The organism is Marinomonas sp. BSi20584 (genome assembly GCF_002792415.1).
GTDB lineage: Bacteria > Pseudomonadota > Gammaproteobacteria > Pseudomonadales > Marinomonadaceae > Marinomonas > Marinomonas polaris.
The window spans coordinates 57,672-173,014 of sequence record NZ_KZ454869.1 but is presented as its reverse complement, the minus strand read 5'-3'; the positions used below and the strand labels follow the sequence as shown (position 1 = coordinate 173,014).

The window sequence follows — 115,343 nt, the reverse complement described above, 5'->3', positions numbered from 1 at the left end:
AACCTTGCCAAGGTTGGGGTCGCGAGTTCGAGCCTCGTTTCCCGCTCCACTTTCTTTAAGTAGAAAGTTTGAAAAGAAGATAGTTATAGCACTATAAAAGCTAAATTGTGTCCCATTCGTCTAGAGGCCTAGGACACCGCCCTTTCACGGCGGTAACAGGGGTTCGAACCCCCTATGGGACGCCACTTTTAAATCAGTCTTGCAATTAGGCAAGTTTGATAAAACAGTCCACTCGTTTATGCGAATAAAGAGTAGGGGTGTTAGAAATGCGGGAATAGCTCAGTGGTAGAGCACAACCTTGCCAAGGTTGGGGTCGCGAGTTCGAGCCTCGTTTCCCGCTCCACTTTCTTTAAGTAGAAAGTTTGAAAAGAAGATAGTTATAGCACTATAAAAGCTAAATTGTGTCCCATTCGTCTAGAGGCCTAGGACACCGCCCTTTCACGGCGGTAACAGGGGTTCGAACCCCCTATGGGACGCCACTTTTAAATTGATCTTGCAAGTTGCAAGATTAATAGACAGCCCACTGGTTTATGCGAATAAAGAGTAGGGGTGTTAGAAATGCGGGAATAGCTCAGTGGTAGAGCACAACCTTGCCAAGGTTGGGGTCGCGAGTTCGAGCCTCGTTTCCCGCTCCACTTTCTTTAAGTAGAAAGTTTGAAAAGAAGATAGTTATAGCACTATAAAAGCTAAATTGTGTCCCATTCGTCTAGAGGCCTAGGACACCGCCCTTTCACGGCGGTAACAGGGGTTCGAACCCCCTATGGGACGCCATTTTTATACTTTTAAAGTAAAAAGTGTCGTTGAAAAAGTAAAATTGTTAGTGTGATAAAAGTTTATGTCCCATTCGTCTAGAGGCCTAGGACACCGCCCTTTCACGGCGGTAACAGGGGTTCGAACCCCCTATGGGACGCCACTTTTACCTTTTTTAAAGGTAAAGTATTGCTAAGTAGTATATAGCAATGTAATGCGGGAATAGCTCAGTGGTAGAGCACAACCTTGCCAAGGTTGGGGTCGCGAGTTCGAGCCTCGTTTCCCGCTCCAATTATAGTTTTTTTGTATGTCCCATTCGTCTAGAGGCCTAGGACACCGCCCTTTCACGGCGGTAACAGGGGTTCGAACCCCCTATGGGACGCCATCCTTTTTTTGCGCTATCATAGCTAACCTTCATTTTGAGTTTTTAGCCATGACTTGGTTCGTCAATTACAGATTAGACAAATCGGTTTCCGTTGTTGATCGTGGCTTGGCTTACGGTGATGGTGTGTTTGAAACTATTCGTGTTTTTCCTCAGTGTTTCTTAAAAATCAACGATCATCTTTCTCGCCTTTATCGTGGGCTTTCTAAGCTTGCTATGCCTTTTTCTTTAGAGCAAAAAACTTCTCTGTATAATTTTTTGTATTCCGATGTCTTGCCATTGATCCATGAAGAATCTGTTGTAAAAATTATGATCAGTCGAGGAGAGGGCGGAAGAGGCTATTTAGCACCTGAGAACTGTATTCATTCCATCATTATCGGTATCCTACCTGCACCTGATTACCAAGTTCATCGAGAAAAAGGTGTTTCACTTTCCATTTCGCCAGTTCCTGTCAGTTCCAATCGCTTTCTTGCTGGAATGAAGCATTTAAACAGGCTTGAAAATGTGATTGCTAAGCAATATTTATCGTCACCTGATTTTGAAGCAATTATGATGAATGGCAATCGAGAGCTGGTTGAGTGTATTCAGAGTAATCTTTTTTGGTGTAAGCAAGGTGTGCTTTATACCCCTTCACTTGAGCAATCAGGTGTGCAAGGTACCTATAGAAAAGCCATTATTGAACGTCAATATGATTATACAGTCCAAATTGGTCGATTTATGCTTTGCGATTTGATGGCTGCGGATGAAGTGTTTATTACCAATAGTCTCATGGGTATAGTGCCTGTCATTGGTGTTACAGGAGTATCTTTTCCAATTGGAGTTCATACTCGGAAATTACAAATTCTAATGCAAGCTAAGGATATGCATGGCGTTCATTAAGTGGTTTTACCGCGTTGTTTTTTTATCTGTTACTTTGTCGGCTATATTGGCAGGCTATCTTTATCATTCTATTACTGCTCCTGTGGAAATAACGTCGAAAGAAGAATTTGAAGTTAAAGCGGGAGATACGGCTTATAGTTTAGGTAATGAGCTAAGTGAAAAAGGGTTGATTGCTAATCCATACTTAACTCGTGTGGTTGCTAAATTGCATTCAGAGTGGGTGCCTAAGGTTGGCAAGTATGCAATCAAACCTGAGATGAATTTATTGGATATAATGGCACTGTTTGATTCAGGGCAATCTATTTTTTACTCTATTACTTTGCTGGAAGGCAAGACAACTCGGGATTTTCTACTGGCAATGCAAGCTCGTGGAAATATCACTATGACCTTGCTAGATGCATCGAATGAAGAAATAGTGAAGAAAGTGGGGCTCGACGTTTCACATCCTGAAGGCCAATTTTTTGCCAATACTTATCGCTATCATGAAGGCGATACTGACGTTAGTATATTAAAGCATGCTCATGAATTGATGACTCAAACGTTGAACGATTTGTGGGAGAAAAAAACAGAGAACTTACCCTATAAATCACCTTATGAAGCGTTAATTATGGCGTCTATTATCGAGAAAGAAACCGGCGTACCTTATGAACGACCATTAATTTCTCAAGTGTTTATTAGTCGTTTAGAAAAAGGCATGCGACTACAAACTGATCCTACCGTTATTTATGGTCTTGGTGATCTATTCAAGGGCAATTTGACGCGCAAAGGTCTCCAAGACTCATCTCCATATAATACTTACAGAATTTATGGGTTACCGCCAACACCAATAGCTAATGTTGGTCGCGAGGCTATTGAAGCTGCATTAAACCCAGAACAAACAAAGGCCTTGTATTTTGTTGCCAAGGGAGATGGTACGCATGCTTTTTCAAATACTCTGCAAGAGCATAACCAAGCGGTAAGAAAGTATCAGTTTAAACGACGAGAAGACTATCGTTCGACTCCAGTGATTGCGAAATAGAGGAAGGTTGTATGAGAGGTAAATTTATTTCGCTTGAGGGTGGAGAAGGTAGTGGCAAAACAACGGCGATTCATTTTATTCGCCAGTGGTTAGATGACCATAAAATTCCTTACATAATGACTCGTGAGCCGGGCGGTACACCACTTGCTGAAGAGATCCGCCAGCTTGTTTTGACTCCACGAGACGAATCGGTGAACGATGTCACTGAGTTATTGCTAGTTTTTGCCGCGAGAGCGCAACATTTAGCGGAAAAAATCCAACCCGCTTTAGATAAAGGTACTTGGGTGATCAGTGATCGTTTTTTAGACTCAAGCTACGTTTACCAGGGTAAAGCTCGCGGTGGCGATATCGCTATGCTTGATCAATTGGCAAATTGGGTGGTTGGCGATAATAAGCCCGATGCAACTCTAGTATTAGATGTTCCTGTTGAATTAGGGCAAGAGCGTGTGGTTCAGCGTCAGCATCAAGACCGCTTAGATAAAGAATCATTTGCGTTCCACCAAAAAGTTCGTGATGGCTTTCTTGAGCGTGCTGAAGCGGATCCTAAAAGAGTAAAAATCGTCGATGCAAGCCAGTCTTTAGAATCAGTTAAAAGTCAGATTGAAGAGCAACTGGCAAAGCTAAATGAAGCTTGGGCTGGTGACTGTTAGATGACGAATATTGCTGATTGGTTGATTCCATGTTTGCGTCAAGTTCAGGTGCTGAAACAAACTAATAGTCTTTCTCATGCTTTATTGATTACTGGTGCTGATGGCGTTGGGCAAGAAGAACTTGCCCATGAAATGGTAAAAGATTTAATGTGCGAAAAAAATCAGGCTGCAGCTTGTGGTACTTGTCACTCATGTCAGCTGATGAGCGCTGATACGCATCCTGATTTTCGCGTTTTAGATGGCGAAGCCTCTACGATTAAAGTTGACCAAGTCCGTCTATTAGTGCGTCAAATTAGCCAAAAGCCCCAAGTGGGACAAAATAAAGTCGTATTAATTACCCACGCCCAAGCGATGAATATTAATGCGGCCAACGCAGTGTTAAAAGCACTTGAAGAACCTGCCGATAGAACCTTTTTTGTTCTCACTAGTTCACAATCAAGCAGCCTTATGCCAACGATTAGAAGTCGTTGTTTATTGGTTAATGTGCCTACTCCAAGTATGAATGAAGTGAAATCCTGGCTGATGCAACAACCAGATGGCAAAGCTTTGGGGGCGTTATTTTGGTTAACTACTCAGCCATTTCGGTTACTGGCGATTCAGCAGCAAGGTAAAACTCAGTTATATGCGGGTTTGCCAGATCAATTGACGAGCATGCTGCGAGGAACAGTGTCAGTTAGTGCTGTATTAAAAGGTCTGGACAGTAATAATATTGAAGATTACTGCAACGGCTTAGCGGCAATTCTCCATCAATGCATTTGTCACTCGACTGGTGCGCCTATTGATGAAGCACTGCAAACGATTTACGACACGCTTATTGCTCGTTTAGGCATTCAAACTCTAATGTTGCGTTATCAATCTCTACAAAAATTGAAGTCAGACCTTCAAAAGACAAATTTAAACCCCATTATGCAACTCACACACGAATTGAATCATTGGTAAACCAACTATGTTAATTGATACCCATTGCCATCTTGATATGCTCGATCTGGCTCCACATAACAATGATATAAATTCAGTCATTGATGCCGCGTATCGAAAGGGCGTTAGGCAGTTGCTCACTATCTCCGTCGACCTTAATAAAATGGATACCGTGTTAGGATTTACTAAGCGCAACGGCGTCTATGCTAGTTGTGGTGTTCATCCTTTGCAAAGTGAAGGTCTTGTTACTGATGAAAGCCTACTACGTCAGTATGCCGCTGACCCAAAAGTTATCGCAATAGGCGAAACTGGTTTAGATTATTTTTATGAAGCATCAGCAGAGGCTCATGAAGCTCAGAAGGAGAGTTTTATCCATCACCTTCAAGCGGCTGGTAGTCTGGGCTTACCCGTGATTGTTCATACTCGAAATGCCAAAGAAGATACTTTGTCTTTGATTAAGCAATATGGCAATCGGGATAGCGCTGGTGTGCTGCACTGTTTTACTGAAGATTATGATATGGCAAAAGCGGCATTAGATGAAAACTACTTAATTTCTATTTCTGGGATTGTGACCTTTAAAACGGCACAAGACCTGAAAGAAACCGTGCGCAAGTTGCCTTTAGAATCTTTAATTGTTGAAACGGATTCACCTTATTTAGCTCCAGTACCATATCGAGGCAAAAAAAATGAGCCTCAATATGTTTCTGAAGTTGCTCAATATGTGGCAGATTTGAAAGGTATTCGTTACGAGGCCTTACTAGAAGCGACCGCGGCTAATTTTCATCGAGTTTTTGCGAAAGCAAATCCGCAGCATCAACTTCAGCTCTAGATTGTTTCCCAAGGTTCAGTGCAATTGAGTAACAAAAAGTTGGACAACTGGTGTTTTTTGCTAATAAAACAATGATATTTCCGCTTCCATATAGTCGAAGTGAAATCACAGTGTTAGTCTCAACATATTGTATTTATTTAAAATATTTGAAAGAAGAGCCTTCTTCTTTCGCAAGCCTATTTTCTGAATGGCTTGTTAGACATAAGGAAATCCATTGATGTCCAACATGGTTACTTCTCTACCGTATCAAGCTCTTTCAGCTAAAGTTCCTGCGGATCACCTGACTTTCAAAACATTAAACGATATTGAGCCACTTAGCGGTATTTTAGGTCAAGAGCGTGCTGTTGAAGCCATTCAATTCGGTGTGGCGATGCAACGTCCTGGCTACAATATTTTTGCTATGGGCGATTCTGGCACTGGTCGTTCTTCTTATGTATTAAGCTACTTAAAAAGTGAAGCAAAACGCCGTCCAGCACCTAATGAATGGGCTTATATTAATAACTTTACCGAAAGTCATCGTCCAAAAGCACTGGAGTTTTCTCCGGGTCAAGCTTCAGAATTTGAAAAAGAAATTCGAGCATTAATTGATGGCCTAATGGTTACCTTTCCAGCGGCTTTTGAAAACCCTACGTATCAGCAACAGAAAAGTGTAATTGATCGTGCTTTTAACGATCAATATGAAGCCGCGATCAATAAAGTAGAGCGTGTCTCCGGCAAAATTGGCGTCGCCATGTTTCGTGACGCATCTTCTGTGAGCTTTGCGCCTATGAAGGATGGCAAAGCATTAGAAGAGAATGAGTTTGCCGCATTAACCGATGACGAGCGTGATGCATTTCAAGAAGGTGTTTCGACACTTGAAGGATTGCTTAATGAAGAGTTATTGGGTTTGCCGCAATGGAAGCGCGCAACTTATGAGCAAATTCGCCAGTTAAATTTAGACACTGTCAAAGAAGCGCTAGATCCATTAATGTCAGGTTTGTTTGAGAAATACAAAGACGATGCTGATATTACAGCGCATCTTAATGCGTTGAGAGACGATTTAGATAAAACCATAATAGATCAAATGGCTGACGATAAAGCTTCTGAGAACCGCGATGAAATAGGTCGTCGTCAATTTTATGAAGAACTGTATTTGCCGAATATCGCTATTACACACGAAACTAATGGTGGGCAGCCTGTAGTGTACGAGCCGCATCCAACCTACCGAAATTTATTTGGTCAGGTGGAGCACAGTAGCGATCAGGGTATGTTGGTGACAAGTTATCGTTTGATTCGTTCTGGTAGTTTGCATGCAGCAAATGGTGGTTACTTGATCTTAGATGCTGAAAAACTGCTAACAGACCATTATTTGTGGGAAGCACTTAAGCGCGCACTAAAAAGCAAAACTATCAAAATTGAGCATCCTTATGCTGATATGGGCTTGATGAATACCACGACGCTTTCACCACAGGATTTGCCTTTACAGGTGAAAGTTGTATTGATCGGTGCGCGTGATATTTATTACTTGTTGCAAGATGCGGATCCAGATTTTCAAGAAATGTTCCGAGTTTTAGTCGATTTTGACGATACTCTTAAACGCTCTAAAGATTCAGAGTTGTCTTTTGCTCGCCTGATGAAGGATCGAGTAGATAAAGAAGAGTATGCCAACGTGACGCGTGATGGCGTTGCTGCTTTGATCGAATACAGCAGCCGTCTAGCAGAACATCAACGTGAAATGGCTGCAAAAATCGGTGATGTATTTGAATTATTAGGTGAGGCCGATTTTGTTCGTCAGATGGCGAAAGACAGCGAAATCACAGCGGACCATATTGCTCGTGCTTTAAAAGCGAAAAAACATCGCACAGGTCGAGTCAGTGAGAAAATCATTGAAGAGATCATTGAAGGTACAGTGTTACTAGAAAGTGATGGTTATGCGGTTGGTAAAATCAACGGTTTAACAGTCATGCAGATTGGTGATAGTAGCTTTGGTGCGCCTGCTCGTATTTCCACAACGGTTTATCCGGGTGGTAAAGGCATTATTGATATCGAACGAGAGTCAAATCTAGGTCAAAACATTCACTCTAAAGGTGTCTTGATCTTATCTGGTTATCTCGGTAATAAATATGCTCAGCGTTTTCCATTAGATATTTCCGCTTCTATCGCGATGGAGCAGAGCTACGGTTATATTGATGGTGACAGTGCTTCTACGGCAGAATTGTGTTGTTTGCTATCAGCGTTGATTCAAGTGCCTCTACGTCAGGATCTTGCCATTACTGGTTCGTTAAACCAGTACGGTGAGATTCAGGCCATTGGTGGCGTGAATGAAAAAATTGAAGGCTTCTTTAACGTCTGTAATGCCCGTGGTTTAACTGGTACACAAGGCGTTATTATTCCTAAGTCTAATGCTGTGAATTTGATGTTAAGCGATGAGATTGTTGAGGCTGTGCAAGCGGGAATGTTCCATGTTTATGCGATTTCTACAGCTGATGAAGCGTTGCATTTATTGACTGGTATTGAGCCCGGTGTTGCGGATGAAGAGGGTGAATACCCAGAAGGCACGGTATCTGCTCGAGTAATCGAACGACTAGAAGAAATATCTAAGCTTGGTGAAGAAGAGGAAGACGAAGAAGACGATTCTGAAGAAGAATCTGATGACTCGTCAAAAGCAGATAAAGATAAAAAGTCTGATAAAGCGAAAAAACCAGAAAAAACTAAAAAATAAATGACAAGCTAGTGCTTGCCATTGGTTCTTTTGATGATTTCAGTTTTGCATTGAGAGTTCACTAAAGAAAAAACCGTGTAATAGAGGTCGTCTGCTTTGACATAAATATAGCTGGCGACCTCTTTTCTTTTACTTGGAAGATGTCTTTTTAAAACCAAAGCATTTTTAAACGTTTTTCCACTCATGTACTTTTGAGCGTCTTTATCTGCAGCAAGCTTTGCGTCAAAGTCGCTGCACTCCGCGAAAGTAAAACTGCTTATTGCCAAACTGAGCAGAACAAGCAATTTGTATCTAAACTTAAAAATATTGAACTCCATTACCATTCAAATGACTAATATATCTGACAAGCTAGTAAAGTTTGTAAGATACACGTCAAACACACCTAGTGTCATTAGTGAATATATATTAACAAGGTTAAAGTAGTTATAACGATTACAATATAGTAGGTGTTTTTTTCAGCGAGCATGTTATTTTAAACACATTGTTTTACGCGATTAACAAAGCCTCGAGCTTAAGTATTTTGGGATTAAAAGGTGTATTTATGAAAAAAGGTCTTCTTACTGCCGCGATTATTTCTATTTCCTGTTCATCTACTGTATTTGCTGCTTCATGTGATGACACTAAGTTGCATGGTTACATGGAAAATATCAAAGATGAAATGCGCTCTATGTCGTCTGATGTTAAGTCAGGGGACAATGAATCTGCAGCAAAACGAGCAAATACACTGATTACTTATTTTGAAAAAGCACGTAGTGAAACACCTTATAAATTCACTGCAGAAAACTTGCAAGGCAATGAATTAAAAGATCAAAAAGCAGAATTCACTAAAGTAGTTGATGACACTATCGTGGTTCTAAAAGATCTAGAAACTGCACTAAAGTCAGGAAACTCTTCAGAAGTGAAAAAATTACTTGGAGCAATGGGCAACCAAAGAAAAACTGGCCACAGTTCTTTTAAAGCAAATTGCTAGTTCTGCTGGATGACCTAGCATGAATTCACTGCTACAATGCGCGCGATAAAGAGAGGATATTATGGCTCGTGTTAAAAAATCGCGCAGTATGCGTGGCAAACTTGGAAAAACTGGTTCAAAAGAGATGATGAAAGAGCAAAACAAAGCTCGTAAATCTTCACCAACTCGCCGTTTTGTGACAAAGAAATCCAAGGAACGCAAAGAACAAGCGCACAAGAAACTTGAACGATTAGGATTGCTTCCAGAAAAAGAAGCTGGGGCTGCACCTGTGCGTCCTCGTCGTTTTGTTTTCGTGAAACCTGTTGATGAAAAAGCAGAGCAAGCGGAAGCTATGGAAAACGTTAACAACATCGATACGGATAGTGAAGATCTGTCATTAGACGAATTGTTGTCTGCCTTTACTGAGCAAAAATAAACGAGCAAAAGTAAAAGCAGAAAGACAAGCAAATAAATGTAAAATAAAAAAGGCTGCAGATGCAGCCTTTTTTTATGTTAAAAAAGCGCCATACAATAAAAATTTTGACTTAAATCATTTGTTAAATAAGGTGATAACTGTGAAAGCTTCTGTTCCGATGTCGAGTGTTCGCTATCTTTTAAAAGCGGTTGAGGGTCAAGGTTTGGACCGTCAGTCGGTGTTAGACAGTTTAGAACTAACACAAGATGAAATAGAGCAGAGCGACTCATTCCCCGCTTATCGTTACGGAATGCTTTACCAAAAAATCATGTGGCTCATGCAAGATGAGTCGTTTGGTATGCTAAGTGGTGGTAAGGTTCCAAACGGTACTTTCAGAATGATGTGCCTTTGTATCATACATGCACGAAGTCTTGCTCATGCCTTGTATCGTTGTAGTGATTTTTATGAGATTTGCCGAGGTCCAACGGTTAAACCGGTGTTGATTAAAAAAGGTCGATTCGCCATGGTGACCTTTGCACCTTTGGATTCTTCAGTAGAAAATATCAGCGAGCTAGTCGAACCAGAATCAAAAGAGCAGTTAAGAACAACCCTTTCCATGTGGCATCATTTCATTTGTTGGTTAATTGGGCGTCGATTAAACTTGAAGGCGGCTTACTTCACCAGTGAGCGCCCGGACGATGTTGAATATTACAAGACACTTTTCCAATCAGAAGTTAGATTTAACCAACACGCTAACGCTTTAGTATTTCCTGCCAGTTACCTTGATATGCCCATTGTTCAAACCGAAGACAGTTTGAGAGGCTTTTTAAAAACCGCACCTTATCAATTATTGGTAATGGTAGAAAACGACAACAGCTTAAAATCACAAGTCATGGCCATGCTAGGGAAGGATTTTTCACGAGAAATGCCGAGTGCCGATGAAGTAGCGAGTGCTCTTAATATGAGTGTATCGACACTACGCAGGCGTCTAAATGACGAAAAAACCTCCTACCAAAACATCAAGGATGACTGCCGTAAAGAAGCGGCAATTACCTATATGAACGCTCCTCAGTTAAGCATCAATGATATCGCCGCGTTAATGGGATTTGATGAACCGAGTGCTTTTTTCCGTTCTTTTAAAAAATGGACGGGGATGACGCCAGGCGAATATCGAAAAAGTGAGGAATACTTAAAGTTTGGTAAAGCAATAAAACGCCCATAAATTATGCCTTTAATGCTTTTTATTTTATGCCGTGAATGTATTTGTCAGAAATATAGGCCTGAATTGTTATTGAGAGATTTGCTATATTTTTCCATTCTATAAGTATAAATCCGCTCGGATAACTAACCGGAGAATAAAAAATGAGCGAATACCTATATCCAATCAATGACATTCTATTTAGCTTACGTTCTGTTGCTAAAACAGATCGCCTTACACCTTATTTAGAAGATGCTGTCGATTATGATCTATTAGAAGCGATTCTTGGAGAGGCAGGTAAATTAGCCGAGCAAGTTATCGCGCCTATCAACGCCAGTGGTGACAAAGAAGGCTCGCGGGTAGAAAATGGTGAGGTGATCGAAGCAAAAGGCTTTAAAGAAGCCTTCAAGGCGTATTCAGAAGGAGGTTGGATCGGTTTATCCGGCGACCCAGAATACGGTGGCCAAGGCCTTCCTTCTTATGTAGCAACTGCCGTTAACGAAGGTGTTCAAGCAGCCAACCTAGCTTTTTCTTTGTGCCCTTTGTTGAGTCTAGGAGCAATTGAGGCGATTAGCTTACATGCTAGCGCTGAATTAAAGAATTTATACCTTCCTAAAATGTTGGCTGGCGAATGGGCCGGCACAATGAATCTGACTGAGCCTGCTGCCGGCTCAGATCTTGCAGCTATAGCCTGTAAAGCCACACCTGATGGCGACGTATTTCGTATCAAAGGGCAAAAAATATTCATCACTTGGGGTGATCATCAGATGAGTGACAACATCATTCATTTGGTATTAGCGCGTCTACCAAATGCTCCTGATGGTGTGAAAGGCATTTCTTTGTTCATCGTCCCAAAATTCCTTCTAGACGGTGAAGGTGAGCTTGCTCAACGTAATGATGTTCAAGTGGTTTCCGTTGAACATAAAATGGGCATTCATGCTTCACCAACGTGTGTGATGAGCTTTGGCGATAAAGAAGGCGCTGTTGGCTACCTTGTTGGTCAAGAAAACGAAGGCATAAAAGCCATGTTCACCATGATGAACAATGCAAGACAAGGTGTTGGCTTGCAAGGTTTGGCTATATCGGAGCGAGCATATCAACAGGCATTAGCCTATGCGCAAGAACGTAAGCAGGGTATGAACGCTGAGAGAACTGGCCGAGCTGCCATTATCGAGCATCCTGATGTGCTTCGTATGTTAATGACGATGAAGTCACAAATCGATGCGATGCGTTCTCTTATCTATGTTGCTGCTGTTGAAAATGACATGTCTCATCTTGCTTTAGGGGACGATAAAAAACACGCTATTGCTCGAACTGCGCTATATACTCCTATAGTTAAAGGTTGGATTACTGAGCAAGCTCAAGAAATTACTTCCTTAGCGGTTCAAGTACATGGAGGCATGGGCTTCATTGAAGAAACAGGCGTTGCTCAACATGCGCGTGATGCACGAATCCTACCAATTTATGAAGGCACTAATGGTATACAAGCAATTGATTTGATTGGCCGTAAATTGCATTCAGACAAAGGTGCCGCCATGATGTCGTTGCTAGCAGACATTGAAGCTGAAGTAGCCGAATGGCAAACATCCTCTGTTAGTACTTATGCAAATAAAGTGAAGGCTGTACTAGATCAAGCTAAAACGGCAACCGAGACTTGTTTAACTGCTATGCAAAAGAATCCTGTTTTAGGTACAGGCTTAGCGTATTCTTATATGATGTTAATGGGATATTTGGTTGGTGCTTGGTTACAAGTAAGAGCCTTACACGCTGCGCAGAATGATGAAAAGCTCGATGAATCACAAAAAAGCTCTTGGGAGCATTCGGTCGCATTTTATTGTGATCATGTTTTGCCGAGAGCTTTAGGGCATACTTATTCAATAATGTTTGGATCTGCAACTGTTGACAATCTAAACAAAAATGTTTTCAATCGATGAAAAGCATTTCATGACTATAGAGAATGCCCTAAAAAAATAAAATGGGAGGCAACATGTCAGATAGAGAAGTAATGGAATTTGATGTTTTAATCGTCGGTGGTGGACCTGCTGGGTTATCTGCTGCTTGCCGTATTATGCAAAAAGCGCAGGCTGAAGAAAAAGAAATTAGCGTTTGCTTGGTTGAAAAAGGTTCTGAAATAGGCGCGCACATACTATCTGGTGCCGTTGTCGATCCAGCGGCATTAACAGAGCTTTTTCCTGAATGGCAAGAAATGGGCGCGCCTCTTAACACCAAGGTAAATGTCGACGAACTGCATTGGTTAGGTTCGGAAACAACGTCTAAAAAGTTTAGCAATTGGATGGTACCGAAAACCCTCCACAACGATGGCAATTATATCATTAGCCTTGGCAACCTATGTCGCTGGCTTGCAGAGCAAGCTGAATCTTTAGGTGTAGAAGTCTTTCCAGGTTTTTCTGCAGCGCATATTGCTTACGATGATAAAGGCAATGTGGAAGGTGTTATTACGGGAGATATGGGTTTAGCTGCTGATGGCTCTGAAAAAGATGGCTTCATGCCAGGAATGTTGTTGAAAGCGAAATACACCATCTTTTCTGAGGGTTGTCGCGGGCATCTGGGCAAAGAGCTTCTTACTCGTTTTGAATTGGATAAAGACAAGGCTCCTCAACATTATGGTCTTGGTATAAAAGAGCTGTGGGATGTTCCTGAATCTCAAAGTAAACCGGGCACCGTTATTCATACTGCTGGTTGGCCGTTAGGTAATGAAGCCGGTGGCGGGGGGTTTTTATATCATTTAGAAAATAATCAAGTGGTGGTTGGGCTGATTGTCGACTTAAACTATAAAAACCCATATTTGAGCCCTTATGAAGAATTCCAAAAATATAAGCACCATCCAATCATAGCTGAGCATTTAAAGGGCGCAAAACGTGTTTCTTATGGCGCTAGGGCTATTGCCAAAGGTGGTTGGGCGTCGTTGCCTAAAATGAGTTTCCCTGGCGGGTTGGTAATTGGCTGTGATGCCGGTACGTTAAATCCTGCTAAGATCAAAGGAACTCATACAGCAATGAAGAGCGGCATGTTAGCTGCAGAAAGTATTTATGATGCGCTGCAATCAGAAGCTCCAACAGTTGACTTGGTTCAATTTAATGATGCTATGCGTAATTCGTGGTTAGGGAAAGAATTACAACAAGCACGTAACTTTGTTCCAGTGATGCATAAACTTGGTACTTTCTGGGGCGGTGCTTATAACTGGTTAGATCAGAATGTTTTCTCTGGCGGTTTGCCATTCACTTTCAATGATATGACACCAGACTATGCGTGCATGGAGTTAGCGGAGAAACACGTTGCACCGGAATATAAAAAGCCAGATGGTTTATTGAGCTTTGACAAACTATCTTCCGTATTTTTGTCGAATACTAACCATGAAGAGAATCAACCGTGCCATCTAAAATTAAAAGATGCGGCGATTCCGATTCAAAGTAATCTACCGAAATACAATGAGCCCGCTCAACGGTATTGTCCGGCTGGAGTTTATGAAGTCGTTGAGTCCAATAGTGAGTCCATTTTTCAGATAAACTCGCAAAATTGTATTCACTGCAAAACCTGCGACATCAAAGACCCTGCACAAAATATCACATGGGTAACGCCAGAAGGTTCTGGTGGGCCAAACTACCCAAATATGTAGCACCACAAAGTGTTAGAACAAACGGATCACTTATATGTGCTCCGTTTGTTCTTATTCACTACTGGATTTCACTTTTCGACTGATCAATAATGGTGCCCTACAAAAAAGGGGAATCTTATGCGCTTGTGGGTCGATGCTGACGCCTGTCCAAATGTTATTAAAACCATTCTTTTTCGTGCTGCTGAACGTCTTGAAATTTCCTGTATTTTAGTGGCCAATCAAGCCATATCTATTCCACCATCAAAATGGATCGAACGCCGCGTGGTGAGTTCGGGCTTTGATGTTGCTGATAATTACATTGTCGATAATATCGACACTCAAGACTTGGTGATTACTGCGGATATCCCTTTGGCATCTGATGTGATCGAAAAAGGCGCCTTAGCAATTAACCCACGTGGAGAACTTTATACAAAAGAAAATATTAAACAGCGTCTGGGTATGCGAGACTTCATGGAACAGATGCGCTCTTCGGGTATTCAAACGGGAGGTCCTGCTGTATTCAACCAGCAAGATAGAATGGCTTTTGCAAACACATTAGATAAGTTATTAGCCCAAAGGATCAAATAAATGCTTTTGTTGAGGAATCTGGAAAATGTTTGATGAATATTTTCCAGATTATTCAATGTTTATAGGGGATTTTGTATGAAAAAAATCGTGGTTGTTGGCGGTGGTGCCGGTGGTTTGGAGCTGGTTACCAAGTTAGGACATCGATTTGGTAAAAAGCACCAAGCAGAGATTGTACTTATTGATAAAAGTCAGACTCACATTTGGAAACCTCTGTTGCACGAAGTAGCAACAGGGTCACTGGACATTAATAACGACGGTGTCAATTACCGAGCCCATGCTGCAAAACACTATTACCAGTTTCAATTAGGAACGCTAATGGGAGTCGACCCAGAAGCGCGTACATTGATACTAGACTCTCTTTCTGACGATATGGGTCACATTGTATTACCTGAACGCACTATTTCTTATGACATTCTTGTTATGGCTGTGGGCAGTGTGAGTAACGATTTCGGAACTCCTGGTGTACGAGAGCATTGTTATTTTCTAGATTCCCATAAACAAGCTGAGCGTTTCCAACAAGCGCTTTTGAACCAGTTCTTACGTGTTCATCAAGAGGGTGCTGATGCAAAATTGAAGCTAGCCATTGTAGGGGGGGGCGCAACTGGGGTTGAATTATCTGCTGAACTGTTTCATGTTGCAGATATGCTAAAAGCTTATGGCATGCCTGAAATGTCTGGCAAACGAGTTAATATTCAACTTATTGAAGCAGGCCCCAGAATACTTGCAGCCTTACCAGATCGAATTGCCTCTTTAGCAACAAAAGAGCTTATTCACTTAGGCGTCACGATAAGTCAAAGCACTCGAGTTGTCAGAGCTTATGATGGCGGATTTCAAACAGCGGACGAGAAAAATATTGAAGCAGATCTCATGATTTGGGCTGCTGGTGTGAAAGCACCAGACTTCGTAGCCAAGATTGAAGGCTTTGAAACTACGAGAAACAACCAAATATTGGTTAAAGGGACATTGCAGACAACAGGGTTTGAGAACATTTATGTGATCGGTGACTGCTGTGCATGCAAACAAGCTGATGGTTCTTTTGTTCCGCCTAGAGCGCAATCTGCTCACCAAATGGCTTCGTTAGTGTTTGATAACATCAAAGCGTCTTTTTTGAGCGAACCATTAAAAGAATACACTTACAAAGATTATGGGTCCTTAGTTAACCTGAGCCGTTATAGCACAGTGGGTAATCTAATGGGGAACCTGATGGGCGGCTCCATGTTTATAGAAGGACGTATTGCTCGTTTCGTTTATGTTTCCCTATACAGACTTCACCTCATTGCGATACATGGCTGGTTCAAAGCCACAGTGATCATGGCAGCACAAAAGATTGGTAAGGTCGTCAAGCCAAAGCTTAAGCTACATTAATTCCTGGCCTACACAAGTTACTTAGAAAGCCGAGTCATTACGAACTCGGTTTTTTTTTGCTTCAAATTTCTTATTCAGTCGTTATTGTAGTAAAGCTTGACCTATGTGCTACATACAGGTTTTACACTATGGTTATAGTTCAGATATTTCAAAGGAGTTTCTATGCGAGTAAGTGAGCTAGCCAAAAAAACCAATGTAACTGCTGAAACTGTCCGCCATTACACAAGGCTTGGGCTGATCCGTGCTGAGCGAGATCCAAACAATGGTTATCAGTTATACGACAAGGTGGCATTGCAGCGATTAAATTTCATTCGCCAAGCCAGTGATTTAGGATTCAGCTTAAAGCAAATCGAAGAGATTTTTCATCAATCCGATAGTGGTGATTCACCTTGTCCTATGGTTCGTGATTTATTGGAAAAAAAAGTCCCAGAAACCAAACTAAAAATAGCTCAACTGCAAGCGCATTTAGTCAAAATGGAAGACGCGTTAGCAGCTTGGAAAAGTATGCCAAATGGTGCTCCTGATGGTCATTCAATTTGTTGTTTGATTGAAGACTGGGAAGAGGTCAAGTAGGGCTATCAATAGCGATATAAGAGGAGGGTAGAAATGACGCATCCAGAATCAAAATCAGCCGATCAAAATACAGTATTAACATTAAATGTTACCGGTATGTCTTGCCAAGGCTGTGTGTCGAAAGTTCGCAAACTCATTCAGGAAAAAAGCTCAGAAGCGGTTATCGAAGGTATGCCGAAAGAGCATAAACTAGTGGTCACGTCTGATTTAGAATTAGCCGCAATTGAAGCTAGTGTCCAGGAAGCTGGATATCAATCATTAGGCTTATTTAATAACAATGAGCATGATCAATCAAAAAATAAGCAAGAATCCGCTGAGGAAAAAAATCCAGTAGATAAAGAACAGAACAATCTAGATAAAGTAGACAGTTCATTCAGCTATCAATTTTCTATTGGTGGAATGACCTGTGCCGGCTGCGTTAATACGGTAAAAAAGGCTTTGGCGAATTCTGCCGATGTTATTTCTGCAGACGTTAACTTCGCCAATCATACCGCACAAGTTGTCACCAAAGGTTCTTCTGAAGCATTAATCGAAGCGGTTGAGAATTCAGGTTATCAAGCAAGCCTTATCCTAGATGCAGAAAAAAGTGAAGAAGAGCGCGGCAAAAGAGAGTTGGCGGAATATCGTCATAAATGTAAATCGTCAGCGCTGGGTTTAGGTTTAGGGATTCCTTTGATGCTGTATGGCCTGTTTGGCGGAAACATGATGGTGAGCTCGCTCACTGATAGAGTCATTTGGTTTGTAGTCGGTGTTGCCACGCTGTTAATTATGGTGACTGCGGGTAAGCATTATTTCCGTGGTGCCTGGAAAGCCTTTACGAGCCATCAGGCTAATATGGATTTATTAATCGCCTTGGGTACTGGTAGTGCTTGGTTGTATTCAATGCTAGTTGTGCTTGCACCTATGACTTGGTTGCCTGATAACGCCCGCCACTTATACTTTGAAGCAGCAGTGATGATCATTGGTTTAATCAACCTTGGCCAAGCATTAGAGCTGAGAGCTCGTCGTAAAACAAGCCAAGCCTTGCATCGACTTTTGGATTTGCGACCTAAAATGGCAACGCGAGTGGATGGCGACACGGAATCTCGCGTTAGTGTGGCAGATATCAAGGTGAATGACATTTTGCGAGTTCGCTCTGGTGACAAAATTGCTGTTGATGGAGAGGTCTTAGAAGGTCTTTCCACGGTAAATGAATCTATGCTCACAGGCGAACCTGCACCAATAGAAAAAAGCGTAGGAAGCTTGTTATCTGCTGGCACGATAAACGGCCAAGGTAGTTTGTTGTTCAAAGCAACTCGTATTGGTTCCGATACCTTACTCGCGCAGATTATAACCATGGTCGGTAAGGCACAGAACTCAAAGCCACCGATTAGTGTGCTAGCCGACAAAGTGTCTTCTATTTTTGTACCAAGCGTAGTCATTATCGCTATTTTGACGGCACTTGTGTGGTTTAACCTTTCTATATTTGGTGTGGACAATGAATCCGTCTTCTCATATATGTTGGTAACGACCATCTCGGTACTGATAATTGCTTGTCCGTGTGCTTTGGGGCTAGCAACACCTATTTCTACCATGATAGGGATTGGTAAAGCGGCAGAATATGGTGGCCTTATTCGAAACGGTGAAGCCTTACAAAGAGCGAGTGAATTGACTGTGGTCGTGCTGGATAAGACTGGCACGATTACAGAAGGTAAACCGAAAGTCGTTAATGAAATATTAAGTGAGCAAGCTCATAAAGGTTTGGTGGCACAAGTCGTTTCAGCTCTAGAGGCGCGAGCCAATCATCCTTTGGCGGATGCTTTATTGGAGCATTGTCAGAAGGATGCAGCAGAAAAAGAAAGTGTTGCTCTCGATGAGTTTGAGTCACTGGTTGGTTTAGGTGTGAGAGGAAGTATTGAAGGGAAGGCTTATTATCTTGGTAACGAGCGCCTGATGAAAGAAAAGGGCATCTCTATAGATTTGCTCGCTTCTGATGATCTGCATAATGCAGCAACCCGCGTCTATCTCTCGGATGAAGTTGCGTTAATGGCTGTTTTTTATATTGAAGATCCCATTAAGAAAGGCGTCAAATCGGCTATTTCGAACTTCAAGGAACAAGGCCTAAAAGTTGTCATGCTGACTGGCGATAATCCAGAAACGGCCGCTTCAGTTGCAAATATGGTTGGCATTGACGATTATCATGCGCAATTGATGCCAGACGATAAACTGAACTGGGTTAAGAAGCTTCAGGCACAAGGTGAAGTGGTTGGAATGATTGGTGATGGCATTAACGATGCGCCAGCTCTAGCTCAGTCCGATGTAGGCTTTGCGATGGGAGCCGGAACTGACGTTGCCATGGAGAGCGCTGATATTACTTTGATACATAATGACTTAAACGGCGTTGCAGATGTTATTCAAATAAGCAGTGCTACGTTAAGGAATATTAAGCAGAACTTATGGGGCGCATTTGCCTATAACAGTTTAGGTATTCCTATCGCTGCGGGGATTCTATTTCCGTTTACAGGGTGGTTATTGAGCCCAGTTATTGCTGGTGCCGCAATGGCCCTATCGTCTGTAACAGTTGTGACTAATGCTAATCGACTTAGATTTTTCCGTATTTCCCGTTCAAATCTTAATAGTATAGATACTGAGGAGGGTAAATGAGCGTACTCATTAATATGTTAGGTGTGTTGCTAATCATGTTTGTTGTCTATTGGTTTTGGTGGCCAACCCACCAGAAACAGACTAAAAAGCACAGTAAGAATAAGTAAAGACATCTTTCAATAAGCAATAACTCGGCAAGTGTTGTAAAATATTTGCGTTGATCAATAAGCCAAGGGCGCAAGCTCTTGGCTTATTTTATTTTCAGTCTTAAATAGTCACTATTGTTCATTAATCTAGAATCAAATATCGGAGCTTTTATGCTTGCTTATCAATGGGGTATTTTTGCTATTGCCCTAGGTACTTTCGGAATAGGAACAACTGAGTTCATGCCTATGGGCCTGTTACCAGTTATTGCAGATGGCGTGAATGCATCCATTCCGGCTGCGGGTTTATTGATTAGCGCCTATGCCGTCGGTGTAATGATAGGTGCTCCATTAATTACTTTGTTTTTAACACGTTATAGTCACAAAACCTCTTTGCTTGCGTTAATGGTGGTTTTCGTCGTTGGTAATTTACTCTCAGCGGTATCTGTTAATTACGAGACTTTCTTAGTTTCGAGAATCATCACCAGTCTTTCTCATGGCGCTTTTTTTGGTATTGGTGCCGTTGTTGCCATGAATTTGGCACCTTTCCATAAAAAAGGTTCTGCGGTAGCGTCGATCTTTTTAGGCTTAACCATTGCGAATATTGTTGGTGTTCCTATTACTACTTGGTTGGGGCAAAATTTTGATTGGCGTATTTCATTTGCAGTAACTGCGATATTAGGTATTGTCGCTTTTATCGGTATCAGCCGCAGTTTGCCCGTTATGCCACGGGCTGAAAAGCCGGATGTGAAAACAGAGCTTAAAGCTATCATGCAGCCTGCTGCGCTGCGAGCGTTTGCGACTACGGTGATGTGTGCAGGATCAATGTTTACGCTTTATACTTACATTGCGCCTATCATGCAGACTTTGGCTCAAGCCTCGGATAACGCTATTGCAACCATGCTAATGCTTGTCGGCATTGGTTTTACGCTAGGAAATTACATCAGTGGCAAAGTAACTGATAAGTCACCAGATCTGGCTTTGTTTGCCTTTCTAGGCCTACAGGTATTGGTTTTATTACTGTTTCGCTTTACCTCAACGACGCTAATTGGTGCCAGTTTAACCATTTTATTATGGGGTGTTGTTATATTCGGTAGTGGGCCTCCATTGCAAATGCAAGTAATGAAAATCGCAGATCAAGCGCCAGGCTTAGCATCTTCTATAAACATTGGTGCATTTAACTTAGGAAATGCTTTAGGGGCGGCTCTAGGTGGATTGGTGATTAGTATTGGTTTCAGCTTTGATTGGATTCCAACTGCGGCAGCAGTTTTGTCTTTTCTTGCGCTTGTTATGGTTTGGTTAAATCGTCGTAAAGCTATCAATGTGCCAGAAGTCAATATCGTTTAATAAGTTGTAAAGAATATAAATCAAGGGGGCAAAAATGTGCCTCTTGTTTTATGCTAAAACCTACTATAAAACCGCCTTTATAAATCAATGTAATGGATCTACAGTTGTGACAGTATTAAAAAGCAAATTCTTAAAGCTCAATCGGCTTATTTTATTTTTGGCCTTAACCGCTACCATTTTAACCTTCATTAATAGCTTTTATTCGAACTATGAGGTGCAGAAAGAACAATTGGTTCTGCAGACAATAGAAGTGAATAGGGCTTATGCTAGTAAGCTGTCTGATACGACAGAAGTGTTTTTGAGAACCTCTCAGCAGCAGCTTACTTATACCGCAAACTCATTATTTAACAAAATGAATGATGGTTCCCACCTAAAAGAAGAGGCTAATCGCCTTAAATTTCAGACGGATAGTTTTAACTCTGTTGTCATTAGTGATGCATCGGGTTTGACTCAAGCTGCTTCGCCAGAAACGCTAGATTTAGTTGGAAGGAAGCTGTCGTCGGTCGGTAGTGTTGAGGCTCTAGAAGAAAAAAGAGCGCTTATAAGTAGCCCATATGTTTCTACTCTAAAGAATTTGATTGTTTTTCTTTCTGCTCCTGTCTTTGATTATCAGGGTAACTACCTCGGCTTTCTTGGTGGTTCTATCTACTTAAAAAGCCCAAATATTTTGAGCGAAATATTGGGCGAACATTATTATAAAAATGGTTCTTATATCTATGTGATAGATCAAGACAAACAAATTCTTTATCACCCAGAAAAAGGACGGATTGGCTCTTTCATTGAAGGTAATGATGGCATTGATGAAATAATAGCGACCAAAGAAGGTGGCTTGTTATTGAATAATAGTAGAGGGATCCAAATGTTGGCCGGATACTCCACCATCCCCAGTACTGGATGGATTATCATTACCCAAAGCCCTGTGGAGTCTACCTTAGTGCCGCTAACAGGTATTATGGAAAAAGTAGTTTTACGTACCTTACCTTTGGCTTTAGCCGTTTTTCTATTTATTTGGTTGTTTGCTCGAGCTATTTCTAAACCACTTCAGCAGCTTGCAGACAAGGCAAAATCGCTTGATAGTCCGACAGTAAATGAAGATATAGAAAGAATCGAATCTTGGTATGTAGAAAGTTTAGGTCTAAAAAAAGCCATGTTAAGTGGCGTTAAACTTATGCAAAACCAGATTGGCGATCTTAAACGTGATGCCGAAACTGACCCTTTAACCGGTGCAAGTAACCGCAGGGCGTTTGAGTTTAAACTTAAACAGTTAGCTTTGCTGGAAGTGCCATTTAGTGTCTTGGCCTTAGATATTGATTATTTTAAGCGTGTCAATGATAACTATGGTCATAGTGTGGGCGATGATGTTCTTAAACAGCAAACGCAAATATTGAACCGGTTTTGTAGAGATGGTGACATGGTCGCCAGAACTGGCGGTGAAGAATTTGTTTTGTTATTAAAAGAAACTTCTAAAGAAGATGCTTTCTTAGTCGCTGAACGATTACGAATCGCGATTTCAGAAGAAACATTTGATGCAGTTGGTCACCTTACCGTTTCAATCGGTATAGCAGCTTGGGCAATATCTGATGAAATAAGTGTAGAGAAAACTTTATCATTGGCTGATCAAGCTCTGTATGAAGCAAAAGAACAAGGGCGAAATCGCTGCATTATCGCTTGATCTAAATAGCATTAGATTTCGGGAAAAAGAAGAGGGTGTGCATGGTAATTCATGCACACCCTTTTTTGTCGAATCTCAAATAATTAGCTAAATGTGTTTTTTTATCTAGTCCATTAGGGGGGCATTAAATATAGCTTTTAGCTTAAAACATGATCAACAGGTTTCATTTGAGGCGGTAGATCAATACTTCCAAGAGCTCTATGAACATCGCGTTCAATGATTCGAACCATTGAATCGGTTGGCAAATCATTGACATCGTTGCCAAATGGATCTTCTAATTCATTGCCTATTGCATCTAAACCAAAGAATGTATAGCTGACTATTGTCGTAAATATAGGGGCCAACCAGCCTAATGGCTCAGCCATTGCAAATGGTAATAACAAGCAAAAAATAAATGTCGTTCTATGTAATAGAAGTGTATATGGGAATGGAAGCGGGGTATTTTTGATTCTTTCGCAGTTAGCCTGAGCTTCAGATAATCCTATTAACCGCCTTTCAAGCTCTAAGTAACGCCATTCACTAATGATCCCATCAGAGGCTAGTTTTGAGCATTTTTCACCAATATTACTTAAGATTGTATCCGCTGGATTATCGATAAAAGTGAACTTATCATCAGCTATCCATTTACTTAGGGAAATACTCTCATTATTGCCTTTTAATTTTGAGTTTAGAGCATGTGCAAAGGCACAAAGCATTTTTAAGATTTCCTCACGAGTTTGTGCATCTGATATCACAATGCTTTCGCGGCAAAAAGCGCGTACTTCAATGATGATTTTCCCCCACATTTTTCTGCCTTCCCACCATCTGTCATAACATGAGCTATTTCTGAAACTCATAAAAATAGACAACGACAAACCTAAAAGAGTAAACGGAATTGAGCTTACATTCTCGAAAGACGCAGGATATGTTTTTTCTAACAGAACAATTAGTGAGGCAAAAACGGTGATTAATAAAACACGTAAAGCGATGCGTTTGGCAATCGAACCCTTAAGGGTCGTAAGTATAACTATCCAATTTGGATTTGGGCGAACAATCATGAGGTAAAGCCTAAAGAAAGATTAAATAAACGGTTATGTGTCAGACCAAGACTTACTAAATTTACTCAGAATAAACATTCAGAGAGATGATTGTTTAACATTTCAATAGAAGGATGAATTTGGTTCGTGGATGATAGAGCCAGTGATGATGGCTTCCAAGCATTAGTAATCATCAGCTGAAAAATAGTCGTTATACGCATAAAGCATCCATTTACACTATTTCCGATAATAACATTTATCGGAAATAGTGTGCGTACATAGAGCTTTCCAAATCTCATAGTTTCTTATTTTATTGAGATTTCAACCAAGCCAGTAATTCTGGCAATGATTTAATTTGATGCGTTGGCGTAATGTCTTCAGGATGTGTTTTGTTGTTATGATTGAGCCAGCAAGTATCAAAGCCAATGTTATTTCCACCTAGAATGTCAGATTCCAGTGTGTCACCGACCATTAGTACATGATTTTTATTTGGCGTACCCATTTGCTCTAAAGCATGTTCGAAGATTTTAGGATGCGGCTTAGCAACACCAACAAGTTCGGAAATAACAACTGGTGAAAAATATGGCAGAAAGCCAGTTCGCTCTAGGCGGATATGTTGTAACTGTGCAAATCCATTGGTAATGATGCCCATGTTTACTTTGTTTTCATGCAGATGCGTTACAAGCTCTATAGCACCTGGTAATGTTTTACAAATTTCAGCCATGGAGTCTAAAAACTGTTTATTAAGCTCTTTGGTGCTTATGGCCAATCTATCGCTCCAAAGTTTAAAACGACGTGTTTGTAATTGCTCTGCGCTAATTTGTCCATTTTGATATTCTACCCAAAGCGGTTTATTTACAGCTTGGTATTCATCATATTCTGGTTGCTCAAAAGTTACGCCATGCTTAGAAAACATGTGTTTTAAACCTGCGAAATTATCAAAATGAAAAAGGGTTTCGTCAGCGTCAAATAAGATCCATTGATATTTCATTGTTTCAACTTATATATTGCTTAATTTATGTATATTAATAATGTTCAGGATGAAGAACTGGAGCTAACGCAAGCACTAATGCTTGGGTATACACGCTTTCTCTTGTAGCGGCATGGTTTGTAAATAAGCCGATGGCGCCGCCTTTTTGTCGAATGTTATCGGTATTAAATAGCTCATCCATCACTAGCCCTAGTTCTTCATTGGCTTGTAAGCGCTGATAAACCTTATTGGGTAGAGGTAAATTAGCTGAACGGCCGGTCATTAGTTCACCATTACTATTTAAAATGGCAACATAAGCAAAGGTCGCGGCGCCCTCCTCGAATTCATCGACGCCACCTTCCATGGCTACAAAGAAGTTCATGTCTGTGCTCGCGCTATGTTCTGAACAATACCTAGCACGGTTTTGTGCACCAAGGCGTGTTTCTGCTTCTGTCATCGGTTGATCAGCAACATCAGACGGAGTATGCATTTCTTCACAATGAATGGTGTGATTAGGAAATACCTGTGAAAAAGCCTGTCTTGCAGCATTTACTTTGACGGGATTAGTTGATCCAACACAAACTCGAATGACGGTGGAACCTAGTTTAGTAGTCATTTACGCCTCAATTTCAAAAAGTATAAAAATAAAAAAGCCGCTACGTTGTTAATAGCGGCTTGGTATTTAGACTATTATTAAATCTAAGCTTGCCCTTTAATAATGGGCGTTGGGCAAACTACATCGGCATTTTGTGCTCTGTGTCTTAACAAATGATCCATAATGGTCAAGGCTAACATTGCCTCAGCAATAGGTGTAGCACGAATACCAACACAAGGATCATGGCGGCCTTTGGTGATAACTTCTATTGGATTACCAGCACGGTCGATACTTTTACCAGGGATAGTAATACTGGATGTTGGTTTTAGAGCCATATGGACAACAATATCTTGCCCAGAAGAAATGCCACCTAGTACACCGCCTGCATGATTGCTTAAAAAACCTTCTGGCGTCATTTCGTCACGGTGCTGGCTGCCTTTTTGCTCTACAACATCAAAACCGTCACCAATTTCTACGCCTTTCACCGCGTTAATACTCATGATGGCTTTTGCAATGTCTGCATCTAGGCGATCAAATACAGGCGCCCCTAAACCAGGCATAACATTTTTAGCGATAACGGTGATTTTTGCACCGACTGAATCGCCTTCGCGACGAAGTGCAGTCATATATTCCTCAAGTTCCGGAATAGCATCGGGATCTGGGCTAAAGAAGCTGTTATCGTAGACTTGGCTTAAATCTTTGACTTCCAATTTGATTGGACCAAGTTGTGACAAGAAACCTTGGATTTCGATACCAAATTGTTGCTTCAAGTATTTCTTGGCAATAGCACCAGCAGCCACGCGCATTGCTGTTTCACGAGCGGATGAACGACCGCCACCACGATAATCGCGGAAGCCATATTTTTGATCATAGGTATAATCAGCATGAGCAGGACGGAAAGTATCTGCGATGTTGCCATAATCTTTTGAGCGCTGATCGGTGTTTTCGATTATTAAACCAATCGGTGTTCCAGTGGTTTTGCCTTCAAAAACACCAGACATGATTTTCACTTCATCGGCTTCACGACGCTGTGTTGTGTGTTTCGATGTGCCGGGTTTACGTAGATCTAAATCACGTTGTAAATCAGCTTCGCAAAGCTCAATTCCTGGTGGGCAACCATCAACAATGGCGCCAAGCGCAAGACCATGACTTTCACCAAAGGTGGTGACTTTAAAAAGTGTTCCAAATGTATTACCAGACATAGTTTATTTCTGCTCTTGTAATAGTTCGCTAAGTTGTTCTTTAGTTAGGATAAAAACACCGTTACCACCCTGCTCTAATTCTACCCACATAAAGGGAATATTAGGATAAGCGGCTTGTAAGGCTGTTTCAGTATTTCCTACTTCGTAGACTAATATACCGTCATCTTGCAGATAATGCGCGACTTGGGCTAAAAATTCATGGGTGAAATTGAGGCCATCTTCACCGGATGTTAAGGCTAATTCAGGCTCATTATGAAATTCTGCAGGTGCATTTTCAAAGTCGTCTGCATCCACATAGGGTGGATTACAAATGATCAGGTCATATTGTTTGCCTGCCAAGCCTTTAAACATATCTGAATGAATGGCATGAACTCGCTCTTCGACTTGATGACGGACAATATTTTCATTGGCAACTAATAATGCGGGTTCACTGATATCGGAAATATCGACTTCTGCATCGTCAAAGACTAAAGCTGCCGCAATACCCAAACAACCAGAGCCAGTGCACATGTCTAAAATATTCAACGGATAGTTTTTAAGCCAAGGTGCAAATTCACTTTCCAACAAAGATATGATTGGAGAGCGAGGAATCAATGTGTCTTTGGTAACTTTAAACGGTAGTCCCATAAACCAAGCTTCCCCTAGAAGGTAAGGCAATGGCTCGCGTTTAGTGATGCGAGTTTGAACTAGCTTAAGAATGTGTTTCTTTTCATTGTAGGTCAATGCGCAATCCAACATATCACGATCAAAGTCGAGTGGAAGTTTTAATGCCCCCATAACAAGATGAACAGCTTCATCCCATGGATTGTCTGTACCATGACCGTAAAACAAGTCTGCCTGTTTAAAGCGACTGAATGTCCAACGAATGAAGTCTTTGATGGTGGATAAATCACGAACGGCTGATTGCTTGTAGCTCATCTTCTCTTCTTAATTATGAATGCGCGGATATGGCGAGTAACTTATTATAACGGTTATTGTTTCGTGCCTCTATCTTTGCGTTGCATGGTTTTTACTGAGCTGGTTAAGGCATCGAGTTTTTTCGTCATTTCTTGCCACTTTTTCGCATCATTTTTTATTTTATTTTGTTGGTTTTCTTCTAGGAATGCTGCAAGTTTCGCGTTTTCTTCAGTGAGCTTAGCAATTTGATTGTCTTGTTTGGCAAGATCTACTTCTTTTTGAGCAAGGTTAATTCTGAGTTCGGCGTTATCTTTTTCTTCTTGTTTGATCTGGCTGGTTAATACAGAGTTTTGAGCAATCACTTCTTGGTATCTTTGCTCACTAAATGCAAATTTTTGTTTAAAGGTTTCTGCTTCATCACCTACTTTTTTGTGCTCTGACATTAATGAATCATATGCTGTTTGTAATTCGATTAATGCTGAAGATAAAGACATATAACCACTTCGTGTTGCTTCTTGCTTGAGTTTTTGGTGTTGCTCAATTTCGGACGATTTTTCATCAAGCAATTTCCCTAGATTTTGAGTTACTTCTCTTGAAAAGCGCTTAAAAACAGGAAGCAATACATCATTGAGTTCGCTTAATTCGTGTTGTTGCTGTTCTTTGTAGGCTTCTTCCCAGTCAGTAATTGCATTCAGGAAGGTAGTGTTTGAGCAGCGACGTCCGTCCTTTTGTAGAAAGTATTCGGTTAAACGAGGAATATTTGGGAAGCTGTTCTTTTCTATCAACTCCCAGCAGGCTTGGTGAATTTCTTCTCTTGCTATGTTTGCTTTGCGAGCCATATATCATCCTACTGATCGTTTAAGATTCAAATTAAATAAATTAAGTATTTAGTTTATCAAACTTATCTTTCTTGTAAAACAAGATGGTGAGTTACTGGCAGCTTTCATTTTTTTGCTTTGGTATATTTTAGACAATAAAAAAGCTCCCGCAGGAGCTTAGTGGTACTGGCTGATCTTTAATGTTATCAAGCTGATATTTATTGGATGCTGGTAGTGTTTATAACTCTTGTCGCCATTTCAACACCAAACTCTTTAGCTAGCTCTTTCCATGAATCTTGTTTCGGCTCATAGACAACAGGCTCTGCATCGGGGAAACGCGTGTCCAATATATCAGTTACGCTTGCCAAACCATCGATCAAACCAATCTTGATGGCTTGTGAACCAGTAAATACCATACCTGAGAAGACATCATCCGTAATAACAAGCCTATCCCCACGACCTTCTTTTACAGCATTGATGAACTGTTGATGAGTTTCATCTAATACTGCTTGCCATTTCACTTTTGCTTCTTCGGTCATTGGGGCGAATGGGTCAAGAAAAGCCTTGTTGCGCCCTGCTGTAAAAGTGCGTCGTTCCACACCAATTTTTTCAAGCAAGTTACTTGCGTCAAAGCCGGAGGAAATAACACCAATTGAGCCAACTAAGCTGGCTTTATCGGCGTAGATTTCATTTGCTGCTGAAGCTATGTAGTAACCACCGGAAGCGGCCATGTCTTCAACAACCACTAGAACCGGAATGTCTGGATAGTTTTGTTCTTTCGCGCGAATGGCATCGTAAATAATACCAGAATGAACTGGACTTCCGCCTGGGCTGTTCATTTCAATGACCACACCTTTTAGGCGAGAGTTTTGGTAAGCGGCATCAAGCAAGCCAACAAACTCAGAGGATTCTATCTCGTTATCAGCGCCAATAACGCCACGCATTTGAATCATGGCAACTATATCACCTTCTAAACTGACATCTTGAAAATTAGATTTTGCAAACCAACCACCAACTACCGCTAAGAAAATCGCGAGCGTGGTAAAGCGAAAGAAGATTCTCCAGCGTCTAGTGCGACGCTTCTCGATAAGATTCTCACTGAGTGTTTTCTCTAGTAATGACCAAATCTCTTTATTTGGGTCAGTACTATCTTTTTCGATCTTCTTCCCTGTGCGTGTATGTTCGCTTGAGGTTTCACTAAGTGACTGCTTGCGATCTTCGTCTTCTGTCCAGCTCATTTGTTATAGCCCTAAAATATTTGATAATTGATTGAAATCGTTTATTAGCGCATGCGGTTGGCAAGCTCTTAATCGTTCTTCTTGATGTGCACCATAAGTTACTCCAATGCTTTTCATTCCAGCACTTGTTGCCATGTTTAAATCATATTCTGTATCGCCAATCATGATGGCATGTTCAGGCAAAAGATTTAGCTCAGCTAGTATTTGCTCCAGCATTAACGGGTGTGGTTTCGATATGGCTTCATCGGCACAGCGGGATGCGACAAAGTAATCTCTTGTATTAGTTAGAGACATTACTCTTTCAAGCCCTCGACGACTTTTACCCGTGGCTACCGCCATTTTTATACCTGCAGATTGCAGTTTATTTAATACGCCTATAACTCCGGGATAAGCTAATGGCGGCGTTTGATCTAATGCTACATAAATAGTCTTGTAGTGCTCGATAATTGTATTTTGTTTATTTAAAGATAACTCTGGCCAAACCGTATCTACGGCTTTATCGAGAGATAAACCAATGATATTTTTTATATCATCTTTTGCTCTTGTTGGTGCTCTTGCCAAGTGGCCAGCCTGCAACATGCTATGACATATATTGTCGATGGAGTCGAATAAGGTACCGTCCCAATCAAAAATTACCAACTTAACCATAGATACCTCTTAAGAATAGTCCGGCGAGAGTGTACCATAACCGAAAATGACTAAATAAGGATTGGTAATGACTACAGGCTATACATTAGAGCAACTTTCAATTGATCAAAGTGTTGAATATCGCAAAGTGGTTACACAAGCAGATGTACAAGCTTTTGCTGATGTAACAGGTGATACAAACCCTGTTCATTTAGATGCTGAATATGCAGCAACGACTTCTTTCGGTCAGCCAATTGCCCATGGCATGCTGACAGCTGGCTTTATCTCAGCAGCGATAGGTACTCAATTGCCAGGACCTGGCTGTATTTATTTAGAGCAAACGCTAAAGTTCCGCTCTCCGGTTTTTGTTGGTCAAGAAGTGGTTACGACTGTAACGGTTACTGATATCAATGAACGTCGTCGCCGTGCAACACTAAAAACAGTGTGCGAGTGTGACGGTAAAGTGGTTGTAACAGGTGAAGCAACCATTATGCTGCCGGCATAAAAAGTGAGCAATGATAATAAAAAGCATTAACCCATAGCTGGTAATGCTTTTTCGTATTTGTTATGGCGACGAGAATATGTGCCAATTTTATCAATGCCATGGCCAAATATTTTTTTATGTATCTTTAATCATGGCTCCCTTATTTGCATCACAATTGTTAGACAAAGTGTCTGATCGTGAAAAAATGCGGCATTTTGTAAAAAAGGCTGGGATTTAGGCAGGAGCAAGCCTATATTTATTAGACAAAACAAGGATTAGGTGTTGCCATGAAAATTCAATTACTAATGATCATTACCGTGATTATATCGTCTTTATTGACGATATCTCAGCGCGCCAATGCTCAAGAAGTAAATCAATTTCGCTGGCTAGAACCTACTGTAGAGCAAAGATGTGATGAAGTCGTTGTCCCAGATCAAGATAATGGAGCAGATAGCGGCTTTATTGTATTTATTCCATTTCGGACTCATCCCTCAGCTTTAACTCCAACGCCTTTTCTAAATTATCGCTTACCTGTTATTGCTAAAATTAGTAGTAGCATCAATCCAAGAGCCCCACCGTTTTCACTGATATAACTCACCCACGCTTTAGCTATTTTATTTTTTACACTGGGGATTAATCATGAAAACACTAACTTATGTATCTACAAAAGACGTTAACCAACTAACTTGGCCTGCAACTACAGAAAATATAAACCTTTATTCTTCTGCTTTATCAGTCTTTACTGATTTTCAAACGGCCGGCCCACGCGTAATTGAATCAAATACTCGTGCAGATGAGCTTGTTCAGTTGATGAGAAAAGAACATGTACGCATGAAAATCGTAGTCGATGCAGATAATCGCTTTGTTGGCGTTATTAGTCTTGAAGACTTGTCTGAAGATGTCTTCATTAAACAGGTAGCAAATGGTTTTCAACGTTCAGAATTGATGGTTGCAGATTTGATGAGAGCTAAAGAAGTGTTACTTGCTCTATCGTATACATCTCTTAAGCATTCAGATATTGAATCACTTTTGTTTAGTCAGCGTAACAATAAGCTGCAGCATTTGCTTGTTATTGATGAAGATACCAAGGCTATTCGTGGTTTGATTTCATCTAACGATGTTGCTCGCCAGCTTCGATTGGATATTGATGTTGCTTTCTCTAGTTTTGCGCATACTTACCAAAGCGCTATTCTTGGTCAAAAAGAGCCTACAAAAAAGCTAAAGGTAGCTTAATTCACGATCAACTTTTAGCGCTAGTTACTTAAAAGAAGCCCAGATTATTAGATAATCTGGGCTTCTTTTTGTTTGCTCTTGTTTCTTATTAGCCTTTCTTTTCGATCCAATAGTAATAAATCTCCCCTTCTTGATCTTGTCGAATAAGCTTGTGGCCAAGAAATTGGCAGAACTTTGGAATATCTCTTGTCGTTGATGGATCAGTCGCAATGACTTTTAGCACCTCCTTCGCAGCCAGTTTTCGCATCTCTACATGAAGCATCATTACGGGTTCAGGGCAAAGTAAATCTGTTGCATCAAGCTGAGCTTGGTGTTCCATAATATTTCTCTCAATAGGTTAAGCTTCGGTTTCGATATTCTTCTCTAGCCAGTTTTTCGTGTGAATAGCTATTTCTAAAACAGTGTCTTCTATACTTTTATTGTATTTTTTTAGCGTTTTAAAGTCATGGTCCGCACCTTCTATCCAAAGAATATTCACATTGTCAGGCAATATTTGCTTACTAACCCAATCGTACGAACCTAATTGATCTCTTGTGCCTTGAATAATCAAACATGGTGCTTTTAGTTCAGCAAGAAACGATAATCTATTTTTTTCGGGCTTTCCGGCTGGGTAGAAAGGAAAACCGAAACATACTACAGCTTTCACCATGGGTAGATGTGTTAGTTGTGTAGCTACTCGACCTCCCATGGATTTCCCAGCAACAATACAGCTATTCTCATCCACAATATGCTCAGCAAATTCAGGAACAAGGGTGTTAAATCTAGGTGGTGGCCTTTTCTTTCCTAAACGCTCTTGCTCTTGCATATATGAAAAAGTTACTGGTATCGCAGCTTGCTGTCTTTGCTCGGATATTGCGTCACAAAGTTGCTTTAAAAAGGTGTGATTGTGACCAGCACCAGCACCGTGGGCGAGGTATAAAGGGAGAGAATTCATGTTCATAGTTTTCAAAAAAAACGCTATTAGACCAGATTAGATCGATGGTTAGAACCTTGCTAGATGCATTATTACCAACAACATAGAGAAAGGTTTTAGTTGCAGTATGAAAATCCTTGATCTGGGTCAGCAAATGGCTTTTCACTAAAGTGTAAACTCCTATTAGAAATTTTAATAGGAACACATCATGATTTGGGATTCTTCACTTATCGCTAAGTACGATCTATCTGGGCCTCGTTATACATCTTACCCAACGGCACCGCAATTTGACTCAAGTATTAGTAAAATTGCGCTTATTGATAAGATGTTAACGCCTTCCGAAGCGCCTCTTAGTTTGTATTTTCATATTCCGTTTTGCGCTCACCTTTGTTACTACTGCGCCTGTAATAAGATTGTGACTAAGCAGTACGATAAAGGCGCCGAATACGTTGAACTACTCGGCGAAGAAATGAGATTACGCAGCCTTATGCTTGATCACTCAAGAGAAGTTACGCAGTTACATTTTGGTGGTGGCACCCCTACTTTTTTGACCGAAGAATTAATTGAGGTGCTATTTGATAATATTCAGCAACACTTCAATTTAATTAATGACGGAACGCAAGATTACAGCATTGAAATAGATCCTAGAGAAATAAGTCGATCTAAGCTGAAGTTATTAACTGAAAAGGGAATTAACCGAATTAGTATTGGTGTGCAAGACTTTGACATCAAGGTACAAGAGGCCATCCATCGTGTTCAACCCGTTAAAATGGTTGCAGATCTTGTAAAAGATGCTCGTGAATTAGACATTAAGTCAATTAATTTTGATCTAATTTATGGCTTGCCATATCAATCTATAGAAGGCTTTAGAGAGACTTTGGCGCAAGTGATTGAATTATCACCAGAGCGAATTTCGCTGTTCAATTACGCTCATTTACCTGATCGATTCCGTGCTCAAAGACTGATTTCAGATGATAGTTTGCCCGTATCAAGTATGAAACTTGATTTGTTGAAAATGAGTATTGAGTATTTGATAGCTGCTGGTTATGAATATATCGGCATGGATCATTTTGCAAAATCAACTGATAGCTTGGCGATAGCTCAAAAACAAGGCAAGCTACAGCGTAACTTTCAGGGCTATACAACACATGCTGGCACAGATTTGGTCGCATTTGGCGTTTCTGCTATTAGTGATTTAAATGGTGTTTATATTCAGAACCATACTGACTTATCAATTTATAGGAGTAGTATTGAGAAAGGTCAATTAGCTATAGCTAAAGGGTATATTAGTGATCTAGATGACAGAATTCGACATCAAGTTATAATGACGCTAATTTCTCAATTTGAGTTGAACACTGCCATTATTGAGCAAAAATATAATATTAGCTTCTTCGAGTACTTTTTTGAAGAGATGGAAAATCTAACTCCCATGACTAAAGATGGTATGTTAGATATTGATCGTAGTGGAATGCAGACCACTATTAAAGTTACAGAGCGCGGTAGATTATTAATTCGCTGTATTTGTATGGTTTTTGATAAATATCTCAACGGCGCCATAAAATACTCTAAAGTTATATAGATCGAGATCAGGGAGATTCACATGTCATTGACACACACACAGTCACGATTCAACAGTACGCTTACTTCGCAATGCCAGAACTGTAGCTTAAGCGCCCTTTGCCTTCCAATAGCATTAGCTGATGAAGATATTAATAAATTAGATCAAATAATAGAGCGTAAGAAACCACTAAAAAAGGGCGAGTTTTTGTTTCGCCAAGGCGAAGCGTTTGATTCAGTTTATGCTGTACGCTCTGGCACTTTAAAAACATTCAATATTACGTCCGTCGGCGAAGAGCAAATTACAGGCTTTTATTGCCCCAGTGAATTAGTCGGTTTAAGCGGGATTGATTCAAACGTCTACCCTGTTTCTGCAAAGGCACTGGAAACAACAACAGTGTGCGAGATTCCATTTAGTCATCTTGAAGAGCTGTCTTCTCATATCCCTTCTTTGAAGCATCAGATATTTAAGGTGATGAGCCGTAAAATATCCGACGACCAACAGATGATGGTATTGTTAGGGAAAAAGAATGCTGATGAGAAAGTTGCTTCTTTCCTTTTGAATCTATCTAATCGTTTCAAAAAGCGTGGTTATTCAGCGAGCTCTTTTCGTTTATCTATGTCGCGCGGGGAAATTGGTAACTACCTTGGATTGGCAGTTGAAACTGTTAGTCGTGTCATCACCCGTTTTCAAAAAAATGAGTTAATACATGTTGATGGCAAGGAAATAGAAATAATCGACTTCCCTGAAATGCAAAAACTCGTTGGGGTTGCTAGTGATTGTGGTAAAATCGCCCGCATTTGATTGATATGATGAGGCCCAACAGGCATGCTTTACGACGATTTTTACGTTAAATCCCTAATACAAACAATAGAAGACTGGCCAAAACAAGGTATAAGCTTTCGAGACATTACTCCCATTTTTAGTGACCCTAAAGGCATGAGAATGGTTGTTGATGCTTATGTGCATCGCTACATTGCAACAGATATCACTCATATTGCCTGCATTGATGCTCGAGGCTTTTTAATTGCTGCTGTTTTAGCCTATGAACTGCAAAAGCCGCTTATCTTAGTGCGTAAAAAGGGCAAGCTTCCAGGAAAAACCATTTCACAAAAATACGCTTTGGAATACGGTGAAGCGGAATTGGAGATCCAAGAAGGCGCAGTGAAAGCGGGCGATGAAGTATTGTTATTTGATGATTTGATAGCGACTGGTGGTACCCTATTTGCCGCTATCAAACTATTGACCAGCCAAGGTGCGAATATAAAAGAAGTGGCAGCTATTATAGATTTGCCTGATCTAGGCGGAAGTCAAAAACTAAGAGACAGTGAAATACCTGTTTTTAGCCTTTGCGCTTATGATGGTGAATAATGCTCGAATGTTAACAAATAAAAAGGTGGCATAAGCCACCTTTTTATTTTCAAATAATATTTACTGTTATTAAAAGTCTACTGTTGCACCAATAGAAAGACCTTTGTCAATTTCTTTACGAGAATCATCTTCATATACAGTTACTGTTTTGCCATATCGAATAAACGCACGTGCATTGCGCATAGTCATGTATTCAGCACGAAATTCATAAGTGTACATATGATCTAAGTTGGAGATGGATAATACTTGTGGTGAGTAATACACAGAGCCATAGATACTAACTCGATTCGCTTCTGGTAAGGTGTATCGGTACCAACCACCTAAAGCAAGCGCAACAGATAAGTCGTCCTTCTTGTCTAAATCTGCATCAATAGCATATAGTCTAATACCAATACCTGCTTGAAGCGGTCCACTAGTATCTGAGTCTTCAACAGTGACACCTATATGTGCAGTAGAGGTATTTTTGTCATCATTATGAGTCACGCCGCCATTAACGCCGAACGCTCCCATATTCAAGTTAATATCACCTTTTACTGTATCATTCGTTAGACTAACTCCAGCGGATGATGCATTGACGATAGAAGACCCTAAAATACCGACGGTTAACAATAGAGCTTTATGCGTTAGGTTCATTTCTATTATCCTATAATGAAATAATATTTAATCGGTCAAAGGCCGCGGGCGACTGTTTTAACCCTTTAAAGTCGAATAGTTTTGTGTCTGCCAAATGCGATGGAACGACATTTTGAATAGCAGAAAACATGGTTTCCGTTCTACCAGGAAATTCTTTTTCCCACTTTTGTAACATGTCTTTTACGACTTGTCTTTGTAAGTTCTCTTGAGAGCCACAAAGGTTACAAGGGATAATAGGATATTCCTTCATCACAGAGAAGGCTTCAATATCTTCTTCTTTGCAGTAAGCAAGAGGACGGATAACGATATGTTTACCATCATCGCTTAGCAATTTTGGTGGCATAGACTTTAACTTACCACCAAAAAACATATTCAAGAATAATGTTTCAAGAATATCATCTCTGTGATGGCCAAGTGCGATTTTAGTCGCTCCAATTTCCTCAGCAAAACCGTATAAGGAACCACGGCGCAAACGAGAGCATAAGCCACAAGTGGTTTTCCCCTCAGGCACAATTTCTTTTACGATGCTGTAAGTATCGCGTTCTAAAATATGAAAATCCACACCTAGCTCTTCCAGATAAGCAGGTAAGATATGCTCAGGAAAGCCAGGTTGCTTCTGATCTAGATTCACAGCAACAATACTAAAATTTATAGGTGCGCTAGCCTGAAGGTTCCGCAAAATTTCAAGCATAGTGTAAGAGTCTTTGCCTCCAGATAAACACACCATCACTTTGTCACCTTCTTCAATCATATTGAAGTCAGCAATAGCTTGGCCGGTTAATCTGCGAAGGCGTTTTTGGAGCTTGTTTAGCTCTAACTTTTCTTTAGGTCGAGTAGATAAATCCATCATATATACGCTGTAAACAAAACGCGACTATATTACTATAAGCATGAAGCTACCGCATCAAAAATGGATAATATAAGGCAAAAGTGTATAAAAAATCACTTTCTCACTGTTTTTATAGGTTATCAGCTATCTTTGCTTATAAATTGTAATGTTGAGCGACAACCTTTGCAGATGTATTCAACGCCGCGCTGAGCTCTGGTGTGCCGCTGTTTAGTGAATTGATGTTTTTGGCAGGAGCAGTGGTATTCATAGGCGTGTTTTTGTGGGGGAACATCAAAGGTATGTGTTCGATTTGGTCGGATGCCATATACCTTAAGCATAACAGCTTGCCACTCTTTGCCATGAGGTTTCACCGTGTTACCGTAAATTTGAAATACAATGATGTGAGCAACTTCATGTGGAACAACGGTGTTTAAGAATTCAGCCGGGCTTTGTTGATACATGAAATGGTTAAACCGCAGTTCATTTTTTTGCAGATGTGCGGTACCTGCAGCCCTGCCTCTTTGCTTTAAATTACATGACGAGCGTTTAAATTTATTACCAAAAAACGCATCAGCTTTATCAAAGCAATGATCGGCTTTTTCAATAATGATGCTCAACACATCTTCGTCGTAGTTTAAGCTCGTCTGTCGAGAGGTTAAGGGCATAATGTAGCCTTCTCTTTTAAATCTACCTCATGAATGATTTTAATGAGCGACTCAGCAAAATCAGCCACTTTTTCTTTTGATAAACCAGTTAAGCGACTCAATGAAGCAATAGAGTTTGGCTTATGCAAGCAAATTAACCTAAGTTGGGTATCACTTAAGTCCAGTTTGCCGTAGCTGTACTTCCAAGCCAATATTTTATGCCAATTTATGCTGTCTATTGCAAGATGCTCTTCTTGAAGGGCCGGATAATAATGCTCACTAGGAATGATTATTTGTGTTTTTCCTTGAAGTACACTCCGTGATTTCTCGTTGATATGTACGGCAAAAACACTATGTACTCCAAGCGTAATATAATCGTAGGCAATTAAATGCCTTATAACTGATTTCCATTGCACTTCACTTAACTCTTTGCCTTTGCCAAATAATGGTAACGACTCTGCCCCAACGGCCGAAACTACTTTGGTTTTCTTCCCAAGTAAAATTTGGATAAGTAGCGAAAAAGGCTGAAGTCCTTTCGTGTGATAAATGAGTGATAAAAGCTTCTGACTAGCAGTCGTCATATTCTGTTCGGATTTGTTTGAAAGACATCGATCACAATGCTGGCAAGCAGGAATGCTCTCATCAAAATGTGATAGCAAATTTTGTCGTCTACAGCCACGTCCTTCTAAAATACGAAACAAACTGCCTAAATGTTGTATTTCTCTTTCTGCCGCCAAAGGCTGCAGTGCTGCCAGTTGTTGTGCTTGAAGCATATCCTGCAAACCATATAGCAACAAAGACTTCGCCGGTTTTCCGTCACGTCCTGCTCGCCCGACTTCTTGAAAATAAGACTCAGGACTGCTTGGCAAGTCTAAATGAACAACAAATCGTACATGAGCAATATCAATACCCATACCATAAGCAGTGGTTGCCACCATTATGGTGCCCTGCTGCTCAGCAAAGATCTTGTGATTCTTTTGTTTGTCTTCCTCCAACATAGCTGCGTGATAACTTAAACTAGGTAAGCCAAGTTTGCTCAACCACCCTGCTAGCTCTTCAGTTTTTTTCCGAGAGCGGCAATAAATAATGCCTGTTTCGCCTGGAACTTCATGATGCAGAAAGTACAAAATCTGCTGTTTGGCTTTTCTTTTTTGCGCTATCTGGATCTTGATATTGGTACGATCAAAACTATTGCGTAGCAGCAGGCAATTTTGAAGTTGCAACGACTCTTGAATCGTCAGCATGGTTTTTTGATCGACGGTGCCAGTAAGAGCAATAATAGGAACGTTGGGGAATGAAGATTTTAGCTGTCCAAGTTGACTGTATTCTGGCCTAAAAAAATTTCCCCACTGAGAAATACAATGAGCTTCGTCAATGGCAAATAACGAAATTTCAAAGCTGTGTAAAAAGCCTATGACCGAAGGTTGAACAAGCTTTTCTGGTGATAAGTAAAGCAAGTCAATATGCTGATGCCGCAATGCCCAAATGAGATCATCTTGTTCGCCAGGATTCAAAGTAGAGTTAAGAAACTTGGCTCGTATGCCTTTTTTGTTTAATTCTTCTACTTGCTGTGACATAAGCGATAGCAAAGGACTAACAATGACAGCAACACCATTTCGCATAAGTCCAGCAGCTTGGTATGCCAAAGATTTCCCGCCACCAGTTGGTGCAGCTAGTAAAACGTCACGTCCTGCGCATAAAGCATCGATCGCCTGTTCTTGCAAAGGACGATATTCTGAGTAGCCTAGACGTGAAAGTGTGTGCTTCTTTAGATTCATTTGCGAATTATCCCTTAACACGATACTTTCTGCATCGATTTTTCGCCTTCTTTTCGCTAGAATCAGTCACTTAATTTGTATTAGGGAAACATTTGCATGGCACACCAACCTCTTGATGATCTTGAGTTAGAGACGTTAGAAAATTTTTTGGAGTCGGATCAAGTTCATGAGGAATGTCAGAACTTTGTTATGGCTCATGGCTTCTTAACGGCACTGTCTATTTGTCCTGTTCTGACAGCCGAAGATAAGTGGCTGCCTGTTATTTTTGAAGACACTCCGCAATTTGAAAATGAAAAACAAGAGAAGCAAATACTTCAGTACCTCTCACGCCTTTTTATCGACATTCAAAAAGAGTTAGAGTCGGAAGATGGATTTATGGTGCCTTGCGAACTTGAAATGGCCTCGTCACCAGAAGAACTAAGTGAATTGCAGGAATGGGCTACCGGTTTTATGGAAGGTGTGTTCATGACAGAGAGTCATTGGTTTGAACCGGAGAAAGAAGAAGTCGTTGCCGAGTTGTTATTACCAATCATGGTTGCGTCTGATTTGTTTGATGATGAAGAAGTTGTTCAAATTCGCGAAAGCGAAAAGTTAACCAATTCATGTATTGCTCAGATTCCAGAAGTGGTTACAGATTTGTTTTTAGTACTGCGTACGGAACCTGAAAAGCGACCATTTCCAAAGGTTCAACCTAAAGCGAAAGGCAATAACAACAAGAAGAAAGGTAGTAAAAGGTCTTAATTGAAGCGACTTGTTTGTAACTTTGCCATTACAAACAAGGACTCCTAAGAGCAACGAGAGTAATATCATCTAGTTGCTCTGATTCACCTAAATACTCAGCAAGTTGCTGCTCTATGATTTGTTGCGCAGTAATTAGGCTTTTTTCAGAATAAGCGTTCGATATAAGGGTCTTGACCTTATTATCTCCAAGCATTTCTTCGTGACAATTTTTAAGTTCTAAAACTCCATCAGATACAATAATCAACGTGTCTCCCGCGTTTAACTTATTGCTTTGTAAGTCTGCTTCGAACTCAGTGGCAGAAAGAATGCCAAGCGGCATATGATTGGACTGTAAATAGTCCACTGAGCTATTGGAGCGTCTAATAAAAGCATTAGGCATTCCCCCACCCCAATAAGTGATTTCACCTTCTTGTGTCATAAGAATGAGATAGCCTGCACAAAACATATAATCGGGCAATATACTGAACAGTATTCGATTAATCCGAACTGCTAACTCATTTACACAGACCAAATCATCAACAGCATCAAAGAATGTTTGCATGACGGGTAAAGCGCCAATCGAAGCTGGCAAGCCATGTCCCGTAAAATCTCCTACAAAAACAAGACGGGCAGCATCTGCGCGAGTTTTGACTAAGGCTAAGTCCCCATTAAAGCTGGCGGCAGATAACCTAGTAATGGCTACTTGTTCAGAGTTTTTTTCACTTCGAGTTTGAATATGATCAAGTACATGATGAGCCATTTCATGCTCTCGCTCTATCATCGTTTGATAGTAAGTCAGCGCTTTGTTTTTTCGATACATTTCTTTCATTAGCTCGACATGACGCATGTGCGTTTTAAGTCGAATGTTGAAAAGCACCTCATTAAATGGCTTGGGAATGAAGTCATCCGCGCCTGCTTTAAAACACTTATCCATTACTGAATCAGCTGTATGAGAAGCAAGAAAAATCATCGGAACAAAACGGCTGCCTGACAAGGCTTTAAGTTTTTGGACTAAATTATAGCCACTACCACCTTTTACAATCACATCAAGAGTAACTATATCGGGAGCGTAGTTTTCAAATGCAAGAATAGCCTCTTCGTAACTGGCTACACTTTTGACTTTCACGCCTTCTTTCTCTGCGCATAAAGAAATAATTTCGCGATAAACTGGTTCACTGTCTACGCATAATAATTTCATCATTCTAGCCTTTACTGAATATCAAAGCGTTTATCAAAACGAGAGATCATGAGGATGTTTTTAATAAAGGCATTAGCACCGGTTAATTGAATGTTACAGTCTGCCTCAATGGCATTGCGCATACTTAACAGCATACCAAGAGCAGCGCTATCTAAATACTCGACCATGCTCATATCAACCACGTAGGTTTTATAAGGTTTATTAAGATCAGAGTAGCCTGCCCTAAACTCATTAAATAAAGAGAAATCAAAACTTCCAACAATAGTGATTGTAGCTATATCTTTGACATCATTAACAGTGATTGAAATACTCATTAGCTGACCGAGTTAGGGTTATTCGCCCTGCTCGCCTCCGTGGCATTTTGGCGATGAAGGAGCAAGCGCGTTGCGCTCACTCCACTCTTTAATTGAGTATAGATGCATAGCAAGAGCGTGAATCTTTGTCATCTCGTCTTGCAGTACTCCATAAACAAGCTGATGACGCTGAACTAGTCTCTTACCTTCGAAAGCATCACTCACTAGAACCAACTTAAAATGTGACTCGCTTCCTGCTGGTACATTATGCATATAACTCTCGTTTTCGAGCGTCATATGATGTATATCCAATTTTTCATTGATACGTTGGTCTATCTGATTTTGTATGATCATGTCATTCTCTATCATGCCGGAGTTGCTAAGTTGTCCGATTGCCCATTTAGTAAAACTTGGCCCTTTTCTTTCGGGTAAGCTACGTCAATAGATACCGCTCCGCCTTCACGCCATACGCTAATAATCGTATCCATATTGGCAGCCATTACAGCGCGTTTATCGTCTGGCGCTGCTGCGATAACCTGTAAGCCGATGTCTTTCATGAACCCCATACACGTAGATGTCTTCACCATATCTATTTTATTGAAAGCTTCATCGAACATAGCCAATGAGAAACCACCAACGATCTCGCCTTCCATGGTTTCATGTAAGCGATAGGTAGTAGATAAGGCAGCAGCAATCGCCAAATAGAACGGGATTTGGTGCTCACCACCTGAACCCGTTTGAATGCGTTGGCTCAGCGTAGTTTTCTTATTTCCTTCCGCGTCTAAAATATCTACTTCGAAGTTATAGAATTTACGGTAGTCAGCAAGATCTTGTTGTTTTTCATCATCAGATATAAGTTCCTGAATAGACGCAATAGCACGAATATGATCAGGATCATTACTTAAATGTGGATCGAATAATCCGCCTACATTGGCTTGATCTTGCGCACTAAAGCGCTCAACAAGATCTAGAATGTCTTTCATATCGCCATTTGGATAATAGCGGAATTGATAGATTTCCTGGTTAAATGGGCGACGCTTCAAGCTGTGGTTAAGCTCACGAATAATGTGCGCAACTTGATCAAGGGAGTCTTTCAATTTAGACACATAGTCTGAACGGAATGTTTCTTCTGCTTCTTTACGAGCCAATTCTGCACGCTTGGCGTATTTCGCCAACTCTGTTTCACTCAAAATATCGATTTGATAAGAAACATAGTGCTCGAACTCTTCAAACTTAGATTCCAAGTAATCCAATTGTACATCGTTGTCTAAATTCGCATGATGATATTTGCCATAATGATCCGCAACTTCTTTACGAACCTTTTGATCAAAGCTGCGAGCTTTTTCGCTGGCTTTGTCTGCTCGACTAATAGCCTCTTTATAAATAGCCGCGCCATTTACCATACTGCCTTCTAATAAAGCGTAACGTTCGCTTGCAAATTCGGCATCGTATTTTGGATTAGATGTCAGGCGATTGCGCTCTTCATCAAGAGCCGACAATGCAGAGCTTAGCTGACTCTTTTGCGTATTCAATGCGCCAAACTGCTCAGCAATTTGTTGACGCTCACGATCTAATTTTTTCTGATCCAGTTCGACATTTGCAATGCGCAATTTAAGCTCTTCGATGCGTTCTTGTAGTTCTGTATCGTCATGCTTTTGCAATTGTGAGATTTCAGCATCAACCGATTCTAATTCTTGAGTTAAACGCGTAACGGTATGGCTGGCATTACCAATACTTTCTGCATCAAATTGATTGTTGGCCATAACGCGACCTAACAAGGAATCAGCCTGCTCAAGACGTTGATCCACCTTAAGGAAATTCATCAGCTCGCCACTTAGGCTTGCAAGTTGTTTTTCGCGAGACTCACGCATGCCTTCGGTATTGATACCGACCATCATGTGCGGCACAAAGCGAATAGTCGAAATGGTTCCAGCAAGTTTTAACATGCCATCTGCTGTCATGGCACTGTCTTCGCGCAGCAATTCTCGTTCTGTATCTACAGGCTTGATGCCACCCAAACGACGATTTAGATAAGCTTGAGCATGATCATTATTACAGCGAATGAAACGCAATGCAGAATTGTTGTCGCCACGGTTTAACCAAAGTCGTGTTTGCGTCGTATCGATAACTCGACATCCCATTAATTGACGTCGATGAGCACGGAATATACGAATGGACTCTTCTGCGTCTTCAGGTTCAACAATTAATGCTTCACGCTGAGCCCCAAGATAACCTTCAATAGCATCTTGCCATTTTCTGTCGGTCACTTCGGATAAATGACTCAATGGTGTAGCAGTAATATTAGCGTCTTTTAATAAAGCAATTAGACGTTTTGTATTTTGGGAGAGTGGGCTAACGCCGCCTTTCAAAGAAGAGACATCCGATTCTAGTTGTTTGCACTCATCTTTTAAATTCAGGATCGTACGGTTTAGCTCTGAACGCTGGCCAAAAACCTGAGATTTCTCTCTGTCTAAAATCTCATTAAGAGCAATAAGCTTCTGAGTTAATGGTTTCAGGTTGCCTTCTACGCGTCCTTCTTCCGTGATCAAGCCATTGAATGCAGCAAATTCTTTCACTAAGGCGTTGGTTTCTTTTGAGAGCAAATCTTCAAAAGAGTTAAGCGCCGATAATAATAAGGTTAATTGACGAACTTGCAGTATGGCTTTTTGATCTTGTTGACCTTGCAGAGTGAGCAATTTCTTATTTTGCTCTAATTGCTGAAGCTTCAAACCAACATCAGAGTGCTCATACTGTTGCTCGAAACGAAGTAGCTGCCCTTGCAGTTGCTTTAATAGGCTACCTTGAGTTGCTAGCTCTTCTTCAATCTCTTCTTCGCGCTCTTTTTGCAGCTCGTATTGGTCTTGAATATCATCTTGTTTGCTACCCAGCTCATCGAAACGTGCTTCGGTTGCTATCCATTGATAATTGATTGCGCTTTGTTCTTGCTGATGCTTTTTCTCACAGTCTTGCTGAATAAGTTTTAAATCATCAATACGCTTAGAGACTTCAAGAGTTTTAGCTTCTAAGTGACGATACTCATGCAGAGACTTTTGGTAAGCACCAACTTGCAGTGGCGCTTCTGCCAAGACGAAATCTTGCACAAAGCGTGTTGGAGAGGCAATCGGTACAAATTTTAAAGCGTTTTTGAAGTTTTTAAGGAAACTGTCCAGTGTGATCAAGTGATCTGGGCTTGGGCTTAGCTCTTCAAGATAGCGGTTGATATATTGAGTTGCTGATGCGCTGCCTGATTTAATGTAAGGGTCTAGGCAGACTTTTTTCATCGTTTCGCGTACTTCAATCCAAGGTTTAGCCTTGAAGCTCTTGCCTTCCATCGCGTCAATAAAATCTGATTTTCTGGCGCCAAAGTTTGAAAGTACAAAACGCCCAAGCACATCTTCTTCAGGAGACGCTAAGGATGCACTTAATGCTAAACCTACAGTTGATTCTTTACCTGTAATGCTGTCTTCGAAAACCAATGCGAGATAACTTGTTGCATCCTGTCTTGGTTGTGTTCCAAAGGCTTTTGAGTTGGCTTGACCTGAGTCTATCATCCCCAATATGTAAGAACGAATGCTACGGCCACTGGCTTTACCATCGTTTGCACTGGCGTTGTAGTTAAGGTGACGTTTGCTGGCACCTGTCAATACGGTTTGAATAGCATCAAGTAAAGACGATTTACCAGAACCTGTAGGTCCGATAATCGCAGTATTACCTCGAATATTAATTTCTTCTGCACCAAGTAGGTACCAATTTACTAATACGATTCGATTTAACTTTTTCATATTTTGGCCCTAGTCTTGATTGGTTTCTTGCGTTGTTTCTGTTTCAGCATCTGAATCAGCAATTTCATCTTCATCTGGATCGGTGCCATTGAAAGATTCTAACTGTCTTAGATACGCCTCGGTTACGATCAATCTTACTACCGGAGTAATGTTGATCATTTGATTCTTGCTGTCTTCCTCATAAGATTTGCCGCGAATGACAATCCCATGACGGCTGAACAAAGCTAAGATGTCTTTGAAGCGTGTTTCATTTGGAATTTCACGTTTAACCAGCTGAACAAATCTGTCTAAAATGGTGTGAGTATTGGTTGCGACAAAGCCATTATCAACTTCAAAATTTTCTATTTTTTCTTCATAAATTTGGCGAAGAACCAATAAAAATAGCGTTTCATCAGTTTTCAAACGGACAAATGCTTCTTTCTGGATGGGTAAAACACCGGCAAGACGTTCATTCTCGTTGATGTAAAGCTTCATACCTAACGCGTCGAATAAGTTATCGAAGTAGTCCTGATAAGACTCTAAAAGCAAATAATGTTTCCGCTGACCATGTTTGTAGGCGCTAGCAAATTGATTTGCAATTACAAAGTTTGCTGTCTGTTGGAATTCTTGAGCGTCTTTGCCGGACTCTTCAACGACTTTTTTTAATTCTCTAAGCATTACGCTTTGCTCCTACGTACGACAGTAAATTCGCGACATTCAACGAAGTTATGCACATCCAAATACTGATTAGTAAACTGTACTTCAAATAAATCTTCTATTTTTTTAGCGCTCACGCCGAGAGAGCCGACATAACGTAAATGGTCAAAGCACACAAAGTCCTCTACCGATTCGATGGTGAAATCCAAAATATGCTTACTATCTCCAGAAGCGATCTGCTTATCTAAATAACTCTGCATTTTTGGAATAGTAACTTGTCGAGCTTCATGGAAGCGGCGCTGCTGATCGCGCATTCTGATTGCGTCAGCAGACACTTCTGAAGGCGTCATGACACGAGGTGGTGGTGGCTCACGACGTTTTGTTGGTTGTGCCGCTGAAGCCATGCCAATAAAACGTGAACCAATAACTTCTTTTAAAATTGGCAACTTGTCATATTTAGCCACATCAGTAATGATGCCAGCCACTTTGTTCGCCATACCCGGTCTAGAACTGTCCATGTAGCGAGCCGTGTCGGCCGCACGTTTTTCTAAACGATAGCGATATTCATCAATACGCTCTAAGCGTTGTTCGATGTTGCTAAAGGTTTGAATGATGTCACGGCAATCTTTTTCTACCATGGCTTGTGCTTCAGCCATAGTAATCAGCTGCTGATCAACATAGCACTGAGCAACCTGCCCCATGGTTTCTGGATTACTCAAAAATTCTTGCGTTAATTCAAGAATCTGGCGTCTAAAGCGAAATGGGTTGTTACTTGTTTTGATAGTTTTATAGTCGGCAATCAATATACCTTCGACAAATAAATCAAAGAAGCCTGCTACAATAGCTTTAGGATCTCGGCTTGCAAACAACTCCCGCTGTAGACTGCGTATGCCAAGCAATATCTGGTTTAAATGTGCCGAGAAATCTCTAGAAGCTTCCGCTGATTGGCGTAATGTTACGCCACGTTCTACGGGATGTTTGGCAACAGACTCTAAGTTACTAAGAATACTTAATACGGTTGCACCGTAGTTGCGTTTACCGTGTCGGCTGATTTCGACTAGAGAACGAAGTAACATGGAAATTTGTGGAGTCATCAATACGCTGACCCGATACAGCTCCTGCTCCTCTACTAGCCAACCAGTATTCACTAAGCGATGGTAGATTCTTAAGGCATAATCGTGAATGGTTTTCGGCGAATCAAAGGGTTCTTTTTGGTCATCATGCCAAGCAAGCGTATCTAACTTATGCAGTGTGTCTTCTATCGATTCTATGATGGTAGATTTGTCTTTTATTGGATCTTCTGCGTGATCATAAAAAACATCAGCAAGATCATTCAATACCGCTTCAATCAATGCTCTATTAGAGCCGCTTAATGCCTGAAATATTTCATCAGGTAAGTGTCTAAATAGCATTCATCGGGCTCCATGAATTAACGAAAACTAATGGCATGTTTAAACCTTACCTAAATGATTAGCAACAACAGTTTGCATGGCCTGTTTTACTAGCGCATCATCTCCAATTGGAGGTAGCAACTCTATGTGTAAATCGTCTTTTTGCAATGTAGCTATTTGCGCAGGTACATCATGTCTTAAATGACGTCCGACTGCTAAAAACAGTGGCAACACAGCAACGTTACGAGTCTCTGCGCCTAGCATGCCTACAACGTCTTCTAAAGATGGAGACGTAAGTTCCATATAAGCCAAACTTACATTGCCTTCACCATATGTTTGTGCCACTTGATGATAGAGCGATTCGAAGGGCAGTTTCCAAAGGGGATCAGGGCTTCCATGTGCAAGAAGAATGATGTGATCGTATTCTTTGCGTAGCATTTTGATACCTAATGTTTCTCGATTCCCCATTTTAGCCATCCTATGTCAGAAAAAGAAGGTGCAGAGCAAAAAACCTTAAAATCTTCTGATCAAATCGGGCAAAAAGTAGATTATGAGTTAGATTTAGGAAGTTATTGATCCTATTTCATTTTTTATACGTAATACAATCATTATCGCAACACATGGAGCACGATGAAATGAATATTCTATTATCTGGAGCGACAGGGTTTATTGGTCAATCTTTGCTCGCCGCACTATTAAAAGACAATCATAAAATCTATGCCTTTGTGAGAAAAGTGGATAACCGGCTAGATGCTAGAGTTAGACAATTAACATTGGCATCGTTAGCGGAATTAGAAGAAAAAATAGATGTTTTTATCAATCTTGCCGGTGAAAACATTGCCAGTAAGCCATGGACTAAAAAGCGCAAAGAAGTTCTATTTGAAAGTCGAATAAATCTGACAAATAAAGTCAAGGAAGCTTTAAAATATCCACCTAAAACGGTCATTTCAATGTCAGCAGTTGGTTATTATGGTGTAGCAAGAAATGAAGTTTTTTATGAAAACACACCACCAAAATCGGGATTCTCCCATGATCTCTGCGCAGCTTGGGAAAATTCAGCAAAAGCTTTCTCGAATGATGATACAAGGGTGGTGATATTTCGATTAGGAGTTGTGCTAGGGATTGGTGGAGCGCTAGAGAAAATGCGCCTACCATTTTTGTGTGGATTAGGAGGTCCTATCGCTGGCGGCAAACAATGGTTTTCGTGGGTGCACATAGCTGATGTGATTAAAGCCATTACAAATGCTATGTTCGATGTGTCCTACACAGGGATTTATAACTTAGTAGCTCCACAACTGATTGAGCAAAAACATTTTGCGAAATCATACGCGGCGTCATTAAAGCGCCCTGCTATTTTACCGACACCTAGGTGGCCGCTTGATCTTGTTTTTGGAGAAATGGCCTCGTTATTAACCGAAGGTGCGAAGGTTGTTCCTCAAAAGTTAGAAAAACAAGGCTTTGAATTTCAATTTGATAATATCGATAATGCGTTAGCTGATATTGCTAAGCAACATTGAGTGGATAATGTACTTAAAACTGTCAGCGTTTCTTTTTCAATATCGGTAAGCCTTTATCATCATTTAGAGTATTGGTGCACACAGGATAAGTAATACAGCCCCAAAAGTACCCATTTTTACTTTTTTTTCTGACAAGATAGTGTCCGCAAGCGCGGCAAGGGTATTTTTTGGTACTTGAAGGAACGCCATTATCATCTTCTACGGTAACTTTGCATTCTGGATAATTTGAGCAGCCCCAAAAGGCATTATCCTTAAAAGTCTTTCTTCTTAGTGGAGACTCGCAAGCTGGACAAAGGTAGCGCTTTGCTCTGACTGGCTTACCGTTTTCATTATTCGCTGTGTAGTTACAGACAGGATAAGATTCACAGCCCCAGAATGCGCCATTGGCGCCTTCTTTTAAAACCAATAAACTCTCGCATTTTGGACAACGATAGCGAATTTTAGCAGATTTAATATGAGCATCATCGCTCTGATCTAGGAACTCTTGTTCCCAGTTGCTAGAGGATGTTGCTGGAGAGTTGTTGTCTTTTTCCTGCACAGGTTACTCTTTATTTTTACTGCAAGACGTACTGTATTTTTCACAATCTTCTTGGCCTGCTAGGCTGCGGATTTTTGAGGCACCTTTTCTTGCACCCTCAGCTGTTGCTGTTCCTGCCTCTTTCATTTTATCCCAGACTACTGTGCCGGTTTCTTTAGCATTTTTAGATGCTTTACTGCTAAGCTCTGATGCCTTCTCACCAAATTCAGATGCTTTTTCTGCGGTGGTATCGGCTATTTCAGACGTTGTTGTTTTGGTTTTCTCCCATAACTTTTGAGCCCCTTCTTTTGCCTTATCAAGTGTACTTTCTTCTGCTTGAGCTAATGTAGAAACAAGAATGAGTGAGCAAACAATTGCCTTTATATATTTCATCATACTGCCTTTTTGTCCATAGTAGTCGAAAGATTTAACCAATCAGTAACTTGAGCTACATCACTGAGAGTTCCCAGTTGCGGGTAATGCAATAGTGTCTCGTCTGCAACTTTCTCATGGTCCCAAGTGGTGTGATAAGGAACATGAAGCGCTTGGGCACCGAGATCTAAAACGGGCAAGATGTCGGATTTTAATGAGTTACCAACCATTAGGAAATGTTCTGCAGAAATCTTATGGCGTTGAAGTATTTGTTGGTAAGCTGCGGAAGTTTTATCACTTACTATTTCAATGGCATCGAAATAATCGGCAATACCTGATCTTGCCAGTTTGCTTTCTTGATCAAGTAGGTCGCCTTTAGTAATAACCAATAAACGAAACCGTCCTTTTAGTTGAGAAAGAACGCTCTCTACATTCGGTAACAGCTCCACTGGTGAAGCCAGCATACATTTAGCAAGCTGTATAATTTCATGTATTTCGTTGCCAGTGATGCGACCTTCAGTTAGCTCAATAGCGGTTTCGATCATAGATAAAGTGAAGCCTTTTATACCATAACCAAAATGTTCTAAATTATTAATCTGCACTTCACCTAGATGGGAACGAACGTAGCTTTCATCATGATATGGCAATAGTAAATTAATAAACTCATCCTGAGCATGAATAAAAATATCCTCATTTCTCCAGAGTGTATCGTCTGCATCAAAAGCAATTGCTTGAATCTGTGAACTGTTTAACGTCATTTTACGTCCACTGCTTAGTATTTTGCTCAATCAAATTAACATATAAAGCTACTTGATCTGGTGTATCGTTTAACGCAGGAATGTAGTCAAACGCTAAACCACCATTGTTCTTAAACTCATCACCCAGCTCTAGAGTGACTTCTTCTAGAGTCTCAATGCAGTCAATTGAAAAAGCGGGACTGATAATGTTAATTTTTTTCACCCCCATCGAAGGTAAAGCTTTCAGTGTGGCATCAGCGTAAGGCTTCAACCATTCTTCGCGACCGAATCTAGACTGATAAACATGTGTCCACTCGTGATCCCCCAATTCCAACTCCTCCGCAACCAGTCGACTGGTTGTTTCGCATCGACGCGCATAAGGGTCGCCATTTGTAACGTAACGTTTTGGAATGCCGTGGTAAGACAAAACAAGATGACGTCTTTCCCCCTGCTTGTCCCATTGCGCACGAACCGAATTAGATAGCGCCTTGATGTACATGGGATGATCAGCATAATCGTGAAGCAGTTGTAGTGATGGCCAATGAGGGCAACTCTTTAGCGAATTCATTAATCTATCATAAGCCGCTGCAGTGGTCGTAGCCGAAAATTGAGGGTACATAGGAACAACAATTATATTTTTGACACCCTGCTCTCTTAATTTATTTGCTGCCGACTCAACACTTGGATTGCCATAAGTCATTGCCAGTTCAACAGGAACTGTTTGACCTGTTTTTTCCGATAAAGCTTCTTTTACCTTTTCTTTTAATCTTTCGCTTAACACTAGAAGAGGTGAACCTTCATCCATCCAAACTTGTTGATAAATCTTAGCTACTTTTGGTGGGCGTATGGTGAGAATAATAAGATTAAGAATCGGCTTCCAAATTAATGGGCTTAAATCTACAACACGAGAATCAGAAAGAAACTCTCTAAGGAAACGGCGGACTTCAGGTGTCTGTGGAGCATCTGGTGTCCCCAAGTTCATCATCAATACGCCATAGTCGCTCGTGTTTTTCATGCTATACCTTTTGAGTTGGAATTCTTACTCTATTATAAGCCAATAAATTGGGGCCAATAATGAAAAAACCAAGCTAATTAAAGCTTGATATTGTTTAGTTTCGTATCTGAATAGACGTTTTGTGTCAGTTTTATTTTTGAACTAGGTACCACAAATTAACATCCCACACGGAAAAATACGTCATGAGATCCATAGGCGAAGGACAGAAAAAGCAATAAATACAACGAAGCTGATCGATAAGACGCTTTTATCCAGCTCATTACCTCGATTATGGCACAGCCAATAAAAAAACAAATGACTACACGACAAAATAATCATTGAAGGTAAATGTACTGCACCAGCAAAACCAGATAATCCAATATGGTCAAACGTTTGAGCGGGGTAAATGAAGCCGACCATTGCTGCAATAGAGGCAAAAACAACAAAACCATTCGATGTGCCTTGCTGCAGTTTTGCCTCGACTTTCTTAAAACTACATAGCAAACAGCCTAGTGCATGGCCACAATTGCCAGCCATAAGAGACAATACACCAATAATTAGGCCAATGGGTAAATTCCATGTTTTCCCTACTTGCGCTACATATATTTTTTCTGGCCTAGCTAGAAAGAAAACGTTTGTAACAGCGATGAGGGCTATTAACGAGAAAGCAATTTTGAAGACAAACAAGCCACTAAGAGACAGTATTTGTGCGCCTATTACACCGCCCATAGCAATACCTGGAGCGAAGTTGATCAGCTGCTGTGAATCAACCTCTCCCTTTTTCATAGAAATTATCCAAGCATAAAGATGAGCTGGGATAAACGCTGTGATGCAAGTAGCAATTGCTGGAAGCATGAGAAGTTCAAAAGACAAATTAAACACAGGCAAAAAAAAGTATAAGGCGGGAATGGCAATAAGTGCAGGCGCTATTTTAATAACGGAAGCTATTGAACCTGTTGCTGCACCAATAAAGAACAATAAAAAAAACATTTCAATACTTGGCATAAGATAAAACACCCCTCCTAGCCATGGAGAAAGACAACAAAAAAGCAGACATAGGTCTGCTTTTTTGTATGCTTTATTAAATCATTATTAATCAGTAGTCTTTCTATATCAGTCTTGATTAACAACGCTACGAATTCTTTCTTGAATCAAAGATGCTAGCTTGTCTGGTTGAAATTTCGACAAGAAATCATCACAGCCAACTTTTTGCACCATGGCTTTGTTAAAACTACCGCTAAGAGACGTATGTAAAACGATATATAGATCTTTAAGCCTTGGATCTTCACGCACTTCACGAGTTAAGCGATAACCATCCATCTCCGGCATTTCTGCATCTGTGATCATCATTAATAATTTTTCTGGAACAATTTCACCCTCATCAGCCCATTTCTTTAGCTTTTCAAGACCACGTTTACCATCTGTAGCCTCATGAACAGTTATACCCATAAAATCTAATGTTGAGCGACATTGCGCTAAACCAACAGATGAATCGTCCACAACTAGTACTTCTAAGCCTTTGGCTAATGTCAACAGATCTTTATCTATAATGTTATCACTGACAGTGGTGTCATAAGGTGAGATTTCAGCCAAAACCTTCTCAACATCGATAATTTCAACAATGCGGTCGTTAACTCGAGTTATCGCTGTTAAGTAATGTTGACGCCCAGTACCATCTGGTGGTGGTAAGATTTCATTCCAATTCATATTGATGATTCGATCAACTTCACCAACCATAAATCCTTGAACAGTATTATTGTATTCAGTCACAATTAAGTTACATGGCTGAGTACGGTCAATCGGTCTCATGCCAATAGATTCGGAGAGATCGATAACAGGAACCGTTCTGCCTCGAAAATGTGTGACGCCAGCCACGGATGGATGTCTATGTGGCATCAAGTTCAACTTAGGCAGCATGACCACCTCTTGAACTTTAAAAACGTTTATTGCAAACATTTGCATTCCACCAAGGCGGAACATTAAAAGTTCCAAGCGGTTTTCACCCACTAACTTGGTTCTTTGGTCTACAGCGTCTAACATGCTTGCCATATATTACTCCAAACATTTTTAAATTAAGGCATTAATCCATTATAACCATGATATTCTATAAGACTAAATCTTACAGTATTTTTTTGTGTTAACTCTTGTTGCAAGGATTCTTAATGAAGGATGCCGATATACTTTTTTGCCGTAAAGCTGTTGTAAATCGACTATCAGAAACAACCGCTTATTACATACTACATCCAAGCAATGTAACTCAAGGGCAAGATGCTTCTTTTTTAAGCTCCTTGTTTGTAGATGCCAATCTTACCGAAATAACACAGCAAAAAACTATATTTTTTCAGACTAGCTTAACCGAACTCTCGGCCCTACCATTACAAACAAACATTCATATGGTTATTTTCTTGAGTGCCAATGAATTAACTGAAAAACACGTTGAAACGTTATCTGAGTTTCGTCTTCAAGGCTACCAGCTGGGCATTATAAACCCTAAGCCTGAGGCGCTTACTGTTGCCTTACTGAGTATCTTCTCTTATGTAATGCTTACCTTGGATCATCTATCTGTCGATGATGTTATTACTAGAGTTAAACATCCAGCCTTATCGTCAAAAAATCTTTGGGTAAATAAAATTGAAAAGTCGGAACAATTTGCGCAGCTTTTAGAAAATGTTCCTGAAGGCCAATTTAGTGGAAATTTCATCAATAAGATGACATCAGTTAAAGGCAAACGCATCTTAGCGTATAAAGCTATTTTGATTGATTTATTAGTGGCGCTGAACAACCGTGAATCATCTCCAAGAGTATTAGCTGAATGCATTGAACGAGACCCAACGTTAACCTATCGAATCATAAAACTCACACATTCTGTGATTTATCGCAGTCAATTTAATGTCTCTAATGCTCAGCGAGCAATCGAGATTATTGGTGTCAGAGATCTGATTAAATGGGTTGGGCTTGTTATGCTAGGCAGTGTGTCGGGAAAGCCTGATTGTTTATTTTCTATGGCAGTTTCTCGTGCTTGTTTTTGCCAAAACCTTTCTACTGCGTTGTTCCCAAAGTTAGACGGTGCTTTTTTAGTAGGGCTTTTTTCTTACCTACCAAGCTTCCTAGACGAAGAGCTGCCAACACTTCTAAAAGATTTACCACTTGACGAAAACATAAAATCCGCATTACTGGAGTACAAAGGTAATTTGGGTGGTATTTTAAAAATAGTCGTCGCGTATGAAGCTGGTCGATGGGAGAAAATCCCCTTTGGCATGCTTGCAAGCAAAGATATGTCAAAGCAATCACTCAAAGATCTGTATATAAAAAGCTTAAAAGAAGCTCGTGAGATGGGGGGGGTATGATAGATATCGGAGTAAATATCAATCACAGCCATTTTCTAGATGATTTAGATCAAACCCTGATCGACATGCAAGAAGCTGGTGTTAAAGGCATGATATGCATTGCTTCTGATTTAGAGGAAAGTAAGCAGATCCAGGTGTTAAGCCAGAAACATCCTACGATATGGAATACGTTAGGCTGCCACCCCCATCAGGCAAAAACGTGGAATACAGAAAGTAAAACTCTGTTTTCTGCCCTTATTAAAGACGCTAGACCTGTCGCTATTGGTGAGACAGGCCTTGATTTTAACCGAAACTATTCAACACCAAATGAACAACTTTACGCATTTAATGAGCAAATAGAGTTGGCAATTGAACACGGCCTTCCCTTGTATCTACATGAAAGAGATGCACACAAAGATATGGTAGAGATACTTAAAAAGTACCCAAGTTTAGCTAGAAAATCTGTGATTCATTGCTTTACAGGGAGTCGAGTCGAGTTGGATAAGTATTTAGAGCTAGGATTGTTTATTGGTATCACAGGTTGGGTATGTGATGAGCGCCGAGGAGCAGACTTACAAGCTGCTGTGCCTCATATTCCTTTGAATAAACTACTTATTGAAACCGACGCGCCTTATTTATTGCCTCGCAACATTCGTCCACGCCCAAAGAAAAATCACCCTAAATATTTACCTTGGGTTGCGCAAGAGGTTGCTAGATTAAAAGGAATTTCTTTGGAAGAGCTGGCAAAAATAGCAACAGACAACACAGAAACAGCGTTCGGAATCCGTATCTAATCGCTTAATAAAAACTAAAGCAAAGAGATTTGTTGCGAGAGCAAACTTGCCATATTGGTTTTGAAAAATGGCAATATGCTATCGGCAATAGGTTCTATCTGTTTTTCGATGTAATGCTCGTAATCCAAATCAATCAAATTCTCAGGACTTTCATAAGGCACCACGCCAGAGCGCTGATAAAGGTAATAAACACGCTTCCTACCTTTGTTGTATTCTAGGGGGAGTCCCTGCTCTGCTCTTTTTTGATCAATCATGGCGGCCGCTCTGACATGCGGTGGCTTATTTTTAGTGTAAGAAGACAACGGTCGACTCAACTGCTTGCTGTAAACCAACTGATCATCATAGTCACCCGCTCTAAGTTTTGCGATAGTCTCTTGAATGTAACAAATTGGGTTTTCATCACTAAATACTTTTTCAAACAAGGTTCGCTGAAACTGCCTTGCCAAAGGCGTCCAATCGGTTCGAGCGGCCTCCAAGCCTTTAAAGACAAGTTCTCCGTTTGATTTTCCTGCATAGCGCTTTTTGCTGCCTTCTTCTTGCCCGCGTATTGTAGGCATGAAAAATCGTTCGTAAACTCGCTCAAATTCAAGCTCTAAATGGGAGTCAAGCTGAGCGTATTCCTTACACCAGTTTGATAAACAAGTATTAATGTCATCGCGTAACCGTTCACCTAGATTTTGAGGGTCTTCCTGTTCGTTATTAAGAGTGACAAAAAGAGAATCCGTATCGCCATATATCACTCGAGCGCCGCGCTCTTCCATCCAAGCTTGGGTTCTGCCTAACAATTCATGACCACGCATGGTGATAGAACTAGCCAATTCGGCATGATAAAAGCGACAAACGTTTGATCCCAGTACACCATAAAATGAATTCATAATGATTTTAATAGCGTAACTTAAAATGCCATTACCAACTCTTTTGGCTTCTTCCCTCGCTTGAGCAAGCTCACCGACCAGTGAGGGTAAAATAGCTTGTTGGCGATCAAAATACGCTCCTAAAAAACCCGGAACCAGCTGAGACGCTGATGTTTTATCCTGAACTAAGCTAGCTGAGTGTTGGGCGGTTATACGGGCCAAAGGATCAACGTGAAAGGTGCGAATAATACTGGGATACAGACTTTTAAAATCGAAAACCAATACATTTTTATACAGCCCAGGTATGGATGACATAACAAAACCGCCGGGACTGGCGACAAAGTCATCGTCACTCCAAGCCGGCGCAACCCAACCAGCGGAATGCAATCGAGGTAAATACAAATTTTCAAAGGCTGCGACAGAACCGCCGGTTTGCTCGAGCGGAATCCCAGTTAAGTCGACACGAGTTTGCTGCAGCTCGATGAGCTTTAATTTTTCAAAAATGCGCATGACAAGATCGCAGTCTTGCAGATTGTAGGCGACAAACGCATCTAAATCTTCCTTATGAAGCCTTTCTATATCTTGCCAACGTTCGCTGCCATGCAACAGCTTGCCATCATCAAGAATTTCGTTACTTACATTGTTAAGGCTGTACGATTCAAAGTGATAACCGCCCACTTTTAACAAGGTAATGCCGTCTAAAGCAACGCGTCCGGGAATACTGGCAAAGTATTTGCCCTGGTTATCGGATGAGCGAATGTTCCAATTTTCGCCGTTTACACCAAATGCCGGACGAATACCCAAAATCTGACAGCGCTGATCAATAAATTGCAAATCAAAGCCGATTAAATTCCAACCGATGAAAATGTCTGGAGAATACTTTTTCACATAACGAATAAACGCCAGCAATAAGCTTTTCTCATCACTGAAGCGACGAATAATAGGAGAACTGATCTCTTGGTTGGTTACTACGAAAGCGACTCGTTGATCTCGTGACGTAATGCCTATGGAAAGCAAGGTGTTTGTTGAAACAGAGGTTTCGATATCCAGTGACCAAACGTTCCAATCTGGTTGCCAATCACCAGCAATGACCCTGGCTTGGCGAAAAGTTTGATTACTTGAGTCGGGAACACCAATAAAACGCACTGCGCCTCTAATATTGCGTTCCATCAAATAACGATTGTGAGCCTTAATATCTTCTTCAAAAACAGAGAAACCATTACGCTTTACCAAGTTAATCATCTGCTGGTGGAGCATGAGGCTAGTGCTTTGAACCAAGACAACTGGCTCGTTATTAAATGACTTTAACGCATGTTCGGAACACTGTACGCCAGTTACATCGGCTGGAAGGCTATCAAGCGGGGCATCAGTGAAAAAAACGCTAAGCTGCCGGTCCGGAAGGACTTTTACCGTTCCTTCCGGCGTTTTTATAAAAAGGCTCATTTCAATATATCCGCTAACATCTCGTGTATGGCGGCTCACAATATAGCCAGTTTTTTCTACAAACATCTAAACAGCCTAGTATTTTTAAAAGTACGTAATTCAAAAGCGATTATGAAACGTTTTTAATTATAACCCACGCAGTAAAAGCATGGGCGGCACTTTTAGCACAGTCCTACTAGCAAATATACCAATGGTTGAAATGACAACCACACCTATGGCGGGTCCTAATAACCACAACAATGGATGAAAGCTCGCCTCCGCATTAAATACAAAAAACTGCAATCCTAGTAAGCAGGTTTCTGCGCCTATGGCGGCAATGAGCCCTGCAAAGAATCCAAGAGCACCAAATTCCACTAACAACGCCTGTCTCACTAATGCACCTCGTGCTCCCAGTACTCTTAACAAGGCCCCTTCTTCTAAACGCTCTTCTAGTGTTGAGCGTACGCTGGCTAATAACACCAAAGCACCGGCACTAAGAATACAAAACAACACCAACTGAATCGCTTGAGACAGTTGCCCTATTATTGTTTGTATTTGCTTTAAAATATCGCCCACATTCAAAATAGACACTGTAGGAAATTTTGCCATCAATCGATAAAAAGACTGCGCCTCTGTATCGCTCACAAACAAGCTACTCACAAAATTGGCTGGATAACCTTCTAACGCACTCTTCGGCAAAATTAGATAGAAGTTAGGCTGCATGGATCCCCAATCAACTGTCCGAACAGAAGTAATAGGTAAGGTGACAATATTGCCACCAATATTGATAGTCAGTTTATCCCCTATTTCTAGGTTGGCTTCTTTAGCAGCCTTTTGTTCGACTGAAAGCCCTTCAGCAGAAAAATCGCCTTCGACAAGTTCGTTGCCCTTTCCAAGCGTGTCTGACCAAGTTAAGTTTAGCTCTCGTTCATAAAGTTCAGGCTCGCCCTTTTCTTCAGGATAAAGGGATTGTACGGTTTCATCATTCACTGCGGTAACACGACCACGCACCATAGGATACCAATCGGATTTTTTGAGACCCAATTGGGTCGTTTGGGCATTAATCGGATCAATTTGGTCCGCTTGTACATTGAACAAATAATGATTTGGAGCATCCTCTGGAAGCTGTTGCTGCCAGTCAGCAATCAAACTTGATTTCACGCCAATCAAGATCAGAGTCAGCATAATGATTAACGTGAAGACCAAAAGTTGAAAGAGGTTTGGAATCAATCTTCTGTATAGGGAAGCCAGACCTATTTGCCAACCGCTGGTCGCGCCAGAGGTTAACGATCGTCCTAATTTAAAAGCAACCCAACCAATGGCAGCAACAAACAGTGCAATTCCCAAAATGGCAACCGTCATAATACTTGGCAGCAAGAAACCATTCGTATACAAGCACATCAAACCGAACATCCCAATGAAGCCGATTAAGTAAATGGCAAAGCCATTAAGTTCAATTTTGGCATTAGGTTGTAGTACGGATAATGGTGAAATTTTTATGAGGCGCGACATCAATGGTAAGCAAAAAACCACCATAGAGATCAGACCTGTCGCCGCACCTAACCACAATCGAGTAATAGATGGTTCTGGCAAAGTGGTCGACATCAAGCCAGATAACAAAGAGGCGATAATTTCTTGCAACCCCCAACCGATTGCCAAGCCTATAGCTGCACCGACAAGAAATAAAGTAAAAAGCTGTAGGAAGAATAATCGTCCTAATAATTTTGGCGTTGCGCCTAGTGTTTTTAAAATAGCGACTTGCATCAAGTGACGTTTTACAAATCGAGCCGAAGCTAGCGCCATAGCGACGCCAGACATAACTACAGCTAAAGTACCCGCTAATAACAAAAAGGACTCTGCCCGTCCGATAGTATCACCAATACGTTCACCACGTTGAGTGGGAGTTTGCCAGCGTTGGCCTTCATTCAATTGTGGCGTTATCCAAGTTTCATATTCTTCAAGCGAAGCTTTATTTCCAGCAAGTAAGAGAGAATAACGTACTCGGCTACCGGGGATAATTACATTGGTTGCCGCAAGATCCGCCATGTTCATCACGGCACGTGGAGAAATAGCAAACGCAGAAGTGCTGGAACCGGGGTCTCGCACTAGATATTTTGTGACTTTAAGCGAGGCGTCTCCCACTTCAACTTGATCACCAAGGGTAATTTTAAGCAAGCTAGCTAAACGTGAAGACACCCAAACTTCTCCCTGCTTAGGCGTTTCGGTCGAACTTTTACCTGTGCCAAATAAAACGTCGTCGACAAGATAAGCGCCTTTTAATGGATAACCATCGCTAACTGCACTTAATTGAGAAAGCTGAAGTGAATCACCAGCGAACATCATAGTAGTGAAAGACGTTCTTTGCGCGGTTTGCAAAGACAGTTCTTTGGCCTCTGTTTCCCATTCTGCTGGAATAATGTCATCTGAGCGGATTAGACGGTCGGCCGCTAGAAGGTTTGCAGACTCTTGTTCGAAGGATAATTGTAAGCGATCAATGAACAAACCTATCGATGTGACTGTGCTTACTGAGATAACCAAAGCCAATAGAAGTGTGAGCAAATCACCACTACGAATATCTCTGAACATTAAACGAAAGGTAAAACTCATAAAGATTTTTCCGTTAGCTGACCTGCAGACATGACCAATTGACGGTCGCACATTTTAGCAAGTTCATTATCATGAGTTACCATCACCAATGTCGTCCCTTGAGATTGATTAAGATCGAATAGCAATTTAATAATAAGCTTTCCATTTTCTTCATCAAGGTTGCCTGTAGGCTCGTCTGCGAACAAAATTTTAGGGTTAGAAGCAAATGCACGAGCAATTGCGACGCGCTGCTGTTCACCACCTGACAGCTGATTCGGGTAATGGGTTAACCTGTGCGACAAGCCGACTTTCTCAAGTAATACTTCTGCCTTCTTGCGTGCGTCTTTATCGCCTTTTAGTTCAGCGGGTAACATGACATTTTCAATGGCTTGCAGGCTAGGCAAAAGATGAAACGATTGAAAGACAAAACCAACGTATTGGCCTCGAGCGAGTGCTCTTTGCTCTTCTGTTTGGCTAGAGAACTCTTGTTCATAAAGAAAAATATCACCGGATGTATTCACATCTAATCCGGCTAGCAAACCTAGTAAAGTTGACTTGCCTGAACCTGATGAACCGACAATAGCCACGGACTCGCTTTCCTTGATTTCCATATTGATTCCTTTCAATATGGTTAAATTCCCTGTATTCGATGTCACTGTATGAGTTAAATTAGACACTTTAATCGCGGTGTTTCTAGCCATGGTGATTCACTCTAAAAAGGTTTGATATGTTTTTAAAAAAGCAATTAAGGCAACTAGGTACAATAATCACGCTGCTATTCATTAGTTCATTTGCTTCAGCTTCTACTTTACTTGTTATGGGTGACAGTCTTAGTGCGGCATATAACTTACGACAACAAGATGGCTGGGTTAGTTTACTTGAAAATCAACTTTCTCAATCTCGCCCTGAAATACAAGTTATTAATGCCAGTGTTAGTGGTGAAACAACACAAGGTGGTTTGTCACGTTTTGGCGATCTTTTAGCCATTCATAAACCAGATTTGGTAGTGTTAGAGCTTGGTGCTAATGATGCATTACGTGGTTACCCTCTAAATCAGACCACAATGAATTTGGAAAAAATGGTTGAGCAAGCTCAAAGTAGTGGCGCTGTTGTATTACTAATAGGCAATCAGATTCCGCAAAATTACGGAAAACGCTACACACAAATGTTCTTTAACTTGTACAAGGATATTGCCAGTAAACACAATATCGCGTATCTACCCTTTATGCTTGAAAATGTAGCTTTAAACAAAGATCTCATGCAAAGCGACGGCTTACACCCGAATAAAGAAGGTCAACCGATTGTACTGCAAAATATACTGCCATATTTACAACCACTATTAGATAAAATTCAGTCAAAAAAATAAGGAAGGTGAGATGAAAGCGGTTTTTCTAGATAGAGGATCATTTCCTGAGTACATCAAAATCCAGTTGCCTACACAAATTAATGAAGTTGTTGAATACGACAATACGGCTCTTGAGGAAGTAGCAGAACGTATCAAAAGTGCAAGTATTGTACTTACCAATAAAGTCGTTGTTAATGCTGCTGCGATTAACAGCGCGTCAGATCTAAAACTCATACAAGTTATGGCAACTGGCACCAATAACGTAGACCTAAAAGCCTGTAAGGATAAAAACATCGCCGTTCAAAATGTAGCGGATTACTCCACAATCAGCGTGCCTGAACATACTTTTGCTATGCTGCTGGCTCTAAGAAGAAATCTTGCATCGTATTTAGATGCGGTAAAATCTGGTAGATGGGCCACTTCTGAATATTTTTGTTTTCTTGATTACCCGATTAAAGATTTGTCAGGTTCAACTATGGTTATCATAGGCGGCGGAACCTTAGGTAAAAAAGTGGCTGCTATCGCGCTTGCTTTCGGTATGAAGGTGATCTTTGCCGATCGCAAAGGAACTACAAATACTAGACCTGGTTACATCAACTTCGAAGAAGCCTTAAAGTTCGCCGATATCATCAGTATCAATTGCCCATTAACACCAGAAACAAAAAATCTAATCAGTGATGCCGAGTTTTCGTTAATGAAAAAGAGCTGCCTATTACTAAATATCAGCCGTGGCGGTATTGTTGATGAGGATGCGCTGTTACGAGCTTTCGAAAACAATACCATCACAGGTGCGGCTTTTGATGTTTCGACACAAGAACCTATGCAGCTAGATCATCCACTCCAAGCTCTTACCAAACAGCCAAATTTCTTACTGACTCCCCATATTGCTTGGGCAAGTGATGAAGCGATGCAAACCTTAGTTGACATGGCTATGGATAAAATAACCTCTTTCATAGATAAGCCAGAATGACGCTAGTTATTTTATTTCAAGATGAACACTTGGTTGCCGTCAACAAGCCAGCAGGCTTGCTTGTTCATCGAACCAATTTAGCTAAAGACGAAGAAGACGCTGTTGTTCAAAGGTTGAGAGATCAAACAGGGAAATGGGTGTTTCCTGTTCATCGCCTTGACCGAGGAACATCCGGGGTATTAGTGATGGCATTTAGCCCAGAAGTAGCAAGGCGCCTTTCAGCTCAGTTCGCTGAATCTAAAACTAAGAAAACTTATCACTGCTTAGTACGTGGTTATTGCGATGATTATGGTGTGATTAATTACCCTCTTGCTAAGCTTAATGAGCAGAAAGGTAGATCTCGTTTTAAAATTGAAGGTACCGAAAGAGAGGCTGAAACTAGCTTTACTCGACTAAGTCAGTATCTACTTCCTGTTCCTGTGAGTCGATATGACAGCATGCGTTTAAGCTGGCTAGAAGTGACCCCCAAGCAAGGTCGAAAACATCAAATTCGTCGACATTTTAAACACTATTTGAATCCGCTAGTGGGTGATTCTTGTTATGGCTGTCGCCATATTAATAAAGTCGCTAAAGAAATTTGGTCTGACGACTTTAGATTGATGCTTCACGCTTCAAGTCTTGAATTCAATCATCCTATTACAAATCAGCCTATTACGTTAAAAGCAGATTTAAGTGACAAGATAATTAACATACTTAACAAACTGGAATATTATCGAACTGATTGACTCTATAGGGTAAATCTTCTGCAAATGACCAGCGAAACACTAAGCAGTCATGGATCTCTGGATCTAAATTTATCGCATTTTTTTGGATTTCATTAATTTCAAAGCCACATGAGAGAAGGACTTTAATTGAGGCTTTGTTATGATCTGCTACTTGTGCATACACTTCAGTTATACCTTTACTTGCCCAAAGAACAAGTATGTGTTTTAACGCATGCTTTGCAATCCCTAGGTTAGTGAAATTTTTAGCGATTCGATAGGAAACTTCAACTGACTTTTTGCCTAATATTTGTCCATTAAAACGACCAATCAGAACACCGTTTGGTAAGTACACCAGATATTGCAAATGCTTCAAATTACTTCTAAGTAATCGCTTAAAATAAATTTCTGTTTGTTGTCTTAGTACTTGACTCGGTAAAAATTGGGAAAACCAGCCTCGGTTGCGAAACTCAAAAAGCAAAATACATCTAAGATCAGCCTCAGTGGCTTGACGAATTCTCAGTAATCTTTTCATATCAACACGCATTTTTTAACTGGTATTATCATCATCTTAGTGCAGATTTTAAGTAAATGTCGAATAATGCAATTTTTATCTGATTCGCTTTTATTGAAATGATAAAATGCTGTGTGTCAACGGGGATGGTAGAGGTTGCCAAAATCCATGAAAAATCGAAATTTAGTGTATTCAACAGACCAAGGTCGGCTTTGCTCAAGCTGCGAACACCCTATTTCTGAGTGTCAATGCAAAAATGATAACGTTATTGGTAATGGAAAAGTTCTAATAGCCTTAGAAACAAAGGGCCGAAAAGGTAAAGGTGTAACTGTTATTACTGGCCTTCCTCTTACTGAAGATGCATTAAAGATACTGGGCAAAAAGCTAAAGACGCAATGTGGTGCCGGTGGCGCTGTAAAAGATGGCCAGGTTGAAGTGCAAGGAGATAATCGACAAAAAATAAAAGAGTTGCTTGAAAAAGAAGGTTTTTCTAGTAAATTTACGGGTGGCTAATGGCTATTATAAATTATTAGTCTTACTATATTCATGTTTTCAAGAATGAGAAAACATAACTAAATCGTTATAAAATCGAAGCCGTAATGTTACCGAGCTTTCGCGCTCTTTTATAAAACATGAATTGCCACCGATGAAATGGGACGTCTTGGTAGTAAGTAATGGCAGCAGGGGTTCCGATGTTCCAGCATAATATTAAGCAAGCTAATCAACTAATGCGATCAGCAATACCACTTATGGTGAAGTTAGATATTCCGCCGACGCCTTATAATTATGGTATATGGTATGAATATGCGTCAAATAAAAATCCAAAATTCAACCAAGTTGTTGATCGAGCTTTACGTCGATTTGGTAGTTTACCTGCCTTCGTTTCACAAGAGCTATTCAATGAGTTCTTACTTCCTGAAGAGTTCCAGCATGCTCACCGCCAAGGTTCAGTATTAAAAAGTCTTACCACTAATTTAGAGACAGACACAAGCAGCATTTCTAGTGAGCTTGAGCGATTTAATGGCACATTACGTACTGCAAAAGCCGCACTAAAAAATACCAGTGAACCCGCTCAAGTAGAACAGGTTGCTCTTTTGTTGGAGCGAGGTGCTTTCAAAGCTAATCAAGCAATTGAAAAATTTAGCAGCGCTCTACTTTCTGCCCAAGAAGAATTAGCTAGTCTTCGCTCCGAACTATTAGATGTAAAGAAGAATACTGAACTTGATGCAATGACTTTACTAGCTAATGAAAAAGGTTTTGAACGGTCATTATTCTCCTTAGTACCTTATGCTGAGGATGATTTAACCCTATTGTTAATAGATATTGATAACCTTGCTGAAATTAATCATGAATATGGTAATAAAGCTGGCACTTCACTCATTCGATATGTAGCAAAACTTTTAGTTGAGTTATTGCCTGAAAATGGTTTTATTGCGCGCCTTAAAGGTGGTCGATTTGCTATGCTACTGAGTGAAACAGAGTTGAGTGTTGCATCTCAACTAGCTGAATCTATTCGCAATGAAGTTTCAATTCAAAAAATACGCTACAAAAACACCAAAGTGCTGCTACGCCAAGTGACCGTGTCCATAGGTGTGGCTACTTTATTCGGTGACGAAAGCCCTAGTGAGCTAGTTGAGCGATCACAACATTATTTGTTATACGCAAAACGGTCTGGCAAAAATCGAATTGCCCACCACGAATAAATCCCAATTTTTTAAGGCCACACTATGAAGGACAAATTAGATCACAAAGATCGCATTTATTTTGAGGTTCGCGATTACGAGTGTGATATGCAGGGAATCGTTAACAATTCGGTGTATCAAAATTATTTAGAGCACGCCAGGCATCAATTTATAAAATCAAGAGGGTTAGATTTTGCTGAGATCACCAAGCAAGGCATATATCTTGTTTTGATCAAGGCAGAATTAGACTACATGCGATCTTTGCGAAGTGGTGATACTTTTTATATCCATACAACAATAGAGCGAGTATCGAAGCTCAAGCTTAATTTTCTCCAGCAAGTACATCAATCTGACAATGACCAATTAATACTAAGTGCAAAGATGACCGTCACATCTACCACTAAGAAAGGCCTACCTATTGTTGACCATTTGGTTGCATCCTAAATCAATAACTTGTTGAATACTGATATGCAGTATTCAACAAGTTTATATGAGGAAATTATGCAGGTATTAGCTGGCCCGTTATTACGAAGAATGACAACGGATCGACTTACGTTCTGGTTGATGACGACAGAGCCTGTTACGGTTGACTTAATATTAACTCAAAACAAAACAGCTTTATTTGAGCTAAAAGACGCTCAGATAACTGAAAGTCATACCCAACTGAAGGCTGGTGAAAACCTATTCATACAGCTACTCGATATTAAGCTAGAAACTCCTTTACCAATTAACAACCCTATTCATTATGATCTACGGCTTAATGGCCTTGACTGGACTCAATGGTCAGAGGATCTTGTTTATCCCGAGCAGTCACTGCCATTTTTTATTTTGCAACCAAATATTCATAAAATGCTGCACGGATCTTGTCGCAAGCCCCATCATTCCAGTAAAGACGGATTATTAAGGGTTGATGAGTTATTGCAGAATACAGATCCAAAAGATTGGCCCAGTATTTTAATGATGAGCGGAGATCAAATTTATGCGGATGATGTAGCGGCTCCAATGTTATGGGCTATTCATCAACTGATACCCCATCTTGGCATGCATGATGAAAAGCTACCTTGTATTGAAGTTGAAAGTGCCCATCAGTTACATATAGAGCCTTCTTATTACTATGCAAGAGAAACGCTTTTACCTGAGAACAAAGTAAACCGTAGTATGATTGAACAGATTTTTGGCGGTGTACGAAAGCCTGTTTTCACGACAGATACAGCTCAAAATCATTTAATCTCTTTGGCTGAAATACTTTCTATGTACGCTCTAGTTTGGTCACCTAAGGGTTGGGATTTATTATTAGGTGATAATGGTTGGTCGGAGCCAACCGGTTTATCTGATGAGCAAAAGAAAGATTTTTCGAAACAAAAGCTTATATTGCAAGACTTTGTTAAGGGTTTATCCAAGGTTCGTCGTGCTCTAGCGCATTTACCAGTCGCAATGATTTTTGATGATCACGACATTACGGATGATTGGAACCTTACTGCAGCATGGGAGCAAACAGCCTATAACCACCCATTCTCAGCTCGCATTATCGGTAACGCCCTGCTTGGCTATTTAATATGCCAAGGCTGGGGAAATGCACCTGAACACTTTTCGAATGAGCTTATAAACAAAATTCAAAAAGTGCTAAATCATCCTGGTAGAGTAGAACATGATGAGTTAATACAGGAGCTCTTTCGTTTTTCTAAATGGAATTATACCTGGCAGACAACACCTCCGCTTGTTGTTTTGGATACTCGTACTCAGCGCTGGCGATCAGAGAAATCACTGGAAAACCCTTCAGGCCTAATGGATTGGGAGGCACTAACTGACCTACAGCAGCAATTAAAGGGACTCGATGCGGTTGTGCTTGTATCACCAGCTCCTATTTTTGGAGTTAAACTAATCGAAAGTATCCAACGGGTATTTACTTGGCTTGGTAAACCCCTGATGGTTGATGCAGAAAACTGGATGGCTCACCCAGGCTCAGCTTATGCCCTAATGAATATGTTCAGGCATAACCAAACACCGAAGAACTTTGTCATACTTTCAGGAGATGTTCACTACTCTTTTGTTTACGATATTCAGCTGCGTGGGAATAAACAAGGATCAGACTTGTGGCAAATAACCAGTAGCGGAATTAAAAATGAATTCCCTGGAAAGCTACTAGATATATTTGATCGCCTAAATCGCTGGCTTTATTCACCTCGATCACCACTAAACTGGTTTACTCGACGTCGTAGCATGAAAGTCATTCCGCATAAACCAGAAACCGCTGCTCATGGTGAGCGCCTTCTGAATGGGGCAGGAATAAGCTTAGTAACATTAAATGACGATGGCTCGCCATCAGCAGTTGTGCAAATGTGCTCTGATGGTCGTGACATACACTTTAAATTATCTGAACGAGATGCTACCTGGGAATAAACACAGCGAATTCAATAAATTAAAGACGAAAAAAAAGACATCATATGATGTCTTTTTTTAAATAATGGCGGTGAGCAAGAGATTCGAACTCTTGATGCCTTTCGACATACACGCTTTCCAGGCGTGCTCCTTCGGCCACTCGGACAGCTCACCTAAACCTTATATACGCAGTGCGTAATTTGTGCGCATATTCTAGTGATGAGGGAAAAGGATTGCAACTAATTTTTATCAAATTAGTCTTAAAAATTAATCTCTTACCCATTTTAAGTGAGTACCAAGCTCTACTTCTGGAGTAAATGCTGATTTTTCTTTTGGCGTTCCAGCATAAATTAGCCCAATTATTTGATCATTTTTTTCTAGTGATAAAAGGTCTTTTGTTTTTTGAGTGAAACACGCTGGGCCACTGCGCCACATACCACCATAACCAAGCGCATTTAATCCCAATAAAACTTGTTGAGCGGCCGCAGAAGCTGCCATAATCTGCTCTATTGGAGGGACTTTTGGGTGATCCTGAATTCGCGCATAGATTAACAAAACAGCTGGTGCTCGATATGCCTTTTTAACAAAAGCGTCCTCCTTGCTCTCAGGCATTAGTTCTACTTCAGATAAAGCATGATGCCAATAAATTTGACCAAGTTTTGCTCGCCCCTCCCCCTCATAAATACAGAAACGCCACGGCTTAAGATTTCCATGGTCCGCAGCGCGACTTGCAGCGCTAAGAATGGACTCCCATTCGCTTTCGGATGGCGCTGGTGAGTTAAGTGCTGCCTGTGATACACGATTACGCATGAATGTTATAAATTCTTTACTCATAAAATATTTAATTCCGCTAACATAAGAAAAACAGCAAGCTAAAATAATGATTTGCTATAGTTTAATGATAATGGATATCATATTTATTACTTTAGGGTCTAGGAGTTTTTATGTCAAAGTGGTTGATTTGGGCACTGCTTGAGTTAAGTACATTCCTACTGTTGGCCAATGGTGTTTTTTTATGGCTGTCTCATTCACTTGCCAAAAAGAAGTTAGAAAAACACACTAGCGTTTCCCCTAAAGAGACTTTGGACCCTACTGATGGAATAGATGACTCAAACTCTTACAAGGGATTAGCCCACTTCTTAGATTTGCAGATTAATTTTGCTGCACATTCCATTGTACCGGGTAAGCTAGATCCGCATGAAATAAACAGATTGAAAATTTGGGGGACAGTACTTAAAGCAGAAAGAGCTATTCTGTTAAATCAAGTTAGTGAAAAACCGAAGCCTATATTAAACCGCTTCTTATCAAGTTTATTGTACGCATTGTCAGCACCTAAATTACAAACAACCAACCCTGAAGAATTACATCAAAATCTAAAGGAGATGGAAGACGAGTTTTTTCAGGCAACCGAAATACTTATTACTAAAGAGTCACTATCAAAAAACCAAACTTTGCTAAATGAAGATTTACGAAAAAATATTGATCGAGCTACAAAGCGCCTCAAGCAATTAGAATTAAAAAAAGCAGAACAGCAGAGGTTAAAGATTGAAATTGATGACTTACAGGAAAAAATTAAAAAATTAGAGCAAAAACAATCTGATCATACAGGAAGTAGCTCCGAATTCAATTTGCAGATTCCAACTGCTCAAAAGCAAGAAAAAGCGATACGCAACGCTTCCTTTAAACAAATTTCTAGCTTAAGCAGCCTTTCTGATCGGCAAAAAATGGTAATCGAGCAACTTAAGAGTGAGATAGACAAGGCATATAAAAACAATAATACATATGCAGCTATTGAGGCTCAAAAAGTTGCTATAACCAAAATGGAGCGTATGTCTAAAGAGTCACAAGTGCTAATACTGCAATTAGAAGCAGAACTCGAGACGTCAAATTTATCCATCACTTCACTAAGGCAAGATATTAGTGTGAAAGATGCAAAACTTGCTGAATTAGAAAAGCAGCTAAGTAAAAGTAATGAAACGGCGATTGGCAATTTACAAGTTTTAAGTGCAAATAAAAAAGAAACCCTTGGCTCATTGCGTGATGGCTTAAATACCGCACTTGAAAACATGTCATCCGTTAGCCTTATAGAACAAGATAAAGATGCAAAAATGCTAGAGCGCTTACTGCAAGAATCAGAAACCTGCGTTACTCTATTGGCGCAAGAGTTAGAGTCTGCAGAAAACACTAATAATGAATTAAAGCAAAAGATAGAGACTCTTGGATTAAGTGGTGCTCATGGCTCTAGAAGTCAGTCAAAGCCACTCATAAAGCAAAGGGAAATAAATAGACAGTTAGCTCAATCAACCACTGAGCTAAAAAAGAAATTATCTGAGATGATATCAAGCAAAGATTATCAAACCCTGAGAGTCACATATAATAAAAAGAGTCTTGAATGTGATCGCCTACAGCTGGCATTTTCAGATTTAGAAATGAAATATTTAGGGACGCTAAATAGTTAACTATCCCTAAACTGAAGATAAAAATTATTTCACTTGAAAATCAAGCATTCGCTGTAGTGGAATCAATGCTTTAATTCTAGTTTCTTCAGACACATGAATTTCACCTGAGCTATCTCTGAGCGAGTTACGAAGCATCTCCAAGCTATTTAATGCCATCCAAGGACAATGCGCACAACTACGACAATTTGCGCCGGAGCCAGCCGTAGGTGCCTCTATGAAACGCTTATTTGGTGATGCTTGCTTCATTTTATAGAAAATACCCCTATCGGTGGCGACAATAAAGGTATCATTTGACATATTCTTTGATGCATTTAGCAACTGGGATGTTGAACCCACAACATCTGCCACCTCAACAACCGCTTCTGGGGATTCTGGATGAACAAGTACGGCAGCATCTGGATATATCGCTTTTAAATCCAAAATACCTTTTGCCTTGAACTCTTCGTGAACGATACAGGCACCATCCCAAAGAATCATATCGGCACCAGTTTCACGCTGGATATATCCCCCCAAATGCTGGTCAGGTGCCCAAATAATTTTTTCGCCCTGCTCTACGAGATGATTTACAACATCTAAAGCAATGCTAGAGGTTACGACCCAATCTGCTCTCGCTTTAACTGCAGCTGAAGTGTTTGCATAGACAACCACTTTTCTATCTGGATGCTGATCGCAAAAAGCTGAAAACTCTTCAATCGGACAGCCAATATCCAGTGAGCATGTTGCTTCAAGGGTCGGCATTAAAATAGTTTTTTCTGGGCTAAGTATTTTTGCGGTTTCACCCATGAATTTAACACCGGCAACAACAAGAGTCTTAGCGTCATGATTTGCACCAAAGCGCGCCATCTCTAAAGAGTCAGCAATTATTCCACCAGTCTCTTCTGCGAGCTCTTGAATAGCATCTTCAGTATAGTAATGAGCAACTAGAACGGCATTTTTTTGCTTAAGTAAAGACTTGATCTCATCACGAATCTGATCATCATCGACAGATTTTATTTCAAGACTTTTTTCTGCTTCAGACAAATACTTTTGAACTGTATTGCGAAGTGCTGCTTTATCAAAAAGTTCGGACATATCATTACCCCTTAAGAAACTGGGAGCGGAATGAGTGTTTTTGGTGGGTCGTACTGGATTCGAACCAGTGACCAATTGATTAAAAGTCAACTGCTCTACCAACTGAGCTAACGACCCAAAAATCACAAAAGGAATAAAAAGATGTTGGTGGGTCGTACTGGATTCGAACCAGTGACCAATTGATTAAAAGTCAACTGCTCTACCAACTGAGCTAACGACCCAACGGGTTGCGTATATTACAGAGCCCGTTGAGAAATGCAAGTTATTTAATTTTACTCAAATACCCTGCAGCTAGTTTAGCAGCTTTACTATCGGGAAAGCGTCGAATTACATCCTGTAAATAGGACTTAGCTTTTATTGTATCACCAAGCTGATCACTAACAGTGCCTAACTTATATAATGAGTCTTGTTCTTTGTTGTGTCCTGGAAAGTTTTGAATCACAGTAGAAAATGCTTCTATAGCCTCTCTAGACTTACCTTGAACTAATTTAACTTCTCCCAACCAATAATAACCATTCCCTGTTAAAGAATTGTTCGGATAGTCTTTTACAAACTCTGAAAATGCGGTTTCCGCTTCATCAAAATTTCTCTGACGAATTAAATTATAAGCATCATTATAAGCTTGTTGAGCTTGTGCAGTTGGTGGTTGCAAACTAATAGGTGCTAGAGGCGAAGCCGCTAGTGAATTAGTTGAATTATTTATTTTTTGTACCGATGCTTGAGTAGCTGGCTGCTCTACTCTTGGCTCTGGAGCAGAAGAATACTTCGGTTCGCTCGCAGATGCAGACATAAGTAAGGATATACGTTTATCGAGATCAATATAACGATCTCTTTGACTCTCTTTCATTAGCTTTAATTCATGGCCTTGATCTTCCAATTGTCCACGAAGGCTTTGAACCTCCTGTTGCAGTGTTTCCAATTGAAAAAGTAGATCTGCAGCGGCATTAGGGGAAAGTCCACCACTTGCCATTTGAGATTCAGCTAGCGCAAATGGCGCTGTGAGACACAGCGCCATTGCGAAAGAGCGAATTCTTACGACTTTAGAAATCATTATTCGTAACGAACTTCAACTCGACGGTTTAACTGCCAAGCGTTACTATCATGACCGAAGGCAACAGGAACTTCTTCACCAAAGCTTACTGTTTCAATTTGAGAAGCAGCGACACCTTGGATTGTCAAATAACGACTAATTGCTTTAGCACGACGCTCACCTAGAGCCATGTTGTATTCGCGAGTACCACGCTCATCAGCATGACCTTCTAAAACGATACGTGCATCTGGGTGTGATACTAAATATTCAGCATGTTTTGCTAGAGCTTCACGAGATTCTGGACGCACAATCGATTTATCAAAATCAAAGTAGAATACAGTTTGAACCCCAGCTAAAGAATCCATGCCATTGTCATTAGTAGCCGCACTCTCATCAACAATAACACTAGTCATAGCGCCATCTTGACCAGCACCAAATGTTTGGTCAGTATTTTCGTTTGCTTGCTCAGTTGAATTGGCATCTTCAGCAACAGTTGAAGAATCAGTATCTGTTGCTGTTGTGCTACAACCTGCAATCCAAGCTGCAGACAAACCAATTACAGCAAACTTACCTAGTTTTGTTACACTCATTATTCACTCCTCAATGTCTTTATTTGAAATACGGGGACCAAGATGGTTCTCGTACATCTCCGTCTGCTGATGGTAACCTATATTTTACAAGGCCATCAACGGATACTACGGCTAAGATACCCTTTCCTTGATAGGTTGTGGCATACATCACCATGCTACCATTTGGCGCAATGCTTGGCGATTCGTCTAAGTAAGTCTCTGTGAGAATTTGAACTCGGCCAGTTTTCATATCTTGAAGTGCAATATGATAATTACCATCATTCTTTTGAACCGTAACAAGATAGCGACCATCTGGCGTCATTCTCGCTCTGGTATTTAGATCACCTTCAAAAGTAACCCTCTCTACACGCTTACTATTTACATCTAATCGATATATCTGCGGATTACCGCCTCGATCAGATGTGAATACAATTCCCTTACCATCTGGCTCCCAGCTTGGCTCGGTATCTATAGCATAATGGTTTGTCATACGCTCAAGTTTCTGTGTCGCGATGTCTAAAGTATAAATTTCAGGGTTATTATCTTTAGAAAGAACCAATGCTAATTTTTTTCCATCAGGTGACCAAGCTGGTGCACCGTTTAATCCTCTAAATTGTGCGATTTGCTGACGCTTCCCAGTTGCTAATTCTTGAATGAAAATATTCGGGCGTCGATTTCTAAACATTACATAAGCAATTTTTCTGCCATCCATACTCCATGACGGAGATAATATCGGCTCTTTAGATTCGACAACAACTTGAGGGCGATGTCCGTCAGCATCTGCAACCTGCAATTTAAACAATGGAGCTTTTTTATCACCTTCTGCAGTAACATATAATATTCTAGTACTAAATGCGCCTCTTGTACCTGTCAATAATTCGTAAACTTTATCACTAATATAGTGAGCCGCATCGCGGAAGTTTCTTGCACTGACATCAATAGAGCTATGTTTTTGTACCGGCTTTTGACTTAAAACATTTAATAATTCGAAACCAATACGATATTGATTATTAGGTAGCTTTTTTATTGCACCAATAACAACATAATCACTTTTCAAAAGCCGCCAATCTCTATAAAAAACATCCGCTTCTTTTGATGGCATACTTAACATATTAGATCTAGGGATAGGCTGAAATAGACCACTACGCGCTAAGTCAGCCTCGACTATTTGAGCAATATCCTCAGGCAGCGCATCCACACCCTCATATCCAAAAGGCACAACAGCAATAGGTAATAACTGATCTGCACCACTTGTTATTTCAATAACTAATTGGGCTCTAGCTGAGCTTATAAATATTAAGCAAGTGAATAAAACACTCAAGCATTTTTTAAACATCATTAGTTTCTCAAATCTTGCGGGTTAAAAATTAAATCTACCTGACGAAAATTTCGTTCAAAAACATACGAGTCTACTTTCGATAACTCTTCAATTTTCCTTACTTTATAAACAGCATCAACTGCTCTTTGATCAAATAAAGCATCTCCACTACTTTTCGTAATTTGAGCATTCATAACTTCACCATTAGGCAGAAAATAAATGCGCAATTGAGCTTTCATATTGTTTCGAGCGCTTGGAGGACGAATCCAAGCTGCAGTAACCCTATCATTTATTAGCCCACTGATAGACTGAACCATTTGAGCTTCATCAGCAGCTCGCTGCATCGCCTCTTCTGCTGCCGCCTTGGCTGCCGCCTCTTCAGCTTTCTTCTTCTCCGCCAATTTAGCGGCTTCCTCTTGACGCTTCCGCTCTTCTTCGGCTACTCGATCAGCTTCAGCCTTACGAGCAAGCTCTTGTTTTTTCTTTTCGCTGGCTTCTTTTTCAGCTAAACGTTTTTTATCAGCCTGCTCCTGAGCCAAACGCTTACTTTCTGCCTCTTGCGCTGTACGCTTTTGTTCAGCTGCTTTTTGCTTTCTTTCAGTTTCTTGTTTTTCAGCTTCTGCTTTATCTTTTGCCTGTTTAGCTTGAGCAAGCTGCTTTTGCTTTTCCTCTAACGCCTTACGCTGTGCTTCTTTTTTCCGAGCCTGCTCAGCTTCGCTTTTCTTTTTTTCTGCTAATGCAGCTGCCTGTTGTTTTGCTGCTTTTTCATCAGACTCTCTTTTACCTATTATGGTTTGAGAGATATCAACAACAGTAGCATTAACAATAGGCGGCCGCTTAGGTTTTGGAATTTCATTGTCGCTAAAATCAATAGCAACAAAACCTGCCACAACAATACCAACGTGTAAACCTATAGCTAGCACGGTTGGGATACTATAATTGTCACTACGTAACCACTTCATTAATTTTTATCCGGCTCAGTCACTAAACCTACATTTGGAACACCTGCACTTTGAAGTGTAACCATAAGACCAATGACATCACCATAAGGGACATTTTTATCCCCTCTTACTAATACAGACATCTTTGGGTTTTGACTTAATACTTTTCTCACTCTATCTTGTATTTGAGATAAAGCGATTGATTCTTGCTTACCGCCAACATCTAAATAGTACTTACCTTTAGAGTCAACAGAGGCAATCATGACATCATTTTCTGTATCTTGAATTGGCGCTGCATTTGCATTCGGCAGTTCAACATCAACACCTTGCGTAAGCATTGGCGCTGTAATCATAAAAATAACAAGCAAAACCAACATGACATCGATATACGGTACGACGTTGATCTCAGCCATTGGACGGCGTTTGTTTCTCCTTCTTGCGCGAGCCACTATACAGCGCCTCCCTCTCTCACATGTACCTTACGATGTAGGATACTAGTAAATTCATCTGCGAAATTCTCATAACTAGAACCAAGGGATTCTGCCGTAGAAGAGAAGCGGTTATAGGCAATTACTGCAGGAATAGCAGCAGCTAAACCTATTGCTGTTGCTATAAGTGCCTCTGCGATACCTGGCGCAACTGTTGCTAACGTTGCTTGCTGAACTTCTGCAAGACCGATAAAAGAATGCATAATCCCCCAAACAGTACCAAACAAACCAATGTAAGGACTTGTTGAGCCAACAGTTGCCAAAAAAGGTAGATGTTGATCCAGCTTTTCTTCTTCCCTGTAAAGCGCCACTCGCATTGCTCTTTGAACACCATCCATAATGGCTTCTGGATCAACATTATGACTCTGTCTTAGTCGAGTGAATTCTTTAATACCAGAAGTGAAGATATTTTCCATACCTTCAACTTTGCGACCTTCTTGTGTGAGCTTGCGATAAAGCTGACTAAGATCGATACCCGACCAAAAACTTTCCTCAAATGCGGTACGCACCTTTTTTGCTTCTTTTAAAACACGAATTCTTTGAAATATTACAATCCATGAAAAAATGGAAGCAGCTAGCAGTATCAACATTACAAGCTGAACAACAAAACTAGCACTGGCGATAAGTCCCCAAATTGACATTATTAACCTCTATTTAAAATCTGAAGGTAGTTGGTAATTAAAATGTTCATATGCACGCTTTGTAACCTGACGGCCTCTTGGTGTCCTGATTATAAAGCCTTGCTGAATTAAAAACGGCTCAATGACGTCTTCAATAGTATCTTTGTCTTCACCTAAGGCGGCAGAGACGCTATCTAGACCAACCGGTCTCCCGTCAAACTTTTCTATCATAGTCAATAACATACGTCTGTCTAAGTGATCGAAGCCCTGACTATCTACACTTAACATATCTAGCGCCCTTTGAGCAACTTTTTGCCCTACAAGCACTTCTCCACTCACCTGAGCCACATCTCTAACACGGCGTAACAAGCGGTTTGCTATCCTCGGAGTCCCCCTTGACCTTCTAGCTACCTCAAAGCAACCAGGCTGATCAAGCTCCATACCCATTTTTCCAGCAGACCGAGCCACAATGGTTGTCAATGATTCAACATCATAAAACTCTAAGCGCTGCACAATTCCAAAGCGATCTCGCAATGGAGATGTCAGTAAGCCTGCTCGTGTAGTTGCTCCGACAAGTGTAAATGGTGGTAGTTCAATTTTAATTGACCTAGCAGCTGGACCTTCGCCAATCATTATATCCAGCTGATAATCCTCCATTGCTGGATAAAGAACTTCTTCAATTGCTGGACTTAATCTATGTATTTCATCAATAAATAGAATGTCGCCTTCATTTAAATTTGTTAGCAGTGCCGCTAAATCTCCAGCTCTTTCAAGAACGGGACCAGAAGTTGTTCTTACCTCAGCCCCCATCTCATTACCAATGATGTGAGCAAGCGTTGTTTTTCCCAATCCTGGAGGCCCAAATATTAACGTATGATCTAATGGCTCACTACGCTGCCTTGCAGCTTGGATAAAAATCTCCATCTGCTCTCGAACAACGGGCTGACCAATATATTCAGCAAGCGCTTGCGGACGTATTGCCCGATCTACTTGACGATCGTTACCTTTAAGTTCAGCAGAAATAATACGATCTTGCTCAATCATGTTTTATTTCCTTAGCATCCCTTTTAAAGCTGCTTTAATAACATCTTCACTATTAGCGGCATCCATTGGAACACCCGCAATGGCTTTCGCCGCTTCTTGTGGTTTATAACCAAGAGATATGAGCGCCGCTTCTGCTTCCTGCCTAGGGTCAGCTTGTACCTGACGCAAAACAGCAGGAGCTGAAAATAAATCAGTTTTTGCTGCCTGACCAAGCTTATCTCTTAACTCAATAATGAGTCGCTCAGCCGTCTTCTTACCTACTCCAGGAATACGCGTTAATGCAGTTACATCAGATTCTTGAACATTGGCAATCAGTTCTTCAGATGACATGCTCGACAAAATCGCCAATGCCATTTTTGGACCAATACCATTTACTTTAATTAAAACTCGAAATAAAGCGCGCTCATTTTTATCGATAAAGCCATAAAGTGTATGCGAATCTTCTTTAACTAACAGGTGAGTAAATAATGTCACCTGCCCTCCGATCTGAGGTAAATCATAAATAGTGGTCATAGAAGCACTAACTTCATAGCCAATACCATTAACATCAACCATTAGTTCTGGTGGTGTTTTCTCTATCAAAGTGCCGACAATTCGTCCGATCACAAAGTTTTCCTTACATCTTGTTCTGTCCAACGCTTAGAAGCACGCCCCGCTCGCTTTCCGACACCGTATTCAAGCCCGCCAGAAGTTCGTGTATTAGCATGACACAAAGCAATTGCTAAAGCATCAGCCGCATCAGCTTGAGGCTTGGAGGTCAAATTTAATAGAAGCTGAACCATCATTTGTACTTGTGTTTTATCAGCATTACCATTACCGACAACAGATTGCTTAACTCTTCGAGCGGCATATTCATGCACCTCAAGTTCTTGAAGAGATGCAGCAACAATAGCAGCACCTCTAGCCTGGCCAAGCTTTAACGCCGAATTAGCATTCTTGGCCAAAAATACTTCCTCGATAGCAAATTCATTTGGTTTGTATTCTTCCAATAATGCTGAAACATTTTGAAATATATATTTAAGCCTAACTGATAACGCCTCATCCGGTAATCGAATACAACCACTATTTACGTAAATAGATTTACCATTTGTAACGTCAACAATCCCAAAGCCTGTTATTCGAGAGCCGGGGTCAATTGCTAAAATTCTGGTCGTGGCCATGCTTTTTCTGTGCCTTTTATAATTACTGTATATTTCAACAGCCCTTTACAAAGTATGCAATGGCAAAACATAAAAAAGGCCGCTAATAAGCGGCCTTTTACGTTTTTCTTTCAATCTCTTAACATAACTTACTGTTTTAGAATAAGTTTAAGAGTTATTTCTATGATTCAACAGCAGGTTTTCTAATACGAATGTTCAATTCTTTTAATTGTTTCTCGCTTACTTCACCTGGCGCTTGCGTCAATAGACAAGTTGCACTTTGCGTTTTAGGGAAAGCAATAACATCACGAATAGAGCTAGAACCTGTCATTAGCATCACAAGTCGATCTAGACCAAAGGCCAAACCGCCGTGTGGTGGCGCACCGAATTTCAATGCATCTAACAAGAAACCAAATTTTTCTTCCTGCTCTTCTTTGCTGATATTCAGTAATCCAAATACAGTTTCTTGCATAGAAGACTGGTGAATACGGATAGAACCACCACCAAGCTCGGTGCCATTTAGTACCATATCGTAAGCCTGTGATAACGCAGTCAACGGACTGGCTTTCAAATCCTCAGGTGAACAAGAAGGAGCAGTGAACGGGTGATGAATAGCAGTGATTCCACCATCACTTGTCTCTTCAAACATTGGGAAGTCTACAACCCACAATGGCGCCCATTTGCAAGTATAAAGATTCAAATCTTCACCTAGCTTGCAACGTAACGCGCCAAGAGCTTCATTAACCACTTTAGCAGAATCCGCGCCGAAGAAGATCAAATCACCATCTTCTGCCTCAAGACGCTCAAGCAAAGTAGCGCGCACTTCAACAGGTAAGAACTTAACGATTGGAGATTGCAAACCTTCTTCAAGATTAGACTTATCGTTTACCTTGATGTAAGCCAAACCTTTCGCGCCATAGATAGAAACAAATTTAGTGTAGTCGTCAATTTGTTTACGAGTTAGCTCATTACCGCCTGGCACTTTAAGTGCTGCAACACGACCTTTTGGATCGTTAGCAGGACCGGAGAATACTTTAAAGTCTACACTCGCCATCAAGTCAGATACTGACACTATGGTCAATGGAATACGAAGATCTGGCTTATCGCTACCGTATGTTTCCATCGCTTCAGAGTAAGGCATACGTGGGAAAGTGCCTAAATCTGTATCCATTAGCTCTTTGAACAAACTGACAATCATATCCTCTGTCATTGCCATGATGTCTTTTTCACTCATGAACGATGTTTCGATGTCCACTTGAGTGAATTCTGGCTGACGGTCGGCACGCAAATCTTCATCACGGAAACATTTAGCAATTTGGTAATAACGGTCAAAACCAGACACCATTAACAATTGCTTGAACAGCTGTGGAGACTGAGGCAATGCAAAGAAGCTACCTTGTTGTGTACGGCTAGGCACCAAATAATCACGCGCACCTTCTGGCGTTGCACGAGTTAGAATAGGTGTTTCAATATCTAGGAAGCCATTGCTATCTAAGTAGCGACGTAATACAGATGTTACTTTCGAACGGAAACGCATTTTTTGCTGAATTTCAGGGCGGCGCAAATCGATGAAACGATTTTTCAAGCGTACGTCTTCGCCTACTGATTGGTGCTCATCTAGCTGAAACGGTGGTGTTTTTGCAGCATTTAGTATTTCAAGTTCAGTTCCCAATACTTCGATTTCACCAGTATTCATATTCGGGTTTACTGTGCCTTCAGGACGGGCACGTACTAAACCTTTAAGCTTAACAACGAATTCATTACGAACGCTGTCAGCAAGGGCAAAACTTTCGGCACGATCTGGATCGAAAACTACTTGAGTAATCCCTTCGCGATCACGAACGTCTAAGAAAATAACTCCGCCGTGGTCACGACGACGATGAACCCAACCGCATAGGGTAATTTCTTGTGAAATGTTAGAAGCATTTAACTCGCCGCAATAATGGCTGCGCATAATTTCTTTCCTATTACTTTCTCAGTAAGAGAGTGATTTTTTCTTAGAACGTTTTCTATTCGGTCAGTAATGTAAACTGAGTTTTATATATCGAATAGAAGAACAGAATATTTTAAGGCAAGGCATTATATGCGAACAGAGTCTGACTCTCTAGAGCTTGAGCCAAATTTGTCCTTCACAATGCTAGCTTTATTCAATAGTGGTTATTTCATAAGCTGTTTGCTTACCATTCTGAAGTAATTCAACTGCATCACCTACTAATTTACCAAGCAGCTTCTTTCCAACTGGACTAGATGGCGTTACAAGATAAACCTTATTTTCACTTATTTCGACAGTGAGTCCGCCCGCACAAGGAGAAATAAAAAAATATTTATTAGTACCGTATGGAGATTCAAGCTCTGTCAATGTGACTAGACACCACAAATCAATTGCACCCTCTTCCTTGAATAAAACTGGCTGTTTCTTATCAAAAATCAACCAGTCTTGTTCGCACTCCAACACTCGCTGCGATTGCCCATGAGCCAAATATGAAGCCTCCAACCCAAAGGTATCATATTTATTTTCTGCTACGCTTTCTTCATTTGTAGCGGCCTCATGAGCCTGCTTGGCAGCCCATTTGGCGGTCTCATAGCGACTTAATAACGCTGCGGTAACAACTTTATGTACATCGTGCTTATTCATTATGTATCGATCTATTTAATTCTAATCATCGCATTGTAATCATTCGCCTCAATAAGAAAAACTATTAACTGTGGTCTGGCAACTCATTCTACGAAATGACATGGATTACGATTTTTCCGTCTCACTAAAAATTCTTAGTTGACAGTATCAACCAAAAGATCTATATTGATAATCGTTCTCATATAAAAACATCAAGAATAAGAAGATTAGATGAAAGAAAATATTGGCGAGTCTCTTCATAAGTTGATGCACCACTATCGACACCAACTTCGCGAAGCAGCTCTAAAGTCAGGTATTTCAATCCCCGTTAGTCACATACGATCTCTTAAGTGCATTAATAAGATTGAAAAATGCAGTGCTAAGGATATCGCAGATAGACTTTCACTCGATAAATCACAAATCACTCGAGTATTGAAGGAATTAGTTCAATCAGGCTACGTTGAAAAAATTCGCAGCCCCGACAATCATCGCAGTCAATTATTAAGTCTCACTATGGATGGCGCAGAGCTACTTACCAAAATTACGATGTTAGAACGAACCGCAACCGAGAACATGACACAAAACTTAACAGAACAACAGATAGAAGACTTCACACGCATTTCGGAAATAATGGTAAGCAATCTTGATCAATCTCCGCCTTGCGACAATCAAAGTTAAGGAGCTAAAAATGAGCAGACCACAACCGCGTGAACTAACGGTTATTAGAAAGTCGCATGTAACAACAAACATGCTACGAGTAACACTAGGCGGCGATAATATACAGACCATCCCCGAGGACCAAGAAAGTGGCTATGTGAAGCTTATTTTCCCAAGAGGTGATCAAAAACCATTAGTAAGAACTTATACCATTAGAAACCAACGTGCCGATGAAATAGACATTGACTTCGTACTGCATGAAGATGGTGGCCCAGCGTCAACATGGGCAAAGCAGACTCAACCTAATGATATCATTTTAGTTGGAGGACCAGGCCCAAAAAAACTTATTGAAGAGTCTACTGATTGGCAAATTCTAGTGGGAGATATGACCGCTTTGCCTGCAATTAGCGTAAATCTAGCAAAACTACCTCAAGATGCCAAAGGCTATGCAATACTTGAAGTAATTTCAGAAGAAGACATTCAGCCTTTAAAGCACCCTTCTGGCATTGAACTAAAATGGGTAATTAATCCTCACCCAGGAGAAAACCCCAATTTGTTACTAGGTCAAATCCAGTCACTATCAGGGCTCGAGGGTAACATATCTGTTTGGGTAGCTTGTGAATTTAGCAGCATGAAAACATTGCGTTCATTTTTTAAAAATGAACTTAAGATTGAAAAAGAAAATTTCTATATTTCTAGCTACTGGAAATTAGGCAGCAATGAAGATCAGCATAAAGAAGTCAAGCGAATAGATACAGAAGCAACTGCGTGAAACAAGTTTGAGCTAAATACAAAAAACCAGCTCACAGAGCTGGTTTTTTTGTATTTTATTGAGTTATAACTGAACGCTTTCTACAATCAAATCTACCGTTTCATCCAATGAGGATTCAGCAATTTGAGAATCAGCTATCGCAGCATCAGCCACTAAGAAAGCCACACCTGTTTGACGAATCAGTGCCGCTTCTTGCTCTGTAGCATCAGCCTTAACCAATGCCACAACACCTTGGCGTAATAATAAACGCTCAAGCGCGTCACTTTGTGCCAATACGCTATTTGCTAATGCAATAACAGCTGGTTTTTGCCCAAGTCGTGCCGCACGATCTTCCGCACTAACAACAGTATCTTGATCAAGCTCAGCAACAGCTTCTTCAACCATACCAGCACCAACAGTAACGTTGGTTAAGCGATCAATAATAATCAATGCACCAGTGAAACGACTATCGGTGTATTCATCAAATGCAACAGGAGCATCGAACTGTATAACGGCGTCGCCGATCCCGTTCAATTCCAATGCATCTATCTTACTGACTTCAAGGGTATTGACGTCAACACGATGATTGAAGTGATGAACCTTACCAGGAACCGTTTGTGTTCCAAGTTTAAAGTCATACAACTTACCCGGCACTAATGGGTGATCAGCCATCCAAACAATTGAAGAACGAAGCGTTGTTGCAATAAGAGGCTCTTGGCCAATATGCGAAAGCATATCACCGCGGCTGATATCAATCTCGTCTTCAAGTGTAATAGTGACAGCTTGCCCTGCTTTTGCCGTATCTAGGTCGCCATCAAATGTCACAATCCTTTCAACGGTAGATGTTTTCCCTGAAGGCAAAGCAACCACTTTATCGCCAGGTTTAACGGCACCAGCTGCGATGGTTCCTGAGAAACCTCGGAAGTCTAAGTTAGGACGGTTAACATACTGAACCGGGAAACGGAAAGAATCACGTTTCACATCACGGTTAATTTGTACCGTTTCCAAAATCGACATCAATGGACCACCTTGATACCAAGGCGTGCTCTCAGAAGCATTTACTACGTTATCGCCACGTAATGCTGACATTGGGACAAAATGAATATCTTCAGGTTTGCGATCGCCAAGCTGATCAACAAATTTAAGGTAATCATTTTTAATCTGGTTGAATTTTTCTTCAGAAAATTCAACCAAATCCATTTTATTAATCGCAACCACAACATGCTTAATACCCAATAGAGAGGCAATATAGCTATGGCGACGGGTTTGAGTTTGTACTCCGTAACGAGCATCAATCAAAATAATAGCAAGATCACAAGTAGAGGCGCCTGTCGCCATATTACGAGTGTATTGTTCATGCCCAGGTGTGTCAGCAATGATAAACTTACGTTTTTCAGTCGAAAAATAGCGGTAAGCCACATCGATTGTGATGCCCTGCTCGCGCTCAGCTTGCAAGCCATCCACTAACAAAGCTAAATCAACCTCTTCACCTTGTGTCCCAGACTTCTTGCTGTCGCGCTTAACGGCATCTAGATGATCTTCATAAATTAACTTAGAGTCATGAAGCAAGCGACCGATTAATGTACTTTTTCCATCATCGACGTTGCCACAGGTAAGAAGACGTAATAAGTCTTTTTCTTCATGTTGTTTCAGATAACCAAGTATGTCTTGGCTGATCAATTCTGATTGGTGAGACATTCTTTCTTTACTCCAAACTTAGAAATAGCCTTGTTTCTTCTTCTCTTCCATTGACCCAGATGAATCATGGTCAATCATTCGCCCTTGACGCTCTGAACTTCTTGTTAGCAACATTTCCTGAATAATTTCAGGTAAAGATGCCGCTTCTGATTCAACTGCTCCCGTTAATGGATAGCAGCCGAGCGTACGAAAACGAACAGACTTCATCTCAGGCACCTCACCGTTTAAAGGCATGCGATCATCGTCAACCATGATCAAGGTACCGTCACGCTCAACTACTGGGCGTTTTTCAGAAAAATAAAGAGGAACAATTGGAATGCTTTCTAAATATATATATTGCCAAATATCAAGCTCAGTCCAGTTAGACAGTGGAAAAACACGAATGCTTTCGCCTTTGTTTACTTTACCGTTGTAAATATTCCACAACTCTGGACGCTGATTTTTTGGGTCCCAACGATGCTGTTTATCGCGGAAGGAATAAACACGCTCCTTAGCACGAGATTTCTCTTCATCACGGCGCGCACCACCAAAAGCAGCATCAAAGCCATATTTGTCTAGAGCTTGTTTAAGACCTTGTGTTTTCATCACATCAGTATGCTTTGAGCTACCGTGCGTAAAAGGCCCAATGCCTTGCTCAACACCTTCTTGGTTTTGATGAACAATAAGCTCCAAGCCAAGCTTAGCCACCATTTCATCACGGAAAGTGATCATTTCTTTAAACTTCCAACCAGTATCCACATGCATTAGTGGAAACGGTGGTTTGCCAGGATAGAACGCTTTCATGGCAAGATGCAGCATTACTGCAGAATCTTTACCAATTGAATAAAGCATTACTGGGTTATCAAATTCAGCAGCTACCTCACGTATAATATGAATACTTTCGGCTTCTAGCTGTTTTAAGTGAGTAAGTCTTGCCTCTGTCATAATTTCCCATCTCTGTTGTCAGGCTTCAGCATTTTTTGAACTATAACATGCCTTTAGGTTATAAAAAGCACCTCATCTAGACTTTAGTAGAATATGCATATTAAAAAAGCTTTATAAGTAAAACCTTTATAGTGGCCAAGAAGGGAAAAAACTAAAAAATGAGTAGCAGCTCTAAAAATAGACAAGGCCGATAAATCGGCCTTTTTAAATCTATTAGAAGTAATTTACTGAGAGCTGAGTTGCTGCTCTAGCATCAGCTGATTAATCTGCTTACGTAGACGGATGATTTCGCCATTAACTTGAGTTCTGAAAGCGTCGCTCGAGTTAATCGCATCTTGATGCTTAGCTAATGTGTCTTGAATTTTCGCCACATCTGTAGAACTAGTATCTGCTGTGCGTTTTTCTATAGCAGCTACTTTTTTCTGCAAAGTAACTAAATCCTGTGAAATCTGATCCAAACTCAAGGCTTGAGCTTCGTTCTGTCCTGCTTGGGCAAGAACTTGCTTCTCAGATGACTGCAATCGTTTTGCTTGGTCATCTTGTTTCGTTGCAATTGCTTTCACTGTTTCATCTATAGAAGCGACAGAGGGAACAAGCTTGTTGTAACCAGCCTCAACCTCATTAAAGGCTTCGGCTTGTACCGCAATGCGCTTGGATTGAGTCGAAACAGTATCTCGTAATGATGAAAGCTTTTTCTGAAGTTCATCAATCGCTGCATCATTAGTAGCTATCGACTTCCTATTAGTATCGTAAGCAACACCCCAAAGCTTACGAATCTCACTCTCGTGATTCTTCAAGGTCTCTTCTAGGGTTTCACCTTGCTTATTAGCCGAAACATCAGCTGCTAGAAGCTGATGATCTAAATTTTGTATCTCACTTTTCGCACCATACAGCTCATTACGCAGCTGCATATTTTGCTGCCATAACCAATATCCAGCTCCGGCCGAAGCAATTAGTATAAGTATCAATAAAATATATATACCCGCTAAGCTAGGCTTTTTATGAACAATAGTAGGTGCATGGGCTGGTTTTGCAGGAGTGGGAGTGGTATGGCCTTTTTGCGCTGTTGCACCGGACGGCCTTCTATCGCTGACTTCATCTTGATCCAGAGTCAGGCTTGGGATCTCAACATCATCGTCTCTACGCATGGAAAATCTTATATAGTCACTATTAATAGAAATTATGGAAATTCGTTAGTGAACAGACCTAAAGAATATTATCTTCAGTTGTTCAGTGCTACTATATAAGCACCATTAACTGCTTGATAACAAGCATTTTTCGTTAATTAAAAGCAAGGAGAATTGAAATGGCTTTTGAATTACCCGCTCTTCCTTATGCTAAAGACGCACTAGAGCCTCATATGTCTGTTGAGACGCTTGAATACCATCATGGCAAGCATCACAACACTTATGTTGTTAAATTAAACGGCTTAGTTCCTGGTTCTGAATACGAAAATAAAACGCTTGAAGAGATCATCGTATCTGCTCCAGCGGGCCCTGTTTTCAACAATGCAGCTCAAATCTGGAACCACACTTTCTTTTGGAATAGCTTAAGCCCTAATGGCGGCGGCGAGCCAACTGGTGCTCTAGCGGATGCAATCAATGCAAAATGGGGCTCTTTCGCGGAATTCCAAGCTGCATTTGATGACAAAGCGGTCAATAACTTCGGCTCTAGCTGGACTTGGTTAGTTAAAAACGCTGACGGCTCTCTAGAAATCGTAAACACTAGTAATGCAGCAACGCCTATGACAAACGGTCAAACAGCTATCATTACAGTGGATCTTTGGGAACACGCTTACTACATTGATTACCGCAATGTTCGTCCTGACTACCTAAAAGGTTTTTGGGCGCTAGCTAACTGGGAATTCGCAGCAGCGAACTTCGCAGCATAATTCTATTTTTTATTAAAATAGAATTATAGTAAGACCAGTCAAAAAGCGCGGCGAGAGCCGCGTTTTTTTTGCTTAAAATTAAACTGCTTTCATTTCATTCAGCACAAATAGTTTTGCCTGAATAAATTCGGAATGAGGCATGAATAACAACTCACTGATTGTACGAATGCGATGATCTTCATATGAGTCAAGATCTCCGTCAGCAAGCGCAACACGCCACAGGGCTTTTAAGAGCAACATTTTTTGCTCTAGAGTCGCAGTTTCGTTAATAACCTTGGTGAATTGATAAAGGTCGTTTGCTTGATCTACACCAGAACGAGCCTCCTCATAGAGAATGTCTATATCATCCCCCAATTCACTTACTTCACGAAGGAAGCGCTTCACCTGGCCTTCTTCTTGTTCATTTATTTCATTATCAGCTAGCATAACTTCCATAAGTAGAGCCGCGACAGCTTTCTGATAAGATATTTGCTCACCCTGCTCTACAGGAAGACTGAAAAGACTTTTTAAAGCTTTTAACATTTTTTCTCCAAAATATACTCACGTAGAGCTTCAATTAGAATATTAGGAAATTGCCTATAATCTAGGTATGGACACCAAACATACGGTAGGTAAACAAAAGAAGTGTGCACTTCCCCGATTTCTTGCGCAGAACTAACTACAGGCAGCCCTTCTCTAAATGTATTTCCAACAATAAAAACAACGCCTCTATAGTCACGAAGCTGATCTAAAGAAAACGCAATGCCTACTTTAGTTAGTAGCTCTTTATCGCGAAAGACTTTCCATGAATCATAAGAGGGCGCAGCTAACTTTGCCATGATCGTAAATATTTTACGCCAGTGATTACCATTTAGATCAATTAAGATAGAAACATCAGGCTTCTTTAAAAAACCAATATCAACTGGATCCGGCAAAACAGGTCTGTTTGGCAAAAGAAATACATAATTGGCTTCGTCTACACAAGCACCTAGCCACAACTCGTTCATCTGAGACTCCTTAATGTTCATAAGAATACAGTGAGTGCTTTTTAATATCTGCTAGTCAATAGGTAAAGACTGTGCAACTGGCTGCTAACTCGGCAATCTTAATAACTTACTTTTTATCTAGATCAATAAAACCAAGAATAAAACTCTATTTTGCCAATATTATATTAGACTTTTCTTATTAACATAAATTAGAATAGTCTTATATAATCTAAAGGACTCCAATTATGGATACTATTTTTAACCCACTCGTAGGCGGCCTATTAATTGGCCTCACAACCACAATATACCTTCTCAGTGTCGGAAAAGTGATTGGTATTAGCGGGATACTATCTCAGCTACTTTTTAGCAAAGAACGATTTTTGCCATTTCTATTCATTGCAGGATTAATCATCGGTGGTAGCGCTTACGGTATTCTAACAGAGCAAACCGTTGCTTTTCCGGAAACAAGAAGCCCTCTTCTTTTGATCGTATCCGGGCTACTGGTCGGTTATGGAACACGACTCGGTGGTGGATGCACTAGTGGTCACGGCGTTTGTGGTATATCGCGACTTTCCCCTCGCTCAATAGTAGCCACTTTGGTCTTCATGGCTGCAGCTATTATTACTGTCGCCGCGCTTAATTAGGAGCATATCTATGTACGCAATTATTACTCTCGCTGCTGGTTTATTATTTGGCTTAGGTTTGGCGTATTCAGAAATGACCAATCCAGCTGTCGTTATTGGTTTTTTAGATATTTTTGGTGATTGGAATCCTTCTCTAATCATCGTAATGGCAAGCGCAATCGCTGTTGGCATGATTGGCTATGTTATTAAAGGAAAACGCTTAACACCTTTGTTAGCCAGTAAATGGCAAGTCCCAACGCTTCGTAATATCGACGCTAAACTAATTATCGGCTCTTCACTTTTTGGTATTGGCTGGGGGATTAGTGGCTATTGCCCTGGCCCTGGATTAACGGCATTAGTGAATAATCCAAGCGAAGGTTTTTACTTCGTAGCTGCTTTAATTGCTGGCAGTGGGTTACATTACTTCCAGACACGCATCACCCAAAAGTAGCGTTAGAAATCCCTAAATAAAAAGGAGACTTTTATAGTCTCTTTTTTTTAGTCTAAAATATGAAAAAATACTTGACCCGAGACGCCTTGCGTCTTAAATTTCGCCCGCGTCATTGCTGAACATAATCCGCACCGCTTCAACTGCTGCGCTAGTCGCTTAAGGCCTTACCGCCGGATAAGTAACAGCCATAAGTAGGACGGGAGAAGGTAAAGGCGTTTACTTATTTAATCGGTTTATGTTTTGCATAATTAAGGAGCCTTTAGCCCATGACTATCGACGTCAATTCTTTCTACACACCTGAGCGTTTTGCCCGCTTTAAAGCGTTTGCTGAAACCAAAGATACCCCTTTCGTTGTTATCGATACTGATATTATCGATGAAGCCTATACAGAGCTAACCAAAGGCTTTCCTGTTGCTGATATTTTTTACGCTATCAAAGCAAATCCAGCTCCAGAAATTCTAACTCTACTTCGCGACCGCGGGTCAAACTTTGATGTAGCGTCACGGTATGAGTTGGACAAGCTATTTGCAATCGGAGGCATTTCACCTGATCAAGTGAGCTACGGCAACACTATCAAGAAAGCAAAAGACGTACGTTACTTTTATGAAAAAGGTGTGCGTATGTTTGCAACAGACTCTGAAGCTGATTTGCGTAACATCGCAAAAGCAGCTCCAGGCTCTCGCGTTTATGTTCGTATCTTGACTGAAGGCACAGTAACAGCTGATTGGCCACTATCTCGTAAATTTGGCTGCCGTCCAGATATGGCGATGGACTTACTGGTACTTGCAAAAGAACTTGGTTTGATTCCTTACGGTATCTCTTTCCACGTCGGATCTCAGCAACGCGATATCGGCGCATGGGATGCTGCGATCGCTAGCGTTAAAGTGATTTTTGAACGCCTTAAAGAAGAAGATGGCATCATTTTAGAAATGATCAATATGGGCGGCGGCTTCCCTGCAAACTATATTGCTCGTACTAATGATCTTGCAACCTATGCAGAAGAAATTACGCGCTTCTTGGAAGAAGATTTTGGAACTGATTTACCTCGCATTATTCTAGAGCCCGGCCGTTCTTTGATATCTAACGCAGGCGTTCTAGTCAGCGAAGTAGTTTTGATTTCTCGTAAATCACATACAGCACTAAATCGTTGGATATTCACTGACGTCGGCAAATTCTCAGGCCTTATTGAAACGCTAGATGAATCTATCAAGTATCCGATTCATGTTGAAAAAGGTGGCGAGTTAGAAGAAGTTATTATCGCTGGTCCAACCTGTGACAGCGCCGATATTATGTATGAAAACTACAAATATGGCCTACCACTGAACCTGGCTATTGGTGATCGTATGTACTGGCTATCAACTGGTGCCTATACAACAACCTACAGCGCAGTAGAATTTAACGGCTTCCCGCCATTGGCTTCATACTACTTGTAAGTACTTTTTGTAAGCTATTCGCTTAAATAGCTAGAAAGCGAAAGCCTCAGAAATTCATTTTCTGGGGCTTTTTTTATTGGAATGATTTTCCTATTGGGCAATAATAAAAACCATTCACAAAAAAGCACAAAATGGAGTATCCATGCCGTACACCCTAAGTGAACTAGCTATATATCCAATAAAATCCATCCAAGGTATCTCTTTATCATCAAGTCAAGTTGAGAGTGCCGGACTTTATGGAGATCGACGTTACATGCTAGTAAAACCTGATGGCGAATTCATTACTGGTCGAAAGCACCCTAACCTAACATTAGTAACGGCTAAGCCTAGTAAAAACGGTGCGTGGCAGCTTTCACACCCGGAACTCATTCATGGCCTATCTCTCGATTTATCTGCTTTTTCCAGTGATTATGCAGAAGTTACAGTTTGGGACAATTCAGTCAACGCACAGCTTGCTCAAGAAAACGCTAATGCGTGGTTTAGCGAGATAGCTGGTGAAACAGTAAAATTAGTGTATTTTGGTAAAAAGTCTGAACGCTTTACCAAAAGAAGGCCTGAAGTCCCTGTAGGTTTTGCTGACGGTTACCCTTTCCTATTAACAACTGAAGCTTCTCTGGCTGAGCTTAATAGAACTTGCCCTGAAGATATTCAAATGGCGCAATTTCGCCCAAATTTGGTTATTAAAGGCAATAAGCCGTTTGAAGAAGATAGCTGGAAGCGAATTCGTATTGGTGAGGTGGAGTTTGAGAACGTTAAGCCTTGTGACCGCTGTATTTTCACAACATTGAATCCAATCACGGCGCAACGAAGTAAAAAAGGCGAGCCTCTTAAAACGTTAGCCAAATTTCGTCTGCTTGATAAGGAAAGCATTACTTTTGGTATGAATATGATCGCGCTGAACACTGGAACTGTTTACGTTGGCGATGAGGTTGAAGTTCTTGAATACAAAGAACCAGAAGTGTACATAGACAGACGTAAGGCTTAAATACTTTAAGCCACTCTAGCAATCAAAGACACATAAAAAAAGAAGGCACTTGGCCTTCTTTTTTGTAACGAGAACACAATTTCTTGGCTTAGGCTTCTATTTTAGCCAAGTATTCGTCGTAAGTACCGTGGAAGTCGACAATACCATCGCTGGTTACTTCAACAATGCGAGTCGCCAAAGACGATACAAATTCACGGTCATGACTGACAAAAATCAAAGTACCTGGATAATTATCAAGAGCTAGGTTCAATGATTCAATCGACTCCATGTCCATGTGGTTTGTTGGCTCATCCATAACGAGAACGTTAGGTTTTTGTAGCATCAACTTACCAAACAACATACGACCTTGTTCACCACCAGAAAGTACTTTAACGGATTTCTTAATGTCGTTTTGAGAGAATAAAAGACGACCTAAAGTACCGCGAATGATTTGCTCATCGTCACCTTCTTGCGCCCACTGCCCCATCCACTCGATCAAATCAACGTCTTTTTCAAATTCGTGATGATGATCCTGCGCATAGTAACCAATGTTGGCATTTTCTGACCACTTCACATTACCTTTGGTTAATTCGGTATCTCCAACCAAACATTTTAGCAAGGTTGTTTTACCGATACCGTTTGGCCCGATAACCGCAATACGCTCACCCACTTCAACCATCATATTTAAGCCGCTGAATAATTCTTCATCATATGATTTAGCAACGTTTTCAATTTGCACTGCCATACGGTGTAGTTTCTTCTCTTGCTCGAAGCGAATAAATGGATTCTGACGGCTAGAAGGTTTTACGTCTTCAAGCTGAATCTTATCAATTTGCTTAGCGCGAGATGTTGCTTGTTTAGATTTAGATGCGTTGGCAGAGAATCGGCTTACAAACGATTTTAGTTCGTTGATTTGGGCTTTTTTCTTCGCGTTGTCTGACAATAGACGCTCGCGAGCTTGAGTCGCCGCTGTCATATATTCATCATAGTTACCAGAAAACAAACGCAATTCACCGTAATCCAAATCAGCCATGTTAGTACAAACAGAATTCAAGAAATGACGGTCATGGGAAATAATGATCATGGTGCAGTTACGCTCTACCAAGACACCTTCCAACCAACGGATAGTGTTGATATCCAAGTTGTTTGTTGGCTCGTCCAGCAACAAAATCTCTGGATCAGAAAACAGGGCTTGAGCCAACAAGACTCGCAGCTTTAAACCTGGAGCCACTTCACTCATCAAACCATAATGCTGCTCGGTAGGAATACCAACACCTAGCAATAACTCTCCTGCACGAGCATCAGCAGTGTAACCGTCCATTTCAGCAAATTCTGCTTCTAGATCACCTGCACGTAAGCCGTCCGCTTCTGTCATTTCAGGATTAGCATAGATAGCATCTTTTTCAGACTTGATCGCCCAAAGCTCTGTATGCCCCATGATAACGGTATCAATAACAGAATAATCTTCGTAAGCAAATTGATCCTGTTTCAATTTACCAAGACGCTCATTTGGATCTTTTGAAACGTTGCCTGAGCTTGGCTCCAAATCGCCACCTAGAATTTTCATGAAAGTGGATTTACCACATCCATTCGCGCCGATAAGACCGTAACGCTTTCCTTCTCCAAATTTGACAGAGACGTTTTCAAAAAGAGGTTTTGCACCAAATTGCATGGTGATGTTGGCCGTCGTTAACAAAGTATTCTTCCGTTTATCATGAGGTAAATAATTGTGCTCTTAGTAGACTAAATCGTCAGAGCAAAGCTGATCCGCGCATTATCGCACAGATTGACTCGACTCTTTAAGAGCGAAAGCATTTATTACCAAAAAAAGGCGAACTTACTGTTACAGACATAGTCCAAAAACTATAAATAGAATACAAAACGATACTACTGTTTTAGCCCAAATAAGCCTAAAACTAATATAAGCCTATTGGCTATTCAGAAATGATTTTTTTGGCCGATGATATAATAAGAACTCACATAGACGGAGAGAGAAATGAAAACCGTCCTAGCAACAGAATCACAATACGATATATCGCCAGAGCATTTGAAAGAAGGCTCTATTTTTGGTGCTTTATCGGAAGCTTCTATTCAGTTTCTATTGAATGAAGGCGTTTTACACAAAGTATCCAAAGGCGATGAGATTTTTTCTTATGGCAGCAAGGGTGGCAGCTTCCATGCCGTATTACATGGCAAGTTGGACTTCTATAAGCAACATGGCGAGAAAAAGCTACGGACTAGAACAATTTGCTTCGGTGAAGCAATTGGCTTTGTATCGATGATTGCATTGCATGAACGTGTTGGTAGTCTATGTGCTTTAGAAGACAGCTTATTGCTCGAAATATCCAGTCAGCTATTCAGTGACTTTCACGACCAATACCCATTCGATTTTGGAATTTTGTTAATGAACTTATCACGCGATATGGCAAGAACCATTCGAGTATTAAGTAATGCCTTGGTTGAGAACGATGTAGTGGTAAAAAGAAACTAAGGAGATAGAAAGGTTTGTAGAATCAAATTAAAGATAGACTGGCGCTCAAGACTCCAGCCTATCTCAGGGTATTATTTTAAAGCAGCAACAACAGATATTTCGACCAATAGCTCTGGTCTTGCCAATCGTGCTTCTACACAAGCTCTAGCTGGAGCATGCCCTTCAGGAATCCACGCGTCCCAAACTGCGTTCATCGCTGTAAAATCTTTCATATCACGAAGATAAATAGTAGCAGATAAAATATAGGATTTATCTGTCCCTGATTGCTCTAACAAAACGTCCACTTTATCTAACATGGTTCGTGTTTGTTCAGTAATGTCCGTATTCGCATCAGCACCAACTTGGCCACAAAGGTATACCGTTTCATTGTGCTTAACGATACGACTCATACGTTGACCAACTTCCATGCGCTCAATGGTTGCCATAAAAACCTCTATTAAATTGAGAGTTAAAAAATCATAACTTTATTATTAGAATGTGTTCTATAAAACTCTTGATATAATCACTAGCCGACTAATATAAAACGACAAAGCATTAAAACTCCAGCCCTTTTTGAGCTTTAATGCCTCGCTTAAATGCATGTTTTACTTCTTTTATCTCACTGACCGTGTCAGCCAATTCAATCAGAGCATCTGAAGCACCGCGACCAGTTACCACAAGATGCTGATTTTCAGGGCGATTCATCAACCCTTTAAGTACATCATCTTCAAGTAAATACTCATAATGTAATAAGTAGGTTAATTCATCAAGAACCACCAAATCGATACTTGGATCAGTCAACATAGCAGCGGCTTTTTCCCATGCTTGCACTGAAGAAGCGATATCGGAGTCACGGTTTTGTGTTTCCCATGTAAATCCTGCTGGCATAATTTCCCATTGCACGTTTTTTTGCTTCTTAAAGAAATCAATTTCGCCTGTATTCCATTCGCCTTTCAAGAACTGAACCACCCCAACCTTCATTTCATGACCTAAAGCACGGGCGACCATACCCAACGCTGAGCTAGATTTTCCCTTACCATTTCCCGTAAGCAGGACAAATGTCCCTTTATCTTCTTGGGCTTTGGCAATACGTTTATCAACATGCGACTTAATCGCTTGCATACGTTTTTTGTGCTGATCTGGATCTTTAATGGTTTTTGACATGTAAATATCCTTTAAAAATAGAAAAACCTAATCTGCGCGCACTAGCGACACAGATTAGGTTTGGTCAAAAAAAGAGACTATAAAGAAAATTAGATACGATCGTCTTCAGGATCATAACCAAGATTAGGCGCTAACCAACGCTCAGCATCATCCTTACTCATCCCTTTACGCTCTGCATAACTATCCACTTGATCAGGTCCGATCTTACCAACACCAAAGTAAGTTGCATCTGGATGAGCGAAATACCAACCACTTACCGCCGCTGTAGGCAGCATGGCAAAGCTCTCAGTGATCTCCATATCAATTTTTTCTTTCACATCCAGTAAAGTCCAAAGCTTGGCTTTTTCGGTGTGATCAGGGCAAGCTGGATAGCCGGGTGCCGGACGAATACCTTGGTATTTTTCTTTGATCAACTGTTCGTTGGTTAATTCTTCAGCTTCAGCATAGCCCCAGAATTCTTTTCGTACTTTTTCGTGTAAATATTCTGCGGTTGCTTCAGCTAATCGGTCAGCCACCGCCTTGATCATAATAGAGTTGTAATCATCATGATCTGCTTCATATTTCGCCACAAGAGGATCAATACCAAAACCTGCAGCGCAGGCAAAAGCACCAATATAATCCGCCACACCACTTTCTTTTGGCGCCACAAAATCCGCTAAGCTGTGGTTATATTTCCCCGGAGCCGTTAACTCGTTTTGAATTCGAAGAAAAGACAAACGTTCGACGACTTCGATACGAGATTCATCTGCATAAATTTCAATATCATCGTGGTTCACTTGGTTAGCAGGGAATAAACCAACCACCGCGCGAGCTTGTAAACACTTAGTAGCGATTACTTCATCTAGCATCTTCAATGCATCTTCGAAGACACGCGTTGCCTCGACACCTACCACTTCATCAGTAAGAATGCGTGGATAAGCGCCAGCCAATTCCCATGTCTGGAAGAATGGCGTCCAGTCTATGTAATCTTTAACCTGATTAAGATTAATATCGTTTTCAGTTAGTACTGTGATACCAAGCTTTTTAGGCTGAATTACGTTACTCCCATCAAACGCAATTGGACCCTTATTCTGACGCGCTTTATCCAAAGAGACTCGACGACCGGCTTTAGCACGGTCTTTATAGCGAATTCGAGTTTTTTCGTAGTCGGCTTTGATTTCATCGACAAACTTCTGATAACGCTCTTTGTCTTTGCTCAACAAAGCACTCGCTACGCCAACACTACGAGACGCATTGGTAACATGGACCACTTGATTGCGTTTGTAGTTTTGTTCAATTTTTACCGCGGTATGAGCTTTTGACGTGGTTGCACCACCGATCATCACCGGTAAATCAAAGCCTTGGCGTTCCATTTCTTTTGCTACATGCACCATTTCGTCAAGCGATGGTGTGATCAAGCCAGACAAGCCAATCATGTCAGCACCAACCTCTTTTGCGGTGCGTAAGATTTTTTCAGCAGGAACCATGACACCAAGGTCGATAACTTCGAAATTGTTACACTGCAGAACAACGCCAACAATATTTTTACCGATATCGTGTACATCGCCCTTCACGGTAGCCATAACGATCTTGCCATTACTAGACGACGCAGTGTCCATGTTAAGACGTTTTTCTTCTTCGATATAAGGCATCAAGTAGGCAACGGCTTTTTTCATTACTCGTGCTGATTTAACTACTTGTGGTAAGAACATTTTACCGGAACCAAACAAGTCACCGACTATGCTCATGCCATCCATTAATGGCCCTTCAATAACCTCTAAAGGGCGAGCAAAGGCTTGACGCGCTTCTTCGGTATCTTCATCAATGAATTCTGTTATACCTTTAACTAGAGCGTAACTAAGACGCTCTGACACAGGTAGACCGCGCCATTCTTGGGTTTCTTTTTCCGCTACTTCGCCAGTACCAGCAAACTCTCCGGCCATAGCGAGCAGGTTGTCTGTTGCATCAGGTGTACGGTTAAGCACCGCATCTTCTACAGCATTGCGAAGTTTCGTTGGGATATCTTCATACAAAGCAAGTTGCCCTGCATTCACGATACCCATTGTCATACCTTGTTTGATCGCATGATATAAGAACACGGCGTGAATCGCTTCACGAACAGGGTTATTACCACGGAACGAGAAAGATACGTTAGAAACGCCACCAGACACTTTGGCATAAGGCAATTCACGAGTGATATCACCCGTAGCTTCGATAAAGTCCAAGGCGTAACGGTTGTGTTCTTCAATACCTGTCGCGATAGCAAAGATATTGGGGTCGAAAATAATGTCTTCTGGTGGGAAGCCAACTTCATCGACTAAGATGTGGTAAGAACGGCGACAAATCTCAATTTTACGCGCTCGAGTATCTGCTTGACCGGCCTCATCAAACGCCATGACGATAACAGCTGCACCGTATTTCATTAGCTTGCGAGCTTGCTCACGAAACTTCTCTTCGCCCTCTTTCATACTAATAGAGTTAACGACGCCTTTGCCCTGAACCCATTTCAATCCGGCTTCTAAGATTTCCCACTTAGAAGAGTCAAGCATAATAGGCACACGAGAAATATCAGGTTCAGATGCGATGAGTTTAAGGAATCGCTCCATCGCCGCTTGCGAGTCCAACATGCCTTCATCCATGTTGATGTCGATGATCTGCGCACCGTTTTCAACTTGTTGCCGAGCCACATCCAAAGCAGTATCAAAGTCACCTTCTTTGATAAGACGCTTAAACATCGCAGAACCAGTCACGTTGGTTCTTTCACCAACGTTTACAAACAAGCTATTACCATCGATATTAAACGGTTCAAGACCAGACAAACGACAGGCTTTTTCGATTACTGGAATAACACGAGGTGTAGCGTCTGCAAACGCTTTTGCAAAAATTTCAATGTGCGCAGGTGCCGTACCACAACAACCACCGATGATATTCAGAAAACCAGACTCTACCCACCCTTGAATCTCTTCTAACATTTCTTCTGGCGATTCGTCGTATTCACCAAAGGCATTAGGCAAACCAGCATTAGGGTGAGCAGATACGTGAGTGTCGGCAATGCGTGATAGCTCTTCCACATACTGGCGTAATTCTTTTGGACCTAACGCACAGTTCAAGCCAACAGAAATAGGTTTAGCGTGAGAAATCGAGTTCCAGAAAGCTTCCGTGGTTTGACCGGATAAAGTACGACCAGAGGCATCAGTGATAGTGCCAGAAATCATAATTGGATAACGAACACCGTTTTTCTCGTAATAGTCTAATACTGCATAAATAGCGGCTTTCGCATTCAAGGTATCGAAGATAGTTTCAATTAAGATGATATCAACGCCACCTTTGATTAAGCCATCGACGGCAGTGGTATAAGCGCCGACTAACTCATCAAAATGTACGTTACGAAACCCAGGATCGTTAACATCAGGAGAAATAGTACAAGTACGACTAGTCGGGCCAACAGCACCAGCAACAAAGCGAGGTTTATTTGGGTTTTGTTTGGTGAATTCGTCAGCAGCTTCACGAGCTAAGCGAGCCGATTCAAAATTCAGCTCGTAACTGAGATCTTCCATGTGATAATCCAGCATGGAAATATAATTTGCGTTGAAAGTGTTGGTTTCAATGATGTCCGCGCCAGCAGCAAGATAACTGGAATAAATGTCTTTGATTATCTTTGGTTGCGTCAAAGAAAGCAGGTCATTGTTGCCTTTTAAGTCACTATTCCATTCAGCAAAACGTTCACCGCGATAATCTTGTTCTTCTAGTTTATATCCCTGAATCATGGTGCCCATAGCGCCATCTAGAATCAATACGTTTTCAGCTAGTCGTTTCTCAATAATAGAATACGAATCGGACTTTACCACTCTCACCACCTCAAAAAAGAATATGCAAACGTACTATACCGAAAAGTGCTGCTTTGCGCGTTGAAAAAAAGTAATGAGGAGTTGAATGATCCGAGGGTAAGAAAAAAGCGAAGCCAACAAATCAAGGTTAGCTTCGCCATTTTTTAAATGTCGCAGAGGTTTTAAGAATTCAGTGCTTGATTATTTTTTGATTTGTTAATGCGGCCAATAAGAAAACCACCTAATAAGCCAAGCAAAATTGCGATACCCCAATAACCGTATTTTTCAAACAAGTTAGTATTGATCAAAGATAAGGTTTCATTACCTCGATATACTTGTCGCTGAATCGTTTGATCTTGGAAGGCGATTTGCTGACTAACAAATAGATTAAGTTGTGCTTCCGGCTTTTCATTTAATCCAGCTACGCGCCAACGCCATTGCAAACGACCATTTTGAACGACTGCGCTAGCGATGCGATCACTGATCATTTGAATATCACTGTCAGTGACTAATTCTGCTTGATAGACCTGGCCGGAAAGCGAAGGACGAACGTCTGCAGAAACCAAAATTTCAAAATTATTATGCAGAGCAATTTCATTAGGTAATTGCCACTGTACGTTCTGCAATGCGGAGCTCATTTGCGATTGCAAAGCTTCTATTGCTGCGGTTACTGAGATACCACTATTTTCGTTTATTTCCAACGCTTGTTGAGTACTGGCTAGGCGAGCAGACAATGCACTAAGTTCCGCTTGACTGGCAGCAAGTTCTTCTCCAGCAGCGTTAAGCTGAGCGGTTAGCACTGTGTTATTTTGTTGAGCTTGAGCTAGTTTATTATCAAGATCTTTCCAGCGAGCCTCATAATCAGCACCTTCATCAAGTGCTGATTCCAACTTCAAGACATCACTTTTATATTCTTCAATAAGCGATTTTTGCCTTACCAGTTGGTTTTTTAAGTCAGCCAGCTCAATCCGCATCTGCGAATTTTCACGCTCGTAATCTGAATTATTATTCGCAACAGGCTGAATAATTGGAGTGCTCAATTGCGGCACTTTTTCGGAGCGAGCAGAGTCATCACCACCTAACGAATGAATTTTGTCCCATAAAACTTGATGCTGAGCTCTTGCGTCAGATAAAGCACCACCTAACATCAAATTTTCTTTTTTAAGGGCTGTAAGTCGTTTTTGATTGGCTTGATTGTCAGCTTCTAAATTAGCATATTTACCTTGTAATTCAGCATTGTCGCCTAACAAAGCAAAATAGCTTTGTTTAAAGTCATCTTGTGATGTAGGCAAATTTTCTAAGCTAGAAACCTGCTGTTTTAATGAAGAGTTTTCATTTTCCAACTGACCGATACGACGCATGAGTAAATCATTATCTAATTTTAATGCGGCATAGCGTGATTCAAGCGATTCTCGTAATTTCTTTTGCTCTTCTAATACCGCTAAAGAATTGGCGCTTGACGGTGACTTCTGCAGCTTAGCTATGATGATGTCTTTTTCATCAAGAGATTTATTTAAGGAAGCAAGCTGCCTTTTGTTATTCGCAAGTTGTTTTTGTAGGGAATCAATAAGAGAGTTTTTTGCCCCTACCTCTTTTTCTAATTCCATTTCTTTTGCGCTAACAACTGGGGCTTGAGGTGTGGTTTGAGATACTGATTCGGTAGAACTTGCAGTCGGCTCAATAACAGAGTCAGTTTGCTGGCGTGAGGATGTCGTACAGGCAGACATCATTAGGCCCAAGGTAATAGGAATCAAAATCGTCGTACGTGCTTTCATTTTTCGCTCCTTAATAAACTCAAGGTCGACAATAGGTTACCACTCTTATGCCAGAATTAAGTATAGAATGCAAAGAAGTAGTAAAGACAATTCTCCAAACAATATCAAACAAACCATAAAAAAGCCCTTGGGGTGAAATCCACAAGGGCTTTAATTAACTTAATGTATTAGTCAGTGTTGTTAGGCGAGACTTTTAGAAATAACCTCATAAACATCTTTAGACAAATCTTCCGCTAAAATACGTTCAAGTTCAGCTTTCATCATGACACTTAGCTCTGGCTGCATTTTTTTCCAGCGAGTTAATGGTGTACAAAGTCTAGAAGCAATTTGCGGATTACGCTTATTTAACACAATGATTTGATCAGCCAAGAAATGGTAACCGCTGCCATCCTCTTTATGAAAGCCAGCAACACTTTGGCCAAATCCACCCAAGACAGAGCGTACTTTATTTGGGTTTTTCAAATCAAAAGCAGGATGTGCCATCAAATCTTTGACGGTAGCCAACGCTGTTTGTTGCTCTTGGCTTGCACTTAACATTAGCCATTTATTCACAACCAATGGCTCAGACTTCCACTGCTCATAGAAAGCAGCCAGTAGCTCCGCTGCCTTATTATGTTGAGAATTCACAGCAATAGAAAGCGCAGCAAATTGATCTGTCATGTTGTTTGCAGTCTTGAATTGCGTCACAACCTCTTGCTGAGCAAGCTCACTATCAGCTTCAAGCCAATAAGATAACGCTATATTTTTCAGGGAACGATGAGCTATATCTTGCGCAGTCGCTTTGTATTCACCTTGGATTTTATGTTTGCGATAAACACGTTCAAAGTCAGGCGACAATGCATTCGCCAACTGAATTTTTAAATATTGGCGAGCTTGTTTGATAGCGGCTGGATAAATTGGATTTGCTAGCTCAGATAAATACGCTTGGCTTGGCAAAGCCAGAATCAATGCAACCATGGCTGGGTCTAGCGTTTCATCATTTAATAAGGCCTTAAAGCCATGAACTAATTGAGAATCGATAGATAGTGCTTTTCCTTCAATTGCCTGATTGATTAACGTGGTAATTTCGTTAACCGCCAATTGTTGCGATGCACTCCAGCGGTTAAAACCATCAGAATCTGCAGACAACAATAGCAATAAATCCTTAGAAGAATAGTCATAACGTAATTTCACTGGCGCTGAAAAACCGCGTAGTAAAGATGGCACAGGCTTCGCGGTTAAACCGCTAAACTCGAACTCTTGCTCGCTAGATTTCAAATGCAGCACATGATCTTCTGCAACAACACCATTTACTTCAGCAGACAAAGCTACGCCCTGCTCATCAAGCAAACCAACACGGACCGGAATATGCAGTGGTAATTTTGTTGGTTGACCTGGAGTGACTGGCGTATCTTGTTTCATCGTTAAACGATACGTTCCTGTTGCCTCGTCAAAGCTATCTGTCACTGTAACAATCGGCGTACCTGCTTGAGAGTACCAGCGTTTGAATTGAGAAAGGTCAAAGCCAGATGCATCTTGCATTGCAGCAACAAAATCGTCACAGGTCACAGCTTGTCCATCGTGACGATCAAAATACAAATCTGAACCAGCACGGAACTTTTCAGCACCTAACAATGTATGAATCATGCGGACAATTTCCGCGCCTTTTTCATAGACAGTCAGAGTGTAAAAGTTAGAAATTTCGATGAAGGATGCTGGACGTACAGGATGAGCCATTGGACCCGCATCTTCAGCAAATTGCGCTGTTTTAAGGAAAGAAACGTCTTCTACACGTTTCACTGTTTCGGAATGCATGTCTGCAGAGAAGGTTTGATCACGGAATACAGTAAAACCTTCTTTTAAGCTCAACTGAAACCAATCACGGCAAGTAACACGGTTACCGGACCAGTTATGGAAATATTCGTGAGCAACAATCGCTTCTACGCGTAAGTAGGTATCGTCGGTTGTGGTTTCTGGGCTGGCTAACAAACAAGACGAATTAAAAATATTCAGCCCTTTGTTTTCCATCGCACCCATATTGAAATCATCCACGGCAACGATCATAAAAATATCCAGATCGTATTCGCGCCCGTAGGTTTCTTCATCCCAACTCATAGAGCGTTTTAGCGCTTCCATTGCGTAATCGACTTTGTCGATGTTATGAGACTCAGTAAAAATTTGCAGTTTAATATCGCGTTTACTCTGTGTCGTAAACACATCATTTTTTACCGCAAGATCCCCTGCAACCAAAGCAAAAAGATAAGCAGGCTTAGGGAATGGGTCGTGCCATACAACAACCGTTTTGCCTTCATCAGTTTTACCACGCTCCACTTCATTACCGTTAGATAACATCACTGGATAACGGGCTTCGTCAGCAATGATAGTGGTAGTAAACACTGACATTACATCAGGACGATCGAGGTAATAGGTAATGTGGCGGAAACCTTCGGCTTCACACTGTGTACAGAACATAGAAGACGAACGATATAGACCTTCTAGGCGTGTGTTGTTTTGCGGCTCAATCAAGGTTTCACAGGTCAGAACAAATTCATCCGCGGTCGCTGTAATAATCAGTTTGTCTTCACTGATTCGGTACTCCTCTGGAGGTAGCGCATAGTCATCCATGGCAACACCTATCAGTTTAACGTCTTCACCACCATCTAGAATCAAAGGTGCTGTCGATTTACCAAAGGCTGGATTACGGCGCATATGCAGACGAGAAGTAACGATCGTTGTCGCTTCATCTAGATCAAATGTGAGTTCTGTTTTATCAATTAGAAAAGGAGGGACTTTATAGTCTTTCAAATAAATCGCTGAAGGTTGACTCTCTTTCATGTGCTCTCTCCTAAAAGTTCAGTGTCGCTTGATAACCAGTGTATTTACGAATGTTTATAACGCCAGTGTCTAGCATCCAATATTGGCCTTTAATCCCCATCAAAGTACCTTCGATGAGAGGCGTTTTTTCTGCGTTAAGGCTGGTAATTTTGGTTGGGTATTCTAAAACTGGGTAGGTAAATTCATGAGTTTCATTTTCATCGGATAAATCGGTAATGGACTGCAACCCAAATTCATGTTGCAAGGAATCCAGTCCTTCATAAAGTCGATCAATTAAACGTTCTTGCTCTTGCTCAAGATCCATCTCAATGGATGATCCTTTGAGCATATTGCGCCAATTAGTTTTATCCGCCACTTGGGTTTTAAATAAGGTTTCGACTAAACCAGACATTCTGCGGTTTTGTACTCTAAACAAAGCCCTAGCTTGTGTTGCCCCTTGATCAATCCATCGCGTAGGCAATTGATCACCTCGAGTGATGCCTACTTTTAAAGCTGATGAATTAGCCAAATAAACATAATGGCTTTGCATGCAATACTGCTCAGCCCATTCAGGCTCTCGGCAGGTTCCTAAGTGAAAGTGACACTTTTCTGGACTCATGATGCAAGTGTCGCAAGCGGCCAATTTCCGAAAGCAATTAAAGCAAAAACCTTGGCTAAACGATTTCTTTGTTACCTTGCCGCAATTAACACAATGAATCGTTCCATCAAGATGCAAAGATACTTTTTTGCCCAGCAGGTCATTAACCAACACACGATCATTCCCCAAATTCTGATGGTAATAAACTTGGCCATCATGAACCTCAGTCGACATTTTTTTAAGATTGCCCTGCAACATCAAACTTGTCCCTCAGGACCATCGCCAACCCATTTAATGGTGTCTTGTTCTTTAGCAGGGTCTTTTTTACCGACGTTTTTATGACCTGTGGTGTCGATGTAACCAACACGATCTTTTTCTTCTTTATTGCTGTAGTCATAAGTTATAACAGCTTGAAGACATAATTCTGTTTGATCAGGCGTCAATCTCACACCATTGGGCCATTTACCAAGTTCCACTGCTTGTTTCAGTCTGACGTACACTTCAGGCGACATATTGTCGATCATTTCTTTAAAATTCATTTTTCGTATCTCCCCGCGTTCAAGCAGGCTGTTGTTAAAATCTGATAAGTAAAATATAAAGTGAAATCTATAAGTTGAAATACAGGCATAGGCCTAGTCTAACTAACTTTGACGGTGTTTTGTCGCGAGCCAATAAATAACACCAAGCACTAATCCTGACAGCAAACCAATGGTATGAGCCGTATTGGCAATACTGCCAAGACCTAACATTTCAGGAAAAGGCGTATAACCTATACCCAGCCAAACCACAAAGAACACCATCAATTGTTTGCTGATAATGATTGGCCAGCGCTTACTTAAAACAGGCAAAAGCCATGCAAAACCAATTAAACCGTACACCACACCAGATAAACCACCAAACAAAGGGTAACCACTTATCTGATACTGTAAAACGTTACTTAGTACAGCAATGATGACAACACCAACACTCCAAACGACCGATCCTAGAATACGCTCTAATTTACCGCCAATATCCCAGATCCATAAGGTGTTAAAGACAATATGGAGCACACTAAAATGCAATAATGCTGGAGTAAAAAAACGCCAATACTCACCTTTAGAGAAGACTTCAGCCAAATCATAAAAGTAAATATGCCCATTTTTAATATCGAATGGACTGATAGAAAAGTAGCCAACTGTCTTGATGTCTGCGCCAAGTTGAGTAATCACCGCCACCAGCAAAGTTAACAATAATAAGATTGTCGTTACTGGCGACAATTTGAGCTGAGAAATAACCCCACCCTTAGAGGTTGTTCTAACTACAGAAGCTGGTTTGGCTTGCTGCAACAACGCTGGATCGTCTTTCCAAATCGTCATAAGTTGTTCAACTGCGGGTAATTGGCTTGGATCCAACAACCACAATTCATTATGACCATCTTTGAAAATAATTTGGTGTGCAACTTTATGGTGCCACAAGGCTTCGGTTAACCCTTTAGGGTCTTCTGTTTCTTTGAACTGATAGACAAAATACATGGAGCCCCTAAAGAGGATATATTTATAAAATGATTAAAAATTTAACTACAACCCAACGGTTTAAGGGCGGTAACTTGATTGCCAACCTAGCTTGTCACGACACACGTTATAAAAGTCATGATTTTTAGGGTGTATTAGTCGAATTCCACCGGCTTTTTTAGTGATGTGGATCTCATCTCCTGGTGCTGCTGTAATATTAAGCTGGCCATCGCAACTGACGCTTGGGTAAGTAAGGTTAGATTCACATACTACAATGCGGATTCTTGCATTTGCATCAATCACGATAGGTCGATTACTTAACGTGTGTGGATGCATCGGCACCAAGACTAAGGCATCTAATTTAGGCAGCATAATCGGGCCACCAGCAGACAGCGCGTAAGCCGTTGAGCCTGTTGGCGTGGCAACAATTAAACCGTCTGATTTTTGATTCATCACAAACTGATCGTCTATAAATAGATCAAAACGAATCATTCGAGCAGACTTACCAGGGTGAAGAACCAAATCATTGAGCGCAATACCTTCGCCACTAGGACGATTCTGACGCTTGATTTTCGCTTCAATCATAAAGCGCTTTTCTTCATGGTATTCACCACGAAAAATAGGATCTAATTCTTCTTGAAGATTGTGTGGAGAGATATCTGTTAGAAAACCCAACGTACCTCGGTTGATACCTAGCACAGGAATGTCGTAATTACATATTGCTCTAGCAGCGCCAAGGAAACTACCGTCACCTCCCACTACCATGACCATATCACAATGATCACCTAACTCTTTTAATGCCGAAGATGCGACTTTCACGCCCGGCATCATGGTCGCCAATTGGTCTTCAAGCACCGGCGCAATGTCTTTTTCTTGAAGATACTCCATCAGTTTCTTAACCGTATCAAGAATCTGAGGTTTATCTAATCGAGCAATAATACCAACACGTCTAAAAAGACTCATGTGTCATTCTCTTCCCGTCTATCGATGTAAACAAATCAACCCACTAAAGTATTTATAACGGTTTTTATTTTTCGCATGGGTTTTACATAAGTTGGGCAACTTTAACATGAAGACGCCAACTATCGCCATCTCGTTAAGAACACGCGTAGGGATTAGTATCTTTTGAATATCCTCGCCAGCCTTGCAAACCACCTGTATGGATAAATAATGTACGGCGATACGGCCAAGCCCCCTCTTTCATCGCATTAAAAATAGCAAACATGCTTTTACTGGTATAAATCGGATCAAGTGGATAGCTAGGATTTAGTTGTGAAAACTCTCTCATAAAGGCGATTAAGGCAGGGCTTTGTTTGGCATAACCACCTTCATGGCAATCGGAATGAAAGAACAATTTTGTATCTAAGCTCTCTTTTGACATTGACTCAGCAGCTAGCTTGCTCGCTAAGTCTAAAATTAAGCATCTTTGAGCAGGCTCACCTTTTAATGCGCTGAGTATATGTAAATCAGGCGTATTGATATTAGACAAAAACCCTGCTGCGGTTGTCCCCGTTCCAGACGAGACAACCCAAGCATCGTATTTGTCATTAATAGCACTAATGTTGTTCGCCCAATCATGACAACCCATAGCACCAAGCCCCCCACCACCACCTTCTGGAACCCAGTAGACATTATCGTGGTGTTTGTTTATTTCACTAACTATTTGTGAGTCCATGCCAAGTCGATAATCGGATCTTAAAGAAGGCCATAACTCAACACCATCTTCGACCATGTCGCTTAAAGTAGGAGTCAATTGGGGCTGCAATTCTCCCCGAACAACAGCAACCGCTTTAAAGGGCAAAGTTCTAAGTGTCATGCCAAAAGCATGAAGATGATTCGAAAAAGGCCCACCAAAGGTCGCGATGACAGAGGCGTTTTGTTTTTCGGCTGCTTTAAGGTGATGTTGCAGTTTATGCCATTTATTGCCCGGAGCATTAGGGTGTTCAAGATCGCCACGGTAAATATCTAATTCATATTGAATCTTAGGCGATTGCTGGCAAGCTGGTGACAAAGTGATTGGCTGAATGAAAGACACAAATAAACCCAGTTACGGTAAATGGAAATCCTTTGCATAGTAACATGAGTTTTTAGAGGGGTATCACACACTTTTTTTCAACTCAGAAAAATCACTCTCATAGACGTTTCTTTGTTAAAATCTGCGCACTCATCATTTGTGGAGATGAACCATGATTCCAAAGCTTTCTGAAGTCTCGCCGATCCAGGCTAAATACCTTTCTTTCATCGAACGCCTGAAAGCTTCAGGATTCTCAGGAGACACCAATCCTGATTACGCCAATCGCGTTGTTCTGTCGACCGATAACTCAATTTATCAAGTATTGCCTCAAGGAGTTATCTTCCCTAAGAATACCCAAGATATTCAGTTGTTGGTGCAGTTATCCAACCAAGAAGAATTTTACGATATCGTGTTAAGCCCTAGAGGCGGTGGAACAGGTACCAACGGTCAGTCGCTGACGGATGGATTAGTGATTGATCTATCCAAGCATATGAACCGTATTTTGGAAATTAACCCAGAAGAAGGTTGGGCTCGTGTTGAAGCTGGTGTGGTAAAAGATCAGCTAAATAAAGCCATAAAGCCCCATGGTTTGTTTTTCGCACCAGAATTATCAACCAGCAATCGTGCCACCATTGGCGGCATGATCAATACCGATGCCAGCGGACAAGGCTCGGTAATGTATGGAAAAACGCGAGACCACATTCTTTCACTCAAAACCGTATTGTTAGATGGGCATCTATTAGAATCTTCTCCTATAGATGACGAGACACTTACTAACATTCAAAGCGGTAGCGATTACTCTGCCCATGCTCACCGTGTTGTAGATAACATTCAGAAAAGCAAAGCCCAACAAATCAAAGAAACCTTTCCTGAACTTAACCGCTGCTTAACCGGCTATGATTTGGCTCACATTCGCACAGAGGATGGCCAATTCAATATGAACTCGGTGCTTTGCGGCTCAGAAGGCACATTAGGTTTTATTGTCGAAGCCAAAGTAAACCTTCTAGCTATTCCGACTTATGCAGCCTTAGTGAATATTCGTTATGACAGCTTTGAAGGTTCGCTTCGTCATGCTCGTGAACTACTGGCTGCTAAACCAACCTCTATCGAAACCGTCGACTCCAAAGTTCTCGGTCTTGCTAAAGGCGACATCATTTGGAACTCCGTATCTGAGTTTTTCCCAGAAAACACCGGGGAAAATATCCAAGGCATTAATCTAGTAGAATACACAGGGAATGATGAACAAGAAGTTGCCGATAAAATTAAGGTCCTAACCGACAAGCTAGATGCCTTAGCCAAACAAGGCGGTAGTAGCGCTCTTGGTTATACCATTGCCATGGGACACGACAGTGTTAACAAGCTTTGGACAATGCGTAAAAAATCCGTTGGTCTGCTCGGTAACGCTAAGGGAGAAAAACGCCCTATTCCCTTCGTCGAAGATACTGCTGTTCCGCCAGAAAATCTTGCAGACTTCATTATGGAATTTCGCGCCGTTCTAGACAGCTACAACGTGCAATATGGCATGTTCGGACACGTAGATGCGGGCGTATTACATGTTCGCCCAGCCCTTGATCTTAAGGATGAGTCTCAAGAGCCGATGATTAGAGAAATCACCGACAAGGTGGTTGCCCTCACTCAGAAATACAACGGCTTACTGTGGGGCGAGCATGGTAAAGGTGTTCGCTCTGAATACGCCCCAGCTTTTTTTGGCGAACTTTACCCAAGTGTTCAACAAGTGAAAGGCGCTTTCGATCCAAGAAATCAATTAAATCCTGGAAAAATTGCTACACCATTTGAACTCGGTGCTGATTTATTAAAAATCGATGCGGTACCTTTGCGTGGTCAATTTGATCGTCAGATTCCGCTTCAAAACCGCGATCAGTTTCAGGAAGGCATGTATTGCAACGGCAACGGCGCCTGCTATAACTTTGATCCAAATGATGCTATGTGCCCTTCCTGGAAAGGCACCCGAGATCGCCGTCATTCGCCAAAAGGTCGTGCCTCATTAATACGTGAATGGCTACGTGGAATGAGCCAGCAAGGCGTTGATACGGTTAAAGCAAGCAAAGACGCCAAAGATAGCAACTTTCTTTTCAGCTTCTTGCCAAGGCTTAAAAACACGTTAGCGAAACGTCGCGGAGACTATGATTTCTCCAACGAAGTTCATGAATCTATGATGGGCTGCTTGGCGTGTAAATCTTGTGTCGGCCAATGCCCAATTAAAGTCGATGTCCCAGAATTCAGGGCAAAATTCTTGGAGCTTTACTACAGCCGTTACCTGCGACCCGCCAAAGATTATCTTATCGGCTCGCTAGAATTCATGATGCCAACCATGGCGATATTTCCGCAGCCATACAATTGGTTGGTGAGCCGTAGTTGGGTGAATCACTTCAGTAGCAAATACATAGGTTTGGCCGACAATCCCAAACTGAGCAAGCTCAATCTGAAAAAAGAAATGTCGCGTCGTGGCATTCGCTTAGCTACACCATTGGCCATTGAAGCCTTAAGTCCAAAAGACAGAACGCGCGCCGTTATTGTGGTGCAAGATGCTTTCACCAGTTACTTTGAAACCGAATTGGTACTAGACACTATGGAAACTCTAAGTCGTCTAGGCTTCCAAGCTTATCTCGCACCTTACATGCCTAATGGCAAACCCTTACATGTACATGGTTTCATGAAAGCTTTTAACCGAACTGCTCGAAAGAACTTAGACATGCTGCAAAGCTTGGCATTTTATGGCTTACCATTTATCGGTATTGACCCTTCGATGACGCTTACTTATCGATCGGAATACACCAAAGCCTTTAGCGATAGTCGTCAAATACCGAACATCCAGTTGATGCAAGAATGGTTGATGAAAAAAAGTGCACATCTCATTAAGCAGCCTTTGATGTGTGATAACTCAACTTACCACCTAATGACGCATTGCACAGAAAAAACCAATGCTGCAGCATCAATTCAAGATTGGCAAAAAGTGTACAGCATTTTAGGTCTGGAACTAAAAGTCGAAAACGTCGGTTGTTGTGGCATGGCGGGGACCTATGGTCATGAAACCGCCAATAAAGAAACCTCGAAAACCATTTATGACTTGTCTTGGAAAGAAAAAGTAACCGACCCTGGCTTACTCGGAAAGCTAGTGGCAACAGGCTACTCTTGCCGTAGCCAAGCCAAGCGTTTTGATGATGTTGCCATTCCTCATCCAGTGCAGGCAATCTTGAAGCATCTCCGAGAAGCACGAGTCGAGTAGTTTTAAACGCTTAAAGCTTATCAATAAGGCTCGGTTATTCGAGCCTTATCTATTTTTATTGAAGGAACACTATGTTATTGCATGACAGCGCAGATGAACTTGGCCCAATTCGCATTTTTGATGATGGTCAATACCGCATCCTATCTTTTGCTGAAGGTGATGAGCAAAGTCGTATCCGCCTTTCTACTCCACATATTTTACAGCACGAATACACTCAAGCCATGATGCTACCTTTACTATTCTGTGAGCCAAAACGAGTCTGTATATTAGGTCTTGGAGGCGGAACCTTACTTAACGCGCTTCACTATACTGTTCCTGCAATTCATATTACTGCAGTCGAACTTCGTCAAGAAGTGATGGATGCTGCTGAGATGTATTTCAAATTACCTAGAGGCAAGCGCATCAGTTTAGAAGTCGCCAACGCTATTGATTACATGGCTGAAGGCTTACCTAAAAAAGTCGATGTATTAATGACCGATCTTTATAACACCGAAGGAATGGATCGCTCTGTTCTTCAAGCAAGTTTTATTGAGAATTGTGCGAAAAATATCAAAGAAGATGGTTGGTTAGCTTTAAATTGTTGGATCGATCAGAAGAGCAACCATGAACTCACCGCCATAATCAAACAGCACTTCAACGACGTACGAGCATTAGATACCGGCAGTGGTAATTGGGTCATTATCGCTGGTAAAAGAATAAACCACCGTAACGCTAAAGAACTCAAAGCGGCAGCGCAAAAGCTAAGTGATAAAATGGGCTTCCAGTTGACTAAATGGCTATCTAGGTTGTCGGAAATTTAATCCCTCTTACCTTATTCTCTGAACACAAAAAATGCCGCTTACCTTTTTATAAGAATAAGCGGCATTTTTCATTACAGGTTTATTTTAAGTTGGATATCTACTAACTACCTAGCACACTATCCACTAAGGCTTTCGCCTCACTTTCTAGTTCAGCAAGGTGATCTTCTGATATAAAGCTTTCTAAGTAGATTTTATAAACATTTTCCGTGCCAGATGGTCTAGCCGCAAACCAACCATTTTCAGTAGAAACTTTCAAACCACCAATAGCGGCATCATTGCCCGGTGCATGCGTTAATACAGACACAATCGTTTCACCAGCCAATTGCGTTTGCTTAACATCTTTTGCGTCTAACGCTCCCAATAAAGCTTTTTGAGCTGTCGTTGCCGCTACATCGATACGCTTGTAAAAAGGCTTACCATATTTAGCAACTTGCGCTTCATAAAGTGTCTGCGGATCGTTACCTGTTACAGCTAAGATCTCGGCAGCAAGCAAAGCCATTATGAATCCATCTTTATCAGTGGTCCAAACACTCGCGTCTTTACGTAGGAAAGATGCTCCCGCGCTTTCTTCTCCACCAAACGCCATAGTGCCTTCGTATAAACCTTCTACATACCACTTAAAACCAACTGGCACTTCACACAACTTACGACCAAGTCCAGCTACCACCCGATCAATCATGCCGCTGGAAACGAGCGTTTTGCCAAACTGAATATCTTGAGACCATTGCTTTCTGTGTTGTGATAAGTACTCAATTGCAACCGCTAGATACGCATTTGGATTCATTAACCCAAAGCCAGCACATACAATGCCGTGACGGTCATAATCAGGATCATTACCCACTGCAATATCAAAGTCATCTTTCAACTTTAACAATCCTTTCATGGAATACGGTGAAGAACAATCCATGCGGATACGACCATCTTTATCAAGCGGCACAAAACGGAAGGTTGGATCAACTTCTTTATTAACAACGGTAATGTCTAAACCATATTTTTTTGCAATGGGTTCCCAATAATGAATGCCTGAGCCGCCCATAGGATCAACACCAATGCGAATCTTCGCATCAGCGATGGCTTTCATATCAATGACATTTTCAAGATCATTCACGTAATGATTAATATAGTCAAAAGGCTCTATTAATCCGCTGCATTCTACTTCTTCTAACGAAAAACGCTTTACGCCTTGTAGATTTTTTTCCAGCAAAGCGTTCGCTCTTTTTGCTACCCAGTCGGTAATATCTTTGTCTGCTGGGCCACCTTTACTGGAATTATATTTAATACCGCCGTCTTCCGGCGGATTATGAGAAGGCGTAATAACAATGCCATCACTAGTGTCTGTTTCTATCTTGTTGTGTGTTAATACTGCGTGAGAAATAACCGGCGTTGGCGTGTAACCGCCATTCAGCTGAGTGCGAACCCTCACACCATTAGCCGTGAGCACGCTCACTGTTGTTTGAAAAGCAGCTTCAGACAAAGCATGTGTGTCTTTACCTAAGTATAACGGACCAAATATATTCTGAGATTGGCGGTATTCGGCAATAGCCTGAGCAATGGCTAAGATATGATTTTCATTAAAACTGGTTAATAAGGCACTACCACGATGACCTGATGTACCAAAGCTGACTCGTTCATCCGGGTGAGTAGTAACTCGAGGCTTTTTTAGATAATAAGCCGACATAAGTTCAGGGAGATTTACAAGTAAATCGTGAGAAGCAAGCTGCCCTGCTTGAGGATGAATTGCCATATTTTAAATGCCCTATTAAGTCATTGAAACCGATGCAATTAGTCTCTCTTATAATCGCATCTGTTTCAATGACTTAACTTAGGTATTACTGAACTTAGACAATTTATTCAAGTATCGAAAAGAATGAGTAATTAACGCTTACGTAGTATTAAGCTCCCTATCGAATAACCTGCGCCAAACGAACAAATCACACCAATATCGCCTGCAGCCAAGTCTTTATGGTGCTTAGCAAAAGCAATAATAGAGCCAGCAGAAGCAGTATTTGCATATTCATCAAGAACCACTGGCGCCTCTTCAAGCGTCGCGTCGCGGCCTAGTAATCGTTTACTGATTAACAAATTCATATTGATATTAGCTTGATGTAACCACCAACGTTTTAGTTGTGACACTTGAATACCCTGGCTCTTCAAATGATTTTCAATATGATCTGCTGCCATCGGGCAAACTTCCTTGAAAACTTTTCTACCATTCTGATGAAACAACATATCTGCCGAATAAGGGTCTTCATCAGTGACGCGTGTCGTATAGCCAAAGTTAGAGCGTATATTATTCGAGTAGGAAGTAATACATTTGCTACTTAGCACATCAAAAGAATGCGCTGACTGACAAGTTTCGCTGCTCTCAACTACCACTGCGGTTGCCACATCACCAAAGATAAAGTGCGAATCCCTATCCATGTAGTTAACTTGAGGAGATGTCAGTTCAGGGTTTATCACCAGCACGCCCTTTGAGGAGCCTGCTTTTATTGCATCAACAGCACGCTGCAAACCAAAAGTAGCGGCCGAGCACGCAACCAGCATATCAAAACCAAACCCCTCAATACCTAAAGCTGATTGCACCTCAATTGCGATAGCAGGATAAGAACGCTGCGTATAAGCACATGAAACAATCACCATATCTATATCGCTGGCTTTTTTATTTGCCGCATCAAGGGCTTTTTTTGCAGCAGCGATAGCCATTTCTGCTTGATGGGAGATTTGTTCATCGTTGCGAATTTCAAGTATTGGGCGCATTCGATTGATATCTAATGCACCGTCTTTTGAATAAATATAGCGACTTTTTATACCGGATGCCTTTTCAATAAATGCAGCACTAGAAAGAGGCTTAGCTTCTATTTGACCTTTCTCAATAGCATCAGCGTTTTTGGCATTAAATTGCTCAACCCACGCATTATAGCTATCTACCAGCTCCTCATTGCTAATGCTGTATGCGGGAGTCCAAAGACCAACTCCACTAATGACGACAGAAGAAATCATGGTTTTATCCTTTTTCTTATTATTCAAAAAGTATCGATTTATCTTTTGTATCTATTGCTTTAAAGAGTATAGCTAGGATTGTGAAGTAGATTGCTTAGACAGTCTACAATTAGTAATAACAAGAGCCTAATATCATTCAAAATACTTATATCAAGGTGTGGCATTATTCGCCAGCTCGCACCATACTGCATAAAAGCGAGTGATTGTTTTAATAGAAGAAAATAGTATTTTATGAGATACATGAAATGCTTGAACAGATTCAGACTAAGCGAGCCTTTATGACAAATAACAATGCATTAATATTATCTGGCGGTGGCGCTCGTGCCGCCTATCAAGTGGGTGTTTTATCTGCTATGGGAAAGATGCGCCCTAAACATACACCTCTTCCCTTTCCCATATTATGTGGCACCTCTGCTGGTGCGTT

General features: G+C 41.0%; 109 protein-coding genes and 12 tRNA genes (2 of these 121 cut by a window edge). 55 read left to right on the top strand and 66 right to left on the bottom strand.

All coding sequences use genetic code 11. From position 1 onward, the window contains the following. The 15 genes from TY87_RS02485 to TY87_RS02415 form a co-directional block, all read left to right on the top strand. Positions 1-49: transfer RNA gene (locus TY87_RS02485), tRNA-Gly, on the top strand; it begins 26 nt to the left of the window's first position. Positions 50-109: 60 nt separating this feature from the next. Beyond that, positions 110-185 (top strand) — tRNA-Glu (locus TY87_RS02480). Between the two features lie 83 nt (positions 186-268). Then, a tRNA-Gly gene (locus TY87_RS02475) sits at positions 269-343 on the top strand. 60 nt (positions 344-403) lie between these two features. Then, a tRNA-Glu gene (locus TY87_RS02470) sits at positions 404-479 on the top strand. An 81-nt stretch (positions 480-560) separates the two neighbouring features. After that, a tRNA-Gly gene (locus tag TY87_RS02465) sits at positions 561-635 on the top strand. Between the two features lie 60 nt (positions 636-695). Further along, a tRNA-Glu gene (locus tag TY87_RS02460) sits at positions 696-771 on the top strand. 66 nt (positions 772-837) lie between these two features. Then, positions 838-913, top strand: a tRNA-Glu gene (locus tag TY87_RS02455). Positions 914-966: 53 nt separating this feature from the next. Continuing rightward, positions 967-1,041: transfer RNA gene (locus TY87_RS02450), tRNA-Gly, on the top strand. An 18-nt stretch (positions 1,042-1,059) separates the two neighbouring features. Continuing rightward, positions 1,060-1,135 (top strand) — tRNA-Glu (locus TY87_RS02445). 48 nt (positions 1,136-1,183) lie between these two features. Continuing rightward, entirely contained in the window at positions 1,184-2,011 is an 828-nt protein-coding gene (gene pabC / locus TY87_RS02440; protein WP_100185867.1) for an aminodeoxychorismate lyase, read from the top strand. Continuing rightward, positions 1,998-3,029, top strand: coding sequence for an endolytic transglycosylase MltG (gene mltG / locus TY87_RS02435; RefSeq protein ID WP_100185866.1), 1,032 nt, complete (start codon positions 1,998-2,000; stop codon positions 3,027-3,029). Before pabC ends, mltG begins: the two co-directional genes overlap by 14 nt. A gap of 11 nt (positions 3,030-3,040) precedes the next feature. Next, positions 3,041-3,679 (top strand): dTMP kinase, encoded by a 639-nt coding sequence (gene tmk, locus TY87_RS02430; protein ID WP_072839009.1) that lies wholly within the window; start codon positions 3,041-3,043, stop codon positions 3,677-3,679. Continuing rightward, positions 3,680-4,618 (top strand): DNA polymerase III subunit delta', encoded by a 939-nt coding sequence (gene holB / locus TY87_RS02425; RefSeq protein WP_100185865.1) that lies wholly within the window; start codon positions 3,680-3,682, stop codon positions 4,616-4,618. A 7-nt stretch (positions 4,619-4,625) separates the two neighbouring features. Next, the gene (locus TY87_RS02420) at positions 4,626-5,426 is read left to right on the top strand and encodes a TatD family hydrolase (protein ID WP_100185864.1); all 801 of its coding nucleotides are present in this window, start codon (positions 4,626-4,628) and stop codon (positions 5,424-5,426) included. Positions 5,427-5,643: 217 nt separating this feature from the next. Continuing rightward, positions 5,644-8,127, top strand: coding sequence for a Lon protease family protein (locus TY87_RS02415; RefSeq protein WP_100185863.1), 2,484 nt, complete (start codon positions 5,644-5,646; stop codon positions 8,125-8,127). A gap of 8 nt (positions 8,128-8,135) precedes the next feature. Here the strand turns inward: TY87_RS02415 and TY87_RS02410 are convergent, their stop codons facing one another. After that, entirely contained in the window at positions 8,136-8,444 is a 309-nt protein-coding gene (locus tag TY87_RS02410) for a hypothetical protein (RefSeq protein WP_072839259.1), read from the bottom strand. Positions 8,445-8,668: 224 nt separating this feature from the next. Between TY87_RS02410 and TY87_RS02405 the strand changes: the two genes are divergently transcribed. From TY87_RS02405 to TY87_RS02355, 11 genes are all read left to right on the top strand, one after another. Next, positions 8,669-9,097: a cytochrome b562 gene (locus TY87_RS02405; RefSeq protein WP_100185862.1), complete on the top strand. Its 429-nt coding sequence runs from the start codon at positions 8,669-8,671 to the stop codon at positions 9,095-9,097. 61 nt (positions 9,098-9,158) lie between these two features. Continuing rightward, positions 9,159-9,512 carry a hypothetical protein gene (locus TY87_RS02400; RefSeq protein WP_072839014.1) on the top strand — a complete coding sequence of 118 codons (354 nt, stop codon included), beginning with the start codon at positions 9,159-9,161 and terminating at the stop codon, positions 9,510-9,512. A gap of 139 nt (positions 9,513-9,651) precedes the next feature. Next, entirely contained in the window at positions 9,652-10,713 is a 1,062-nt protein-coding gene (locus tag TY87_RS02395) for an AraC family transcriptional regulator (protein ID WP_100185861.1), read from the top strand. Between the two features lie 140 nt (positions 10,714-10,853). Beyond that, on the top strand, positions 10,854-12,623 hold the full coding sequence (locus TY87_RS02390) for an acyl-CoA dehydrogenase family protein (protein ID WP_100185860.1): 1,770 nt from the start codon (positions 10,854-10,856) through the stop codon (positions 12,621-12,623). A 53-nt stretch (positions 12,624-12,676) separates the two neighbouring features. Beyond that, entirely contained in the window at positions 12,677-14,326 is a 1,650-nt protein-coding gene (locus tag TY87_RS02385) for an electron transfer flavoprotein-ubiquinone oxidoreductase (RefSeq protein WP_100185859.1), read from the top strand. Positions 14,327-14,443: 117 nt separating this feature from the next. Continuing rightward, the gene (locus TY87_RS02380) at positions 14,444-14,893 is read left to right on the top strand and encodes a YaiI/YqxD family protein (protein WP_100185858.1); all 450 of its coding nucleotides are present in this window, start codon (positions 14,444-14,446) and stop codon (positions 14,891-14,893) included. A 75-nt stretch (positions 14,894-14,968) separates the two neighbouring features. After that, complete coding sequence (locus tag TY87_RS02375; RefSeq protein ID WP_100185857.1) at positions 14,969-16,258, top strand: NAD(P)/FAD-dependent oxidoreductase; 1,290 nt, start codon at positions 14,969-14,971, stop codon at positions 16,256-16,258. A gap of 162 nt (positions 16,259-16,420) precedes the next feature. Then, entirely contained in the window at positions 16,421-16,831 is a 411-nt protein-coding gene (locus TY87_RS02370; RefSeq protein WP_100185856.1) for a MerR family transcriptional regulator, read from the top strand. Positions 16,832-16,864: 33 nt separating this feature from the next. Beyond that, positions 16,865-19,474, top strand: coding sequence for a heavy metal translocating P-type ATPase (locus tag TY87_RS02365; RefSeq protein WP_100185855.1), 2,610 nt, complete (start codon positions 16,865-16,867; stop codon positions 19,472-19,474). Between the two features lie 257 nt (positions 19,475-19,731). Continuing rightward, positions 19,732-20,904 (top strand): MFS transporter, encoded by a 1,173-nt coding sequence (locus TY87_RS02360; RefSeq protein ID WP_100185854.1) that lies wholly within the window; start codon positions 19,732-19,734, stop codon positions 20,902-20,904. A 106-nt stretch (positions 20,905-21,010) separates the two neighbouring features. After that, a complete protein-coding gene (locus TY87_RS02355) occupies positions 21,011-22,576 on the top strand; it encodes a sensor domain-containing diguanylate cyclase (protein ID WP_232617046.1) in 1,566 nt (521 codons plus the stop codon). A 137-nt stretch (positions 22,577-22,713) separates the two neighbouring features. Here TY87_RS02355 and TY87_RS02350 read toward each other — a convergent pair whose 3' ends face one another. From TY87_RS02350 to TY87_RS02315, 8 genes are all read right to left on the bottom strand, one after another. Continuing rightward, complete coding sequence (locus tag TY87_RS02350; protein WP_100185852.1) at positions 22,714-23,613, bottom strand: bestrophin family protein; 900 nt, start codon at positions 23,611-23,613, stop codon at positions 22,714-22,716. Between the two features lie 289 nt (positions 23,614-23,902). Further along, positions 23,903-24,583: a pyrimidine 5'-nucleotidase gene (gene yjjG / locus TY87_RS02345; RefSeq protein WP_100185851.1), complete on the bottom strand. Its 681-nt coding sequence runs from the start codon at positions 24,581-24,583 to the stop codon at positions 23,903-23,905. Positions 24,584-24,617: 34 nt separating this feature from the next. Further along, positions 24,618-25,178 (bottom strand): inosine/xanthosine triphosphatase, encoded by a 561-nt coding sequence (yjjX, locus tag TY87_RS02340; RefSeq protein ID WP_100185850.1) that lies wholly within the window; start codon positions 25,176-25,178, stop codon positions 24,618-24,620. An 83-nt stretch (positions 25,179-25,261) separates the two neighbouring features. Continuing rightward, complete coding sequence (aroC, locus tag TY87_RS02335; protein WP_100185849.1) at positions 25,262-26,359, bottom strand: chorismate synthase; 1,098 nt, start codon at positions 26,357-26,359, stop codon at positions 25,262-25,264. A 3-nt stretch (positions 26,360-26,362) separates the two neighbouring features. Beyond that, positions 26,363-27,277, bottom strand: a complete 915-nt coding sequence (gene prmB / locus TY87_RS02330) for a 50S ribosomal protein L3 N(5)-glutamine methyltransferase (RefSeq protein ID WP_100185848.1) — start codon at positions 27,275-27,277, stop codon at positions 26,363-26,365. A gap of 53 nt (positions 27,278-27,330) precedes the next feature. Then, positions 27,331-28,095, bottom strand: a complete 765-nt coding sequence (locus TY87_RS02325; RefSeq protein WP_100185847.1) for a hypothetical protein — start codon at positions 28,093-28,095, stop codon at positions 27,331-27,333. Between the two features lie 197 nt (positions 28,096-28,292). After that, positions 28,293-29,312 carry a signal peptide peptidase SppA gene (gene sppA / locus TY87_RS02320; RefSeq protein ID WP_100185846.1) on the bottom strand — a complete coding sequence of 340 codons (1,020 nt, stop codon included), beginning with the start codon at positions 29,310-29,312 and terminating at the stop codon, positions 28,293-28,295. A 3-nt stretch (positions 29,313-29,315) separates the two neighbouring features. After that, entirely contained in the window at positions 29,316-29,960 is a 645-nt protein-coding gene (locus TY87_RS02315) for an HAD-IA family hydrolase (protein ID WP_100185845.1), read from the bottom strand. Between the two features lie 67 nt (positions 29,961-30,027). Here TY87_RS02315 and TY87_RS02310 point away from each other — a divergent pair, with 67 nt between their 5' ends. The 3 genes from TY87_RS02310 to TY87_RS02300 all read left to right on the top strand — a co-directional run bounded on the left by TY87_RS02310 (position 30,028) and on the right by TY87_RS02300 (position 31,656). Beyond that, a complete protein-coding gene (locus TY87_RS02310; protein WP_012069940.1) occupies positions 30,028-30,444 on the top strand; it encodes a MaoC family dehydratase in 417 nt (138 codons plus the stop codon). Positions 30,445-30,710: 266 nt separating this feature from the next. Beyond that, on the top strand, positions 30,711-31,016 hold the full coding sequence (locus tag TY87_RS02305; protein ID WP_100185844.1) for a hypothetical protein: 306 nt from the start codon (positions 30,711-30,713) through the stop codon (positions 31,014-31,016). Between the two features lie 46 nt (positions 31,017-31,062). After that, the gene (locus TY87_RS02300) at positions 31,063-31,656 is read left to right on the top strand and encodes a CBS domain-containing protein (protein ID WP_100185843.1); all 594 of its coding nucleotides are present in this window, start codon (positions 31,063-31,065) and stop codon (positions 31,654-31,656) included. An 88-nt stretch (positions 31,657-31,744) separates the two neighbouring features. Here the strand turns inward: TY87_RS02300 and tusA are convergent, their stop codons facing one another. After that, positions 31,745-31,975 (bottom strand): sulfurtransferase TusA, encoded by a 231-nt coding sequence (gene tusA, locus TY87_RS02295; RefSeq protein ID WP_100185842.1) that lies wholly within the window; start codon positions 31,973-31,975, stop codon positions 31,745-31,747. An 18-nt stretch (positions 31,976-31,993) separates the two neighbouring features. Next, the gene (locus TY87_RS02290; protein WP_232617045.1) at positions 31,994-32,590 is read right to left on the bottom strand and encodes an alpha/beta family hydrolase; all 597 of its coding nucleotides are present in this window, start codon (positions 32,588-32,590) and stop codon (positions 31,994-31,996) included. Positions 32,591-32,777: 187 nt separating this feature from the next. Between TY87_RS02290 and hemN the strand changes: the two genes are divergently transcribed. The 3 genes from hemN to TY87_RS02275 are packed head-to-tail and all read left to right on the top strand — an operon-like array spanning position 32,778 to position 35,498. Further along, entirely contained in the window at positions 32,778-34,148 is a 1,371-nt protein-coding gene (gene hemN, locus TY87_RS02285; protein WP_100185840.1) for an oxygen-independent coproporphyrinogen III oxidase, read from the top strand. Between the two features lie 21 nt (positions 34,149-34,169). Next, positions 34,170-34,931, top strand: coding sequence for a fumarate/nitrate reduction transcriptional regulator Fnr (gene fnr, locus TY87_RS02280; protein ID WP_072839034.1), 762 nt, complete (start codon positions 34,170-34,172; stop codon positions 34,929-34,931). 24 nt (positions 34,932-34,955) lie between these two features. Continuing rightward, positions 34,956-35,498, top strand: coding sequence for an adenine phosphoribosyltransferase (locus TY87_RS02275; RefSeq protein ID WP_072839035.1), 543 nt, complete (start codon positions 34,956-34,958; stop codon positions 35,496-35,498). Positions 35,499-35,567: 69 nt separating this feature from the next. On the opposite strand, the gene TY87_RS02270 is transcribed toward TY87_RS02275, so the two are convergent. From TY87_RS02270 to TY87_RS02255, 4 genes are all read right to left on the bottom strand, one after another. Next, complete coding sequence (locus TY87_RS02270) at positions 35,568-36,131, bottom strand: YfaZ family outer membrane protein (protein ID WP_072839036.1); 564 nt, start codon at positions 36,129-36,131, stop codon at positions 35,568-35,570. Between the two features lie 10 nt (positions 36,132-36,141). Continuing rightward, positions 36,142-36,981 (bottom strand): tRNA 2-thiocytidine(32) synthetase TtcA, encoded by an 840-nt coding sequence (ttcA, locus tag TY87_RS02265; protein ID WP_100185839.1) that lies wholly within the window; start codon positions 36,979-36,981, stop codon positions 36,142-36,144. A 119-nt stretch (positions 36,982-37,100) separates the two neighbouring features. After that, complete coding sequence (locus TY87_RS02260) at positions 37,101-37,580, bottom strand: SprT family zinc-dependent metalloprotease (protein WP_232617044.1); 480 nt, start codon at positions 37,578-37,580, stop codon at positions 37,101-37,103. Positions 37,581-37,615: 35 nt separating this feature from the next. After that, a complete protein-coding gene (locus TY87_RS02255; RefSeq protein ID WP_100185837.1) occupies positions 37,616-39,382 on the bottom strand; it encodes a RecQ family ATP-dependent DNA helicase in 1,767 nt (588 codons plus the stop codon). A 96-nt stretch (positions 39,383-39,478) separates the two neighbouring features. Between TY87_RS02255 and TY87_RS02250 the strand changes: the two genes are divergently transcribed. Beyond that, the gene (locus TY87_RS02250; RefSeq protein ID WP_100185836.1) at positions 39,479-40,123 is read left to right on the top strand and encodes a YecA/YgfB family protein; all 645 of its coding nucleotides are present in this window, start codon (positions 39,479-39,481) and stop codon (positions 40,121-40,123) included. Positions 40,124-40,151: 28 nt separating this feature from the next. Here TY87_RS02250 and TY87_RS02245 read toward each other — a convergent pair whose 3' ends face one another. The 7 genes from TY87_RS02245 to TY87_RS02215 are packed head-to-tail and all read right to left on the bottom strand — an operon-like array spanning position 40,152 to position 47,870. Next, positions 40,152-41,300: a fused response regulator/phosphatase gene (locus TY87_RS02245; protein WP_232617043.1), complete on the bottom strand. Its 1,149-nt coding sequence runs from the start codon at positions 41,298-41,300 to the stop codon at positions 40,152-40,154. Positions 41,301-41,311: 11 nt separating this feature from the next. Continuing rightward, positions 41,312-41,614 carry an STAS domain-containing protein gene (locus TY87_RS02240; RefSeq protein WP_072839042.1) on the bottom strand — a complete coding sequence of 101 codons (303 nt, stop codon included), beginning with the start codon at positions 41,612-41,614 and terminating at the stop codon, positions 41,312-41,314. An 18-nt stretch (positions 41,615-41,632) separates the two neighbouring features. Continuing rightward, positions 41,633-41,947, bottom strand: a complete 315-nt coding sequence (locus TY87_RS02235; protein ID WP_100185909.1) for a BolA family protein — start codon at positions 41,945-41,947, stop codon at positions 41,633-41,635. Positions 41,948-41,958: 11 nt separating this feature from the next. Beyond that, positions 41,959-45,375, bottom strand: coding sequence for an SbcC/MukB-like Walker B domain-containing protein (locus TY87_RS02230; protein WP_100185834.1), 3,417 nt, complete (start codon positions 45,373-45,375; stop codon positions 41,959-41,961). 9 nt (positions 45,376-45,384) lie between these two features. After that, a complete protein-coding gene (locus TY87_RS02225; protein WP_100185833.1) occupies positions 45,385-46,032 on the bottom strand; it encodes a DUF4194 domain-containing protein in 648 nt (215 codons plus the stop codon). Next, positions 46,032-47,423: a Wadjet anti-phage system protein JetA family protein gene (locus tag TY87_RS02220; protein WP_072839045.1), complete on the bottom strand. Its 1,392-nt coding sequence runs from the start codon at positions 47,421-47,423 to the stop codon at positions 46,032-46,034. Before TY87_RS02220 ends, TY87_RS02225 begins: the two co-directional genes overlap by 1 nt. 39 nt (positions 47,424-47,462) lie before the next feature. Then, positions 47,463-47,870, bottom strand: coding sequence for a sirohydrochlorin chelatase (locus tag TY87_RS02215; protein WP_084122259.1), 408 nt, complete (start codon positions 47,868-47,870; stop codon positions 47,463-47,465). A 167-nt stretch (positions 47,871-48,037) separates the two neighbouring features. Here TY87_RS02215 and TY87_RS02210 point away from each other — a divergent pair, with 167 nt between their 5' ends. Then, on the top strand, positions 48,038-48,919 hold the full coding sequence (locus tag TY87_RS02210; RefSeq protein ID WP_100185832.1) for a TIGR01777 family oxidoreductase: 882 nt from the start codon (positions 48,038-48,040) through the stop codon (positions 48,917-48,919). A gap of 22 nt (positions 48,920-48,941) precedes the next feature. Here the strand turns inward: TY87_RS02210 and TY87_RS02205 are convergent, their stop codons facing one another. The 6 genes from TY87_RS02205 to TY87_RS02180 form a co-directional block, all read right to left on the bottom strand. Next, positions 48,942-49,457: a DNA topoisomerase family protein gene (locus TY87_RS02205; protein ID WP_100185831.1), complete on the bottom strand. Its 516-nt coding sequence runs from the start codon at positions 49,455-49,457 to the stop codon at positions 48,942-48,944. A 3-nt stretch (positions 49,458-49,460) separates the two neighbouring features. After that, on the bottom strand, positions 49,461-49,832 hold the full coding sequence (locus tag TY87_RS02200) for a hypothetical protein (protein ID WP_100185830.1): 372 nt from the start codon (positions 49,830-49,832) through the stop codon (positions 49,461-49,463). Then, positions 49,829-50,566, bottom strand: coding sequence for an HAD family hydrolase (locus tag TY87_RS02195; protein WP_100185829.1), 738 nt, complete (start codon positions 50,564-50,566; stop codon positions 49,829-49,831). The genes TY87_RS02200 and TY87_RS02195 overlap by 4 nt, the downstream gene beginning before the upstream one ends. 1 nt (position 50,567) lies before the next feature. After that, positions 50,568-51,560 carry a ferrochelatase gene (hemH, locus tag TY87_RS02190; protein WP_100185828.1) on the bottom strand — a complete coding sequence of 331 codons (993 nt, stop codon included), beginning with the start codon at positions 51,558-51,560 and terminating at the stop codon, positions 50,568-50,570. Between the two features lie 180 nt (positions 51,561-51,740). Continuing rightward, complete coding sequence (locus TY87_RS02185) at positions 51,741-52,529, bottom strand: sulfite exporter TauE/SafE family protein (RefSeq protein ID WP_232617049.1); 789 nt, start codon at positions 52,527-52,529, stop codon at positions 51,741-51,743. Between the two features lie 123 nt (positions 52,530-52,652). Beyond that, positions 52,653-53,588, bottom strand: coding sequence for a chemotaxis protein CheV (locus tag TY87_RS02180; RefSeq protein WP_100185826.1), 936 nt, complete (start codon positions 53,586-53,588; stop codon positions 52,653-52,655). A 113-nt stretch (positions 53,589-53,701) separates the two neighbouring features. On the opposite strand from TY87_RS02180, the gene TY87_RS02175 reads away from it, so the two are divergent. Then, positions 53,702-54,886 (top strand): EAL and HDOD domain-containing protein, encoded by a 1,185-nt coding sequence (locus TY87_RS02175; RefSeq protein WP_100185825.1) that lies wholly within the window; start codon positions 53,702-53,704, stop codon positions 54,884-54,886. Beyond that, a complete protein-coding gene (locus tag TY87_RS02170; protein ID WP_100185824.1) occupies positions 54,883-55,659 on the top strand; it encodes a TatD family hydrolase in 777 nt (258 codons plus the stop codon). Before TY87_RS02175 ends, TY87_RS02170 begins: the two co-directional genes overlap by 4 nt. 14 nt (positions 55,660-55,673) lie before the next feature. Here TY87_RS02170 and TY87_RS02165 read toward each other — a convergent pair whose 3' ends face one another. From TY87_RS02165 to TY87_RS02155, 3 genes are read right to left on the bottom strand one after another with little or no spacing between them, the layout of a single operon-like run. Continuing rightward, positions 55,674-58,022 carry a DNA polymerase II gene (locus TY87_RS02165; protein WP_100185823.1) on the bottom strand — a complete coding sequence of 783 codons (2,349 nt, stop codon included), beginning with the start codon at positions 58,020-58,022 and terminating at the stop codon, positions 55,674-55,676. A 60-nt stretch (positions 58,023-58,082) separates the two neighbouring features. Further along, positions 58,083-60,542, bottom strand: coding sequence for an ABC transporter permease (locus TY87_RS02160; protein ID WP_100185822.1), 2,460 nt, complete (start codon positions 60,540-60,542; stop codon positions 58,083-58,085). After that, the gene (locus TY87_RS02155; protein ID WP_072839057.1) at positions 60,539-61,222 is read right to left on the bottom strand and encodes an ABC transporter ATP-binding protein; all 684 of its coding nucleotides are present in this window, start codon (positions 61,220-61,222) and stop codon (positions 60,539-60,541) included. The genes TY87_RS02160 and TY87_RS02155 overlap by 4 nt, the downstream gene beginning before the upstream one ends. A 26-nt stretch (positions 61,223-61,248) precedes the next feature. Here TY87_RS02155 and TY87_RS02150 point away from each other — a divergent pair, with 26 nt between their 5' ends. The 3 genes from TY87_RS02150 to TY87_RS02140 are packed head-to-tail and all read left to right on the top strand — an operon-like array spanning position 61,249 to position 63,561. Beyond that, positions 61,249-61,887 (top strand): arylesterase, encoded by a 639-nt coding sequence (locus TY87_RS02150; protein WP_100185821.1) that lies wholly within the window; start codon positions 61,249-61,251, stop codon positions 61,885-61,887. Positions 61,888-61,897: 10 nt separating this feature from the next. Then, complete coding sequence (locus TY87_RS02145) at positions 61,898-62,836, top strand: D-2-hydroxyacid dehydrogenase (RefSeq protein WP_100185820.1); 939 nt, start codon at positions 61,898-61,900, stop codon at positions 62,834-62,836. Next, positions 62,833-63,561, top strand: a complete 729-nt coding sequence (locus tag TY87_RS02140) for a pseudouridine synthase (RefSeq protein WP_100185819.1) — start codon at positions 62,833-62,835, stop codon at positions 63,559-63,561. The genes TY87_RS02145 and TY87_RS02140 overlap by 4 nt, the downstream gene beginning before the upstream one ends. Here the strand turns inward: TY87_RS02140 and TY87_RS02135 are convergent. Continuing rightward, positions 63,530-64,072, bottom strand: coding sequence for a GNAT family N-acetyltransferase (locus tag TY87_RS02135; protein WP_157789861.1), 543 nt, complete (start codon positions 64,070-64,072; stop codon positions 63,530-63,532). The genes TY87_RS02140 and TY87_RS02135 overlap by 32 nt on opposite strands. A gap of 147 nt (positions 64,073-64,219) precedes the next feature. Here TY87_RS02135 and TY87_RS02130 point away from each other — a divergent pair, with 147 nt between their 5' ends. The 4 genes from TY87_RS02130 to TY87_RS02115 all read left to right on the top strand — a co-directional run bounded on the left by TY87_RS02130 (position 64,220) and on the right by TY87_RS02115 (position 68,133). After that, a complete protein-coding gene (locus tag TY87_RS02130; protein ID WP_100185817.1) occupies positions 64,220-64,564 on the top strand; it encodes a translation initiation factor in 345 nt (114 codons plus the stop codon). Between the two features lie 161 nt (positions 64,565-64,725). Then, positions 64,726-65,754 carry a GGDEF domain-containing protein gene (locus tag TY87_RS02125; RefSeq protein WP_072839063.1) on the top strand — a complete coding sequence of 343 codons (1,029 nt, stop codon included), beginning with the start codon at positions 64,726-64,728 and terminating at the stop codon, positions 65,752-65,754. 24 nt (positions 65,755-65,778) lie between these two features. Beyond that, a complete protein-coding gene (locus tag TY87_RS02120; RefSeq protein ID WP_072839064.1) occupies positions 65,779-66,177 on the top strand; it encodes an acyl-CoA thioesterase in 399 nt (132 codons plus the stop codon). 57 nt (positions 66,178-66,234) lie between these two features. After that, complete coding sequence (locus TY87_RS02115) at positions 66,235-68,133, top strand: alkaline phosphatase D family protein (protein WP_100185816.1); 1,899 nt, start codon at positions 66,235-66,237, stop codon at positions 68,131-68,133. Between the two features lie 65 nt (positions 68,134-68,198). Here TY87_RS02115 and TY87_RS02110 read toward each other — a convergent pair. Together TY87_RS02110 and TY87_RS02105 are read right to left on the bottom strand one after the other, a co-directional pair. Further along, positions 68,199-68,286, bottom strand: a tRNA-Ser gene (locus TY87_RS02110). Positions 68,287-68,379: 93 nt separating this feature from the next. Further along, on the bottom strand, positions 68,380-68,946 hold the full coding sequence (locus TY87_RS02105) for a nitroreductase family protein (RefSeq protein ID WP_100185815.1): 567 nt from the start codon (positions 68,944-68,946) through the stop codon (positions 68,380-68,382). 110 nt (positions 68,947-69,056) lie between these two features. Here TY87_RS02105 and TY87_RS02100 point away from each other — a divergent pair, with 110 nt between their 5' ends. Next, positions 69,057-70,571, top strand: a complete 1,515-nt coding sequence (locus TY87_RS02100) for a hypothetical protein (RefSeq protein ID WP_100185814.1) — start codon at positions 69,057-69,059, stop codon at positions 70,569-70,571. 24 nt (positions 70,572-70,595) lie between these two features. On the opposite strand, the gene nadA is transcribed toward TY87_RS02100, so the two are convergent. From nadA to TY87_RS02030, 14 genes are all read right to left on the bottom strand, one after another. Continuing rightward, positions 70,596-71,642 carry a quinolinate synthase NadA gene (nadA, locus tag TY87_RS02095; RefSeq protein WP_100185813.1) on the bottom strand — a complete coding sequence of 349 codons (1,047 nt, stop codon included), beginning with the start codon at positions 71,640-71,642 and terminating at the stop codon, positions 70,596-70,598. 41 nt (positions 71,643-71,683) lie between these two features. Further along, positions 71,684-71,759: transfer RNA gene (locus TY87_RS02090), tRNA-Lys, on the bottom strand. Between the two features lie 28 nt (positions 71,760-71,787). After that, positions 71,788-71,863, bottom strand: a tRNA-Lys gene (locus tag TY87_RS02085). 41 nt (positions 71,864-71,904) lie between these two features. Next, positions 71,905-72,693, bottom strand: a complete 789-nt coding sequence (ybgF, locus tag TY87_RS02080) for a tol-pal system protein YbgF (RefSeq protein WP_100185812.1) — start codon at positions 72,691-72,693, stop codon at positions 71,905-71,907. Further along, entirely contained in the window at positions 72,693-73,262 is a 570-nt protein-coding gene (gene pal / locus TY87_RS02075) for a peptidoglycan-associated lipoprotein Pal (protein WP_100185811.1), read from the bottom strand. Before pal ends, ybgF begins: the two co-directional genes overlap by 1 nt. Positions 73,263-73,281: 19 nt before the next feature. Beyond that, positions 73,282-74,580 (bottom strand): Tol-Pal system beta propeller repeat protein TolB, encoded by a 1,299-nt coding sequence (gene tolB / locus TY87_RS02070; RefSeq protein WP_012069895.1) that lies wholly within the window; start codon positions 74,578-74,580, stop codon positions 73,282-73,284. Next, positions 74,580-75,521 carry a cell envelope integrity protein TolA gene (tolA, locus tag TY87_RS02065; RefSeq protein WP_100185810.1) on the bottom strand — a complete coding sequence of 314 codons (942 nt, stop codon included), beginning with the start codon at positions 75,519-75,521 and terminating at the stop codon, positions 74,580-74,582. Before tolA ends, tolB begins: the two co-directional genes overlap by 1 nt. Continuing rightward, positions 75,521-75,949, bottom strand: coding sequence for a protein TolR (gene tolR, locus TY87_RS02060; RefSeq protein WP_072839072.1), 429 nt, complete (start codon positions 75,947-75,949; stop codon positions 75,521-75,523). The genes tolA and tolR overlap by 1 nt, the downstream gene beginning before the upstream one ends. Then, positions 75,949-76,629, bottom strand: a complete 681-nt coding sequence (gene tolQ / locus TY87_RS02055; protein WP_012069892.1) for a protein TolQ — start codon at positions 76,627-76,629, stop codon at positions 75,949-75,951. The genes tolR and tolQ overlap by 1 nt, the downstream gene beginning before the upstream one ends. A 9-nt stretch (positions 76,630-76,638) precedes the next feature. Continuing rightward, entirely contained in the window at positions 76,639-77,652 is a 1,014-nt protein-coding gene (gene ruvB, locus TY87_RS02050; protein WP_072839073.1) for a Holliday junction branch migration DNA helicase RuvB, read from the bottom strand. A gap of 3 nt (positions 77,653-77,655) precedes the next feature. Next, positions 77,656-78,258: a Holliday junction branch migration protein RuvA gene (ruvA, locus tag TY87_RS02045; RefSeq protein WP_072839074.1), complete on the bottom strand. Its 603-nt coding sequence runs from the start codon at positions 78,256-78,258 to the stop codon at positions 77,656-77,658. Beyond that, the gene (gene ruvC, locus TY87_RS02040; protein WP_072839075.1) at positions 78,255-78,812 is read right to left on the bottom strand and encodes a crossover junction endodeoxyribonuclease RuvC; all 558 of its coding nucleotides are present in this window, start codon (positions 78,810-78,812) and stop codon (positions 78,255-78,257) included. The genes ruvA and ruvC overlap by 4 nt, the downstream gene beginning before the upstream one ends. Before the next feature lie 160 nt (positions 78,813-78,972). Further along, positions 78,973-80,745, bottom strand: coding sequence for an aspartate--tRNA ligase (gene aspS / locus TY87_RS02035; RefSeq protein WP_100185809.1), 1,773 nt, complete (start codon positions 80,743-80,745; stop codon positions 78,973-78,975). A 189-nt stretch (positions 80,746-80,934) separates the two neighbouring features. Then, positions 80,935-81,426 carry a GreA/GreB family elongation factor gene (locus TY87_RS02030; protein WP_100185808.1) on the bottom strand — a complete coding sequence of 164 codons (492 nt, stop codon included), beginning with the start codon at positions 81,424-81,426 and terminating at the stop codon, positions 80,935-80,937. A gap of 210 nt (positions 81,427-81,636) precedes the next feature. On the opposite strand from TY87_RS02030, the gene TY87_RS02025 reads away from it, so the two are divergent. Both TY87_RS02025 and TY87_RS02020 read left to right on the top strand, forming a co-directional pair. Next, positions 81,637-82,083 carry a MarR family winged helix-turn-helix transcriptional regulator gene (locus TY87_RS02025; RefSeq protein ID WP_100185807.1) on the top strand — a complete coding sequence of 149 codons (447 nt, stop codon included), beginning with the start codon at positions 81,637-81,639 and terminating at the stop codon, positions 82,081-82,083. Positions 82,084-82,093: 10 nt separating this feature from the next. After that, positions 82,094-82,834 (top strand): siderophore-interacting protein, encoded by a 741-nt coding sequence (locus tag TY87_RS02020; RefSeq protein ID WP_100185806.1) that lies wholly within the window; start codon positions 82,094-82,096, stop codon positions 82,832-82,834. 63 nt (positions 82,835-82,897) lie between these two features. Here TY87_RS02020 and cysN read toward each other — a convergent pair whose 3' ends face one another. The 3 genes from cysN to TY87_RS02005 form a co-directional block, all read right to left on the bottom strand. Beyond that, positions 82,898-84,511, bottom strand: coding sequence for a sulfate adenylyltransferase subunit CysN (gene cysN, locus TY87_RS02015; protein ID WP_100185805.1), 1,614 nt, complete (start codon positions 84,509-84,511; stop codon positions 82,898-82,900). A gap of 18 nt (positions 84,512-84,529) precedes the next feature. Continuing rightward, a complete protein-coding gene (cysD, locus tag TY87_RS02010; RefSeq protein ID WP_072839081.1) occupies positions 84,530-85,435 on the bottom strand; it encodes a sulfate adenylyltransferase subunit CysD in 906 nt (301 codons plus the stop codon). Between the two features lie 224 nt (positions 85,436-85,659). Beyond that, the gene (locus tag TY87_RS02005; protein WP_072839082.1) at positions 85,660-86,583 is read right to left on the bottom strand and encodes a hypothetical protein; all 924 of its coding nucleotides are present in this window, start codon (positions 86,581-86,583) and stop codon (positions 85,660-85,662) included. A gap of 158 nt (positions 86,584-86,741) precedes the next feature. On the opposite strand from TY87_RS02005, the gene TY87_RS02000 reads away from it, so the two are divergent. Further along, on the top strand, positions 86,742-87,326 hold the full coding sequence (locus tag TY87_RS02000) for a superoxide dismutase (protein WP_100185804.1): 585 nt from the start codon (positions 86,742-86,744) through the stop codon (positions 87,324-87,326). Between the two features lie 78 nt (positions 87,327-87,404). Here the strand turns inward: TY87_RS02000 and TY87_RS01995 are convergent, their stop codons facing one another. Both TY87_RS01995 and TY87_RS01990 read right to left on the bottom strand, forming a co-directional pair. Continuing rightward, positions 87,405-87,848 carry a tellurite resistance TerB family protein gene (locus tag TY87_RS01995; protein ID WP_072839084.1) on the bottom strand — a complete coding sequence of 148 codons (444 nt, stop codon included), beginning with the start codon at positions 87,846-87,848 and terminating at the stop codon, positions 87,405-87,407. Beyond that, positions 87,842-88,312 carry a DUF6942 family protein gene (locus TY87_RS01990; RefSeq protein WP_072839085.1) on the bottom strand — a complete coding sequence of 157 codons (471 nt, stop codon included), beginning with the start codon at positions 88,310-88,312 and terminating at the stop codon, positions 87,842-87,844. The genes TY87_RS01995 and TY87_RS01990 overlap by 7 nt, the downstream gene beginning before the upstream one ends. Before the next feature lie 224 nt (positions 88,313-88,536). Here TY87_RS01990 and TY87_RS01985 point away from each other — a divergent pair, with 224 nt between their 5' ends. From TY87_RS01985 to TY87_RS01970, 4 genes are all read left to right on the top strand, one after another. Next, positions 88,537-88,935: a YeeE/YedE family protein gene (locus TY87_RS01985; RefSeq protein ID WP_100185803.1), complete on the top strand. Its 399-nt coding sequence runs from the start codon at positions 88,537-88,539 to the stop codon at positions 88,933-88,935. A 10-nt stretch (positions 88,936-88,945) separates the two neighbouring features. Then, a complete protein-coding gene (locus TY87_RS01980) occupies positions 88,946-89,365 on the top strand; it encodes a DUF6691 family protein (protein WP_072839087.1) in 420 nt (139 codons plus the stop codon). Between the two features lie 266 nt (positions 89,366-89,631). Next, entirely contained in the window at positions 89,632-90,798 is a 1,167-nt protein-coding gene (locus tag TY87_RS01975; protein WP_072839088.1) for a type III PLP-dependent enzyme, read from the top strand. Between the two features lie 142 nt (positions 90,799-90,940). After that, on the top strand, positions 90,941-91,783 hold the full coding sequence (locus TY87_RS01970; RefSeq protein ID WP_100185802.1) for an MOSC domain-containing protein: 843 nt from the start codon (positions 90,941-90,943) through the stop codon (positions 91,781-91,783). Positions 91,784-91,871: 88 nt separating this feature from the next. On the opposite strand, the gene TY87_RS01965 is transcribed toward TY87_RS01970, so the two are convergent. After that, positions 91,872-93,458, bottom strand: a complete 1,587-nt coding sequence (locus TY87_RS01965) for an ABC-F family ATPase (protein WP_100185801.1) — start codon at positions 93,456-93,458, stop codon at positions 91,872-91,874. Positions 93,459-93,758: 300 nt separating this feature from the next. Here TY87_RS01965 and TY87_RS01960 point away from each other — a divergent pair, with 300 nt between their 5' ends. After that, positions 93,759-94,253, top strand: a complete 495-nt coding sequence (locus TY87_RS01960; protein WP_100185800.1) for a Crp/Fnr family transcriptional regulator — start codon at positions 93,759-93,761, stop codon at positions 94,251-94,253. Positions 94,254-94,324: 71 nt separating this feature from the next. Here the strand turns inward: TY87_RS01960 and TY87_RS01955 are convergent, their stop codons facing one another. The 10 genes from TY87_RS01955 to TY87_RS01910 form a co-directional block, all read right to left on the bottom strand. Further along, positions 94,325-94,678: a RidA family protein gene (locus TY87_RS01955; RefSeq protein ID WP_072839092.1), complete on the bottom strand. Its 354-nt coding sequence runs from the start codon at positions 94,676-94,678 to the stop codon at positions 94,325-94,327. A 109-nt stretch (positions 94,679-94,787) separates the two neighbouring features. Next, positions 94,788-95,396 carry a cob(I)yrinic acid a,c-diamide adenosyltransferase gene (gene cobO, locus TY87_RS01950; RefSeq protein ID WP_100185799.1) on the bottom strand — a complete coding sequence of 203 codons (609 nt, stop codon included), beginning with the start codon at positions 95,394-95,396 and terminating at the stop codon, positions 94,788-94,790. A gap of 89 nt (positions 95,397-95,485) precedes the next feature. Then, positions 95,486-99,223, bottom strand: a complete 3,738-nt coding sequence (gene metH / locus TY87_RS01945) for a methionine synthase (RefSeq protein WP_100185798.1) — start codon at positions 99,221-99,223, stop codon at positions 95,486-95,488. Between the two features lie 161 nt (positions 99,224-99,384). Beyond that, a complete protein-coding gene (locus TY87_RS01940) occupies positions 99,385-100,977 on the bottom strand; it encodes a coiled-coil domain-containing protein (RefSeq protein ID WP_072839095.1) in 1,593 nt (530 codons plus the stop codon). A 180-nt stretch (positions 100,978-101,157) separates the two neighbouring features. Further along, on the bottom strand, positions 101,158-103,791 hold the full coding sequence (gene pepN / locus TY87_RS01935; protein WP_072839096.1) for an aminopeptidase N: 2,634 nt from the start codon (positions 103,789-103,791) through the stop codon (positions 101,158-101,160). A 10-nt stretch (positions 103,792-103,801) separates the two neighbouring features. Further along, complete coding sequence (locus TY87_RS01930) at positions 103,802-104,626, bottom strand: DUF2797 domain-containing protein (RefSeq protein WP_100185797.1); 825 nt, start codon at positions 104,624-104,626, stop codon at positions 103,802-103,804. Next, the gene (locus tag TY87_RS01925; protein ID WP_072839098.1) at positions 104,626-104,907 is read right to left on the bottom strand and encodes a YeaC family protein; all 282 of its coding nucleotides are present in this window, start codon (positions 104,905-104,907) and stop codon (positions 104,626-104,628) included. Before TY87_RS01925 ends, TY87_RS01930 begins: the two co-directional genes overlap by 1 nt. 102 nt (positions 104,908-105,009) lie before the next feature. Then, complete coding sequence (locus TY87_RS01920; RefSeq protein WP_100185796.1) at positions 105,010-105,879, bottom strand: rhomboid family intramembrane serine protease; 870 nt, start codon at positions 105,877-105,879, stop codon at positions 105,010-105,012. A 60-nt stretch (positions 105,880-105,939) separates the two neighbouring features. Continuing rightward, positions 105,940-106,821, bottom strand: coding sequence for an NAD(+) kinase (locus tag TY87_RS01915; RefSeq protein ID WP_012069864.1), 882 nt, complete (start codon positions 106,819-106,821; stop codon positions 105,940-105,942). Between the two features lie 133 nt (positions 106,822-106,954). After that, a complete protein-coding gene (locus TY87_RS01910; RefSeq protein WP_100185795.1) occupies positions 106,955-107,893 on the bottom strand; it encodes a 1-aminocyclopropane-1-carboxylate deaminase/D-cysteine desulfhydrase in 939 nt (312 codons plus the stop codon). 151 nt (positions 107,894-108,044) lie between these two features. On the opposite strand from TY87_RS01910, the gene ydiJ reads away from it, so the two are divergent. After that, complete coding sequence (gene ydiJ / locus TY87_RS01905; protein WP_100185794.1) at positions 108,045-111,119, top strand: D-2-hydroxyglutarate dehydrogenase YdiJ; 3,075 nt, start codon at positions 108,045-108,047, stop codon at positions 111,117-111,119. A gap of 71 nt (positions 111,120-111,190) precedes the next feature. After that, entirely contained in the window at positions 111,191-111,919 is a 729-nt protein-coding gene (locus TY87_RS01900; protein ID WP_100185793.1) for a spermidine synthase, read from the top strand. Between the two features lie 100 nt (positions 111,920-112,019). On the opposite strand, the gene pgm is transcribed toward TY87_RS01900, so the two are convergent. Together pgm and TY87_RS01890 are read right to left on the bottom strand one after the other, a co-directional pair. Next, complete coding sequence (gene pgm, locus TY87_RS01895) at positions 112,020-113,663, bottom strand: phosphoglucomutase (alpha-D-glucose-1,6-bisphosphate-dependent) (RefSeq protein WP_100185792.1); 1,644 nt, start codon at positions 113,661-113,663, stop codon at positions 112,020-112,022. A 131-nt stretch (positions 113,664-113,794) separates the two neighbouring features. After that, entirely contained in the window at positions 113,795-114,919 is a 1,125-nt protein-coding gene (locus TY87_RS01890; protein WP_100185791.1) for a beta-ketoacyl-ACP synthase III, read from the bottom strand. A gap of 278 nt (positions 114,920-115,197) precedes the next feature. Between TY87_RS01890 and TY87_RS01885 the strand changes: the two genes are divergently transcribed. Beyond that, positions 115,198-115,343: the 5' portion of a patatin-like phospholipase family protein gene (locus TY87_RS01885; RefSeq protein ID WP_232617040.1), read on the top strand. It continues 1,000 nt past the right edge of the window; the window shows 146 of its 1,146 coding nt (coding positions 1-146); its start codon is at positions 115,198-115,200; its stop codon lies beyond the right edge, outside the window.

Bases quoted from the DNA above. Each gene is read 5' to 3' on its own strand.
- pabC (WP_100185867.1), top strand. From the start codon at position 1,184: ATGACTTGGTTCGTCAATTACAGATTAGACAAATCGGTTTCCGTTGTT.
- mltG (WP_100185866.1), top strand. From the start codon at position 1,998: ATGGCGTTCATTAAGTGGTTTTACCGCGTTGTTTTTTTATCTGTTACT.
- tmk (WP_072839009.1), top strand. From the start codon at position 3,041: ATGAGAGGTAAATTTATTTCGCTTGAGGGTGGAGAAGGTAGTGGCAAA.
- holB (WP_100185865.1), top strand. From the start codon at position 3,680: ATGACGAATATTGCTGATTGGTTGATTCCATGTTTGCGTCAAGTTCAG.
- TY87_RS02420 (WP_100185864.1), top strand. From the start codon at position 4,626: ATGTTAATTGATACCCATTGCCATCTTGATATGCTCGATCTGGCTCCA.
- TY87_RS02415 (WP_100185863.1), top strand. From the start codon at position 5,644: ATGTCCAACATGGTTACTTCTCTACCGTATCAAGCTCTTTCAGCTAAA.
- TY87_RS02410 (WP_072839259.1), bottom strand. From the start codon at position 8,444: ATGGAGTTCAATATTTTTAAGTTTAGATACAAATTGCTTGTTCTGCTC.
- TY87_RS02405 (WP_100185862.1), top strand. From the start codon at position 8,669: ATGAAAAAAGGTCTTCTTACTGCCGCGATTATTTCTATTTCCTGTTCA.
- TY87_RS02400 (WP_072839014.1), top strand. From the start codon at position 9,159: ATGGCTCGTGTTAAAAAATCGCGCAGTATGCGTGGCAAACTTGGAAAA.
- TY87_RS02390 (WP_100185860.1), top strand. From the start codon at position 10,854: ATGAGCGAATACCTATATCCAATCAATGACATTCTATTTAGCTTACGT.
- TY87_RS02385 (WP_100185859.1), top strand. From the start codon at position 12,677: ATGTCAGATAGAGAAGTAATGGAATTTGATGTTTTAATCGTCGGTGGT.
- TY87_RS02380 (WP_100185858.1), top strand. From the start codon at position 14,444: ATGCGCTTGTGGGTCGATGCTGACGCCTGTCCAAATGTTATTAAAACC.
- TY87_RS02375 (WP_100185857.1), top strand. From the start codon at position 14,969: ATGAAAAAAATCGTGGTTGTTGGCGGTGGTGCCGGTGGTTTGGAGCTG.
- TY87_RS02370 (WP_100185856.1), top strand. From the start codon at position 16,421: ATGCGAGTAAGTGAGCTAGCCAAAAAAACCAATGTAACTGCTGAAACT.
- TY87_RS02365 (WP_100185855.1), top strand. From the start codon at position 16,865: ATGACGCATCCAGAATCAAAATCAGCCGATCAAAATACAGTATTAACA.
- TY87_RS02360 (WP_100185854.1), top strand. From the start codon at position 19,732: ATGCTTGCTTATCAATGGGGTATTTTTGCTATTGCCCTAGGTACTTTC.
- TY87_RS02350 (WP_100185852.1), bottom strand. From the start codon at position 23,613: ATGATTGTTCGCCCAAATCCAAATTGGATAGTTATACTTACGACCCTT.
- yjjG (WP_100185851.1), bottom strand. From the start codon at position 24,583: ATGAAATATCAATGGATCTTATTTGACGCTGACGAAACCCTTTTTCAT.
- yjjX (WP_100185850.1), bottom strand. From the start codon at position 25,178: ATGACTACTAAACTAGGTTCCACCGTCATTCGAGTTTGTGTTGGATCA.
- aroC (WP_100185849.1), bottom strand. From the start codon at position 26,359: ATGTCTGGTAATACATTTGGAACACTTTTTAAAGTCACCACCTTTGGT.
- prmB (WP_100185848.1), bottom strand. From the start codon at position 27,277: ATGAGCTACAAGCAATCAGCCGTTCGTGATTTATCCACCATCAAAGAC.
- TY87_RS02325 (WP_100185847.1), bottom strand. From the start codon at position 28,095: ATGGCTCGCAAAGCAAACATAGCAAGAGAAGAAATTCACCAAGCCTGC.
- sppA (WP_100185846.1), bottom strand. From the start codon at position 29,312: ATGAGCTGGACAGAAGACGAAGATCGCAAGCAGTCACTTAGTGAAACC.
- TY87_RS02315 (WP_100185845.1), bottom strand. From the start codon at position 29,960: ATGGTTAAGTTGGTAATTTTTGATTGGGACGGTACCTTATTCGACTCC.
- TY87_RS02310 (WP_012069940.1), top strand. From the start codon at position 30,028: ATGACTACAGGCTATACATTAGAGCAACTTTCAATTGATCAAAGTGTT.
- TY87_RS02305 (WP_100185844.1), top strand. From the start codon at position 30,711: ATGAAAATTCAATTACTAATGATCATTACCGTGATTATATCGTCTTTA.
- TY87_RS02300 (WP_100185843.1), top strand. From the start codon at position 31,063: ATGAAAACACTAACTTATGTATCTACAAAAGACGTTAACCAACTAACT.
- tusA (WP_100185842.1), bottom strand. From the start codon at position 31,975: ATGGAACACCAAGCTCAGCTTGATGCAACAGATTTACTTTGCCCTGAA.
- TY87_RS02290 (WP_232617045.1), bottom strand. From the start codon at position 32,590: ATGAATTCTCTCCCTTTATACCTCGCCCACGGTGCTGGTGCTGGTCAC.
- hemN (WP_100185840.1), top strand. From the start codon at position 32,778: ATGATTTGGGATTCTTCACTTATCGCTAAGTACGATCTATCTGGGCCT.
- fnr (WP_072839034.1), top strand. From the start codon at position 34,170: ATGTCATTGACACACACACAGTCACGATTCAACAGTACGCTTACTTCG.
- TY87_RS02275 (WP_072839035.1), top strand. From the start codon at position 34,956: ATGCTTTACGACGATTTTTACGTTAAATCCCTAATACAAACAATAGAA.
- TY87_RS02270 (WP_072839036.1), bottom strand. From the start codon at position 36,131: ATGAACCTAACGCATAAAGCTCTATTGTTAACCGTCGGTATTTTAGGG.
- ttcA (WP_100185839.1), bottom strand. From the start codon at position 36,981: ATGATGGATTTATCTACTCGACCTAAAGAAAAGTTAGAGCTAAACAAG.
- TY87_RS02255 (WP_100185837.1), bottom strand. From the start codon at position 39,382: ATGAATCTAAAGAAGCACACACTTTCACGTCTAGGCTACTCAGAATAT.
- TY87_RS02250 (WP_100185836.1), top strand. From the start codon at position 39,479: ATGGCACACCAACCTCTTGATGATCTTGAGTTAGAGACGTTAGAAAAT.
- TY87_RS02245 (WP_232617043.1), bottom strand. From the start codon at position 41,300: ATGAAATTATTATGCGTAGACAGTGAACCAGTTTATCGCGAAATTATT.
- TY87_RS02240 (WP_072839042.1), bottom strand. From the start codon at position 41,614: ATGAGTATTTCAATCACTGTTAATGATGTCAAAGATATAGCTACAATC.
- TY87_RS02235 (WP_100185909.1), bottom strand. From the start codon at position 41,947: ATGATCATACAAAATCAGATAGACCAACGTATCAATGAAAAATTGGAT.
- TY87_RS02230 (WP_100185834.1), bottom strand. From the start codon at position 45,375: ATGAAAAAGTTAAATCGAATCGTATTAGTAAATTGGTACCTACTTGGT.
- TY87_RS02225 (WP_100185833.1), bottom strand. From the start codon at position 46,032: ATGCTTAGAGAATTAAAAAAAGTCGTTGAAGAGTCCGGCAAAGACGCT.
- TY87_RS02220 (WP_072839045.1), bottom strand. From the start codon at position 47,423: ATGCTATTTAGACACTTACCTGATGAAATATTTCAGGCATTAAGCGGC.
- TY87_RS02215 (WP_084122259.1), bottom strand. From the start codon at position 47,870: ATGGGGAATCGAGAAACATTAGGTATCAAAATGCTACGCAAAGAATAC.
- TY87_RS02210 (WP_100185832.1), top strand. From the start codon at position 48,038: ATGAATATTCTATTATCTGGAGCGACAGGGTTTATTGGTCAATCTTTG.
- TY87_RS02200 (WP_100185830.1), bottom strand. From the start codon at position 49,832: ATGATGAAATATATAAAGGCAATTGTTTGCTCACTCATTCTTGTTTCT.
- TY87_RS02195 (WP_100185829.1), bottom strand. From the start codon at position 50,566: ATGACGTTAAACAGTTCACAGATTCAAGCAATTGCTTTTGATGCAGAC.
- hemH (WP_100185828.1), bottom strand. From the start codon at position 51,560: ATGAAAAACACGAGCGACTATGGCGTATTGATGATGAACTTGGGGACA.
- TY87_RS02185 (WP_232617049.1), bottom strand. From the start codon at position 52,529: ATGTTTTTTTTATTGTTCTTTATTGGTGCAGCAACAGGTTCAATAGCT.
- TY87_RS02180 (WP_100185826.1), bottom strand. From the start codon at position 53,588: ATGGCAAGCATGTTAGACGCTGTAGACCAAAGAACCAAGTTAGTGGGT.
- TY87_RS02175 (WP_100185825.1), top strand. From the start codon at position 53,702: ATGAAGGATGCCGATATACTTTTTTGCCGTAAAGCTGTTGTAAATCGA.
- TY87_RS02170 (WP_100185824.1), top strand. From the start codon at position 54,883: ATGATAGATATCGGAGTAAATATCAATCACAGCCATTTTCTAGATGAT.
- TY87_RS02165 (WP_100185823.1), bottom strand. From the start codon at position 58,022: ATGTTTGTAGAAAAAACTGGCTATATTGTGAGCCGCCATACACGAGAT.
- TY87_RS02160 (WP_100185822.1), bottom strand. From the start codon at position 60,542: ATGAGTTTTACCTTTCGTTTAATGTTCAGAGATATTCGTAGTGGTGAT.
- TY87_RS02155 (WP_072839057.1), bottom strand. From the start codon at position 61,222: ATGGCTAGAAACACCGCGATTAAAGTGTCTAATTTAACTCATACAGTG.
- TY87_RS02150 (WP_100185821.1), top strand. From the start codon at position 61,249: ATGTTTTTAAAAAAGCAATTAAGGCAACTAGGTACAATAATCACGCTG.
- TY87_RS02145 (WP_100185820.1), top strand. From the start codon at position 61,898: ATGAAAGCGGTTTTTCTAGATAGAGGATCATTTCCTGAGTACATCAAA.
- TY87_RS02140 (WP_100185819.1), top strand. From the start codon at position 62,833: ATGACGCTAGTTATTTTATTTCAAGATGAACACTTGGTTGCCGTCAAC.
- TY87_RS02135 (WP_157789861.1), bottom strand. From the start codon at position 64,072: ATGAAAAGATTACTGAGAATTCGTCAAGCCACTGAGGCTGATCTTAGA.
- TY87_RS02130 (WP_100185817.1), top strand. From the start codon at position 64,220: ATGAAAAATCGAAATTTAGTGTATTCAACAGACCAAGGTCGGCTTTGC.
- TY87_RS02125 (WP_072839063.1), top strand. From the start codon at position 64,726: ATGGCAGCAGGGGTTCCGATGTTCCAGCATAATATTAAGCAAGCTAAT.
- TY87_RS02120 (WP_072839064.1), top strand. From the start codon at position 65,779: ATGAAGGACAAATTAGATCACAAAGATCGCATTTATTTTGAGGTTCGC.
- TY87_RS02115 (WP_100185816.1), top strand. From the start codon at position 66,235: ATGCAGGTATTAGCTGGCCCGTTATTACGAAGAATGACAACGGATCGA.
- TY87_RS02105 (WP_100185815.1), bottom strand. From the start codon at position 68,946: ATGAGTAAAGAATTTATAACATTCATGCGTAATCGTGTATCACAGGCA.
- TY87_RS02100 (WP_100185814.1), top strand. From the start codon at position 69,057: ATGTCAAAGTGGTTGATTTGGGCACTGCTTGAGTTAAGTACATTCCTA.
- nadA (WP_100185813.1), bottom strand. From the start codon at position 71,642: ATGTCCGAACTTTTTGATAAAGCAGCACTTCGCAATACAGTTCAAAAG.
- ybgF (WP_100185812.1), bottom strand. From the start codon at position 72,693: ATGATTTCTAAAGTCGTAAGAATTCGCTCTTTCGCAATGGCGCTGTGT.
- pal (WP_100185811.1), bottom strand. From the start codon at position 73,262: ATGAGTGTAACAAAACTAGGTAAGTTTGCTGTAATTGGTTTGTCTGCA.
- tolB (WP_012069895.1), bottom strand. From the start codon at position 74,580: ATGATGTTTAAAAAATGCTTGAGTGTTTTATTCACTTGCTTAATATTT.
- tolA (WP_100185810.1), bottom strand. From the start codon at position 75,521: ATGAAGTGGTTACGTAGTGACAATTATAGTATCCCAACCGTGCTAGCT.
- tolQ (WP_012069892.1), bottom strand. From the start codon at position 76,629: ATGTCAATTTGGGGACTTATCGCCAGTGCTAGTTTTGTTGTTCAGCTT.
- ruvB (WP_072839073.1), bottom strand. From the start codon at position 77,652: ATGATTGAGCAAGATCGTATTATTTCTGCTGAACTTAAAGGTAACGAT.
- ruvC (WP_072839075.1), bottom strand. From the start codon at position 78,812: ATGGCCACGACCAGAATTTTAGCAATTGACCCCGGCTCTCGAATAACA.
- aspS (WP_100185809.1), bottom strand. From the start codon at position 80,745: ATGCGCAGCCATTATTGCGGCGAGTTAAATGCTTCTAACATTTCACAA.
- TY87_RS02030 (WP_100185808.1), bottom strand. From the start codon at position 81,426: ATGAATAAGCACGATGTACATAAAGTTGTTACCGCAGCGTTATTAAGT.
- TY87_RS02025 (WP_100185807.1), top strand. From the start codon at position 81,637: ATGAAAGAAAATATTGGCGAGTCTCTTCATAAGTTGATGCACCACTAT.
- TY87_RS02020 (WP_100185806.1), top strand. From the start codon at position 82,094: ATGAGCAGACCACAACCGCGTGAACTAACGGTTATTAGAAAGTCGCAT.
- cysN (WP_100185805.1), bottom strand. From the start codon at position 84,511: ATGTCTCACCAATCAGAATTGATCAGCCAAGACATACTTGGTTATCTG.
- cysD (WP_072839081.1), bottom strand. From the start codon at position 85,435: ATGACAGAGGCAAGACTTACTCACTTAAAACAGCTAGAAGCCGAAAGT.
- TY87_RS02005 (WP_072839082.1), bottom strand. From the start codon at position 86,583: ATGCGTAGAGACGATGATGTTGAGATCCCAAGCCTGACTCTGGATCAA.
- TY87_RS02000 (WP_100185804.1), top strand. From the start codon at position 86,742: ATGGCTTTTGAATTACCCGCTCTTCCTTATGCTAAAGACGCACTAGAG.
- TY87_RS01995 (WP_072839084.1), bottom strand. From the start codon at position 87,848: ATGTTAAAAGCTTTAAAAAGTCTTTTCAGTCTTCCTGTAGAGCAGGGT.
- TY87_RS01990 (WP_072839085.1), bottom strand. From the start codon at position 88,312: ATGAACGAGTTGTGGCTAGGTGCTTGTGTAGACGAAGCCAATTATGTA.
- TY87_RS01985 (WP_100185803.1), top strand. From the start codon at position 88,537: ATGGATACTATTTTTAACCCACTCGTAGGCGGCCTATTAATTGGCCTC.
- TY87_RS01980 (WP_072839087.1), top strand. From the start codon at position 88,946: ATGTACGCAATTATTACTCTCGCTGCTGGTTTATTATTTGGCTTAGGT.
- TY87_RS01975 (WP_072839088.1), top strand. From the start codon at position 89,632: ATGACTATCGACGTCAATTCTTTCTACACACCTGAGCGTTTTGCCCGC.
- TY87_RS01970 (WP_100185802.1), top strand. From the start codon at position 90,941: ATGCCGTACACCCTAAGTGAACTAGCTATATATCCAATAAAATCCATC.
- TY87_RS01960 (WP_100185800.1), top strand. From the start codon at position 93,759: ATGAAAACCGTCCTAGCAACAGAATCACAATACGATATATCGCCAGAG.
- TY87_RS01955 (WP_072839092.1), bottom strand. From the start codon at position 94,678: ATGGCAACCATTGAGCGCATGGAAGTTGGTCAACGTATGAGTCGTATC.
- cobO (WP_100185799.1), bottom strand. From the start codon at position 95,396: ATGTCAAAAACCATTAAAGATCCAGATCAGCACAAAAAACGTATGCAA.
- TY87_RS01940 (WP_072839095.1), bottom strand. From the start codon at position 100,977: ATGAAAGCACGTACGACGATTTTGATTCCTATTACCTTGGGCCTAATG.
- pepN (WP_072839096.1), bottom strand. From the start codon at position 103,791: ATGAAAGAGAGTCAACCTTCAGCGATTTATTTGAAAGACTATAAAGTC.
- TY87_RS01930 (WP_100185797.1), bottom strand. From the start codon at position 104,626: ATGTTGCAGGGCAATCTTAAAAAAATGTCGACTGAGGTTCATGATGGC.
- TY87_RS01925 (WP_072839098.1), bottom strand. From the start codon at position 104,907: ATGAATTTTAAAGAAATGATCGACAATATGTCGCCTGAAGTGTACGTC.
- TY87_RS01920 (WP_100185796.1), bottom strand. From the start codon at position 105,879: ATGTATTTTGTCTATCAGTTCAAAGAAACAGAAGACCCTAAAGGGTTA.
- TY87_RS01915 (WP_012069864.1), bottom strand. From the start codon at position 106,821: ATGAGTCTTTTTAGACGTGTTGGTATTATTGCTCGATTAGATAAACCT.
- ydiJ (WP_100185794.1), top strand. From the start codon at position 108,045: ATGATTCCAAAGCTTTCTGAAGTCTCGCCGATCCAGGCTAAATACCTT.
- TY87_RS01900 (WP_100185793.1), top strand. From the start codon at position 111,191: ATGTTATTGCATGACAGCGCAGATGAACTTGGCCCAATTCGCATTTTT.
- pgm (WP_100185792.1), bottom strand. From the start codon at position 113,663: ATGGCAATTCATCCTCAAGCAGGGCAGCTTGCTTCTCACGATTTACTT.
- TY87_RS01890 (WP_100185791.1), bottom strand. From the start codon at position 114,919: ATGATTTCTTCTGTCGTCATTAGTGGAGTTGGTCTTTGGACTCCCGCA.